The sequence below is a fragment of the Micromonospora sp. NPDC049047 genome (genome assembly GCF_040649135.1).
Taxonomy (GTDB): Bacteria; Actinomycetota; Actinomycetes; order Mycobacteriales; family Micromonosporaceae; genus Micromonospora.
Genome location: NZ_JBEZEY010000015.1, coordinates 57,672 through 155,143 on the forward strand (window position 1 = coordinate 57,672; position 97,472 = coordinate 155,143).

Genomic DNA, 97,472 nt, shown 5'->3' on the forward strand with positions numbered 1-97,472 from the left:
TTGCGGCCGTTGAGCACGAACCCGTCGGAGACCGGGGCCGCCGTCGTGGCGGTCGCCAGCAGGTCGCTGCCCGCGGCCTCCTCGCTGATCCCCGCCGTCCCGAAGGCGCGGGCCAGGATCAGCTCGGCGACCCGGCGGCGCTGCTGCGGCCGGCCCCACACCCACACCGGCACCGCGGCCAGGAAGGTCGAGCCGAGGCCCACCGAGATCGCCAGGTCACGGCGGGACATGGCGCGCAACACGCCCAGCAGAGACTCGAACGAGGCCAACCGGCCGCCCTCGTCGACGGGTACCAGGTACTCGTGGCAACCGGCGGACCACACCGCCTCGAACGCGGCGGTCGGCTCCGTCTCCAGCTCGTCGGCCCGGACGCCGGCGGCCAGTGAGATGCCCTCATCCGGGTCGAACGGGCAGCCGAGCCGCTGCTCCAACTCGGCCGCGGCGTCATACCCGGCCAGCGACGACACCTGGGTCGACGAGGTCATACCCGCTCCACCACGTACGCGTACGGCAGGCCGTCGTCGGCCAGTCGCAGCTCGCTGACGAAGGCGATCTCGTCGCCCAGCTGGTAGCCGGTGGTGTGGACGTCGAACTGGTCCCAGAGCTGCCCGGCCCGCAGCCAGGTGACGTCGACGCGACGAATCCCCTCGGTGAGCGCCCGCCGTAGCTGCGGTGCCCGCGAGCCGTGCCGCAACAGCAGCTCCTCACGGGCGGCGCCGGCGAAACCCAACGACTCCGCCCAGTACCACTGATCGGCGACCTCGCAGTGGTGCCGGTGCACGCGGGTCGGCAGCGTCACCGAGGCGAGTCGTTGACCGTCGCGCTCCAGCATCGCCCGCAGTGCCGGAACACGGCTGCGGAAGGGGGAGCGCTCGCGCTCGTCCGCCCCGAACCGGTCGACGATCCGGTCGGGAAGTGGGGCGGGTGTGCCCGACAGCGCCTGGTCACCGCTGAGCTGGAGCGGCACCGACGCGGCCCGGGTACGCACCGCCACCCCGTCGGGGCCGGAGAGGGTCATCTCGACCTCGAGTTGGGACGAGCGCGGCCCACGGACCCGGGCGCACACCTCGACGAGTGCGTCGTCCGCGTCCTCGAAGCGCAGCGGCTGCTCGTACACGAGCTGCCACGCCCACAACACCAGCCCGACGCGGTGCTGCGAGACAAGCGTGCGGTGGCTGCACACGTGATCACGCAGCCAACGGGTCCCGGCCTGGAAGCCCAGCCGACCCACCGCCACGGTCTGGAGCTGGTGTGGTGTGAAGTAGCTGGCATCGAGCACGACCTCATAGGCTGAGCTGCGCGGCATACGAGCTAGCCTCCCGAGACGGCCGTGACGATGTCGACGCGGTCGTCCTCGACGGCCTCCCGGTCCAACTCGTCGAGGGAGAGCTGCTCCCCGTTGAGCGCGATGAAGTGCGTGGCGCGTACCGCGCCGTCGCGGTCGGACAGCACGTCGCGCAGGTTGGGGTAGCGCGCCGCAAGCTGGTCCAGGCCCTCGCGCACGGTCTTGCCCTCGACCTCGATCTCGTTCTCGTAGTTGGTGAACCGGAGCAGGATGCCCCGAACCTTGATGATCATTGGATGCGTCCCTTCGGGGTGACGGCTGCCGATCGTGGACCACTCACGCCGCTGCGCCGAGCCTCTGCCAACGGGTCACCTCCGCCAGCTCGCCGGACAGGTACTGGCGGCGGGCGAGCCAGCGCTGGACCTTGCCGCTGGAGGTCTTCGGCATGGTGCGCGCCTTGATGAGCACGATGGCGTACGGTGCCACGCTCGACTCGCGCGAGACGCAGCGGCGAATGCCGTCGATGATGCCCAGGTGCTGGTCCTCGGTCATGCCGGGGTCGACCTCGTAGACCACCACCAACCGCTCGACGGCCCCGTGGTCGTCCTCCACGGCGAAGGCGGCACCACAGTCGCGGCGGATCCCGGCCACGTCGGTCTCGCAGATCTGCTCGATGTCGACGGGGTGGTAGTTGCGGCCGTTCAGGACGATGAGATCCTTCGCGCGTCCGGCCACGAACAGCTCGCCGTCCGCGACGAAGCCCAGGTCGCCAGTGCGCAGGTAGGGTCCCTCGCCGGTGGCTGTCAGCGCACCGAAGGTCTCGGCTGTCTCGCTCGGCCGACGCCAGTAGCCGGCGGCGACGCTCGGTGAGTCGAGCCAGATCTCACCGACCTGCCCAGCCGGGACCGGCTCGCCGGTGGTGGGGTCGACGATCTCGATCCGGGTGCCCGGCCCGGGTGCGCCACAGCCGACGATCCGTCGGGAGGGCTCTCCGGCCGTCGCCGGCCGGGCCACCCGGGCCAGCTCAAGAGCCTCGCGGGCGACCGAGACCGAACGCCATCCGCCCAGGCGGGTGCCGCCGCTCACCAACAACGTCGCCTCGGCCAGGCCGTAGCAGGGATAGATCGCCTCAGGTCGCAGCCCGTACGGCTCGAAGATCTTGAGGAATCGTTCGATCGTGTCGGGCCGGACCGGCTCCGCGCCGGTGAAGCTCAGCTCGACCGAGGAGAGGTCGAGGTCGACCAGGTCGGACTCCTTCACCCGCTTGACACAGAGGTCGTAGGCGAAGTTCGGCCCGCCGGTGTGGGTGGCGCGGTAGCGGGACACCACTCTCATCCAGGACAGCGGTCGACGCAGGAAGGTGACCGGGGACATGAACGTCGCCGGGATCCCGCTGGCCACCGGGGTCAGTAGACCACCGATCAGGCCCATGTCGTGGTAGGGCGGCAGCCAGAAGACGGCCGACGCCCCGGCGTGCAGCCCGAAGCTGCGGGTGATGTCCGCGGTGTTCGAGATCAGGTGGTCGTGGTTCAACATCACGCCGCGGGGCAGCGAGGTGGACCCGGAGGTGTACTGCAGGACCGCGAGCGTGTCACCGGACGACCTGGGCGCGAGATCGTGCGCGTCGGGGTCGGCCAGGTCGGTCGAGACGACCCGTGGCACCGGCTGCACTGACGAGTCGGCCAGCCAGTCGGTGATCATGGGCGCGGCGGGGGAGGTGGTCAGCACGAGGCTGGCGCCCGCGTCCTCGATGATGGCCATCAGCCGTGACATGGTGCGTGGTTGGCGCGTCGCGCCGGGTGGGAACGCCGGTATGGCAACCGTGCCGGCGTAGAAGCAGGCGAACAGCGCGGTGAGGTAGTCCAACCCCGGCGGGTAGAGCAGCAGGGCCCGCTCGGGCCGGCCGTCGGTGACGTCAAGGATGTTGATCGCGACCGCGCGGGCGCGGCGGTCCAACTCGCCGTAGGTGATCTCCTCGGCGTGCCCGTCGTCGAGCACGAATCGGAAGGCCAGGGACGCTGCCGACTCGCGGGCTCGGGTGCGCAGAACGTGCGCGAAGCCCGCTGACGGGCAGCGTGGCAGCTCCGCCAATTTTCCCCCCGTGATTCAGATGTGGTCTGCGAGCAGCGATAAGCGGCGTCCCGGCCGGCGAGCCGGGAGTCCGCGACCACAACGTACCATCGGCGGCAGTGACTTAGTCCAGTCCATTGCGGAGCCCCGACGATCAGGTGCGGCACATGTTGGTGGACGGTGTTTGGGTGGCCTGCTAGCCTCCCGCCCAAGGTGCTTCACCTGGAGCGTCGGCCAGGTCTAACGGGGGATTTTGATGGACTCGATGCCGCCACTTGTCATGCCCAATGTGGAGCTCACCAAAGAGGACGTGACCCGGTACAGTCGACATTTGATCATTCCTGAAGTGGGTGTTTCCGGGCAGCGCCGGCTGGCCAGTGCCAAGGTGCTGGTGATCGGTGCCGGCGGCCTGGGCTCGCCCGCTCTGCTCTACCTCGCGGCCGCCGGGGTCGGCACGCTGGGGATCGTCGAGTTCGACACGGTGGAGGGCTCCAACCTGCAACGCCAGATCATCCACGGCGAGTCGGATGTCGGCCGGCCGAAGGCGACGAGCGCCGAAGAATCGATACGCAGGATCAACAGTGGCGTTCGCGTGCGACTGCACCAATTGCGGCTCGATTCGGACAATGCGGTCGATCTTTTCCGCCAGTACGACCTGATCGTGGACGGCACCGACAACTTCGCCACCCGGTACCTGGTCAATGACGCCGCCGCATTGGCGGGAAAGCCCTATGTCTACGGCTCGGTCTACCGATTCGAAGGTCAGGTTTCGGTTTTCTGGGAGGCCGCGCCGAATGGTCGCGGCATCACCTACCGCGACGTCTACCCGGAAGCGCCGCCGCCCGGCCTGGCTCCCTCCTGCGCCGAGGGCGGCGTGCTGGGAATGCTCTGCGCCACCGTCGGATCCATCATGGTGACCGAGGCGGTAAAACTGATCACCGGCGTCGGTGAGCCACTGCTCGGCCGTTTGATGATCTACGATGCGCTGCGGATGGAGTTCACCACGATGACGCTTCGCCGCCCGACGACGCGTCCGCCGATCGACAAGCTCATCGACTACGAGGAATTCTGCGGTGTGGTGTCCGGTGCGGCCCGCGAGGCGGTGACCGAAGCCACCGTCACCCCCCGCGAACTGTACGACCTGCTGAACGCCGGCGAGGACATCGAAGTCATCGACGTCCGGGAGCCGGCCGAGTGGGACATCGTGCACATCGCCGGCGCGACGCTCATCCCGAAGGACCTCATCCTCTCCGGCGAGGCGCTGTCCCGACTGCCCGAGGACAAGCGGATCGTGCTGCACTGCAAGACCGGGGCGCGCTCCGCCGAAGTGCTCGCGGCCCTCAAGCGGGCGGGGTTCACCAACGCCTCCCACCTGCAGGGCGGCGTCATCGCCTGGGCGAAGCAGGTCGAGCCGAGTCTCCCGGTGTATTGATCCGCAGCCGCCCCGACCGCCCGGTGCGGTCAGGCCGCTGTCGGCCGCCGACCGCCCGTGGGGTCAGGCCGCTGTCAGCCGCCGACCGCCCGTGGGGTCAGGCCGCTGTCAGCCGCCGACCGACCAGGCGGGCGAGCGAGTGCGCGGCGGTCACCGGTCGCACCAGCACGGTGATCTCGCTGATCAACCCGTCGTCCCCGGTGGCGAGGACGTCCATGCCGGTGATCGACTTGCCGTCCACGGTGGCGGTGAACTCGAGCGCGTGCCGGGGCGAGCCGGCGGCGGAGCGGGCTGAGTCGATGCTGCGGCCGTCGAACTCCGCCGTGTAGGCGAAATCCTCGAACACCTCCGCCAGGGCGGTGAGCAGCGGTGCCACAGCCGCCCTGCTCCGGTAGGGCTTGGGCATGACCGGGCTGTGGAAGGTGATGTCGGGCGAGAGCGTCGCAAGGATCCCCGGAACGTCCTTCTCCAGCACCCTACGCCGGAAATCGTCAACCACTCCCACTATTTCTCCTCACGGTAAGGAACTGGTATCGAGAAACAACTCAGCTTGCCAGATACGGCGTTGCCGGGTCCAGATTCGGATCGCGTGACAACACCATCTGGTGCAACCGCTTGAGTCGTGGGCCGGGCTCCATGCCGAGCTCCTCGACCAGTCGGCGGTGCAATTGTCGATAGACCCGCAGAGCTTCCGCTATCCGGCCGGATCGATAGAGCGCCAGCATCAGGTGCTCGTGCAGATTCTCCCAGGTCGGATATTCGGCGACCACGCCGTATAGTTCACCGACGAGGTTGCGCCGATAGCCCAGTCGGAGATCGAGGTCAATCCGACGTTCGTACGCGATGATCCGACTCTCGTCGTACTGCCGCGCCACGTTCTCGAGCAGACCCGATCCACGCACGTCGGCCAGGACCGGACCGCGGTAGATCTCGAGTGCCCTGGACAACTCGGTGGCCTCCACCGCAGGCAGGCCGGCCGCCTCGGCGCGATCGGCGGCGGCGAGATGCTGCTGGAAGATCGTGAGGTCGCAGCTGTGCTCGGCCAGCGAGAGCTGGTATCCCGAGGGATGACTCACCACGATCCGGGGGTTGACCCCGTCGCCGAGATGCCGGCGAAGCTTCGAGATGTAGACCTGGAGTCCGGTGTTCGCCGTCCTGGGTGGCGCGCCACCCCACAACTCCTCAATCAGGCGCTGCGTCGAGACAATCTGATCGCCCTGCGTTATGAGAAGTGCGAGAAGTGACCGCAGTTTCAATGCTCGCGGTGTCCGATTTTCACCGTCGTCGGTGACGATGACCGGACCAAGGATACCGAATCTCACCTAGCATTCCTCTCGACCAACCGAGGGATTCGGCCATTGGGTAGCATTAATCCGCCGCCCACCACAGGTGGGCGGCAATGAATGCGTAACCTGACCGTAACCCCCCATTCCCCCATTGGCTCCGTGAGCGTCCCCCAGACACCATACACGAGACTTAAGGTGACCCAAATCGATCGAGTGCAAACGATGCAAAGGGTGATTTATGCGGGCATCCCAATAGCCGGGGCGCAGCCAGCATTCATCCGACGCCGACGGCCGGCGGGACTCATCAGTCGTGGTTGCGGCCGGCCGCGTTGGGCGACGTCAAGAATGCAGAGGTTCGCCGCGGTTGGGCCCGAATTGGGGTAACTCATCTCGTCCGCCGTCGATGGGTCGACCGAGCGGCGGCGTCCGGTCTCGGCTCAATACACCCCGGCCTCGAGACGGCTGGCGTCGCGCCCCACGGCGGACGGCGCGAGCGCGGCCAAGGTCTCGTCGAGCACCAGGAAGAAGCGGTCGATGTCCTCGGTGGTCAACTGCCCCATCGTCGCGACGATCGCCGCCTCCCGAGCCACCGACGATGCCGGGTAGATGACCACCCCGGCCGCCGACATCGCGTCGCAGAGCGTGGCCGCGGTCAACGGCGGGGGGACCTCGAACGCGGTGACCGAACTCGAGCGATCGGGCGCGGGCACCAGCAGCCGCAGGCCACGCCGGGCCACCCCGACCCGCACCCGCTCGGAGTGGGCCGCGTACCGCGCCGAACGCGGGAGGACGCCCTCGTCGAGCGCGAGCGCCAAGGCCTCGTCCAGGGCGAGGAGCAGCTGCACGGCCGGGGTGAACAGCGGCGCGTCGTTGCGCTGCTGAGCCAGGTAGTGCTGGTGCAGGTCCAGGTAGAAACTGCGCGGGCCGATCGCGGCGAGGGACTCGAAGCGCTCCGGCCGGGCACAGACGAAGCTCAGCCCGGCCAACGCCTCGATGCACTTGTTCGCCGAACCGACAAGCCAGTCCACCGGGTCGTGCGCCAGGTCGAGCTGCTCCGCTCCGATGCTGCTGACCCCGTCCACGATGAACTCACGCCCAGCGGCTCGGACGATCCGGGCTATCGTCGGCACCGGATTGAGGACACCCAGGCTGGTCTCGTGATGCACCATGGCGACGTGGGTGATGGTCGGGCGCGCGTCGAGCGCCTGCCGCACCGCCGCCGGCTCGACCGACCGGCCGACCGGTAGCCGCAGTGTGGTGTGGCGCAGCCGGTGGACAGCGGCAATCTGCTCCAACCGGTCTCCGAAGCGGCCGTTCGACACGATGAGCAGGTCGGCGTCCGGCGGAGGAACGGAACAGAGCACCGCCTCCAGCGCGGCCGTCCCCGACCCGGTGAGCAGCACCGACGTGTGCTGGTCCGCGCCGCCGCACAGCGCGGCGAGTTTGCGGCGTACCTCGGTTAGGCAGCGTCGGGTCACCCACTCCCGGTGACCCAGGTCGGTCCGGGAGACCGCCTGGCGCACCGACGGCGCCACCGCTACCGGCCCCGGTGTCAGCAGCAACCGGCCGCCGGCCGGGCTCCGCGCCGGTGTACCCACGGCTTTCGGCGCGTCGGTCATGACGCGCGGTCCGCGACGGACGCGGCCACGGCCGGTGACAGCCGGCGGGCGGTGTCCGCGAGCACGGTGGCGACTCGCACGTGCCCGGCGGTGTTGAGGTGGATGCCGTCGTCGCACCACAGGTGCTCGGCCTCCGGGGGTGCCACCTCCACCCGGACGACAGCGCCCCGGGCCGCGTCCGCGCGGAGCAGTTCGTCGAACTCGGCGATCCACCGCTCCATCCGCCGCCGCCGGAACGCGGAGACCGGGAGCTTCGCCGAGGGCGTCGGCAGCGCCGGCATCAGCACGAGCGCGCCGGCCCGCGTACCCCAGTCGAACAGCTCCGTCAGAGCGGTCCGCACCGTACTCATCGGGCTGCCCTGTACGGCGTCGTTCATCCCGCAGTTGATCACCACGAGATCAGGCCGCAGCTGTCGTACCGCGGCCAGTTGGTCGGCCGCCACCCGCGCCGCGGTGGCACCCTCGGCGCCGGTGTTCACCACGTCCCCGGCGCTGATGCCGAGGAGGTCGGCCAGCCGGCGGGACCAGCCGATCCAACCGCCGGCCGGATCCGGATCCCCACGCCCCAGAGTGAGGCTGTCTCCCATCGAAACGAGCTGCACCGTCGTCACGCTCCGGCGGAAGCCACGGGGTCCGCTGTCTCGTCACGACCGGCGGTAAGCGTCATCAGGTAGCCCACAAGCGCGTCGATGGTCGGGTACAGCCGGGCGGCGCCGAGGTCGACCTCCTGCTGGATGCGGTCCTCGATGTCGCTCACCACGCTGAGGGCGTACACCGAGTCGACGCCGTATTCGGCCAGGTCCACATCGGTCCGGATGGTCTCCGGGCCCCGGTCGAGGTAGAAGGCCACCCGTTCGGTGAGCCAAGTCCTCAGCTCCGCCGCGTCCTCGTGCACAAAGTCAATCACTGCCACTCCCATCAATCAGCACCGACAGAGCCGACCCCGGCCCGCGCGGACCCGCCCGAGCGGGCCGGCGGCGACCGGGCGAACGCCGGCGTACCGCGTCGTCACCTCGCGGGCGGTGCGACGCTCGCGCACCAGCGAGCGACGCGCGTTGCCACTGGTCGTGGCGGTGGGGATGACGGCTGGCGGGCGGCGTACCGCCTCGGCCACGGCGCGACCGATCGCATCGTCGCGGAACCCTCCCCCCGGCCCCGGACGGCCGCCCGATCGGACGGCGTCCCCAACGTAACGGAGCCGGCTAATACGCGGCTTAGCGAGAAGCTGCGCGGCCCTATCCCGCCGTTGACTCGTCGTCGCGCAGCCCCGCCCGCACGGCTAGCCTGATCGCCTTGGTCACTGATCAATGCGGGGGTCCGTCGTGGCACACCGATACGCCGCTGTCGACATCGCAGCCGAGCTTGACCTGCTGCTCGGTGACCCGATGGCGGAGGGCACGCCATTCTCGTTCGAACGGATCGTCGAGGCGGAGGAGCGCGACGCCCTGCCGGACGGCGCCGTCGACGTCCTGCGCGACTGGGGCTTCGCCGAGTTCCTGGTCCCCACCGCCCTCGGCGGCCGGCTGCGCTCGCTCGACGAGTTGCTCTTCGTGGCTCGGGCCGTCTCCCGGCGTTCGCTGGCCTTCACTGTCAGGTACGGTTCCGCGCTGCTCGGCGCGAACCCGGTGTGGTTGTGGGGCGACGACGAACAGCGCGGACGACTGGCCAAGGAGATCGTCGGCGGTGCCCTGAGCGCGTTCGCCGTCTCCGAGGCCGACCACGGCAGCGACCTGCTCGCCTCCGCCGTGGCCGCCGCGCCCGTCGCGGGGGGCTTCGTGCTGAGCGGGCAGAAGTGGCCGGTCGGCAATGCCACCCGGGCCCGGTTCCTGACGACCTGCGCCCGGACCGGCCCGCGCAGCTTCTCCCTGCTGCTTGTCGACAAGCAGGAGCTGAGCCGGGACAGCTTCCAGGAGCTGCCCTTCGTCCGGACCGTCGGGCTGCGCGGGCACGACCTGAGCGGCATCAGCTTCGACGGGGCGTTCGTCCCGGCCACCGCCGCGATCGGCAACCAGGGCATCGCTGTGGTCCAGGTGTTGAAGGCACTCCAGATCACCCGCGCCGCGATCCCGGCGATGTCGCTCGGCACGATGGACTCGGCGCTGCGACTAGCCCTGGGCTACGGCCACGAGCGGCGTCTCTACGGTGCGCCCATCGCGGACCTGCCGGTCATCCACGACCACCTGGTCCGCGGACACGTCGATCTCCTGATCGCCGAGTGCGTCTCGGTCGGCGCGGCCCGCGCCCTGACCCTGGCGCCGGAACGGCTCAGCCTCTGGTCGTCGGTGGCCAAGTACCTGGTGCCTGTCATCGGCGACGAAACGGTGCTCAGCATGGGCACGGTTCTCGGCGCCCGCAGCTACCTGCGCGAGGGCGTCGCCCACGGCGTCTTCCAGAAGCTCCAGCGCGACCACGCGATCGCGGCGATCTTCGAGGGGACCACCCACGTCAACCTGCACGGCATCGCCGGGCAGTTGCCCTTCATCGCCGCGCGCCGCCACGAGCAGGGTGACCCCGGGCAGCTCGACGAGCTGTTCGACAGCCTCTTCTCCTGGCACTCCGACGCGCCCACCTGGGAGCCGGCCGGCGCCGAGCTGCGCCTGACGAACGAAGGGCGCGACGAGCTGACCCAGGGCTGGCCCCGGCTGGTCCAGCGTGTCGAGGCGGCCTGCGCCGGCCCGGACCGGCCCCCGGTCGCCGACGAGCTGCTGGGGGCCATGGCCCACGTGTCGCGGATCCACGAGGAGACCTACTCCCGCGTCACCCAGTGGGACGCCCGGTCACTTGTGGCCATGCGCGCGGCGCAGACGCACTGTCTGCTGCACGCGGCGTCGGCCTGCGTGGCGACCTGGTTGGCCAACCGCGAGACGTTCGGCGGGGCCTTCGCCGACGGCGGCTGGTTGCTGCTGTCCCTGCAGCGTCTGCTCGCGCGGCTCGGCGAGCGGGTCGACCTCGCCGAGCAGCCGGGCCGGGAGCTGCTCGCGACCGCCGTCCGCGCCGCGCAGGAGTGGCCCACGTACTTCTCCATCCGCTGCCTCGGCAGTGCTCCAGCCGCTGACTGATCACGACGGAGGACATCCCTTGCTCAACGAGGCACTGCGGCCAATCGTCTCGCCGATTGCCCGCGCCCTGTACCGACCGCTGATCGAGGGTGCCGAGAACGTCCCGCGGCGGGGGCCGGTCATTCTCGCCGCCAACCATCTCTCCTTCGCCGAGAACTGGCTCATCCCGGTGGCGACCCCGAGGTCGGTCCGCTACCTCGTCAAGATCGAATATTTGCGGACGCCGTCGCTCGGCGGCCGGATGGCGGGTTGGTTCTTCAACGAACTCGGGTTCGTCGGCGTCCAGCGCGGCGGACCGCGCGACGCCACGTCGTCGTCGCTGGCGGCGGCGATGGGCGTGCTCCGGGCCGGCCAGGCCTTCGCCATCTACCCCGAGGGCACCCGCTCGCTCGACGGCCGGTTGTACCGGGGCAAGACCGGGGTGGCCCGACTGACGCTGGCCACCGGCGCCCCGGTCGTACCGATCGGTGTCATCGGCACCGACGTGATGCAACCGGTCGGGGTCCGCGTGCCCCGACGGCGTCCGGTGACGGTCCGCTTCGGCACCCCGATGACCTTCGAGGAGTACCGCGACTCGCCGGACCCCGCCGACTGGCGCACGGTGACCGACAAGATCATGCTGGCCATCTCGGAGCTGTCCGGCCAGGAGTACGTGGACGAGTACCAGCAGAAGCGCTGAGTGGGGGAGGGCGGCGGCGGGCTCGGCCCACCGCCGCCCTCCCGGTCAGCGCCCGGTGCCCGACGGCTGGGCCGGCACCACGTCCGCGACGGGCTGCCCGTCGACCGTCGACCCCCGCTCGACCGCCGACTTCGGGCCGGTGGTCGAACCCGCGCCGACAAGCGGCTCGGCCAACACCTCGGGATCATTGTGTCGCTCCGGGCCGGGCTTGCCGACCGCCTCGCGCACCGACGCCGGTTTCGGACGCAGGAGCCGGGCCGCGGGCAGCTCGACGAAGCGGTAGAGCAGCCACGCGACAGTGGTGCAGAGCGCGAAGAGGCAGACGATGGTCGCCAACTCCACAGGCAGCGGTGGCTGCTCCGCCGAGGAACCGATCACTCCGGCCGCCACCAGCAGATCCGTCACCACCGGGCCGAGCGGCAGGAACACCAGCAGGTGGGTGAGGTAGAAGCTGTACGAGATCTCCCCGAACCAGACAATCGGCCTCGCGTGCAGGACCGACCGGCCGCCCTTGGCGTCGGCGGTGGCCAGGGCGGCGAGCAGGATGGCGACCGGGATCAGCAGAGCGCCCACCCGCTGCACGCGTTCGGGCAGCAGCAGCGTCACCGCGAAGGCCGCCACCAGGATCGCGAGACAGCCCGGCACGCCGGGGCCGCGCCATGTGCCGCGGCGCAGCAGCAGACCCACCGCCACGCCGACAGTGAAGTCCAACGCCCGGTGCAGCGGGAGAACCATGGTGAACCAGTACGCGAAGTCGCCGCCGCTCGGCGCGGTGTCGAAGAACGGCGGTCCGGCGTCCTTGACCAGGAACATGTCGCCCACCAGAAACGGCAGCGTGCAGGCGAGCAGGGTGGCCACCACGATGACCCGACGCAGCGCCCGGTCCCCGAGCGGCACCAGCGCGGCGAAGAGCACCGGGAAGATGAGGTAGAAGAACGCCTCAGCGCTCAACGACCACGACACCGGGTTGAGCCCGTAGATGACGCTCTGCTGCGGCACCCAGCCCTGGACCATGAACATGTTCGACAGCACGTTCTTCCAACCGGGCGGCATGCCCAGCACCACGAGCACGACAGCCGCCACGGCAGTAGTGGTGGCGTAGATCGGGTAGATCCGCGACACCCGGCGCCGCCAGAAGACCCGCGCGGTGTCGCCGTCGCGGACCACCCAGGTGAGCACGATGCCACTCATCAGGAAGAAGGCGTTCATGCCGCCGAACGAGACAACGGCGACCCACTCCGGGATGGCGTGGGCCACGAACTCGATCCCGCCGCCCTCGACGGCGACGAGTTGCAGCGCCGTGTAGTGGACCATGAACGCCATCGCGGCGAGGACGCCACGCAACGCGGTGAGCGAGTCGAGCCGCACCACCTTCGTACCCCGGGCGGCCGTGGCCATCCCCGCCGCCGCGTGCGGCGCGTCGGTGACCGCGCTGCTCACCGACGGACCTTCGCCAACCGCGAACCCATCAGCTCGGCGAAGTTGCCGGCGAAGAAGCGGTCCTTGACCGTCTCGTCGAAGCCGGCGAGGAACTTCTCCGCCGCGCCGAGCGGGTCGGTGCCGCCCTCGGTGTGCGGGAAGTCCGTGCCGAACATGAACAGGTCCGGGCCGGCCTGCTCGATGAGCCAGTCCAGGGGCTCGACGAAGAAGGCGGTGAACTTCACCTGCCGCCGGACGAAGTCGGACGGGCGCATCGACAACGCCTGCAGGTCCGGCTCGGTGCGCCCGAACGCCAGCTGCGCGATGTCCAACTGCTTCATCCAGGGCGCCACCCAGAGGCCGCCCTGCTCGATGCACCCGCAGCGAAGCGTCGGGAAGCGGTCGAAGACCCCGTCGAGCACGAGCATCGTCAGGAACGTCTGCGGCGGGAGGTGCATCCCCAGGTAGTCCTTGGACCGGATGTTCTCGCCACCGCCGAGGAAGTCGGCCGGCGGGGTGCGCCCGTTGTTGCGGTACGCGTCCGGCACCAACGCGCCGCCCGTGCAGACATGCAGGAAGAACGGCATGTCGGCGTCCTGGAGGGTGGCCCAGAAGCGGTCGTACGCGGGATGCGCCGGGGAGAACTCCGGCGGCGCGACGGAGGGCACGATGACCCCGTCGCAGCCCAGCTCGATCGCCGCCTCCAACTCGGCGACGCTGCGGTCCGGGTCGGCGAGGGGCACGAACCCGACGGGCAGCAGCCGCCGGTCCACCGAACACCAGTCGACGATGGCACGGTTCAGGGCGCGACTGCCCCCGTACATCAGCTCGGGCTGGTCGTAGTACCAGAACTGCTCGCTGGCGACGGTGCTGAAGACCAGCTGCGCCGAGAACCCGAGCAGATCCAGGGCGCGGCTGCGCTCACCCGGGTCGGTGCCGCCGAAGCTCTCCCAGCCCTTCCTGGTCATCAGGGTCTGCTCGGCGGACGCACGGCGGTCCTGGTCCTGGTAGCGCTGCCGGATGTCGGTCTCGGCGGTGCGGGCCCGCTGCACCTTGTCCGCACCGAAGGAGCGCAGCAGTTCGCGTACCGAGGGCTCGGCGTACTCGGTGAGCCAGCCTTCCCGCTCCATCACATGGCTGTCGGCGTCGTGGTAGACCCGACCTTCTGCGTACGGCATCCGGCACTCTCCTTCAACTCGAACTCGCGGTGGACGTTAGATCGGATCGCCACCCTTCGGCGTGTGTGCGCAACGCAGCGACTGCGACCGTGTTAGCGACCGGTTAGCAGTGGCACCGGCAGGGCGGCCGGTACGGACCGGAACGTCGCCTCCGTCCGCATCCCCAGGAAGTCACCGTCGACCTGTACGGCGATCGGCCGGGTCGACAGCATCGTCAGTCGCTGCTGGTCCTCGGCGGTCACCACGTCCGGCCCGGACAGCGGCGCGTGCGCTGTCATCATCTGCCGCACCACCCGCATCGTCGCGAGCGTGCCGAGCGACGTCAGGCCGAGTACGTCGAGCCCTCTGTCGAACGAGGCGGTCGGGGCCGGCGCCACGGCCCGTTTGCCGAGGTACGTCCACGGTGCCGAGTTGCAGACGAAGGCCATGAAGATGGCCTCCCCGTGCGCACCGCCGGCGCCGTCGAAGGTCAGCGCGGGATGCCGGCGGTCGGTACGCAGGTGCTGCCGCACCAGCAGGGTGAGGTAGGCCGCGGCGGGCATCCGTGGCGGGCGGACGCCGACGCCGAAACGCAGCTGCTCGGCTTCCCGCACGATCTCCGCGTCGAGCCCGAGTGAGCACACGAAGGCGAACCAGCGGTCCCCGACGAGGCCGAGGCCGAGCCGCCGAACCCCACCCGCGGTCACCGCGTCCCGCACCAGCCGGGCCGCCGCGCCGAGCTGGTTGGGGAGGCCGATCGACCGGGCCAGGACGTTCGTGCCCCCGGCGGGCAGTGGGGCGAAGACCGGCACGTCGTCGGCCACACCGTCGGCGAGCAGCCCGTTCACCGTCTCGTTCGCCGATCCGTCGCCGGCGGCGGTGAGCACCACGTCGTACCCCTCGTGGCGGGCCGTACGGGCCAGTTCGGTCGCGTGCCCCCGCCGCGCGGTGTCCACCACGTCGAGCCGCAGTCCGCCGAGGATGTCGGTGAGTTCGTCGCGGGCACCGGGACTCATCCGGGTGGCCCGCGGATTGACGATCAGCAGGCACCGGGGCGGCATGATCGGGCGACCTCCTTCTGCGCCGGCGGGGCGGTTGCTGGCGAGGCGCCACTGTAGGACCCCCGGTGCGTGTTCGGCAGGGTGGTGAAGTGAGCCGTTAGCGGGCCGTTGTGACCGCGTCAGCGGCGGGTTTGCCGATGACCGCCCCGCCGCGGGGAGGCCGCTAAAATCCTGCTAAACCCAGGCCTTCTGGCGGGTGTCCGCAGCCCGGTCGAGCGGTCCGACCCGTGCAATCATCGGCACCTCTGCCGCCGCGAGACGAAGGACGGGTCGCATGGCGATTGGCATCATCGATATGGGGTCCCACGTCCCTGACCGCGTCGTGACGAACGACGACATCTGTGCCTGGAGCGGCGCCACCCACGACTGGATCACCAATCTGACCGGCATCGAGGAGCGCCGGTACGCGGAACCTGAGCAGACCACCTCGGACCTCGCGGTCCTCGCCGCGGCGCCCCTGGTCGCCGACCCCGGCGTACAGGAGCGGTTGGCCTGGCTGTTCCTCAGCACCAACTCGCCGGACCAGCCGTCCCCGGCGACGGCCGCCGTGGTGCAGGCGAAGCTTGGTCTGCCCGCGTTGCCGGCGTTCGACGTCGGCGTGGCCTGCGCCGGGGTGATCTTCCACATGGCCCTCGCCAACGCGCTGATGCGCGACGATGCCGGGCAGGTCGCGCTGGCGATCGGCGCCGACAAGGTGTCCTCCATCGTGGACCGCACCGATCGTCGCACCGTCGCGCTCTTCGGAGACGGCGCCGCGGCGCTGCTGCTCGGCTCGGTGCCCGACGGTTACGGCATCCGCAGCACCAGCCTGCTCACCGACGGTGCCCGCTGGGAGAACATCGGCATCTACGCGGGCGGCACCCGGTTGCCGCTGACACCCGACCGGTACGCCGAGGGTGGCCAGTTCACCCGGATGGACGGGCGGGCGGTCGCGGCGTTCGTGCTGCAGACGCTGCCGAAGGTGATCGATTCGGCATTGGAGAAGGCCGGGCTGGGCCTGCACGACATCGACCGGTTCATCTTCCACCAGGCGAACGGGCGCCTGCTGGCCGGGCTCGGCAAGAAACTGGGCATCGACCCGGAGCGGGTGCCGACCACTGTGGGCAGATTCGGCAACTCCGGTGTCGCCTCCCTGCCTGTCACGCTGGTGCAGGCCCACCGGGACCGACCCTTCCAGCGTGGCGAGAAGCTGCTGCTCGCCGCGGTGGGCGCGGGGATGACCGCCGGCGCCGCCGTCGTCACCTGGTACTGACCGTTCGAGAGGCTGCGGAGATCGGATGCGTCTGAAGGGTAAGAACGCCGTCATCACCGGCGGCAACCGCGGGCTGGGCCGGGCCATCGCCCGGCACTTCCTGGCCGAGGGCGCGACAGTGACCTGCGCCTCCCGCACCGGCACGGGTTGGGAGGAGCTGCACCGCGACGCCCCCGACCGGTCGTTCCACCTGCCGGTCGAGGTAGGCGATCCGGCGTCGGTCGAGCAACTCGTCAGCACCGCCGCGGAGCTGATGGGCAGCATCGACATCCTGGTCGCCAACGCCGCCGTCCGGCACGACGGTCGGATCGAGCGGCTGGCGCCGGAGGCCTGGACGGAGACGCTCACTGTCAGTCTCACCGGGGTGTTCCTCTGCACCCGCGCCGTCGTTCCGGTGATGGCCGCCAACGGCGGCGGCTGCATCATCAACATCTCCTCCGGCCTGGCCACCCGGGTGGCCGTCGGCACGGCGGCGTACAGCGCGGCCAAGGCCGGTGTCGAGTCGTTCACCCGGACCAGCGCCATCGAACTGGGCCCGAAGGGCATCAAGGTCAACTGCATCTCGCCGGGGCTTATCGACAGCGGGATGAGTGAGGCCCTGCGCCCGAACGTCGCGCTCTGGGAGATGTACACCAAACGCATCGCCATGGGTCGCGCCGGCCACGAGGACGAGGTCGCCGCCGCGGCGGTCTTCCTCGCCTCGGACGAGAGCTCGTACGTGAACGGACATGTGCTCGAAGTGAATGGAGGACTGCTATGGGCGTGAAGCCCTTCCGGTTCGGGGTGAGCCTGCACCACAACTGCGGCGCCGAGGAGTGGGCGAAGAAGTGTCGCCGGGCCGAGGAGTTGGGCTACGACGTCATCCTCATCCCCGACCACCTGCACATGCCCGCGCCGTTCCCGTCCATCGTCGCGGCGGCTGCGGCGACCGAGCGGGTGATGTTCGGTACGTTCGTGCTGAACGCCGCCTTCTGGAACCCGCGCCTGTTGGAGCGGGAGATCGCCACAACGCACCGGCTCACCGGTGGCCGGCTGGAGGTCGGCGTCGGCACCGGCTACGCGAAGGCCGAGTTCGACGAGGCGGAGATCCCCTTCGAGTCACCCGGTCGGCGGGTGCGCCAACTCGACACAGTGGTCCAGCGGCTGACGGCGTCGTTCGCCGACGCGGCACAGTGGTCGGACTGCACCTCGGCCCCACGGCTGATGATCGGTGGCAGCGGCGACAGGGTGCTCGGCATCGCCGCCCGGCACGCCGACATCGTCGGCCTCAGCCCGGTGGTCCGGGTCGACACCCCGGAGAAGTGGCGGGCGCTGCCCGCCGAGACGGTCGAGGAGCGCGCCGGGTATCTGCGGGCGCAGGCCGGTGACCGCTACGACGACATCGAGGTCAACCTCATGATCCCCGCGGTGGTGCTGGCCGACGACCGGCAGGCGGCCGCCGCCTTCGCCCAGCAGACCCGCACGCCGTACCTCACCCTGGAGCAGGTCCTGGACGCGCCGGCGGGTCTGATCGGCACGCCGGAGGAGATCGCCGACCAGTTGGTCCAGCGCCGGGAGCGTTACGGCGTCTCGTACATCACGGTCCACGAGGAGTTCATGGAGCCGCTCGCCGCGGCCATGGCCGTCCTGGAGGGCCGAGCCAGTTGACAGCGCTTCGCGGGAATCCCCGCTACATCCTCCTGGCGGTGTCGCTCGCGTCGTTCATGACCTCGCTCGACATGACGATCATCAACATCGCCATGCCGAGCGTGGTCCGCGACCTCGACGCCTCGTTGACCACCGTGGCGTGGGTGGCCAACGCGTACCTCATCGTGGTGGCCGTGCTGGTCATCGTGACGGGCCGGCTGGGCGACCTGTACGGACCCCGCCGGCTGTTCGTCCTGGGTTCGGTGCTGTTCACCCTCGCCTCGGCGGCGTGCGGGCTCGCGCAGAGCGAGGGTCAGCTCATCGCGGCCCGGGCGTTGCAGGGCCTCGGGGCCGCCCTGATGTACCCGCAGTCGATGTCGATCATCGTGGCCACGTTCCCGCCGCAGCGACGCGGCGGAGCGCTGGGCCTGTGGACGGCGGTCTCGGCGCTTGCCTCGATTCTCGGGCCGGTCATCGGAGGCGCCCTCACCAGCGCTCTGAGTTGGCGATACGTCTTCTTCCTCAACCTCCCGGTGGGGTTGATCATGATCGTGCTGTGTCTGGCGGCCGTGCCACCACTGGAACGCGGCCGGCGGCAACCACTGCACCTGCTGGCTGTCGTCTTCAGCACGGCCGCGCTGGTCTGCCTCACCTTCGGTCTGGTGGAGGGCGACCGGTTCGGGTGGGGGGTGATCTGGGGGCCGCTGAGCATTCCCCTGTTGCTGGTGCTGAGCGTCGTCCTGGCGGCGGCGTTCGTGGTGCTGCAGAAGAGGCGACAGGACCGTACCCCGTTGGTGCCGTTCGAGCTGTTCGAGCTGACCAACTTCCGGCTCATGATCATCGTGACCACGATCCTGTCGATCGGCATCGTCGGGACCTCCGTGCCACTGTCGCTGTACGTGCAGGCCGCCCTGGGCTACAGCCCGATGAAGGTCGGGCTTGTCATGACTCCGATGTTCCTCAGCATGGCGTTCGTCGCGCCCTTCGCCGGCAAGCTCAGTGACCGGCTCAGCGCCCGGTACGTGCTGATGACCGGGCTGAGCCTCTACGCCGTCGGAATGGCGCTCGTGGTCTGGGTCTCGAACGACGCGACGCCCTGGCCGCACTTCGTGCCCGGCCTCGTGGTGGCCGGTGTCGGCGCCGGCTGCACGTTCGCCCCGATGAACTCCATCGCGATGCACGACGTGCAGCCACCGCAGGCCGGGGCCGCGGCCGCGCTGATGATGACCGCCCGCCAGCTCGCCTCGGTCTTCGCCGCCGCCGTGCCCATCGCCCTGCTGCAGGGTCAGCTCGTCCGGCGGATGCCGGCGGAGGCCAGCGCGCTGGCACCGACCCTGCCGGCCGGTGTCGGCGACCCGTTCGTGGCGGCGTTCCGCCAGGTGTCGGCGGCCGGCCCGGATGAGACGGTGGGCGAGGTGTTGGACGCGGTTCGGCGCAGCGGAGCGGCGCCGGAGGCCGTCGACGCCGCTGGCCGGGCGGCGCACACCGTGTACACCCACAGTTTCGTCACGGCGCTCCGGCCCACGTTGCTGGTGCCGATCGCGTTGCTGCTCGTCGGCGTGGTGGTCGCGTTCCGGGTGCTGCCCACCGGGCGAAGGGTGCCGGCCGCAGCGGACGCCATCGATCGCCCGGGCCCCGCCGAGGAGGCCGACGCGCTGCCCCACCGGTAAGCTGATCAATGTGGTCGGGGCGTCGCGGCGGGTGTGATCGGAGACGTCAATGATCTACTGGGCACTCAAGTACACGGTCGGCGCGGCGGCGAAACTGGTCTACCGGCCGGAGATCGTGGGCCGTGAGCACCTGCCCGAGACCGGTGCCGCCCTGGTGGTCGGAAACCACCCCTCCTTCTCGGACTCGGTGTTCCTCTCGGCGGTCATGCGCCGCAAGGTCGTCTACATCGCCAAGTTGGAATACTTCACCGGCAGAGGGCTCAAGGGTCGACTGCGGCGCATGGTGGTCAGCGGAATGGGCAACATCCCGGTCGACCGCGCCGGCGGGCGCAAGGCCGCCTCGTCGCTCGGGACCGCCCAGGAGGTGCTGGAGCAGGGCGGCCTGGTCTGCATGTACCCGGAGGGGACGCGACCACCGGACAACCGGCTCTACCGGGGCAAGACCGGTGCGGCCCGCCTCGCGCTCGCCACCGGCGTGCCGGTCATTCCGGTCGCCATGCGCAACACCTACGAGATCCAGCCTCCGGGAAAGCTGATCCCGAAGGTCATGAAGGCCAGGATGGCCGTCGGCGCACCCATCGACCTGACGCCGTACCGGGACCTCCCGACAAGCGTCGCCGCACGGACCCTGACCGACGAGATCATGCGACGGCTCCAGGCCCTGTCCGGTCAGGACTACGTGCACATGTACGCGCAGGCGGCCAAGCAGGAGTTCGACCGCGGGGTGCGCCCGCCGTCCTGCCCGCAGGGCCCGCCGGGTCCGGGGGTCGCCGTCACGACGCCGACGGGCGACGCGGCGGTCAACTGACCGGGCCGGACGTCGTGTCCTCCCGGGAGAGGTGACCCCCCGTCCAGGTCACGGTGGTCAACCGCGACCCGAGCAGTCGCCGCGCCCGGGCCACCTGACGCGCGTTCGCGTTGACAAGCACCGCCCGCTCCGCGCCGGCCAGGACGGGCAGGTCCGACAGCGAGTCGCTGTACGCCACCCGCCAGGGCGGCGTCACCCCCTGGGCGGCCAGCTCCGCGACCTTTGTCGCACCGTAGTTGTGCACGATCAGCTTCGGTCCGCGAATGTGCGAGGCGACGAGTTCGACGTCGGCGAGACCGATCGCGTCGAGCACCGCACGTGCCAGGGTGTGCTCGCAGCCGGTGACCACGACGACCCGGTCGCCCGCGTCGAGGTGGGCACGGATCATCCGCAGACCGGGCGCGATGATCCGCTCGGGCTCGTCACCGAGGTCCGCGCCGAAACGGCCAAGTTCGGCGCGCAACTGCTCGGCGCTGCGGCCCAACAATCCGATTCGGCTCATCCACCACGCCGCCCGTGGACGGTACGCGGGAAGGGCGACCATGGGCGCGAGGAGAACAGCGAGGACGACGGCCAGGGGCAGTCGAGCACCCGCGAAGACAATGCGTCTCATGAAAAGCCCGAATGCGTCGCCGCGCAGCAGTACGCCGTCGAAATCGAAGATAACGGTGTCGGCGGAAGGCGCCCTCATCGGTCTATCGGCTCCCGGGCCACAGGCGGTTCGACATGCGCCGAGTGTACTGGAGCGCGTTTACGACAAACGGCTGGATCGCTTTCCGCCCGCTGAAGCGACGGTTTCCTCGTCCTGGTCGGTTGGCGGTCTCGACGTGGCGGTCTCGGCGTGGCGCAGGACGACGACGGCCGCCGTGGTCGGGATCCCGCGACGGGGTGGCCGGGCGGGCGCGGGGTCCTGCCGTCCGGCTCAGTCCGAGGGACCGCCGGCCGCTGGGGGCCGGGTCAACTCCGTCCGCAACACGTCGAAGGCGTCGTTCACCAGTTGACGCAGGTCGCCGTCACCGTCACGCTCCGCCCAGTACCGGATGGCCTCGGTCGTGGCCGCCAGTGCCGCCGCCACCAGGACCCGTAGGCGGAACTCGTCGCCGGGATCGCTCGCGGTGGGCAGCAGTGCCTGGATGAGCAGCTGCTGGTCGGCGTCGCGGCGCTGGCCGGTGCCGGCCCGCAGCGCGGGTGTACGGTGCACCAACCTCAGACGGGACAGCAGCGCCTCGCGGTCACTGTCGTACAGGTGGTTGAGCCCGTTCGTCAGAGCGTGTCGAATCTTGTCGAGCGCGGGTTCGTCGGCCGGCCGCTCGGCGATGAGGTCGACGATCATCGGGTCGTAGTCGTCGTGAAGTGCCGCGTCCTCCTTCGTGGGGAAATAGCGAAAGAACGTCATGTGGGAAACGCCGGCGGCAGCGGCGATTTCCTCGACCGTCGTGGCGTCGAAACCCTTCTCCAAAAACAGCCGCATGGCATTCGTCTGAAGAAGTGCGCGGGTGCGTTCTTTTTTCTCCCGACGCCAGTCGGAGCCCGGGGGCCGGGAGAGGTCGGCTCTGCTCACAGTGGGCTCAATCTGCGCGGATGCATCTGACCACTGTGGCAGCCTAGCCCCTGCTCGGCGCGGCGGTGGTCAGCCCGGCGTCGTCCGCGGCCGGCGCCGCCGGCGAACCGTTTCTCGGTAGGAACGCCAGGCACAGCACGGCGCCGGCCACGGCGAGGCCGAAGCAGCACCACATGACAACGCCCATCCCGTCCACGTACGCCTGGTGGGCGGAGCGCAGCAGCGCGGGACCGGACGGTCCCAGCGTCTCGGCGACGGCGGCCGCGCCGAACACCGACTCCCGCACCGTGTCGGCGGCGGCGGCTGGCAGCCCGCCGAGCAGCGGATCGAGTTCTCGGCGGTAGACGCCGGAGAGCACACTGCCCAGCGCGGCCACCGCCACGGCGCTGCCGACCTGGCGCAGCGTGTTGACCACCGCGGAGCCGCTGCCCGCGTCGTCGTCGCCCACCGTGCCCACCGCCGCCGCCAACGAGGTGGCCATCACCGCGCCGACGCCGAACCCGCAGCCGGACAGTCCGACCGCCAGCCAGGCGTACGGGGTGCTCTGGTCGACCCGGGTGAGCAGGAGCAGTCCGCCGCCCAGCACCACCAGGCCGGTGAGCACGATGCCCCGCCCGCCGATCGTGCGGTCCAGGCTGGTGGCCAGAGCGCCGGCTACCAGCAGGCCGATCATCATCGGGATGATCCGGAGGCCTGTGCCGAGCGAGTCGAAGCCCTGCACGGCCTGGAGGTAGAGCGGAACGACGAAGATCACTCCGGCGAGTGCGAACGCGACGATCATGATGGCGACGGTGTTCCAGGTGAACCGCGGCTCGGCGAAGAGCGAGAGCTTCATCAGCGGGTGCGCGACACGGCGCTCCCAGGCCACGAAGAGCGCGCCCGCGACCACCGCGCCGATCAGCAGGGTGACGGTCAGGCCGTCCGACCAGCCTGACTCGGGGCCCCGGATGACGCCGTAGACAAGCGCAACCGTGGCGACGGCGGCGAGGACGCCGCCCCCGATGTCCAACGGGCGCCGCGGGTCGCCGGGTGACTCGTCGATCAGCAGCAGACCAGCCACGAAGGCGATCGCCAGGATCGGCACATTGATCCAGAAGACCGACGACCACGAGTAGTGCCGGAGCAGGGCGCCGCCGACGAGCGGCCCGAACGGCATCCCCGCGCCGACCGCGGCGGTGAAGACCGCCATCGCCCGGGTCCGCTCGCGGCCGGAGAAGGTCGTGATGACCAGCGCCGGGGTCAGCGGCAGGATGATCGCGGACCCGACACCCAGCACGGCGCGGGCCGCGATCAGTTGGCCCGCCGTCTCCGACAGTGCGGCCGCCACCGAGGCGAGGAAGAACAGGCCGAGCCCGACCAGCATGATCTTTTTGCGGCCGACGCGGTCGGCGAGGGCGCCGAAGGGCAGCATCGCCCCGGCGATCGCCAGCGAATAGGCGTCCACGATCCACTGCAGATCCGCCGTGCCCGCGTGCAGCGCACTCGAGATGCTCGGGAGCGCCACGTTCAGGACTGTGAAGTCGAGGCTCAGCACCAGCACGGCCAGGCAGACCGCGCCAAGCATCCAGAAACGACGATCGACGTGTACGCGCATCTCACGACCCTTCACGTTAGCCACTAACATGTTAGAGGCTAACGTGAAGGGTCGGCCATGACAACAGGCGGGTGTCTTCCCGGGCGAGCGGGCGGCCGCGCCGAGGTCAGGTAGTCGGTAGCAACGGCATCGAGGTCCGCTCCGACGCGGTCGGGGTCACCAACCTCACGCGGGGCACGGTGCTGCTCAGTCGGCAGGTGTGAAGGTCGAGTGCAGGGCCGCGACCAGGCTCGGGCTGCTCCAGTAGGACGAGTGGGTGTAGAAGTCGTCGGAGAGGAGATGGTCCACCCGCTGGTCCACCGGCCCGGCGCGGTCGGCCCAGCCGAACAGCCGACTGGCGACGAAGCCGAGCGGGTCGAGCGGGTGCCACAGATTCGTCCACCGCAGCAGCGAGTCCGGCGGCAACAGCACCGGGCCGGTGCCGTCGTACGGAGCCAGTTGTCCACCGCGGGGGTCGAAGACGTGGAACAGCGGCCACTGGCATCCGAAGGTCACCAGGCCGGCGGTGTGCACCGGCTCCTCGGCGGTGGCCAGGTCGAGCGCGATGACCGCGCCGAGACTGTGACCGATCAGGTGCACCGGACTGCCCGCGTCGCCGCCGCCTCCGGACATCGTCCTGATCTGCTCACGGATGTGCTCCCGGATCGCCTCGCCGTGCCGCTGGTAGACCAGCACGTCGCCCAGCGTCAGGCTGAGGTAGTGGGCCTTGGCGTTGCGGACCCAGGTGTAGAGGCGCTCGCCGGCGTTGCCGATCGCCGCGCCGGCGATCCGGTCCAGCTGCGGAAGGTGCCGACGGATCACCCGCCGGACCGGCCCGGGGTCGCGCACCTCGTGCCCCGACGCGTCGTCGGCGACCGCCGCGAGCGCGGCGTCGGCAAGTGCCTCACCCACCGCGGCGAGCAGCGCCGCATCGTCGGTACGCCCCAACCACCGGGTCCCCGGCCAGGCCTCGGCGATAGCGTCCAACGCCGCAGCGGTCACCTCCGGCGTCGGGGAGGGCATCCCGGTGTCGGGCCGGGCCAGCCGCGAACCCGCCCGGCTGCGGACGAGTTCCAGCCGGGTCGGCGGGTCCAGCGGCACCGGACCGGCGAGGCCCAACTCCGCACCGTCGGGCTCGGGCGGGAATTCGCCGCGGGTCTGCCACGGCTGCCCGGGTTCGGGCGGCATCGCCAGCTTCGCGCCGAGCGCCGCCGCACCGAGGTCACCCCAGTAGACCGGATGCAGGCTCCAGCGGTGCAGCGCGGCGCTGCTCAACTGCGCCACCCGATCCTCGATGATCGACCGCTCCCGGTTGGCGATGCCATGGATGACGAAGACGGGCAGGTCGTCGGTCATGCGTCGGGTCCTTCCGGGACTGTCGCCTGCGGGTCGCCGTAAACCGCGTAGGCCAGGTGGGTGGGATCGGTGTTGTCCTGCCCCACCGCGCGCCTCGCGGCCAGCGACGCCATCGCCAGCGACGCTCCCGCGCGCAGTTCGGTGTAGAGGTACGCGGCGTACTCACTCGCCGGCTCGGAGCGGACGGCCCAGGTCGAGCCGACGAAGGCCCCCGCCCCGGCGCTGAGAAACTCGTTCGCCCAGCCACCCATCAGGGTGTCGTACGAGCCGCCGTCGGCGCTGTGGCAGGCGTTGAAGAACACAAGTGGGCAGCGTGCCGCCAGGCTGCGCCGTGCCGCCGCCGGAGGCAGCGCGATGGGCCGGAACGTGCCGTCGTCCATCCGTACCCCGCCGCCCCCGTCACCGTCGGGATGCTCCTGGTGGCAGGCGAGGTGCAGCAGACCGAAGTCGCCCTGTTCGATTCGCCGGACCAACTGTGCCGCCGAGGCGATCACGGTCGGCGTCGAACCGTCGAGCAGGGCGGCGATCCGACCGATCTCCGCCCGGGCGTGGTTCGGCGGGTGGGCGCCGAGGACGAACACGGGATCGCGCAGCGGCAACGATCTGGTGAGCGGGTACCGGCCGGGCTGACGGAGCACGGGCAGCCGCTCGGCGACGAACGTCTCCCATCCGGGTGGCCGCAGCAGCTCCCACGGCAGGTCGGCCAGCTCGGTGCAGATGACCAGACCGGTCGCCGACTCCAGAAGGGACGCGACGGCCGCCCCGATCTCCGGTGGCAGCGCCCGCCAGAGGGCCGTACCGAAGCCGTTGAGGATGCCACGATCCACAGCCGGGTGGTTCCGGCTGGTTCCGGCGGCCATGGTGTTCGCCGAGCGGAGCAGGTCGGCGAGCATCCGGCGCGGCACCGCGTCCGCAGTGGCCGTGATCCCGTCCCGCCCGACCAGCCGGAACAGGTAGCCGCTTCGAGTCCTGTCGACTTGCAGGGCGATCGTCCCCGGGCTCGCGTCGAGGTGTTCGACGCGCGTCGACGCGCGCCGCGGCGGCGCGTAGGACGCGTCGGCCACGACCAGCACCGTCCGGGTCGTCGCGGCCAGTTGACCACCCCCACCCGCCAGGAACATCTGGACCTTGATCTCGTGCGGCCCTTCCCGGTCGGCTTCGAAGGTGAAGGCGACGGTGCTCGAATCCGAGTCCGGGTGGACCCGGAGGTAGTGCACGCCGTGGCCGTGCAGCGTCAGGGTGGACGACTGGACAGCGACCTCCACGACCACGCCCTCGTCCGGGATGGCGAACGGCCGGACGGGCACGCTGCCCCCGCCACCGTCGCGGGTGATCGTCGCCCAGAGCGAGATCCGACTGCCCAGCCGCACCTTCCGGGGCAGCTCGGTGGTCAGGTACCGGGCCGGTGGGGCCATCCCGGGCGTACTGCGGAACCGGCTCTCGGCCGCCCGCACGGTCTCCATGGCCCACCGCTCGAGCGCGGGGTCGGCCCGCAGCGCGTGCGCGATCCGCAGATCGGTGAGCGGCCCGGGGTCCCGGGCGAGCGCCTCCGCGAGCATCCGCTCGATCTGCTCGGCAAGCGTCGTGTCGTGAACGAACTCGCCGACCCGGCCGCGGGCCTGATCCGCGACCCACCGCATCGCCCAACCGTTCTCTCCCACGATCACGCCCCGGTGAACGCGAAGGCCGCCCACACCGCCGGCGACGACCACGGTCGTGAGTCACCACTGCCGCTGCGGAACAGTTGCGGCAGCAGAGCTTCGGCGGCCTCCTCCGGAAGCCACGCCTCCTGCGCGTCCAACGCCCGCACCCACTGCTGCTCGACCTCGGCAACCGTCGCGTCGCGCAGCCACCGCTGCGCGCCGGCCAGCGCGGTGGCCGGCGACTGCGCACACTCGGTGCGCCAGCGCCGGTAGAACTCCGTCATCAGCAGTGCGGTGGTGTGGTCGTCGACCGGCCACATCGGTGCCAGCACGCCCGCCGCGCCGGCCTGGACCAGCCCGGTCGGCAGCGAGATCACCTCGTCCGGCAGGTCCCGCCCGGGTACGAAGGCCGAGCAGGCGGACAACACCGCCAATCGCAGGGTCAACCGCATCGGCATGATGTCGGACAGGTGGAGACGGCCGTCGCCGGCGAGCCGCAGCGCGCTACGCAGTGGATCGGTCGGTTCGGCGGTGCCGTGACAGCCGAAGTGGGCCAGCCAGGCGGTGGGCAGCTCCGTGCGTACCCGCTCGACTGTCGCGTCAGGACCGCGCAGCTGCGTCACCGGACCCGGGAACGTCGCGGCGGCCACCTGGGCCTCCCAGCGGGCGTACGGGAGCCGGTCCGTCGGCGCCGGGGTCTGTGGGTCGGCCACCGTCAGCAGCCCGCCGCTGGGCGTCGACGTGGCCCGTCGACGGCTGGCCGCCAGCGCGCGGGCGTTCGGCACGTACCCGATGCTGAGCTCGTCGAGCAGGTAGCGAAATCCGGTGGGCCGGGTGCTGTCCCGGCATCCGGCGAGGTGCACCGGGAGCAGACCGACGAGGCCGCAGGGCACCAGCGAGGCATGCGGCACGCCTGACAACTCGGCGAGCAGGGGCTCGGCCACCGCCTCCCACAGGCGTTCGCGCAGGTCCGCCAGGTGCCGTTCCCACCCGCCGCGTTGCATCGCCCCCCGGGCGCCGGCGGAGGGGAAGTGTGTGCGGTGCCGCTCGGCCCACTCGTGCAGCGTCGCCGTGCGCAGCGCGGGCAGCGGTACGGGATCGACCCGGCCGTCCCGGACCACCAGGGCGATGCCCGCGTCGTCGCTTGCCGTGACGTAGACAAGCGGGTGATCGGCTGCCGCGGTGATCTCGTCCAGCTCGACCGGAGCGAGGAAACGCTCATAGCCCGGGATCCGCTGGATCTGCTCCACCGCCTCGTGCAGCTCGGCTCGGGCGGCCCGCAGTTCGTCGAAGAGCGACGCTGGACCCGTTGCCCCATCATGGAGCCCGTGCGGACTGCTCTCCTGAGGTTGCGTCATCAGTCCCTCGTTCCCGGTGCCGTCGCGGCGACTGTCGGCACTGTCGGTTTGATCATTTGGTGGCCCGATCTGGAGACCGCCGATCGGGTGGCGAGCATCGGCAGCTTCGCCGTGGCGGCGCTGACCATGCTCGTTGCTGTTTTCGGCCGGCGCGGCACCCGGGAGCCCCGATCCCTTGCCGAGCGGCAGGCGGCGTTGCGGGCCGCCGTCCGCCAGCAGTGGCGCGTCGAGGAGGCGCTGCGCCGGGTGCAGGACCCGGCACCCATCCCGGTGCGCTGGGCGCCGGTCGGGGCGGCACTGGGGGTCCAGGACCACTGGGTCAATGTGCGGGTGGCGGGGCCGGTCAGCGGCGACTCGGGGCACCCGGACCGGGGCGGCCACGAACCGGTCGCCGTCGCCGGCCGGATCGTCGAGGTCGCCGAGGTGTTCCGGCGGATCCCGTCGCGGCGGTTGGTCGTGCTGGGCGCCGCGGGCGGGGGAAAGTCGGTGCTGCTGATCCGTCTGGTGTCGGACCTGATCGACGACGGTCGACCGGACGACCCCGTGCCGGTGCTGCTGTCCCTGACCACCTGGGACGCCCGCCGGCACGGCTTCGTCGACTGGCTGACCGCCCGCCTGATCGCCGAGTACCCGGCGTTGGCGGCCCCGGACGGCGACTTCGACAGCACCGCCGCCGCGCTTGTCGCCGACCGGCGGATCCTGCCGGCCCTGGACGGTTTCGACGAACTGCCGGTACTGGTACGCCGGGCTGCGTTGCTCGCCCTGAACGCCGCCGCGCCCCGGCTGCCGGGCTTCGTGCTGACCAGCCGGGTCGACCAGTACGTCGACGCGGTACGCGACAGCGACGTGCTGACCGGGGCCGCGGTGGTGCGGCTGCTGCCGCTGCGCTGGGCCGACCTCGCGGCCTACCTGCCCCGTACGACCCGTCCGACCGGCCCGGACCTGGCCGGTAAGTGGGATCCGGTCCTCGCCCGGCTCCGCGCCGTGACCGACGAGGAGATGCCCGACCCGCCCGAGCCCGGCGACCCGATCGGCGGCCGTGACCAGCGGCAGGCTCGGATCCTCGCGGCGGTGCTCGCCACCCCGTTGCTCACCTCGTTGGCCCGCGCCGAGTACAGCGACACCGGCGCGGACCCGACCGAGCTGTTGGACCCGCACCGGTTCGGCACCGTCCGTGACCTCGTCGACCATCTGCTCGACCGCGCCGTTCCGGTCGCCTACGCCGGGCACCGGGGCGCACCGGTCGGTGCGGACGTGGCCCGGGTGACATCCTGGCTGGCCTGGCTTGCCAGGCACGGCGGCCCGGACATCGCCTGGTGGCGGTTGTCCACAGTGCCGCCCAGAGCCGTCTCCGCGACGGTGGGCGCACTCGCCGGTGGCATCGGCCTGGGCCTGGTGGCCGGTTCGGCGGCCGGCCTCCCGGTCGCCGGCCTCGGCGCCGCCATCGGCGCACTGGCCGCCGCCTTCGTCATGGTGCGGCTGCCACTCACCCCCACCGGGCTGCGCGGCGGACCGCATTCGGGCCGGCGTCGTCCCGCCACCCGCCCGGTGCGCCCCCGATTCCGTCCGACCTACGGATCCCTCGGCTGGCTGACCGGGGGAGTGGCGCTGGTCGCGGCCGGCTGGCTGGCGGCGGGTGGCCGTGCGGCGGTGGTGGGCGCGACCGCCCTGCTGCTGGCCTGGGCCCTGGACGCCTGGCTGGATGTGCCGACGGACGTGACCGCCGCCGCCGGCCCGCTCGCGGTGCTGCGCGCCGACCGGCGCGCCGCGCTGCTGCGGGCCTCCGCCCGGGGTGGCATCATCGGCTGTCCGGTCGCGGTGCTTGTCGACATCCGGACCGGCCTCGCCGTCACTGCCGCGGTCGCCCTCGCCAGCGTGCTCTTCACCGCCTGGGGTCGGTTCGCGGTCGCCCGGGCCTGGTTCGCCCTGCGTGGCGAGCTGCCGATTCGTCTGATCGGGTTCCTCGACGACGCTCACCACCGTGGCGTGCTGCGCCAGATCGGCGGCGTCTACCAATTCCGCCACGCGCGCCTCCGGGAACGCCTGCTCACCAGCTCCCCCGACGCGACGGGCGGTCCCCGGTGAAACCCGCGGCGAGGAACGGATACTTGATCTCGTACGCCGGGCCGACGCGGCGCAGCACACCCCGGCGTCGTGCGTCCTCCAGGAAGGTCAGCAGGCGCAGCGGCAGTCGGCGGGCGGCGGCGAGGATCGCCAGGGCCGCGAGGTACCACCCGCAGGCGGATCGGATGACGCACCACGTGAAGCCGGCCAGCACCGCCACCGCCTGGAACACCGCCGGTGTCGAGTAGCCCAGGGCATCGGCCCCCGCGCTGACGACCACGACCATGGTGGCGATGGCCGCGGCCCGCACCGCCGTGGCGAGCAGGTCGTGCCGCAGCAGCGTACGGGCGCAGGACTCCAGGTCCGGGTCCGCGATTCGGCCCGCCATCACCAGGGCACCGGCCGCACCGAGGGTGCTGGCACCGAGCAGGTACGGCCGGATCGACGAGGCATCGGCGAGGTAGGCGGCCAGGCCACCGCAGCCCGAGAGGACCATTGGCACCGACAGTCGTCGCGCGCGCAGGTGACGAGGCGGTACGGGCAGCGCGAGAACGCTGCCGGCGGCGCCGGCGAACAACGTGATGAACCCGGACGCCGGCTCGCCCCGAGCGGCCCAGCAGAGCGCGGCGGCGGTCAGTGCCACAAGGACCCCGAAGACCAACCGTGGTATCCACTCCGGGAGCAGGTGATGCAGCCGCCACCAGGAGATGCCGCCGAGGCGTTCCTGGGCGAACCGAGCGATCGTCAGCAGGTACGTCCGACGGCGGTCGGACGACGGTGCCGCGCCCGGACCTGCGCCGTACGCCCTGTCGAGCGCCTCCTCGGCCAGACTCACGTCGATGCGGGCTGGGCGGTCGCTGGCCGGTCCCCAGGCGCCGACGCCGATCCGTCCCAGGCGCCGACGCGCGAGGTCGTACTCCAGTGGCGTGCGCAGCACGGAGCTCAGGTGCGTGATCTGCGCAAGGGCCAGCGGATCGGACTGCCCGCCCAGCCGGAGGTAGTCGGCACCGCAACGTGCCGTGATGCTCTGCACGACGACAACGTCCGGCCACAGTCGCCGTGCGGGATGGTGCTGGTTCAGCCACACCTCGTCGTGACTGACGAGCACCGCACGCGAGCAGAGAGCCACCACCGCGGTGAGCGCGATCGTCCTGAGCTTGGGTGGCATCTCGTCGAAGTCGTCGACGATCGGCAGGATCGCGTCCTGCTGCAGCAACCGGCGAACGTCGGCAGGTCGGATGCCCGGGCCGGGGTAGCGGCGCAGGATCTCCTGGGTCAGCCAGTCGAGCACACTCTGCCGCTCGGGATGCCAACCCAGCACCGAGACGGCGACCGGCAGGTGGGGACTGCCCGGCTCAGCAAGCAGGCCCTGGGCGAGCCGGGCCGCCAGCACGCTCTTGCCCGCTCCCTTCGGCCCGGCGATCACCAACCGACCGCCCGAATGCTGGAAGAGCAGCACCAGCGCGTCGATCCCACCGAACGACCTGGCCCGGTCCCGGGGGGACTGGACGGCGATGAACTGCGTGGTGTCGGTGTCCGCCGAGATCCACAAGAGCGGCAACGGCGGGCCGCCACCCTCGGCTACCTCGTCGATCAGGCGCTGGTGCTCCTTGCTGACCTGCCGGCTGAGGGACTGCTTGGGGGTCTCGCCGTCGAGCGCGGGCTCCGGGACCTGCCGCTGCAGGCCCAGCAGCAGCGCAGCCGCAAGCGAGAGTGCACCGAAGATCACCCCGCTGATGCTCGCCACCTGATCCAGTTGCGACAACAGTGCGTTGTGGCTGCCCAGCAGGGTGTACAGGCCTCCGAAGAGCGCGATGGTGCCCACGGGCAGCAGGACGAGGACCCAGCCGGCTGGCGTCCGCCACTGGAACTGACGCAACGGGTTCACCCCATCGGGGCTTCGGCCGGCGGGTTCGGGTGGGTGTGCAGGTCGACGACGACGGCGGCCAGGTTGTCGGTGGCGCCCGCGGCGTACACCTCGTCGCGGAGCCGCTCGACCACGTCGCGGGCATCGGGTTCGCGGCAGAGGCGGCGTAGGTGCTGCTCGTCGAGCTGACCGTGGACGCCGTCGGTGCACAACAGGAAACGGCCACCGGCCGGGTCCAACGGCGTGAGCGAGACGTGCGGCACCAGTGGATCCTCGGGTGGATCGCCGAGAGCCTGTGTCACTGTGGTGCTGGACGCCGCGTCGTCGATGCTGAGTTGTTCCAGGTAGCCGTCGGTGAGGCGGTAGACCCGGCTGTCGCCGACGTTGAACGCGTAGCTGCCGTGCGCGGTGAGCAGGATGCCGGCGATCGTGGTGCGCATTCCCACGGTCCCGGGGGCGCGGGTGGCCGCCTCGTGCAGCACCCGACCGATGGTGACCAGCCCGTCGTGGATGGCCTGCGGGCAGTCCCAGGCTATGTACCGGGCGGCGAGGTCGGCGAGGACGAGCCGGCTGGCCAGCTCACCTGCCGGATGCCCACCGAGGCCGTCCGCGACGGCGCAGACCAGCGGTGGCGTCCAGTCGGCGACCAACTCGGTGATCCGTGCCCGGGGGGACTGGCTGATCCAGTCGAAGAGCAGGACGGCGTCCTCGTTGATCGGACGGACCGCGCCGCGGGCGGTGACGGCGCAGGCGTGCACCGTCGCGTACGCGTGGGGGTGCGGTGGGGGTGCTGTCGTCGTCATCGCTGTCCTCCGGTCCTGCGTACCCGCGCCCGGACGGTGCTCGCCAGACGCAGTTCGTCTCCGTCGGACAGGCGCTGCCTAATGCGTGGGTCGAGTTGGCGGTCGTTGACGTAGGTGCCGTTCGTCGAGTTGAGGTCGCGCACGTACAGCTCGCCGTCCTCCACCCAGAGCAGGGCGTGTTGTCTGGAGACGTTGCCGTGATCGCGGAGCCGGGCGGCGATGTCGCCGAGGTCGTCGGCTCGGCCGATGCGCAGCTCGCCGTGCCCGATCGGGACCGGTCCGAACGGGAACTCCAGGTGGAAGGCGGTGCCACCCGGTGCGGCCTCCCGGGTGGTCGCCGGCACCGCGCCCGTCGGCACCTGCTGATGCTCGGCGTAGCTCGCCACCTCGGTGGCCATCGTGCCGAGGTCGTGCAACGGGCAGCCACCGGCGGCGTCCACCGGGTTGTCGCACCCGGGGACCGGGCAGACCGGTTCGGTGGCGAGGGCCGTCTCCGGCACCAGCACCTCCATGCACTCCGGACAGAACGTGCCACCGGCCGGTTGGGGGCCGTGGTTGGGGCAGCTCAGGGCCGCCATGAAACCTCCTCCAGTCGGATGCCCTGCCGCCGCAGGTCGCGGTGGATGCGGGCGAGATCCCCCCGGCCCGGGATGCCGATCAGCCAGATCTGCTCGTCGTCGACCTGCACCTGCACCTGGGGTCGTTGTCGGCGCGCCCCGATCAGGTGGCCGTAGCGTTGCCGGCCCAACGGCGTACCCGGGACGAGTTGTTGGTTGGCCGAGCCCCGCCAGAGCAGGTCGGTCGGCTCGGCCGCCCGGAACGGCCCGGTGATCATCGCGTCGATGAGCGGGTACGCGGCGGGGCAACGCTCCCGGAACGCGGTCAGCTCGACCCCGGTGTAGCAGAGGATGTCCCAGTCGCGCCCCGCGCCGAGTCGGTGGAGACCGGTGACGAGTTCGGCGAGGGCGTCCGGCTGCTCCGACGGCTCGCCGCCGGTGATGGTGACGCCGTCGATCAGTGCCGGGTCCCGGGCCTCGATCCAGCCCAGCACGTCGTCGACGTCGGTATCGTGGCGTGCCTCGGCCACCCAGGTGTCCCGGGAGGCGCATCCGGGGCAACCGATGTCGCAGCCCTGCAACCAGATGCCGATCCGTCGCCCCGGACCGAGCGCGGTCACCGGATGGTGCAGGCGGGCCAGTCGCAGCTTCACGTCATCACCAGCGCCCGGTTCTGCCCGTCCTGTACGACGGCCTCGACGTGCAGGGTCTGGCCGACGGCGGGTGGGTTCGCGAACAGTTCCCGGGCGAGTGGGTTCACCAGGATGCTCTCGATGGTGGTCACGATGCCCCGCCCGCCGTTCGACAGGTCGTAGGTCGCCTCCTTGTGCAACTCCTCGCGGGCCTCGGCGGCGAACTCCAGATGGGCCCCGAAGACCCGGTTCACCGTCTCGGCGACGTGGTCGATCGCCCGGTCCGCGATCTCGACCGCCACCTCCGGGCGGAGGAAGTCGAAGACCACGATGCTCTGCTGAACCCGGTTGAAGAGTTCGGGGCGGCGCAGCAAATGCCGGAAGAAGATCTCGATGTAGTGCCGCACGCCCTGCTCGATCTCGGGCAGCTCCTGCGCCGAGGTGACGTTCTCCTTCGGTTTGCCGTCCTCGTCCTGGATGACGATGCCGAGGTTCGTGGTGAAGACGATGAGCGCCTCGGTGAAGTAGACAGTGCCACCCCGACCGTCGGTGAGCCGGCCGTCGTCGAGGATCTGCAGGAACTTGTCAAGCAGCCGGGGATGCGCCTTCTCGATCTCGTCGAACAGCACGACCCGGAACGGCTGCTGCCGGATCCCGTTGGTCAGCTCCCCACCCGCGTCGTGGCCGATGAAGCCCGGTGGCGCACCGATCAACCGGGCCTCGGTGTGTTCGGCGGCGAACTCGCTCATGTCGAAGCGCAGGTAGGCGTGCTCGTCGCCGAACAACAGCTCGGCGAGCGCCTTGGCCAGCTCCGTCTTGCCGACCCCGGTCGGGCCGGCGAAGAAGAGGACCCCGCGCGGCTTGGCGTGGCCGCCGGTGTGCGCGCCGGCCAGACCGGTCACCGAGCGGGCCAGGATGTCAAGCACCCGGCGTACGGCGTCGGGCTGGCCCAGCACGCGGCTGCCCAACGTGTCAGGTGCGGTCCGCAGCCGCTCCCGCAGGGCGGCACTCTGCCACGGGTTGTCCGGCACGCCGACCCGGAACGCGCGAACCGCGTCGTCCACCCGGGGGCCGGGAATGCCGGCGGCCGTCGCCAGCCGTACCACGTCCCGCATGCTGCGAAGCCGCATGCCGTGGCTGACCTCGGCGAACCGTCTGCTGACGGCGGCGCGCTCCGTCGGGTCCTGCGGCATGCCGGGTAGGCCCGCCACCAGGTCGTTGGCGGTCCTGAGCCGCACCTCCAGGTCGGGTTCGGGAATCGCTGTGACGCGCAGGGTGTGGTTGCCGGTGGCGAACCACGACGGCAGGTCGTGTTCGCGGTCGAGCACCCAGAAGATGGTGTTGTAGCCCTTGCCGACGGGCGTGGCCCGGTAGGCCAACCGGTCGGCGGTGGCGAGGAGCAGTCGCTCCTCGGGGGCGAGCAGTTCGCCGGTGAACAGCCGCGCCGCGTCCACCAGGACGAGGGCCACCGGCGGACCGGCGGCCCGTCTACGGCGTACGTCGACAACCGCGCTGATGAGGTCACGCACCTGCGCCAGGTGCAGTGGCCGGTTGAGCTCGACGTCCGCCTCGCGCAGGACGGCCTGCACGGCGGCGGCGCCCTGCTCCGGAACCTGGGCGGCGACCTCCACCCCGACTCCGCTGGAGTAGGTCAACAACGCGCCGTAGCCACGGCCCTGCGCGGCGGTCCACAGCGCGTCGACCAACATCATGAACCGGACCCGGCCGGCATGTTCCGGCTCCGGCAACCGGTACAGGTCGCGGACGTTGCCGGTGAGCAGGATCTGCGGGTGTGCGCAGAGCGCCAGGTCAACCTCGCGCAACCACGCCGGCCGCTCGGCCGGCCCCTCGGCCGGTCGTTGCACCGCGTCCGTACTCATCGCTGCTGTTCCCTTCGTTGCTCGTTGGGGCGGCGGTTCGCCGCCGGAATCGCCGTCTCGGCGACCACCTGCACCGGACGTTCGCCCGGCTCCCGTCGCCCGATCTCCTCGATGGGGACGCCGTTGCGGCGGGCCCGGCGTCGCACGACCTGGTAGTCGTCGCAGAACTGCTGCTCCGCCGCCCGGTCCTGCGCGGCCGAGGCCCGCCTGCCGTCGGCCCGCACCACCTGGGTACGCACGACCGGATCGTCCCGGTCGAGCAGCACCTTCACGCCGTAGCCGCTGTCGCCGTTCATGGCGGCGTAGGCCACTCCGGTGCCCGCCAGGCGGGTCTCGAAGCCCTCGTCCACCTGGTAGCCCAGATCGGTCAGCCCGAGCCGCAGGACGTCCGCCACCGCCTTGCGTCGCCGTGCCCGGTCGGCCTGCTCGACGATCGCGGCGGCTTCGGCGCGCAGCCCGTCCGGCACGTGCTCCACGCGTTCCGCGACAAGTCCTTCGATGCGCTGCCGGAACTCCTCCGCCACCGCTCCCGGCACGGTCTCCACGGGTGCGGCGATGGCCAGCAGGTCCCGCCGGACCTGTCCGATCCGCTCCTCGGCGCGCGCCTGCACACGTACCCGCCGCTCCAGGTCACGCAGGAGCAGGTGGGCCCGGCTCGCGGTGGGGCCGGCGGAGATCTCGGCCACGGCCGCGGCGCAGGACCTGCGGACCTCGTCGGGCGTCGAGGCCGGCAGCCGGGCGAACAGTTCGGCGGCCCGGTCCACGCGGGCCGCCTGATGCCGAGCCGCCTCGGCGTCCGGTGCCGAACCGGTGTCGGCCGCTGGCGTCGCCGTCGGCACTGTCGCACCGGGTCGGGCCGTGGCCTGCGTCAGCGAGTCGTCCCACTGCCGGCGGCGGGTCGCGAGGTTCGTCGCGGCTGTCGGCGGCGCACCGAGCAGGCCGCCCACGTCGCCGCGTGCGGCGGCGAGCACGGCGTCGCGGAGCTTGTCCCGCTCACGGCGAACCAGCAGGGCGACGTCGGCGGTGGCGGTGGCGATGCGACCGGGGGACTGGTCGGGTCGGGCCTTCGCCCCGCCGGGAATCTTCGCGATGCGGCTGCCGTAGACGCGGCGGTAGGCGTCGGCCTCGGCCCGCAGCGCCGCCAGCTCCCCCCGGGCCTGGACGAACTGCTGCCACTGCGCCCGCTGCTCCTGCGCGAGCCGCTCGGCGGCCGTCTCGACCAGGTAGCGGCCACCGGTCATTCCGCTCATCGCGTCGTCCCCCTCACCATGGCCTCCTTCTCACCACACGAACCAGACCTGGGTGGGATCCGGCAGGAACGGCACCGTCACCTGTTTCCAGACGTAGAGCGGCTGGAGGAGATACAAACCCAGGACGACGAGGACCACGCCGCCGCGGACCCGCCGGGCGACCGGCCCGGTCAGGGTGCCCCTCTCGGTCCGCCACGCCCGGTTGACCAGGCGACGACCCAGCCAGATCGCCACCAGCAGGCCGCCCGCCGCCGCGTACGGCAGCGATGCACCCCAGAACGTGTCGAGCCAGGTCAGGCCCGGCAGCACACCCGTCTCCACGATGATCGGGAAGCGCAGGAACCGGGCCTGCCCGGTGACGATCAGCAGGAAGACCGCGACCGCCCACCACCAGCACAGCGCCCGCGCCAGGCGCAGTGCGGTGTCGGGCGTGCTCGGGCGGACCAGCAGACCCGCCAGCAGCACCAGCAGGGGCAGGGCGAACATCGTCTGGACCCGGGCGATGGCGGCCAGCGTCACCGGCGGGTACACGTCCGACAGGGCGATCGACGCGCGCGGCGCGGTCGCCGCCGCCGCGTCGAACCAGCGGTACGCGACCGCTGCCGTCACCGCGGCCAGCGTCGTGAGGAAGGCCAGCACTCCGGTGAGCAGGACGTTCACCGTGTCCCGTCGGACGATCCGCGCCGTGGCCCGCCAGTTGCCGCCGGCCACCGCCCTGGCTTCGCCTGTCGACGTGCTCGTCTGGCGGGCCTTCTCGGCGGCTGCGGTGGCCTTCTCCTCGGCGACGAGGCGGGTGGCGAGCCCGGTCAGGGCCACCGCGACCGCCCCGGCCGCCAGCTGCCGGTCGTCGTCGAGCGACCCGGCGACCGCTCGCAGCTCCCTCCACCAGGCACAGTTGCGGGCCGGCTGCCGCCGGGCCAACTGCGCCACCAGCGCCGAGCGGTGACCGGGGTCGACAAGCACCCGGGTCGCGATCGCCCGGGCGACCGGCGCCGCCTGCGCGACGTCGGGGAGCCCGCCGTGGGTCGGCCAGCCAGTGGCGCCGGCAGCGCCGGACCGGACCGTCGCGCCGACCGAGGCGATCCGCTCCTCGACGAGGCCGCGGACACCGTCCAGGCGGTCGGCGGCGGTCCCGAGCACGGCGCAGCCGTCCGTGCAGTCGGCATGCGAGCGGCAGCGGTGGCGGGCGAGGGCACGGAGCAGCCCGACGTCGATCCGGCCGACGACGTCCACGGCCGCCGGGTCGCCGCTTGCCGCCCGTTGGGCCAGGACGGCGAGCCCCGGGGCGTCGGCCGGCTCGTTCTCGAAGACCGGGGGTTGCTCGGGGGCCACCCACGAGATGAAACGGGCCACCTTGACGGCCGCGCCGGCGCGCTCGGTCACCGCCTTGCGGACCAGGTCGACGGGGAGCCCGGTGTCGGGGAAGTTGTCGCGTAGCCAGTCGGAGAGGTCCAGGTGCGACTCGCGGCGCAGGAAGAGGTCCACGCCGGCCTGCCAGTTCTCGCTCATCGCGACGCCCACGTCGGCGGGGGTTCGGCAGAGCCGGCCAGCCAGTTCGAACGGCGGCACGACCGGCGTGGCCGGTGCTACCGGTGTCGCGGTCGGCGACAGGTCGGGCGCGTACACCGGCGGGGTCTCGCCGGCCAGCCAGGCGCGGACCTGCTGGGCGCCCCACCGCCGGTCGGGGGCGTGGGTCAGCAGGCCCCGGCACAGCGGCAGCCAGTCCTCCGGGACACCGCCCAGGTCCACCCCGTGGGTGGCGATGTGCTCGAAGATGACCCGTTCGTTCGCGGTGGCGCCGCCGATGCCGCTGTTCGGGTTGCGCCCGGTCAGCAACTCCACCACGAGAATGCCGAGCGACCACCAGTCCTGCGCCGGGTCCTGGCTCTTCTGCCACCACGTCTCGGGTGCCTGGTACGCGGCGGTGCCGGCCCGGCCGGTGGTGCGGCGGGTCGCCCGGATCTCGGCCACCAGCCCGAAGTCGCACAGCACCACGTCGATCGGCGTGAGTCGCCGGACCAGCACGTTCGCCGGTTTGATGTCGCGGTGCGCGATGCCGGTCGCCTCGCCGTGGCGCAGTTCGCCGTGCAGGTAGGCGAGTGCCGCGGTCACCTGCTTGACGATCCGACGGATCTCGGCCTGCCCCAGCCGGCCGCCGCGCTTGGCGGCCAGCTCCGCGAGCGAACCGTGCTCGACGTACTCCATCACCTCCCAGCTGCGCGCGGTGCCGTATGGACTGGTCTCCTCACCCCAGTCGATCATGCGGACGACGTGTCGCCGGTCCGCTCGGCGCAACGCGTCGAGCAGCCGGGGGTCCGGGCGTACCGAGGTGGGATAGACCTTCACGACGCGCCGCTCGCCGGACGAGCGGTCGATCACCCGCAGCACCAGGTGCGCCTCGCCGCCGGTGGTGAGGTCGTGGTCCGGTCGATAGCGAGCGAAGACCGCCTTCGGCAGGCCGCCGCTGTCCTCTTCGGAGCCGGCCGCCATCGAGGCCGGCCCGCCGCCGCCGGTTTCCCTGGTCGTGGCGGGCGCACCACGGGCCGGCTCGGCGGTCGTGGGCGCGACCGGCAGGCCCGCGCCCTCCCGCTGGGTGGGGACGTCACTCATGCCCGCTCCTCGTCCTCGGGGTCCAGGTTGGCGTGCAGTGCCCGCTCCTCCAGCTCGTGCAGCCGCTGCACCGCCCGCCGGTAGCGGTCCCGCACTGGCGCGTGCCGTGGGCCGGAGAGACCGACCAGATCTCGTTCCAGCGCGGTGGAGAGCAGCACCGCGCGACCGGACTCCAGCGCGACCACGGCCTCCGTGAGCCGGTCGCGTCGGGCCAGCGCGTAGCCGGCCCTGCCCACCAGGCTCTGGCTGCGCCGACGCAGGATCAGCTCACTGTGGGCGCGGCTGAGCTGGGCCCGGGCCAGCCGGTTGAGGGCCCGCAGGGCGAGCAGGCAGGCGTCGCCGGCGTCGTCCATCCGGCGCCGCCGCCAGGACCAGTCCGCCCAGGCCAACGCGGTGTCGAAGGCCCAGATGAGGCTGTGCTCGGCGGTCCACGTGGCGGCCTTGCGGGACGCGTCAGCGGCGCGCAGCTGATCCTCGGTGGTCCCGGTCGCCTCGGCCCGCACGTGCAGCATCGCCGCGACCCGGGAGCTGGCGATCGCGTGGTGCAGCGACCCTGGCCGGAACCGGTCCCGATGCGTCGTCACCAGATCGACCGCCTCGTCGATCTGGTCCAGGTCGCCGTCGCGCCAGCCGCGCGCGGCCAGCGCCTCGGCGAGTTGAGCGCGCGCCACCCGACGCAGCTCGGGGCTGAGGGTGCCGCCGCTGGTGGCCCGCCGCAACAGCGTGACGGCGTCGTCGAGCAGGTGCTGGTTCGGTCCGTCCGGGCGGTAGTCGTCGAGCTTGCAGCCGGCCAGGACCATCCGGGCCACGTCACCGCTGCCGCCGGCGAGGGCGAGCGCCTCCTCGGCCAGGTCGGTCGCCCGGATCCGGTCCGGCCCGGCGGACGGATCGTCCGACAGCGCCTTGGTCCGGGAGCGCAGCTGGTAGAGCATCGCGAGGCCGGCCACTGTGGAGGGCGGATCGCTGTCGTGCTGGTCCGGGTCGGCCCGCTGCGTCTCCATCGCGTGGATCTGGGCGTCCAGCGCGTGCAGGTCGCCCTGCACGCCGTAGCGCACGCTGTCCTGGAGCAGCTCACCCAGGCTCGTCAGGTGCCCCACCGCGCCGGGGTGCGGTACGTCCTGCGCGAAGGATACGGACCGCGCGACCGTCAGCGGGTCGGCCCCCTCGCCGCGCACCAACCCCTGCTGCAGAACGCGGACCCGCTCGATCGAATCGGCGGCGAAGGCGGCCTCCGGCGACAGCCGGTCGACGGTGGCGAGCAACGCCCGGATGCGCTCCGCGTCGTGTTCGTCGGCATCGGGGGAGCCCTCGCGGGCGGTGAGCGCGGCGACGAGCTGGGACCGTGTCATCGCGGCCGCCTGGGCTGTCACCGCGGCCAACTGCGGGCTCGACCGGTCGTTGGCGACCTCGCGGTCGAGCACCTCGAGGGCGCGTTCCAGCCGTCCGATGGCGCCGGCCAGGTCGTCCGCGTGACGGAACCGCAGGTACTGCGGAATCAGCAGCGCGCCGTACACCATGTCCAGGGTCGCGTGCTCCACACTCGCGGACCGGACGCGACGCTGGACGGCCTCGATCGTCGTCATCGCCTCCACCACGTCCTCCGGCCGGTTGCGGCTGCCCAGCAGCATCGCCAGCCAGGTCGCCATCGTCCGGGCCTCGGGCCGGGCGGCGGGGACCAGCTCTCGGGCGGTGCGGACCGCCGTGACGGCCCGGTCGAGGTCGGCCGACGAATGCGTGCACGTGAAGCGGCTCAGCAGTGCGAACGAGAGCGACCACAGTGCGGCAACCCGGTCCATGGCGGAGCGGCCGTCGGATGCGGACAACCGGTCCTCGGCGTCCTGGACCGCGGCATCAACCTGATGGCAAGGAATGGTGAGCGTCAGCGGCATGGGGTAATCATCCGAGCAGTGGGGTGAACCATCCGAATGGCTAAGGACGAATGGTTGCGGTGGCAAAGGGTACGACGTGCCCGCCGACGTACGACGCGACGCGACGGCCGTGCCAGCCTGGCAGTCCGATATTGCATTAGTCAATGCTCTGGGCGGCCCGATTGTCCATACCGGAGTCGATTCCCAGCCGTGTCCCCCGAATTGCCGACTGGGCAGGTGGCGGGCGGTATGGCAGGGTCGATCCGTGGCAGAAACGGATGCGCCGTTCTATGGGCCGGCCATCGAACGGGTGGACCTTCTATTGATCAAGGCCGCCGCCTGCCTGCGTGCCGTCCAGCTCGTGGTCCGGATCCCGGTCCCGTTCATCGGCGGCCTCCAGACGTACCGCTATCCCGGTCTGGTCATCGCGGGCTACCTGCTGACGGTGGCGTGGACGGTGGTGTTCTTCGGCCGGGCGCTGCGGGCGCGGCGGATGGATCCGACGTGGGTCTACGCCGACGTGGCGGTGGCGATGCTCGGTCTGCTGCTGATCCCGGCAGCCTGCGTCAACTCCTGCGCCACCGGGTGGCAGCACTGGGTCCTGCCCCCGGCCATGGGCGCGGCGATCGTCGTCGCCGGATTCACCCGGGCGTGGGTGGCGGCGACGGGAGTCGCCCTGCTGGTCGTCGCCTACCTGGTTGGATCGGTCCGGCAGCTGGCCGCCGGCCCGGAGGCGCTCGGCCCGGTGCTCGTCACGGTGCTGTCCATGGTGGCCTTTGCGGTGTTGGCCGCGGTGGTCGCCGGGCACCTGCGCGCCGACGGCAGACACCTGGACGCCGCTACCGAAGCCGCGCTCGCCGCCGGTGCGCGCGAAGCGGCGGCGCAGGCCCGGTTCGACGAGCGGACCCGGCAGTACGACGTGCTGCACCGGACCGTGCTGACGACCCTGAGCACCATCGCCCGGGGCCGGCTCGACCACCGCGCGGCCGAGGTCCGGGCGCTCGCCCAACGCGACGCGGACTACCTGCGTGGCCTGATCACCGCCGCCAACGGAGGCCCGGTCACCAGCCTGGCGAGCGCCCTGGCCGGCGTGGTCCGGGACAAACAGGCGCTCGGGCTGCAGGTGCACTCGCAGTTCCACGAGTTGGCTGATCTTCCCGCCGACGTGGAGGAGTCTCTGACCAACGCGGCCCGGGAGGCGCTGACGAACGTCGCCAAGCACGCCGGCACGGGTGAGGCGTGGTTGACGGCGGTCGGCGACGACGGCGGCGTGGTGCTCACTGTCGTCGACCGGGGTCGTGGGTTCGATCCGGACGCGGTGCCGCCGGGTCGGGGGATGCTGCGCGAGCTGCGGCACTGCGTGATCGAGGTGGGCGGGCGGGTGTCCATCGACTCCGCACCCGATCAGGGCACGATGGTGGAGGTCTCCTGGTGTCGGTGATCGAAGTTGGTGCCATCGACAACGACCAGATGCTGCTGGAGGGCATGTCGGCCTGGATCAGCCGGCTGCCTGACATCGACCTGACCACGCTGGCGGCCTCGGTGCAGGAGTATCTCGCGGGCGCGGCACCGCCGCGGATCGTGATTCTCGACCTCAACCTGGAGAACTTCACCGACCCGGCGGCCAACGTCCGTCAGCTCGTCGACGCCGGACATGCCGTCATCGTGGTGTCGGTCATCCCCGACCCGGTGTACATCGCCGGCACCACCGAGGCCGGTGCCGTCGCGTACGTGCCGAAGGCCAACAACCTGAGCGTGCTGGCCGGCGTGATCAGGAGCGTCGCCGCCGGGGAGACCCCGATGACCATCGAGCAGGCGTTCTGGCTGGGGCGCGACGCCCGGCCGGAACGGCCGCAACTCTCCGTCCGCGAGCGCGAGGTGCTTATCGCGTACGGCAGCGGACGAACTGTCGAGGCGGTTGGCCGCGGGTTGGGCATAGCTCCCGGCACGGTGCGGACCTACCTGGACCGGATCAAGGAAAAATACGCGCGCGCCGGTCGCCCGATCGAGCACCGGGTGCAGTTTCTCGAACGGGTACGCGAAGACGGCTTCGGCCGCGAACGCCTTCCGCCGCCATAGCACGCCAGCGGCCCCCGAAGAAAGCGCAGAACCAGTTGTGCCGGACGTCTCGGGCGCGTCTCAACCGACCAAATACCGAGGGTGCCGTGCTACTGGGAAAAGGACCCCGGTAAAGCGTGTCGCGTATGTGACAGTCCGACTGTTCGGGGGTGCGCAATCGGCGGGCGGCAGAATCGGTTGACCGATTGGTGGGCAACGTCGGCGGCTGGGGGAGTGGGCGCGGACCGGGGCGGTGAGCGGGATCCTGCCGGTGGGGCGCGACGCCGCGCTGCCTCGCCGCCCCGCCCCGCTGCCTCGCCGCACGGCGAGACCCGTGCGTAGATCGACCCCGGTTTCGGCCATACGCTGGCACCCGGAAGACGGACGTGGCGCACCGCAGTCGTCAGGCGGCGCGGCCCGCTCCGTTGCGACTCAGGGCTGGGTAGTGCATGCGCGTCATTCCGGGTAGGACTCCGAAGTACATGGTCATCCGCGACGATCTGATCAAGCGGATCAGCAGGGGGGAGTTCGCCCCCGGGGACGCGCTGCCCGGCCAGCGCCACCTGAGCGAGGAGTACGGGGTCAGCCTCATGACCCTGCGCCAGGCCCTTGACGAACTCTGCGACCGCGGCGTGGTGGAGCAGTTCCCCGGCAAGGGCACCTACGTCCGGGCCACGCCGGTCCCGTACTCGATGGGTAATCTGCGCAGCCTCGCCGACGATCTGCGCGCGCACGGCATCGAGGTGCTGACCCGGGTGCTGGGTCGCGAGTTCGTCGCGGTGCCCGACGACATCGCCGCGCGGTTGGGGATCCCCGCGGGCGACGAGGTGTTCACACTGGAGCGGATTCGGGTGGTCCGGGGCGCTCCGTTGATCCATCAGCTGTCCTACCTTCCGCAACCCCTCGGTGGCCGGCTCAAGGGCGTCGACTTCGAGAGCAACGAGCTCTACGCCGTACTCGCCGAGCGGGCGGGCGCGGTGGCGGTCCAGGCCGAGGAGACGATCTCGCCGGTGCTCATGCCCGAGCGCATCGGCGGTCTGCTCGGCCTGCCCGCCGGCGAACCGGCGATGCGCAGTGAGCGGATCACTCGCGACGCCGACCGGCGTCCGCTTGTTGTCGACGTCGCCATCCTCGCCGGCAGCAGCGTCGTGATCAGGAACATTCGCGAGGTGAGCGGCCAACAGTTCAGCTACGCGGTCGGCGGCAGCCCACCGCAGAGCTGACGCGAGGGGCGGCGGCCCACCACCCGTGCCGCATCGCAACTGTTCTAGAACTTTCTGAGTGACAGGTCTAGAACACTAGTCGAGCGTGCTGCTATAAAGACTTCATCGTTCTAGAACAGTGAGGGGATGTGTCGTGGATCAGCTCCTACGCTCCGCCCGCCCGGTCACCCGGGTCGACCCCCGTCGACCCTCGGCGCTCGGCAGGTTCGGCGACTACGGCGGACGCTTCGTGCCGGAGTCGCTCGTTCCGGCCTGTGTCGAGGTCGAGCGGGCCTTCACCGGGGCCTGGACGGACCCGCTGTTCCGCGGCGAACTGGACCGCCTGCTCGCCGTCTACGTCGGCCGGCCGACGCCGCTGACGCCCGCGGCGCGACTCTCCGCGGAGTTGGGTATCAACCTGTTGCTCAAGCGGGAGGACCTCACCCACACCGGCTCCCACAAGATCAACAATGTGTTGGGCCAGGCCCTGCTGGCGCAGCGGATGGGCAAGCGGCGACTGCTTGCGGAGACCGGCGCCGGCCAGCACGGCGTGGCCACCGCCACCGCCGGTGCGCTGCTCGGCATGCCGACCACAGTCGTGATGGGCGCGACGGACATCGAACGGCAGCAGCTGAACGTCTTCCGGATGAAGATGCTCGGTGCCGAGGTGGTGCCGGTGACCTCCGGCACCCGCACCCTCAAGGACGCCTGCAGCGAGGCGCTGCGGCACTGGGTCACCACCGTCGACGACACCTACTACTGCCTCGGCTCGGCGATGGGTCCGCACCCGTACCCCTGGATGGTCCGCCAGTTCCAGCGGGTGATCGGTGACGAGGCCCGCGCCCAGTGTGCCGCCGATCTGGTCGCCGGCACGCCCGACTACGTCGTGGCCTGCGTCGGTGGCGGGTCCAACGCGGCCGGCACCTTCGCCGGCTTCGTCGACACGCCGGCCCGCCTGGTCGGCGTCGAGGCGGCCGGTGGAGCCGCGATCAGCGCCGGCAGTCCCGGTGTGCTGCACGGCTTCCGCTCCATGGTGCTCCAGGACCAGCACGGGCAGATCGGCGAGGCACACTCGATCGCCCCGGGCCTGGACTACCCGGGCGTCGGACCGGAGCACGCGCACCTGGCCGAGTCGGGCCGGGCCAGCTACGTGAGCGTGGACGACGCCGAGGTGCTCGCCGCCACCCACCGGCTGGCCCGCGCCGAGGGCATCCTCTGCGCGTTGGAATCCGCCCACGCGGTCGCCTGGGTGATCCGGGCCGCCGGCGACGGCACGATCCCGTCGGGTTCGACGGTGCTGCTCACGCTCTCCGGGCGGGGCGACAAGGACATGGCGACCCTGATGGAGCTGTCGTGAACCAACTGGAGACCCGACTCCGCGCGACCACGGCGGCCGGTCGCAAGCTGCTCGTCCCGTACCTGACCGGAGGCGTCACCGCGGACTGGACCGACCTGTTACGGGCAGCGGTGGACGCGGGCGCCGACGCCATCGAGATTGGCCTCCCGTTCTCCGACCCCACCCTGGACGGACCGGTCGTGCAGGAGTCGTCGCACCGGGCGCTGCTGCGGGGCGTCACCACCCGACAGATCCTCGACGAGGTCAGCAGGCTCGCACTACCCGTGCCGTTGGTCGCGTTCACCTACGCCAATCTGGCCCTGCACGGCGGAGCCGACCGGTTCTGCGGCGCGCTCGCCGATGCCGGTGTGGCCGGCCTGATCGTGCCGGACCTGCCGGTCGACGAGTCGGAGCCGGTCGCCACCGCGGCGGCGGGCAGCAGGCTCGACCTCGTGCTGCTCGCGTCCCCGGCGACCGCGCCGCCGCGCCTTGCCGAGATCGCCACCCGCAGCCGGGGCTTCGTCTACGCGGTGAGTGCCATGGCGACCACCGGCGAGCAGTCGAGGTTGGATGCGGCCGGCGCGCAGGTGGTGACGGCACTGCGGCAGGCCACGGATCTGCCGGTGGTGCTCGGCTTCGGGATCTCCGGCCCGGAGCAGGCGGCCGAGGCTGCCGCGTACGCCGACGGGGTCGCGGTCGGCTCGGCGCTCATGCGCCGCGTGCTCGACGGGGCGACAGCGGCGCAGCTCGGTGACTTCCTGACCCACCTGCGGACGGCGCTGGACGCGCCGACCCCGGGGCCGCTGACGTCGGGGTGACCCGCTCAGGCGCTCTGCTCGGCGACAAGTCGCCCGTCGACGTAGGCCCTGACCCGCTGTGGCCGGAAGCCGGCGAACAGGAGCTTGCGCTCCTTCTCGATGCGCACCGCGTGCCGTTCGTGCTGGCCGACCGGGAAGTCGTACCGCTTGACCAGGTCGACCGACATCACCCGCAGCTCCTGGTGCACCGGATGACCGTCCACGAGGATCGCCAGCCGGCCGAAGAACTTGTCGAACGAGAACGACACCTCGTGTCGTTCCTGGACGCCTACGTCGAAGGTGAGCTTCACCGGCCCGATTCTGTCGTACCGCCGCCCGCGCCGGTGCCCGGTGCTGCGCTCAAGGGGGCCGCCGCTGGGCTCCCGGGGGACGGGGTCAGCTCGCCGACCACTGTGGGCCGCCCGCCCCGACCGGTGCCGCCGGAAACCCGTACGCCGACACGCCCTCCGCCGAGCCGGGTGACCGGCGAGCCGACCCCGGGCGGGTGTCGGACGGCAGCCGTTCGCCGCGGTACATCCGATGTATGTGTCGCTGAGGTGGCGTCCGCCGGCCGCTGGCCTGACGCTCGGCCGCGCCGGACCGTGCCACCCGTCACCGGCATCCCGGTGATGATCCTTGACGGCAGGGCCTGGTGGTGCGGATTGTACCCGTCGATCGATCGTTGCCTATTGCGCGGCTCCGGAGTAACCTTCGCGAAACACATCAGATGTCTGGCTGACTCGGGCCCGGCACGTGCCTGCTCCACAAGGTCCTGGTGCCCGGGAGGCGGACCCATCTCGGTTACCACAGTTGTCACGCATCGGGGTGACCGGATTGGTCACCGTTTGGAGGATCGATGTCAGACCTGACCCGGCGCCAAGCCCTCAAGATCGGTGCGGCCGGTGCGGGCGGTGCCCTCCTGCCGCTGCCCTGGACGGCCGTAGCAAACGCGGAATCGGTGGCGCCGCCCCAGGTGCTGGCCGCCGGTGACCTCGCGCTCTGGTACGACGAGTCCGCCGGCACCGACTGGCTGCGGGCGTTGCCGATCGGCAACGGCCGGCTCGGCGCCATGGTCTTCGGCAACGTCGACACGGAACGACTCCAGCTCAATGAGGACACCGTCTGGGCCGGCGGCCCCCACGACCCCAGCAACACCCGAGGCGCGGCGGCGCTTGCGGAGATCCGGCGGCTGGTCAACGCGAACCAGTGGACCCAGGCCCAGGATCTGATCAACCAGACCATGATGGGCAACCCCGGCGGCCAGCTGGCCTACCAGACCGTCGGCAACCTCCGGCTCGCCTTCGGCTCCGCCAGCGGAGCCTCCCAGTACAACCGGACGCTTGACCTCACCACCGCCACCGCCACGACGACGTACGTGCTCAACGGCATCCGATACCAGCGGGAGGTGTTCGCCAGCGCACCCGACCAGGTCATCGCGATCCGGCTGACCGCGGACCGGACCGGCTCGATCAGCTTCACCGCCACCTTCGACAGCCCGCAACGCACCACAGTGTCCAGCCCGGACGGCAGCACGATCGGCCTCGACGGCATCTCCGGCAACCAGGAGGGCGTCAACGGCCAGGTCCGCTTCCTCGCGCTCGCCAACGCGACAGTCACCGGCGGCAGCGTGTCCAGCTCCGGCGGCACCCTGCGGGTGAGCGGCGCCACGAGCGTCACCCTGCTGGTTTCCATCGGTTCCAGCTACGTCAACTACCGCAACGTCGGCGGCGACTACCAGGGCATCGCCCGGCAGCGCCTCACCGCCGCGCGGGCCAGCAGCTACGACCAGCTGCGCAGCCGGCACGTGGCCGACTACCAGGCGCTGTTCGGCCGGGTCACCCTGGACCTGGGCCGCACCTCCGCGGCCGACCAGACGACGGATGTCCGCATCGCCCAGCACAACAGCGTCAACGACCCGCAGTTCTCGGCACTGCTGTTCCAGTTCGGTCGGTACCTGCTGATCTCGTCGTCGCGGCCCGGCACCCAGCCGGCCAACCTCCAGGGCATCTGGAACGACTCGCTGACCCCGTCCTGGGACTCGAAATACACGATCAACGCCAACCTGCCGATGAACTACTGGCCGGCCAACACCACAAACCTGGCCGAGTGCCACAACCCGGTCTTCGACCTGGTCCGCGATCTCTCCGTCGCCGGAGCGCGGACCGCCCAGGTGCAGTACGGCTCCTCCAGTGGCTGGGTCACCCACCACAACACCGACGCGTGGCGGGCCACCGCCGTGGTGGACGGCGCGTTCTGGGGCATGTGGCAGACCGGCGGTGCCTGGCTGTCCACGTTGATCTGGGACCACTACCTGTTCAACGGCGACATCGAGTTCCTGCGGACGAACTACCCGGCAATGAAGGGCGCGGCCCAGTTCTTCCTCAACACCCTGGTCACCGAGCCGACCCTCGGTTACCTGGTGACCAACCCGTCGAACTCGCCGGAGCTCAGCCACCACGCGAACGCCAGCGTCTGCGCCGGCCCCACGATGGACAACCAGATCCTGCGGGACCTGTTCGACGCGTGCGCCCGCGCCAGCGAGATCCTCGACGTGGACAGCACCTTCCGGGCGCAGGTTCGGGCCACCCGGGACCGGCTGCCTCCGATGAAGATCGGCTCGCGCGGCAACATCATGGAGTGGCTCTACGACTGGGTGGAGACCGAGCCCAACCACCGGCACATCTCCCACCTGTACGGGCTGGCCCCCAGCAACCAGATCACCAAGCGCGGCACCCCGCAGCTGTTCGAGGCCGCCCGGCGGACCCTGGCGCTGCGCGGCGACGACGGCACCGGCTGGTCGCTGGCCTGGAAAATCAACTTCTGGGCGCGGATGGAGGAGGGCAAGCGCGCCCACGACCTGATCCGCTACCTCGCCACCACCGCCCGGCTCGCGCCGAACATGTTCGACCTGCACCCGCCGTTCCAGATCGACGGCAACTTCGGCGCCACCGCCGGCATCGCCGAGATGCTGTTGCAGAGCCACGTCGGCGAGCTGCACATCCTGCCCGCGCTGCCGCCTGCCTGGCCCAGTGGTCGGGTCACCGGTCTGCGGGGTCGGGGCGGGCACACGGTCGGCATCACCTGGAGCAGTGGGCAGGCCACCGAGATCCTCGTCCGACCGGACCGCGCCGGCGCCGTACGCCTGCGGGCCCGGATCCTCACCGGCACCGTCACCGTCGTCGACACCGCCGACGGCACGGCGGCCCGGGTCACCCGGATCGAGTCCGACCTGATCGAGGTCGCCGTGCAGGCCGGGCGCACCTACCGGGTCACCAGCACGGGCGTCGCCCTACCGACGCTTGAGCAGAGCTTCAGCAACGTCGGCATCACCAGCGACAGCAACACCAACGTCGGAAACTTCGACGGCGGCGGGGCGTCGCTCTCAGCGCAGGCGTTGGCGCAGGCCGGTGCCACCCCGGGCGGCACGGTGAGCCGCAACGGGGTCACCTTCCGCTGGCCGAACGTCAGCTCGGGGGCCGCCGACAACGCCATCGCCTCGGGGCAGTCGATAAGCGTGACCGGCACGGGCAGCACCCTCGGCTTCCTCCTGACCGGCACCTACGGCGCCCCGTCGGGGACCGGCACCGTGGTCTACGCCGACGGCACCCGGCAGACGTTCACGCTGAGCACACCCGACTGGTATGGCGGGCCGAGTTCCGCGGGGACCGCCGCCATCGTGTCGGCGTACCAGAACCGGCCGAACAACCAGCGGCAGAACACCGCCGCCTGCATCTACTACGTGGGTGTCGGGTTGCAGAACAAGGCGGTGGCGTCGGTCGTGTTGCCGAACATCAGCGCCCGGCCGGCGACAAACGTGGTGACGATGCACATCTTCGCCATCGCCATCGGGGGCTGACCGCTTCGGTTCCCGCACCGGTGAACGTGTCCGGGCCCGTCCCTTCAGGGACGGGCCCGGACGTCGTCGGGCGTCAGCGGAGGCGCTCACCCCGGCTCTCGACCCGGAAGTAGTCGAACGAGACATCGAGGTCGGTGGAGGTGCCGGCCCGGTTGAAGGCCAGCAGCCCGGCCTTCGTCGGCTCGACGTTCAACGTCGTGGCGCCGATGAAGCGGTAGACCTTCCCGTCGCGTGAATAGTAGGCGCGGTAGGTGTCTCCGATCTTGGCCAGTCGGAGCCAGATCGCGCCGTCGGCCCCGACGATCCGCTGGGCGTCCGCGCCGGTGATCTCCACCGTCGACGTCGCGCCGTTCTGCTCGCGGAGCAGGACCAGCCGAACCTTGTTGACTGCCGCCGTCGCGCTGCCCATCTCCCAGGCGAGCTTCACGTAGTTGTTGTCGTCGGCGTACCCGATGACGCCGCCCTGTTCGTTGTTGTTGGCCAGCGGCCGGGAGAAGACGACCCGGGAGTCCGTGGTCCAGTCACCGTCGACGTCCTGCAGGGCCAGGTTCTTCGCGGTGTTGGTGGTGCCCTGCAGGTCGCCCTGCTGCGCGGTGATGACAAGCGACCCGCCGGCAAGCCGCCACCGGCTGTCGTCCGGTCGTACCCACTGCCACTGGGCACCGAGTGCGGCCGAGTCGAACTCGTCGCTGCCCGTGCTCGTGGTGTTCAGGTCCACCGTGTAGACCGACGTCGCCGCGCCGTTGGTGACGGTGACCCGCGCCTGCCCGGTGGCGCTGCCCGCCTGCTCGACAGCGACGGTGGCGGCGGGATCGGCGGCATCGGCGGTGACCGTCGGCACGGCGGTGGTGCCGGCCGGCCTGAGGGCGTTGTAGTGCAGCACCGCCGGTGCGAAGGAGGTGAGCGGCTGGCCGTCGACGCGCAGGCTCGTCAGCGTCGTGTCGGGCACCAGGTTGAAGACGTAGTTCTTCACCAGCGGGCCAAAGAAGCTCGCCGTGGTGACCTTGACGATCGCCTGCCCGGGGACGCTCCCCGCCTGGGACACGATCTGGTAGCGCGCCCTGCGGTCGGTCGTGCGTACCTTCGTGATGGTGGGGGAGCCGCCGGCCGGCACCGGGATGGTGTACGACGGGTCGGACAGGTTGAAGCCGCCGAACTCCGTACCGTTGACAACGATCTTCGCCGACAGGGGCGCGTCGTCGACCGGGATGTCCCGTCCGCTGAACTCCTTCCAGTACTTCACCGACGTGTCCCGCCAGTCGGCGGCGTCCGTCTCGTGCACGGCCAGCTTGGCGCGTACCTCCGCGAACCGCCGCGCGTCGATGTCGGTTCCGAGCGTCTCCCAGGTCTCCCGCATCCAGGTCACGTACTGGACGCCCATCTGGTAGCGGTAGACCAGCTCGTCCCAGAACGTCCGGCCGCTGTCCATCCGATGGCCCCAGGGCACATGGTGGAACCACATCAGCAGGTTCTCCGGAACCGAGTCGATGTCCCCGTACCGCCGCTGGAGTTGGGGGAAGTACTGGGCGGCCAGGTCACTGCCGGTGGGGGAGCGGTCGAAGCCCAGGCCGACGCTGTCGGCCTGGTTGTAGTAGACCGGGCTCCAGTCGTCGCGGCCGGCCCAGTCGGCCGGGTCGGGGCGGTAGTGCGCGCCCTCGGCGAACTGGTGGCCGATGCCCAGCGGCGTCTGGTAACTCACCAGCGCCTCCCACGACCCCATCATCATCTTCCGGATGGTGTCGACGACACGACGGTCGTTGCCCCAGGTCATGCGGACCCAGTCCGTCGCGATGTCCGCCGAGTCGAGCGTCCAGTCCCACGCCTGCCGGCCGAAGGCGAAGAGGTTCGCCTGGGAGAAGTGGTGCCCGGTCAGGTTGTCGGCGTTGCCGAGATTGGCGACACCGACGATCGCGGTGTCCCGGTGGTGCTGGGCGCTCCCGTCGACGATGTTGCCGACCAGCCGCTCGCGCAGGAGCTTGCCGTGCTCGTCGGTCGCGTACGTGTCGGTCTTGAGGATCTCCTCGTACATCGGGCCGAGGTAGGTGAGCATCCAGTTCTGACCCGTGTACTCCTGCGTGACCTGCAGCTCCAGGGCCTGGTTGGTGTTCTCCATCCGGCCGAACATCGGGTGGATGGGCTCCCGGGCCTGGAAGTCGAGCGGCCCGTTCTTGGTCTGCAGGAACACGTTGTCGGCGAAGCGTCCTCTGGTGCCGTCCGGTTGGACCTCGTCGTCGATCGGCCCGAACTCCAGGTAGGCCCGCTTGAGCCGGTCGTTGTCGACCTCGGCGTTGTAGACGAACGTGCGCCAGTGCACTGTCATGCCGAGTGGTGCGACAGCCGCGCCGATGGCGTTGGCGCCGTCGCCGTGGTCGTACCCGAAGTCCTGTGGCCCGGGCTGGCCCTCCGAGTTGGCCTTCACCGTGAAGCCCATGAAGTCCGGGATGGCGGCCTGGATCTGCTGCGCCCGGCGCTGCCACCAACCCCGGAAGTCGGCGCCGTACGGATCGAGTTGGCTGTTGGTGAGCGTGTCCGGCGCGAAGCGGCTGTCCGTGGGGGCGGTGTAGCGGATCGACAGGCCCAGCTTGATGCCGTACGGGCGCAGGGCGTCGGCGAGGGCCGCCTCCTGTGCGATGCGGGCGCTTGTCAGGTACGCGTTGTCGGCGTTGACGTTGTTGATGGTGATGCCGTTGATGCCGAGAGACGCCAGCGCGCGTGCCACCACGACGTAGCGGTCGAGGATGACGGGCAGGTTGGCGCCGGCGCTCGCCCCGGTCGCCGCGAAGTTGAAGATCGCCCCGCTCTCGCCGTTCAACCCGCCCAGCCCGGAGGCGTTGTTGCCGGCGTAGAGGCGCTCGGTCTCCCAGTTGTTGAGCAGTCGATGCTTGATCTTCGGTGACTCCGCAACCCGGAGGTGGTCGAGGTGCTGCTGCGTCTGCGCCAGCCGCAGGAAGGCGTACGTCCCGTAGAGCGCGCCGAGGTCGGTGTTGCCGGCGATGACGGTGAACCGATCCCTGCCGCGCGACAACGAGCGGACCACATAGCCTTCGTCGCCGACCCCGGCCAGGTCGCGGGTCGGAATGAGGCGGCGCACCAGCGGGGAGCTTGCCGGCGTGCCCACCACGACCGCGCCGTCGGGGATCCGGTCGCCGCTGACTGTCGTCACGGGTGTCGTGCGGTCGAGGAGCCCGCCCAGGCCACGCACCAACTCGTCCCGGGCCGCGCCGAGCGTGGTCTCGGCGAGCTTCTCGGTGGAGCCGGGCGCCATGGCGAGGTCGGTCGTGTGCCGGTGGACCGGACTGGCGTCGGCGTTCTCGACCACGATCGTCGTGACAGTGCGGCGGTAGTCGCGCAGCAGCTTCGCGTCGCTGACCGGCACGTATCGCAACCACAGGTCGGAGCCGCTGTAGTCGTCCGGCGACTGGGCCGCGGTGGCGGGCGTGGTGGCGACGGCGAGGGTGGCCGCGACAGTGGCGAGCACCGTGCCGAGCACGGTGAGGACTCGCCGCAGCCTGGGCACCGAACCTCGGTTCATTGCCTTCTCCTCTGTTGTCCGTCCGAGACGTCGATGGACCCGTCTCCCGAACGCGGTGACGTGGCTGGATGGGCGGTGTGCCGATGGTGTCCGGGGTGCCCCGGACCGGGCAACGAGTTGTCGTTTCTTGTCGCGGCGCCGCGCGCCCTCACCACAGGCGCGTCGCCGGGTGGGGCGTCGGCCGCTGGCGCACCCACGGCGGTCGGGCCCGACCCGGGCTCGGGTTGCGGGCGGCCGTCGAGTGGCGGACCACGAGGCGTACCGGAAGGACCATCGGTCGACCGGTGTGCCCGGGTGCCCCCTCGATCATCGTGAGCAGGTGTCGGGTCGCTGCCGAACCCTCCGCGTAGAGGGGTGCCGCCACAGTGGTCAGCCCGGGTGTGACGATGTCGGCCGCGACGATGTTGTCGAAACCCACGATGCTGACGTCGCCCGGAATGTCGACGCCCCGCTGGCCGAGGCCGCGGATGAGGCCGATCGCCATCTGGTCGTTGAAGGCGAGGACGGCGGTTGCCGGTCGCGCGCACAACTCCTCGGCGGCCCGTTCGCCGCCCGCGATGGTGGGGCTGAAGGGGCCGATCTGGCGTACCTTGATCTCCAGCTCCATGCCGGCCTCGAGCAGCGAGCGCCAGCGGATGCCGTTCGGCCAGGAGGCCTCCGGCCCGGCGACGTACGTGATGTGGTCGTGCCCCAGCTCACCGAGGTGTTCGACGGCCCGCCGGACGCCCCGGGGGTTGTCCGTCACCACGCAGGGCACGTCGGCGATGGCGCGGTTGAGGACCACCACCGGCCGCTGCTTGGCGAACATCCGGATGGCCGAGTCGGACATCCGGCTGCTGGCCAGCACGATGCCGTCGACCGTCGACATGGTCCGTTCGACAGCCGCCCGTTCCCGTCGGTCGGACTCCTGGGCGTCGATCAGCACCGTCGTGTACGCGCCGTCGGACGCCGCCTCCTGCGCGCCGCGCACGATCTCGGCGTACACCGGATTGGTGATGTCGGCGATGACGAGCGCGATCATGTGCGTGCGTGCCGTGCTGAGGGTGCGGGCCAACGGGCTGGTCCGGTAGCCCAGCCGCTCCGCGACCTGCCGGACCCGCTCGGCGGTCTCGGAGTTGACGCGGCTCGGCCTGGAGAAGGCGCGCGACACGGTGGACGGTGAGACGTCGGCTTCGACAGCGACGTCGTAGATCGTGACCCTCTTGTCGGGCGGCCTGGTGTGGTCGGGCATCTGCATGCTCCTCCCGGCTACGCGCCGTGATCATGGTATGACGGCGGTGAGCGCTCGGCAATGCCCCCGCAACAAACCAGTGCCGCGAGCGCATCCACGCGAGGCAATACATGGCAACCCGTTGCCGACGCGCCCCGCCGGCTGCCTGAATGCCTCAGGGATGGTGCGTGTCGGCGACCCACCTGAGCACGACGTGGACCTACCTGGCCGGCCCGGGTAGTCGATGAAGGGAACAGCTCATGGGTATGACGCGGCGCGGCGCTCTCCTGGTCACGGCATCGTCGCTCATCGCGGGCACTGTCGGGTGCGGAGCACCGGAGGGTCCCGGCAAGGCCACCGGCGACAGCACCGGCGAGGTGCCGCAGCGGCCCGGTCGGGCGGTGCCGCTCAACGTCCTCGACGTCGCCGGCAACCTGCAACTCACCCAGGGGATGATCGACGAATTCGTCGCCAAGAATCCCGACGTGATCTCCCGGGTGACCTATTCGAAGGCGCCGGCACCGGAGCTGGCCGGCAAGATCAAGGCTCAGCAGGGGGCGGACCGGGTGGACATCGGTCTCGTGCTGACCGGCGTCGACGGGCTGGCGGCGGGGATCGAACAGGGGCTCTGGCTCGACCTGTTCCCGACGTTCCAGGACCGCCTCGGCGGCATGCGCGACTACCTGGAACCGGCCGCGGCGATGCAGCAGCTCGCCGGCAACGTCGGCGTCACCGTCACCTACTACCCGTCCGGCCCGCTGCTGGAATACCTGCCGGCCCGCCTGGCCGCGCCACCGAGCACCGCGGCGGCCCTGCTCGCCTGGGCCAAGGCCAATCCCAAGCGCTTCCAGTACGCCCGGCCGGCCAACTCCGGCCCTGGTCGAACGTTCCTGATGGGGCTGCCCTACATCCTGGGTGACGCCAACCCCAAGGACCCCACCGCGGGGTGGGACAAGACCTGGGCCTTCCTCAAGGAGCTGGGTCAGTACGTGGACTACTACCCGTCCGGCACCACCGAGACGATGAAGAACCTCGCCAACGGCACGGCTCACCTGATCGTCAGCACGACCGGTTGGGACATCAACCCCCGGGTGCTGGGCACGGTGCCGAAGGAGGCCAGGATCGCCACGATCGACGGCTTCCACTGGGTCACCGACGCGCACTACGCCGTGCTGCCCAAGGGCGTCTCGACCGACACCCAGGCGGCGGTGCTGGCCCTGCTGGCGTTCATGCTCACCCCCGAGCAACAGGCCAAGGCGTACGACGAGGGCTACTTCTACCCGGGGCCGGCGGTGCGGGACGTCGGGCTCGCCTCGGCACCGCAGAAGAGTCAGGACGCGATCCGGGAGTTCGGCCGCCCCGAGTACGAGGCGTTGATCGCCGGCAACCCGACCGAGGTGCCGCTCGACGCGAAGAGCCTGGTGGCGGCGTTCAACAGGTGGGACCGCGAGATCGGCGGCGGGAAGGTCAAGCAGGGATGAGTGCCTTCTCCCACCTGCTGTTGGACGGGGTGTCCCGTCGGTTCGGCGGTCAGGACGCGCTCACCGACCTGGACCTCACCATCGGGACGGGTGAGTTCATCGCCCTGCTCGGCCCGTCCGGCTGTGGCAAGTCGACAGCCCTGAACTGCCTGGCCGGGCTGCTGCCGTTGACCCGGGGGAGCATCTGGCAGGACGAACGGCGGATCGACACCCTGCCACCGGAGCGCCGGGGCTTCGGCATGGTGTTCCAGAGCTACGCCCTCTTCCCGCACCTGACGGTGCGGGCGAACATCGCCTTCGGGCTGCGCATGCGGCGGCTGCCGAAGGAGGAGATCCGCCGGCGTACGGCGGAGGCGGTGCGGCTGGTACGGCTCGAGGACCACGTCGACAAGCTGCCCGGTCAGCTGTCCGGTGGTCAGCAGCAACGCGTCGCCATCGCCCGCGCCGTCGTGTTCGAGCCGTCGCTGGTGCTGATGGACGAGCCGTTGAGCAACCTCGACGCCAAACTGCGGCTGGAGATGCGTACCGAGATCCGCCGGCTGCACCAGTCGCTGGGGCTCACCACCGTCTACGTCACGCACGACCAGGAGGAGGCGCTCTCCCTGGCCGACCGCCTGGTCGTGCTGCGGGAGGGGCGGGTGCAGCAGATCGGGTCACCACGCGAGTTGCACACCCGGCCGGCGAACTGGCACGTCGCCGACTTCATGGGCTACCGGAACCTGTGGCGGGGCCGGGTGCAGCGGCGCGACGGCAGCAGGGCCACTGTCGAGTCGTCAGGTCAACGCCTGCACGGCGAGGCCGTCGGCGACTCCGCCGACGGCGCGGACGTGGTGGTCGCGGTGCGTCCCGAGGACATCCGCGTCGACGGGGCCGGGGGGACCACCAACGCCCTGTCGGCGACCATCGAGGTGGTGGAGTATCAGGGCCGCGAGTTGGCGGCCGAGGCTCGTACCGACACGGGCCAGTCGCTGCACCTGCGTACCGAGCAGCGGATCGCGCCCGGCGACCAGGTCAAGCTCGCCATCGACCCGCGGCGGCTGCTCGTCTATCCCGCCGGCGGCACCGCGGACATCGACCGCCGCGCGGACGCCTCGGCGGCGACCCGGTGAGCGCCGCCGGACCCGGTCGACCGTTGGCGCACTGGCGACACCGTCTCGCCGAACGGGGCGTCGACCGTCAGCTCTTCCTGTTGGTCCCGGCGCTGGTCTTCGTCATCGCCCTGTTCCTCTACCCGTTCTTCTACGGGTTGACGCTCTCGTTCCAGCCGACCGACGGCGGGCCGCTCAGCGACTACGCCCGGTTCTTCTCCGACGCCTACGAGCGGGGCACGATCTGGATCACGCTGCGGATCGCGCTGCCCGCCGCGCTGCTGAACGTCCTCGCCGCCGTGCCGATCGCCTACCGGATGCGCGGCCGGTTCCGGGGCAAGCGACTGGTCACCACGCTGCTTGTCGTGCCGATCACGCTCGGCACCGTCCTCACCGCCCAGGGGCTGCTGAACTTCCTCGGCCCGACCGGTTGGTTCAACCGGATCCTGCTCGCCACGAACCTCGTCGACGAGCCGGTACGCCTGACGCACAACTACTGGGGGGTGTTCCTCTCGCTGGTGATCACCGGGTTTCCGTTCGCGTTCCTGCTGGTGCTCTCGTACCTCTCCGGTATCGACCCCACCCTGGAGCGGGCGGCAGCGACGTTGGGGGCGGACTGGCGTCGCCGGTTCACCCGGATCACCCTCCCGCTGCTGATGCCGGGTCTGGCCACCACCTTCTGCCTGACGTTCGTGCTGGCGTTCAGCGTGTTCCCGTCGGCCGTCCTGGTCGGCAACCCGGCCGGTGAGACCCGGGTCATCTCCCTCGCCGCCTACCAGGCGGCGTACGAGCAATACGACTACCCGTACGCGTCGGCGATCGCAACGATCATGGGGTTCGTCGAGTTGGTAGTCATCGCGGTGGTGCTTGCCGCGCGCAGTCGTTTCTACACCGGCGCCACCGGAGGCAAGGGCTGATGGCTTCGATCACCCAGGCGTCACCGGCGCGACCCCCCGCCACCGACGACCGGCGTCGGCGCGTCACCGCCCGGCCGGCCGCCTGGCTCGTGTGGGGCGTCGTCATCTTCTTCTTCCTCAACCTGCTGGGCGTCGTGGCGTCCGTGCTGGTCAGCTCGTTCGGCAGGCGCTGGTTCGACACCTGGCTCCCGGACGGCTACACCACCAGCTGGTACGGCCGGGCCTGGGACGAGTTCGCGCTGCTCCAGGTGATCGTCGTGACACTCGAGGTCTCCGTACTCGTCGTGGGCCTCTCGCTGCTGATCGGTGTGCCGGCGGCCTACGTCCTCGCCCGACGGTCCTTCCCCGGCAAGCGGCTGACCTTCCTCGTGTTCCTGCTGCCCATCCTCATGCCCCCGATCACGTACGGCATCCCGCTGGCCACCGTGCTCTACAAGTTCGGGCTGGCCGGGCACCTGTCGGGTGTCGTGCTCGCCAACCTCGTACCATCGGTGCCCTTCGTCATCCTGACCATGACCCCGTTCATCGAGCAGATCGACCCGCGGATCGAGAGCGCCGCGCGGATGTGCGGCGCGGGTCTGCGCACGGTGTTCCTCCGCGTCCTCACGCCGTTGCTCGTGCCGGGCATCCTCGCCTCCGCGATCCTCGTCCTCGTCCGGACCGTCGGCATGTTCGAACTCACCTTCCTGACCGCGGGCCCCGACTCGCAGACCCTCGTCGTGGCGCTCTACTACTCGATGTCCGCGTCCGGCATCAGGGCGCAACAGTCGGTCGACGCCATGGCGGTCATCTACACCTCGATGATGCTGGTGCTGCTCGTCGTCGCACTGCGCTACGTCAACCCGACCCAGCTCGTGGCCCAGGTCAAGGAGGACCCCGAGCACTGACGCCGCCCCGCCTCAGCCGGCCGGGTCGGCCGCTCACGACGCCCCCGGGACCGCCTCGACCCACCTGTCGACGTCCGGGTCGGCGGCCACCTCGTCAAGGATCTCGCCCACGCGGCCCACCACCGTGCGGAGTACGGGCAGCTTCGCGCGCAGGCCGCGATAGGTCGTGGTGAGACATGGGTCGACCGCGACCGGTTCGCCGTGGACGATCTCCGGGTCGAGCAGGGCGACCGCCTCCGTGAGGTCGGCGGCGAGGCCGATCGCGAAGAGCCCGAGCGCCGCCGCGCCGAGGGCGGCATCGTCGTCCTTGCCCGCGACGTCGGTCGGACAGTCAAGCACCGCGGCCATCACCGCACGCCACAGTGGATGCCGGAAGGCGCCGCCGGTCAGCCGAACCCTGCTGATCGGGGTCAGCTCGGCCAGGCGGTCCCGGACGTCGCCGAGGTGCAGGCACACACCCTCCAGCGCGGCCCGCACCAGGTGATCTCGGGAGTGCTCGCTGCGCAGCCCCAGGTACGCGCCCGGCGGGCCGGATTCCCCCTGCGGGGTGCGGTCGGCACGTAGCTGGGGCAACATCACCAGTCCGTCGCTCCCCGGGGTGATCCGTTCTGCGAGAGCCAGGAGTCCGGGCGCGCTGAACTGGTCGTCGGACGCCGGGCAAACGTCGGGTTCGAGGGCCCTACCGGCCCACCGCACGACGTTGCCGCCGTTGTTGACCGTCGTGCCGACCACCCACGCGTCCTCGGTCAGCGCAGCGCAGGAGAAGGTCTCCGACGGGTCGACGAGCGGAGCCGCGACGACGGTCCGCAGGGCCCCGGTGGCCGCGAGGGTCAGACCGGCGACGGTGCTGTCGATCGCCGCCATGCCCAGGCTGCGCGACGGACCGTCAGCCGCGCCCACCACGACAGGTGTGCCGGACGGCAGGCCGACCCCCTGCCCGGCCGCCGAGGAGAGCCGCAACACGCCCGTCGTGGGCAGGACCGGGGGCAGTTGGCTGCCGGACACCCCGACGAGATCGAGTACGCCCGCGCTCCACACCCGTCGATGGACGTCGAACATGCCGGTGCCGGACGCCGACGACAGTTCGGTCACCAACGTCCCGGTCAGCCGATGGACCAGGTAGTCCTTCAGGCCGATCCACCATCGCGTCGCGGTGCAGAGGTACGGCTCGTGACGGGCGAACCAGATGAGCTTGCAGAGCGGGCTTCCCGGGTGCACGGGCGTGCCGGTGACCCGGTGCAACTCCCGGCTCTGGCCGGAGACCCGCAGGTCGCGGGCCACCTCCGCGGACCGCGTGTCAGCCCCGGTCAACAGCGGCGTCACCGGCGTGAGTGTCGCGTCCAACCCGATCACGCAGTGCCTGGGGGAGCTGACCGCGAGGGCGACGACCTCCGCCCCGGCGGTGTCGGCGACACACGCGGACACCGCCGCGAGGGTAGCCGCCACCAGCACGTCGGGGTCCTGGACCTGCCAGCCGGGCAGCGGTTGGAGGAGCGGGTACGTCCGCGTCCGGACGTGTCGAGCGGAGCCGTCCAGTGCGAACGCGCCCGCCCGCACGGTGGTGGTGCCCACGTCGACCCCGAGGATGACACGACGCTCTGGCCCCATGAGCAGATGGTCGAGCGGTGTGCGGCGGGTGGGCAAGCTGTTGCGCGCAGTTGTCGTGTCGGCCACGAAAGCATCGTGCGTTCTCTTGCGCAGTCAGGTCTGTAATGCAAAGCTAACTTCATGACAGACGATCCTGTTCCTCAGACGGACAGCCCTCACGAGCTGCTGGCGGCCGTGCGTGACCTGACCCGCCGGGTCCGTGTCGCCCAGCGCGGCACCTGGTTCCCGCTGTCGGTCTTCGCGACGATCACCCTGCTCGCGATCCCCGTCTACCGGTACGCCCCCTACCTCGACGTCTTCGGCACCTGCCGATCCCGCCCCCAGCACACGGTCTGCATGACGCCCAACCCGGTGGAGCTCGGGTACTGGACAGTCGCGCTGCTGCTCGCCTACGCGGCGATCGCGGCCTTCTACCTCAGGCAGTCCCGACGGCGTGGAGTGGGCACCCCCATCCGCCCCTACGTCGTCGTCGGCGTCGCGTTGGCCGTCCTGATGACAGCCGTGTCGATCTGGTTGACGTTCCACCCGCTCCTTCCCCAGCCCGCCGACCCCTTCTCCACCGACCCGGCGCGGATCGAGGTCGGGCCGGCCGCGTGGCTCGTCAACGGGCTGGCCAGTCCGCTGGCGGCGATCGGGCTGGCGCTGCTGGTGCTCGCGTGGGTCGAACGCCACTGGGCACTGCTGGCGTACACCCTTGTCTACCTGGCGATCGGGATGGTTCAGGGCAACCAGGTCATTCACTCGTCGTCGCGGTGGTTCTTCCTGCCGCAGCTGCTCGTCCCAGCGGGGGTGCTGCTCCTGGGAGCCGCCGCCTTCGCCCTGTTCCGGCCGACCCCCGCGGTTCGCGCGTGATGACCGATCACCCCGCCAACGGCCTCGACGACGTCGTCCACCAGCGCGTCCGGCTCGGCATCATGGCCATCGCGCACCAGGGCCGCCAGGTCGAGTTCGGTTTTCTCCGCACCACCCTGCAGCTGACCGCCGGTAACCTCGGGCAGCATTTGACCGTCCTGGAGAAGGCCGAGCTGATCCACATCGAGAAGGGCTACGAGGGCAAGCGCCCGCGCACCTGGGTCACCCTCACCGCCGCCGGTCAAGCCGCCCTGCGCGACGAGATCGCCCACCTCAAGCAACTCATCCAGCAGGTCGAACAAGCGCAAACAACGTCGACCGCCGACCGGTGACCGGCGGGCAGCCGACGCGCGTTCCCGACCGACGCTCCGATCAGGAGCGCCCGAGGGTGCTCTAGACCAGGAAGTTCTCCCGCATCCTCGCGCCCAGGTTGATCCCGCCCACCACCCGCGGGCCGGCCGGGTCGTGCACGTCGAAGGTGTTGTTGCGGCGCATCAGCTCCCGCACCGACGGTGGCAACCGGGGCGGGTCGTCCATCGCGGCGAGGACCTGCCCGGCGGTCGTGATCAGCCGATCGGCGAGCGCGGCGGCGTCGGTGTCCACCCGCACCCGGCCGTACTCCCAGCCTGCGGTGGTGAGGTCGAGCACCTCGAACACACGGGTCAGCAACGGATTCGGGTCGGTCACCCGGTCGAGCCGGGGAGCCCGGTTGCCGACCACCGCGACGGCGGCGGCCACCTGCGCGTACGGGTAGAAGCCGGACGGTAACGCGAACAGCGGCCACCGCAGAGCCGGACCGGCCTCCCGCCACAGCGGCCGGTAGTTGCGGCGGTGCACAAGCAGCCGGCGGCCGGTCCGCCGGTGGATCTCCTGGGCCTGGGACTGCAGGTCCACGTGCGCCTCGTCGGCGACCTGACCGACGATCTGGGCCGCCACCACCAGGCCGTCGTCGCTGTCCAGGGTGGTGGTGAGCGCCTCGACCTGCTCGGTGAACCGGATCTGCGCGTGAACGCCGTAGCGGTGCTGCACGTCGCGGAGCAACGCCTGCTGTCGTCCCGGATCAAGCTGGACCCGCCTACCGCCCAGCAACCGCCGGAGCCAACGCATGTCGCCTCGTTTCAGCAGAGCCGTCGTCGGACGGCGGCAATGCTAGTGCGTCGGCCCGAACCCGTGTGCCGACGGGTGCCCCCTTCGGGCCGCGTCGACGGTCACCTCCGACGCGGGGTGATCAAGCCCGACTCGTACGCCCACACCACCAACTGGGCGCGGTCGCGGCAGTGCAGCTTGGTCATCGCCCGATTGACGTGCGTCTTGGCGGTCAACGGACTGATCACCATTCGCCGGGCGATCTCGTCGTTGCTCAGCCCGTTGCCGACCAGCTCGACGATCTCCTGCTCGCGGGCGGTGAGCACCTCACGTCCGGCTGCCGGTTCGGCCGGCGGTGGACCGGACACGAACTCGCTGATGAGCGTCCGCGTGACGGCCGGCGCGAGCAGTGCGTCGCCGCGAGCCACCACGGTGACTGCCTGCAACAGGTCGGCCGGGTCCGCGTCCTTCAGCAGGAAACCACTGGCCCCCGCACGCAGGGCGGCGAACACGTAGGAGTCGAGCCCGTAGTTGGTGACAATGAGGACGTGGACCGCGCCGAGGTCCGGATCGGCGGCGATGCGGCGGGTCGCCTCGATGCCGTCGAGCCCCGGCATCTGCACGTCCATCAGCACCACGTCCGGGCGCAGACGTCGCGACAGGTGGACGGCAGCGGCACCGTCGCCGGCCTCGCCAACGACCTCCAGGTCGTCCTCCGCGTCGAGCAGGGCCCGGAAACCGGCACGCATCAACGCCTGATCGTCGGCGAGCAGAACCCGGATCATGCCGGCTCCTCCCTCCGGTCGGCACCGTCACGATCCGTCGCGGACTGAGCTGGTTGGACCTCGCGCGGGCGCTGGGTCGGGGCGGGAGTGTGCAGCGGGAACGTGGCCCGTACCGTGAATCCGTTGTCATCGGCGGCGGCATGCAGGGTGCCGCCCAGTCCGGTCACCCGTTCGCGCATGCCGCGCAGGCCCACGCCCGGTGTCATCGGCTGAGCCGGTGACCCGCGACCGTCGTCGGTGACCGAGACGGCGAGCTGCGCCGGAGCGTACTCGACATGGACGTGCGCGGTGGCGGGGCCGGCGTGCCGAGCCACATTCGTCAGTGCTTCCTGGACGACGCGGTACCCGGCCTGGTCGACCTCCGCGGGCAGGTCCCCGACCGCACCGGTGACCGTGACCTGCACCGGGACGCCGACGGCCCGGGTCCGCGCGGCGAGTTCGTCCACCCGGGCCAGCCCGAGGCGGTCCTCGTCGGCGGGTGAGCGCAGGACGTCGAGCGTGACCCGCAACTCCCGCATCGCGGCGCTGCTGGCCTCCTGGATCGCCAGCAGCGTGGCCGACGGCTCCTCGCCGCGCTTGCGGGCGAGGTGCACGGCGATCCCGGCCTGTACCTTGATCACCGAGATGCTGTGGGTCAGGGAGTCGTGCAGGTCGCGGGCGATGCGCAGGCGCTCCTCGCCGGCCCGACGCAGCGCCACCTCCTCGCGGGTGCGTTCGGCATCGATCGCCCGCTGCTCGACCTGTTCCAGGTACGCCCGGCGCTGCCGTGCCACGAGACCCGCGACGTTCGCCGCTACGAACCAGCCCAGTAGGAGTGCGGTTCGCTCGACGATCAGCTGACCGGGCCGGCCGGTCGGGGTCACCGCGACGTCCCGGGCCAGGAACCCGCCGAGGAAGACGAGACTGGCGACCACTGCGGCGACCCGCTGCCCCCGCCAGGCGGCGACGTAGACCGCGGCGAGCGCCGGGAACGCCGCGGACACCCCCGGATGCACCCGGACGTGCAGGGCCAGCATGGCGACGGTCACCACGCCCAACGCCACAGCCGGATACCGCCGGCACACCGCCAGGGCGACAGCCATGGCCAGGACCAGGGCGACGTCGAGCGCCCCGATCGCCGCCGCGTCCGGCGCGAGCGCGGCGTTTGCGAGCAGGAGGCCGCCGAGGGCGAGGCCGCTGAGGGCGTACGGCAGGTCGCGACGCATCGTCGAAGCGTAGAACGGTCCGGACGCACCGGCGTCCACCGCTCGCGGTAGGAGGACGTACCGCGGACGCGGTAGCCGCAGCCGGCCGAGTGCCTGCGACGGCACGACGTTTTCCCGGCTCGTCGAGGCGAGCATCGGACCCATGACATACCGCTTCTCCACCCCAGTGCGAGCCTCGGCCGCGACCGGCCTGACCGCGACGGTCTACCGGCAGTTGTCCGAGGACTTCCTCGGTCCACTGCCCACCTTCCAGGTGCTCGCGGCAGTGCCGGAGGTGCTCGCCGCGACCTGGGCACTGATGCGTGAGGCACTGCTCGCCGGGGACCTGTCCCGGGTCGACCGGGAACTCGTCGCGGCGGCGGTGTCGCGGGCCAACCGCTGCCAGTTCTGCATCGACGCCCACGCGATGCTGCTGCACGCCCTCGGCGAATCGAAGCTCGCCGAGGTCGTCATCCGGGACGAGACCCCAACCGAAGCGCGGCGTGCCGAACTCGTCGCCTGGGCGAAGGCGAGCCGCAACCCCGGGACCGCCGGCTGGACCAGCCCGTACCAGCCTGAGATCACCGGCACCGTGCTCGCCTTCCACTTCATCAACCGGGTGGTGTCCGCCCTGCTCGGTCCCGACCTGCTTCCCGGCGGCCTGCAACGGTCCCCGCTGACGCGGTCGGTAGGGGGCTGGTTCTCCGCCCGGGCGGCCCGGGGACCGAAGGAACCCGGCCGGAGTCTCGCGCTCCTACCCGCCGGCACGCCGGCGGCACCCGACTGGGCGGGGGACAGCCCGGTCGGCGTCGCCTACGCGGCCCTGACGCAAGCCGCCGCGCGGGGCGGGGACCTGCTGGGCGACGTTGCCCGCCAGACCGTCACGGGCACCGTGCGCTGGGAGGACGGGCGGTTTCCGGCCCGACCGGCGGACTGGGCCGTCGACCTGGTCCGGGACGTGCCGGGCCGGGATCGCGTCGGAACGCGGATCGCCCTGCTGGCCGCGTTCGCACCGAGCGCGATAAGCGTTGGCGACGTCGCTCTGTGGCGGCTCTCCCATCCCGCCGACGCCGACCTCGTCCGCCTTGTCGCGTACGGGGCGATCACGGCCACCGACCACGTCGCCCGGGCACTGGCCGCGGCGCACCACTAGGAGACCACAATGCGTAAGGCATTCGTCATCATCAGCGCCCTGTTGCTCGTCTCGTTCGCCCTGCAGTTCGTCTTCGCCGCCGTCGGCGCGTTCACGAAACCCGCGGCCGACGACTCGTACGCCCTGCACAGCGTCAACGGGATGGCGGTCATCCCGGTGCTCACCCTGCTCACCGCGCTGTTCGCGGCGCTGGCGAAGGCACCGGGTCGGCTCGTCGCACTGGCGCTCCTGCCGCTCGGCCTCGTCGTCGTGCAGGCGCTCATCGCCATGCTCGCCCGCGCTGCCACTGACGCCGCGGGCGTCAGCACCCCGCTCGGTCTGATCATCGGTGGGCTGCACGCCGTCAACGGGATCATCGCGGTGCACGTCGTGGTCGGCGTCCACCAGGCGGCGCGAAGGCTGACGGCGCCGGTCGCCACCGCTGACCTGCCGGTCCGCCCGGGGGCGCCGGTATGACCACCGGCTCGCTGCTCGCCGTCGATCTCGTGATCGCCGTCCTCACGGCCGCCGGTTGGCTCGGCGCCGGCTCGGCGGCGGTCGCGAGGCGTCGTCCGCTCGCCCTGGCGCTGGCGGCCCTCGCCCTGCTCGCCACGCTGGCCCGCGCGATCACGATCATCGGGCTCGCTCGCGCCGGCTGGTGGTTCGCGGGGGAGAAGGTGCTTGTCACAGGTCCACTGTCGCTCGCGGCGGTGGCCGTGGCCGGGCCGCGGTTGCTGCCGGTCCCGGGCGACATCAGGTCCGTCGCGGTCCCGCTGCTCTTCGCCGGGTACGCCACAAGCAGCGCCCTGTTCGTGACGGTTCTGCACGGCTATCCCGCGTCGGCGGGCGCGGGTCTGCTCGCCGTCGCCGGGACCGTCACGGCGACGGCGGTATCGTGGCGGGCCGTCGGTGCGCGCCCGTCGCGGGCGATGTCCCGGGCGGCTCTCGTGGTGGCGGTCGGCGCGTTGGTGACCGGGACCGGGCTGACTGTCGTTCCGGCTGCCGCGCCCGCCGTACCCCATGATCATGGGTACCGGGATGCGCGGACCGCCGACGAGCCGACCCGGCGGTTCACTCTGACGGCCGGGACCGCCACGGTGCGCGCGGACGGCCGAGACGTCGCGGCGTGGGCGTTCAACGCGCAGGTACCCGGGCCGGAGCTGACCGCCACGGTCGGCGATGTCATGCAGGTGACGCTGCGCAACCGGGACATCGGGCGTGGGGTCACGCTGCACTGGCACGGGTACGACGTGCCGAACAGTCAGGACGGGGTGCCGGGCGTGACGCAGGCCGCGGTGCTGCCGGGGCAGGAGTTCGTCTACCGGTTCCGCGCCGATCAGGCCGGAACGTACTGGTACCACACGCATTCGGTCTCCGATGTCGGCGTCCGGATGGGGCTCTACGGAGTCCTGGTGGTCCGCCCGGGGCCGACGGCCGGCCTCGACGTCACGGTGCCGGTGCACACCCTGGTGGGCCGGCCGTTGCCCGCACCGAGAACGGAGCGCGTCGAGGCGGGTCAGCCGGCACGGCTGCGGCTGATCAACACCGACAGTACGACGCACCGCTACGCCCTGGCCGGGACCGCCTTCCGGGTCGCCGCGATCGACGGCGTCGACCTGGAAGGCCCGACGTCGCTCGTGGACACCGCTGTGCTGATCCCCGCCGGGGGTCGCTACGACCTGGTGTTCACCGCACCAGCCACGCCTGTGGCGTTGTTCGTCGACGGGCGGGTGGTCTATTCCACCGGGGCGGTGTCCACGTCGACGGGCGACTGGCCGGTGTTGGATCCGCTCGACTACGGCGCTGCCGTCGCGGTGCCCTGGTCGCGGTTCGACCGGAGCCTCACACTGGTGCTCGATCGCGGACTCGATCTGCACGGCCTGCTCCCGCGCTACGCGCACACCGTCAACGGCGCGGCCGCCCCGGACATCCCACCGCAGGTCGTACGCCTCGGCGACGTCGTCAGGTTCACCATCGTCAACCGGTTCCAGGTCGTGCACCCGTGGCATCTGCACGGCCACCACGTCCTGGTGCTGTCGCGCGACGGAGAGCCGGCGGCCGGGAGTCCGTTGTGGCTGGACTCGTTCGACGTCCGGCCGGGCGAGGTGTGGGAGGTGGCGTTCCGCGCCGACAACCCGGGGGTGTGGGCCAACCACTGCCACAATCTGGCGCACGCCGACGCCGGCATGACGCTGCACCTGATGTATTCGTGAGCCTCCGACCGACGAGAAATCGAAACTCGTGAGTTCGAGGTTGAGGGTATGGGAGCGCTCCCGTAACATACCTGTCGCGGCCTGTTAACGCTCACAAACGCGACCACGCCAGCGATCACCACCAATGCATGGCCGCCGCCCCCCTCAGGAAGGTGCTCTATGACCAGATCCAGATACACAAATGTCGGTCTGGCGTCGGCCGGCGTCGCCCTACTCGTCTCGACGACTGTCGTCGCGGCGCTGCCGGCCGGTGCCGCGGCGGCGGGCTGTTCGGTCGACTACGCCGTGCCGTCGCAGTGGCAGGGTGGATTCAGCGCCAACGTGTCGATCACCAACCTGGGTGACCCACTGAACGGCTGGACGTTGACGTGGTCCTATGCCGCCGGGCAGACGGTCACCCAGGCGTGGAGCACCGCGTTGACGCAGAGCGGCTCCGCGGTCACCGCGGCGAACGTGAGCTACAACGGCTCGGTCCCGACCAACGGCACTGTGTCGTTCGGGTTCAACGGTTCCTGGACGGGCAGCAACCCCGCGCCGACGAGCTTCGCGCTCAACGGTGTGGCGTGCACCGGCAACCCGGTGACGCCGCCCCCGACGACGACGCCCCCGCCGACCAGCCCACCGCCGACCACCCCGCCCCCGACGACGCCCCCACCGACCACCCCGCCTCCGACGACACCGCCGCCGAACGGCTGCGACCTGCCCTCGTCGTACCGGTGGTCGTCGACCGGATCGCTGGCGAACCCGAAGTCCGGGTGGGTGTCGCTCAAGGACTTCACCGTGGCGCCGTACAACGGTCAGCAGTTGGTCTACGCGACCACGCACGACTTCGGGACCAGGTGGGGTTCGATGAACTTCGGTCTGTTCACGAACTACTCGCAGATGGCCTCGGCGAGTCAGAACGGGATGAACTCGGGGACTGTGGCGCCATCGTTGTTCTACTTCGCGCCGAAGAACATCTGGGTGCTCGCCTATCAGTGGGGTGGGCCGGCGTTCTCGTACCGGACTTCGAGTGACCCGACGAATCCGAATGGTTGGTCGGCGGCGCAGACGCTGTTCACCGGGAGCATCACGGGTTCGGGGACGGGTCCGATCGATCAGGCGCTGATCGGTGACGGGACGAACATGTACCTGTTCTTCGCCGGTGACAACGGCAAGATCTACCGGGCCAGCATGCCGATCGGGAACTTCCCGGGTAACTTCGGTAGCAGCTACACGACGATCATGAGTGACACGACGAACAACCTGTTCGAGGCGCCGCAGGTGTACAAGCTGCAGGGTCTGAACAAGTACCTGATGATCGTCGAGGCGATCGGTTCGCAGGGTCGGTACTTCCGCTCGTTCACGGCGACCAGCCTGAACGGTTCGTGGACGCCGCAGGCCGCGTCTCAGAGCAACCCGTTCGCGGGCAAGGTCAACAGTGGTGCGACCTGGACCAACGACATCAGCCACGGTGAGTTGCTGCGGACCAGCGCCGACCAGACGATGACTGTCAACGCCTGCAACCTGCAGTTGCTCTACCAGGGCCGCTCGCCCAGCTCCGACGGTGTCGACTACGGCCTCCTGCCGTACCGGCCGGGTCTGCTGACCCTGCAGCGTTAACCTGCCTGACCGCGAGACGGGGCGGGCTCGGCGTTCGCTGAGCCCGCCCACTCGTGCGCCGGCCGGCCACCGGCTCGGAGGCGGTGGGCGGTGTAGCGCCCACTACCGCATCCGCCCCCGCGGAGGTGGCCGCCGGCCGCTCGCCACGAGAGCGAAACGCCGAAGTCCTCGTCGGGGCGGACGCTGGCGGGAGAGTTTGGGATGATGCGCCGGTCTACCTGCGACATCACCTGAGCTGAAGGGATTCCCGCGATGGCAAAGGTCATCTCCACCCTGTTCATCTCTGCCGACGGGGTGGCCGAGATCGACCCCGACTGGCACTTCCCGTACTTCGACGAGAACATGGGCCGCGCCGTCACCGAGGACTATGAGACCGGCGACGTGCTGCTCATCGGCCGTGAGACCTACGACAGCTTCGCCGGCGCGTGGCCCGACCGGGAGGCCGCCGGCGGGGAGGACGCGCCGTTCGCCAAGCAACTCGGGGACATCCGCAAGGTCGTCGTCTCCCGCCAACCGCTGACGTTCTCCTGGCGAAACTCCGAGCTGATCGCCGGTGATCTCGTCGATGCCGTCGCGTCGCTCAAGGCCGACGAAGGAGTGCGCGGCATCCTCATCCCCGGGTCCATCTCTGTCGTGCAGCAGTTGCTGGCCGCGGGGCTGGTCGACGAGCTGCGCCTGCTGGTGCATCCGGTGGCGGCGCGTAAGGGCCGCAAGCTCTTCGACGAGGGCGACCAGGCGTACCACCTGCGGGTGCTGGCGACCGAGGCGTTTCCGACGGGCGTGCTGCGCGTGATCTACGCGCCGGCCGCCGCACCCGGAAAGGTCGGCTACGACGACGTCAAGGACCAGGTGCCGGCCGGGCAGTAGCCAGGCACCCGGCTGCGGCCCGATCGGATCCCGAGGCGGGTCGTTAGTGGCGAGACCGGCGCGGCCGGCGCAGCGCGCCGGGGCTGAGCACCACCGTGCCGTCCCACACCTCGGAACACAATTTAGTGAGGCTCATCGATATTGACGTGCGGCGTCGGCGGCGACAGGATCGCGGCACCACCACCCCCGTGATCCCCTCTGGGAGGCGTCATGACCCGTCCCCGCCTGCCCCTCCTACCCCGCCTGCGGGCAGCCAGCCGGTTGGCCACACTCGCCGTGGCCACCGTCGGCGTGCTGCTCACCGTCGCCACACCCGCCAGCGCCGCCGTACCCGCCGGCAGGTACGTCGCGCTCGGCGACTCGTACACCGCCGGTCCGCTGGTCCCCACCCAGGTCGACCTGAACTGCCTGCGCTCCAACCGCAACTACCCCTCGCTGGTGGCCGCCGCCGCGGGCTCGTCGTCGTTCGCCGACGTGAGCTGCTCCGGCGCCACCACCGACGACATCCTCTACGGGGGCAGCGGCCAGTTGGGTGTCACGCTGCCACCGCAGCTCAACGCGGTCACGTCCACCACGGCGCTGGTGACGGTGCAGATCGGCGGCAACGACATCGGCTTCGCCGGCATCATCGGCGACTGTGCCGAGGCGAGCCTCAGCAGCCCGCTCGGGTCGCCGTGCAAGAACCGGTACACCGCCGGAGGTGTCGACCAGTTGCAGGCGCGGATCGTCGCCGCCACGCCGAAGGTGACCGCCGTGTTGCGGGCGGTCCGCCAGGCCGCGCCGGGCGCGCGGGTCGTGGTCCTCGGTTACCCGGCGATCCTGCCGGACACCGGTTACGGCTGCTGGCCGGTGGTCCCGATCGCCTACCAGGACGTGCCGTACCTGCGCGGCGTCGAGAAGTCGCTGAACGCGATGCTGGCCAGCGCCGCGAGTGCCAACGGCGCCAGCTACGCCGACGTCTACACCCCGTCGATCGGCCGTGACGCGTGCAAGGGCAGCGGCACCCGGTGGGTCGAGGGGTTGGTGCCCCAGAACTCGGCAGCACCGTTCCACCCGAACGCCCGAGGTGAGCAGGGCATGGCCACCGCCCTGCTCGCTCGGCTGAACAGCTGACCTGACCCGCGATCGGTCGAGCCGGCCCCGTCGGACGTGGCGGGGCCGGTGCGGGACGTCAGTGCGGCCGGCGCGGCGACGCCCAGCCGCGCTCGTGCAGTCGTTCGATGCCGTCCAGCAGCAGGTCCAGCGCGAACTCGAACTCGAACTGGTCGTCGCAGCCCTGCCCCAGCACGGACGCGTCGTCGTGGGACGCCGCCATGGCGATCTCCGCGACGTGCGGGAACATGGCCGCCACCTCGGGTGGCAGGGCCGCCGGCGGGGCCGGCTCGGTCCGGCCGGACCGACCGGCGCGCCGGTCGGCGTCGAACAGCTCCTGGCTGAAGCCCAGGACCCGGCTGCCCATCGCGTGCATCACGTGGTGGGCCAGATCGACGGAGAATCCGCCGGCCCGCAACGTCCCGATCACGGCGTCGAGGTAGGCCAGCACGGCCGGCGTCGCCATGTTGCGCGACTCGATCGCCAGCGGTGCCCAGGGGTGGCGCTGCAGCACCTCGCGCGCCGAGAGGATGCGCTGGCGGACTGCGGGCTTCCAGTCGGCACCGACCTCGGGCGCGCCGATCTCGCCGACGACCACGTCGATCATGCCGTCGAGCAGTTCGTCCTTGTTGGCCACGTGCTTGTAGAGCGCCATCGGCACGACGCCCAGGTCCTGGGCCAGGTTGCGCATGCTGACGGACTCGATCCCGGCCTCGTCGGCGAGCGCGACGGCGGCGCGGAGGACCCGGTCCCTGCTCAGTGGCGTGCGGCGCAGCGTCTCCGCCTGCTCGGCCATCTCGCTCCTCGTCGTCCGGTGGACAACCGAACCCTAATCCCCTTGACAGGTGTACGGCGTACACCTAGCCTTTTCCGCATCAGGTGTACGCCGTACACCTAGGGAGGGGTGCACTCATGAAGGCGATCGTCCAGGACCGGTACGGCCCACCCGACACACTCACCCTCGCCGACGTGGACACGCCGGTGCCCGCCCCCGACGAGGTGCTCGTGCGGGTGGAGGCGGCGGCACTCAACGCGTACGACTGGCATGCCATGCGCGGCGATCCACGGCTGGCGCGGCTGGCGCTGGGCCGCTCCCGGCCCCGGGCCCGCATCCGGGGCCGGGACTTCGCCGGCCGGGTCGAGGCCGTCGGCGCCCACGTTCGGGAGTTCCAGCCGGGTGACGCCGTCTTCGGCGACCTCGGTGACGCCAACGGCGCCTTCGCGCAGTACGTGTGTGTGCCCGAGAGCCTGGTCGCGGCGAAGCCGGCGAACCTGACGGCGCAGCAGGCCGCCGCCCTGCCACTGGCCGGCGTCACCGCACTCATGGGCCTGGCCGCCGGGCCGGTCGAGCCCGGCCACCGCGTGCTCGTCAACGGCGCCTCCGGCGGGGTCGGCACGCTGGCGGTCCAGTTGGCCACCGCGCTCGGCGCGACAGTGACCGCCGTGTGCAGCACCCGCAACGTCGAACTCGTCAGTTCCCTCGGCGCCGACCACGTCGTCGACTACACCCGCGACGACTTCGCGCTCGACACCCGCCGCTACGACGTGGTGTTCGACCTGGTCGGCAACCGCTCACTGCGGGCGCTGCGACGGGTGCTGACCCCGACCGGGACGCTTGTGCTCTCCGGCGGCGGTGTGTACCGCGGCGGCAGCCTCGTCGGGCCGATCGGGCTGATCGCGCGCGGCCGGCTGCTGGCCCCTTTCGTCCGACACCGCATCGTCGTCCTCACCACCGTGCCCGCCCGGCAGCACCTCGACACGCTGCGCGCCCACGCCGAAGCCGGCCGCCTCACCCCGGTCATCGACCGCAGCTATCCCCTGCACGAGGTGCCCCGGGCCATCCGGTACCTCGAAGGCGAGCACGCGCGGGCCAAGGTCGTCATCACCGTCTGACCCGGCCGGAACCCCGCCCCACCAGCGGTCCGGGAGCCGACCCGGCGTCCCCGTGCTTGAGATCGAGGAGTCCGGGGTACCGAGGGTGTCATGCCGATTGTGGGGCAAGTCGTCGGAGACCGTTACCGTCTGGTCGAGAGCATCGCCAGCGGTGGGATGGGTGACGTCTGGCGGGCGGTCGACGAGACCCTGGACCGCTGCGTCGCGGTCAAGATGCTGCAACCTCGACTGGTCGCCGACGCCGGCTTCGGCGAGCGGTTCCGGCGCGAGGCCCGGGCGATGGCGGCCCTGCGTCATCCCGGCATCGCCCAGGTCTACGACTACGGTGAGGTGTCCGGGCCCGACGCGCTCGCGTACATCGTGATGGAGTGCGTGCAGGGTCAGCCCCTGTCGGAGCGGATCGCCGAGGTCGGCCGGCTGGACGCGGCCGAGACGATGTCGATCGCCGCGCAGACCGCCCGTGCGCTGCAGGCCGCCCACGACGCCGGCGTGGTGCACCGTGACGTCAAGCCCAGCAACCTGATCATCGAGCCGGACGGGCACGTCGTGCTCGTCGACTTCGGCGTCGCGGTGACCCAGGAGGCGGCGAGCCTGACCGGCACGAACCAGGTCGTCGGTACCGCCCTCTACATGGCACCCGAGCAGGTAGTGCGGAACGAGACCAGGCCGGCGATCGACATCTACGCGCTGGGGGCCGTCGTCTACCACTGCCTCGCCGGCAGGCCCCCGCACGAGGGTGAGAACGCGGTGGCGGTGGCGCTGCGGCATCTCGACGAGGAGCCACAGCCGCTGCCCGAGGACGTGCCGGCGGCGGTCCAGCGGCTGGTCGCCACCGCGATGGCCAAGGAGCGGGCTCGGCGCTTCCCGACGGCTGCGGCGATGGCCGCGGCGGCGCAGGCGCTCGCGGGTCCGTCCGACGAGCTGCTGCGGACCGCCGTCGCGCCACTGGTCGGAGCGCCGGCCGAGCGTACCCAGGTCCAGCGGCCGGTCGTCGGCAGCGCGGCGACGCGGCCGGGCGGCGGCCCGGGCCCGAAGGTGCTCGCGATGCTGCTCGGATCGATGGCCGCCGCGGCCGCCGTGCTGGTGTTCGCCGATCCCATCGGGATGATGCCGGGCCGGAGCGACAAACCGTCGACGCCGCCCTCGGTGTCGCCGACGCTGCCGTCGCAGCGCGGGCCCGGCCCGGGCGTCGGCGGCGGTGAACCGGACACCCGCGGGTCGGCCGGCCTGCCGGTCCGCGCGACCGGATCGCCGACCCCGACGCCCAGCGGTTCGGCCGGCGCGGCCCCGGCCGGCCAGCCGACGCCGCCCGGCGAGAACACCGGCGGTGCGTCCGAGCCGGCCTCGCCCGAGAGCACGGCGGCGGACCCGACGACAGCGCCGGCGGATGAACCGACGGCGGCGCCGACCGGGACAGCCGACGACGAGCCGGCGGCGGATCCGACGAAGGAGCCGTCGGCCGAGGAGTCGGCAGCGCCGGAATCGGCAGGACAGGAGTCGGCAGCACAGGAGTCGGCCGTCCCGCAGGTCTGACGACGCACCGCTGGCGTGGCGGCCGAGGCCGCCACGCCAGCGATGGTGTCAGGAGGTGGTGCGGCTCAGCCGGTGCGGCAGGTGACCGTCGGCCAGTTCCAGTTGCCGTTGGCCATGATCGTGATTCCGAAGTTGTTGCCGTTGCCGTTCGGCCTGGCGGTGACGGTACCGCTGGTGCCGCTGACGGAGGCGTTCCAGCTGTTCTGGATGCTCTGGCCACCACCGAGGCCGAGGCTGACCACCCAGTTGCTGGTGCCGCTGACCGCGACGTTCAGGTTGAACCGGTCACCCCACTGCTGACCCGCGGAGAGCGACGCGTTGCAGTTGCCGGTCCCGGGGTTGCCGGTGGTGGGCGCGGAGGTCGGCCCGGAGGTCGGGTTGCCGCCGCCACCCTCCGAGACGGTGACGTCGGAGCTGCCCTGGCTCTGGTAGCCCTCGGTGGCCATGATCTGGTACGAGTGGTTGCTGCCCAGGTTCAGGCCGGCGCGGGCCCAGGCGTCGAAGTGGTTCGCGGTGGTGATGGTGCCACTCGAGCGCTTCGACTGGCGGACGCTCCAGTACTGGTAGAACGTCTGGTTACCGTCGATCGACGGGGCGTTCACCCGCTGGCTGCGCAGGATGTCGTAGGTGCCGCCGTCGGTGGTGACCGTGCCGAGCCGCTGGGCGCCGCTGCTCGGGTTGTAGCTACCGAAGTTCTCCACCACGTAGTACTCGATGAGCGGGTTGCGCGTCCATCCGTACAGGGCGAGGTAGGTGTTGTTGTTGCCCGGGTTGTAGTTGGCCGAGTAGCTGACCGTCCGCCGGGAGCCGGTGGCCCAGCCCTTGCCACCGACCCAGTTGTTGGTGCTGCGGTCCCAACTGCTGGAGTAACGACCGTTTTCGCGCAGCGTCATGCTGGCGTTGCCGCCGTCCTTCCAGAAGGAGAAGTAGTAGCCGTTGTGCGTGCCGGTCAGGCTCGAGGTGAGCGTCCGGTCGGCCTCGGCGTACGCGTTGGTGGCCGTCATCGTGCCGGTCACCGCCAGGACGGCGGCGCACGCGGCGCCGAGGAGCAACCGCATGCGGCCGCGTCCTCTTCGTGCGATGGGGATGTGGCTGGTGTCGCTCATGTGCGTGGTGCCTCCTCGTGACGGCTGGCGGGGGCCAGCAACGCGGCACGCCTCGGCAGGCTGCCGGTGGCCCGGTGCCGGCCACTGTCGTCGTGCCGCTCGGTGGTGGTTTGCCGGTCGTCCCGCACGACGACCGGCGCAGTGGTTCGCGGGGACTGACATTGACGGCGATTGAATGCCGTCGATGGGGACCGTATTAACCTGGTCGTCCCCTTGTCAACAATTTTCGGAAACATCGCGGTAGACCCGCGACGGCCAGCGGAGGTCGGACGGTTGGTGTCTATCCAGGTCAGTAGTCGATCAGTAGCGGCTGGGCCGCGACTGAGGCTCGGGTGGCCGTTCTGGGCGCGAGGGCTACCTTCCGAAAACTTCCGGACGCTTTCCGGACCCGAATCATCCGATGATCGCGCGAGGGATGCGGGTGGGGCGCCGGTCAGCGCGGCGGTAGGGCGTTGAGCCGCGCGGCCTGGCGGGTCAGATGGTCGCGCTCGGCCAGGTTGGACGCCTTCCGGGCCGCCTCGGCGTACAGTCGCGCGGCCGTCGCCACACTGCCGTCGCGCTCGTGCAGGTACGCCGCGACCGCCGTGAAGCGGGGCAGCGTGTCGGCAACCGCCGCGAGCGCCGCGAGACCGGCCCGCGCGCCGTCGGCCTCACCGACGGCCACCGCGCGATTGAGCCGGACGATCGGGCTGTCGGTAAGCCGGGCGAGTTCGTCGTACCACTCGACGATCTGCACCCAGTCGGTCTGCTGCGCGGTGGGCGCGTCGGCGTGCAGTGCCGCGATGGCCGCCTGGGCCTGGAACTCGCCCAGCCGGTCGCGGGCGAGGGCCGCCTGGAGGATCTCGACGCCCTCGGCGATCGACGCGGTGTCCCACCGGCCGCGGTCCTGTTCGGCGAGCGGCACCAGGGTGCCGTCGGGCGCGATCCGGGCGGCCCGCCGGGCGTGGTGCAGCAGCATGAGGGCGAGCAGGCCGGCCACCTCGGGGTGGTCGATGGCCGCCGCGAGCTGCCGGGTCAGCCGGATGGCCTCGGCGGCGAGGTCGACATCGCCGGAGTAGCCCTCGTTGAAGACCAGGTAGAGCACGCGCAGCACGGTCGCGACGTCGCCGGGTTGGTCGAACCGCACCGCGGCGACGGTGCGTTTCGCCCGGCTGATCCGTTGCGCCATCGTCGCCTCGGGGACCAGGTAGGCGTGCGCGATCTGGCGGGTGGTCAGGCCACCGACGGCGCGCAACGTGAGCGCTACCGCCGACGACGGCGTCAGCGACGGGTGGGCGCAGAGGAAGTAGAGCCACAGCGTGTCGTCCACCGCTGGCACGGGCCCGGGTGGCGGCTCCTCGTCCGCGGCGTCCTCGCGTCGGCGACGTGCCGCGTCCGCCCGGGTCGCGTCGAGGAACCGGCGCCAGGCCACGGTGACCAGCCAGCCCTTCGGGTCGCGCGGCGGGTCGGCCGGCCAGCCGCGCACCGCCTCGACAAGCGCGTCCTGCACGGCGTCCTCGGCCGCCGCGAAGTCGGCTCCGCGGCGGACGAGGATGCCGAGCACGCTCGGCGTGAGGCCCCGCAGCAGGGACTCGTTCACTCGGTGATGGTGGGCGGCTCGGTCAGGAACGGGCGCAGCTCGAGCCACTCGTGGATCGGCTTGCCGCCCGCACCCGGGGCGGCCGACAGCTCCCCGGCCAGCTCGACGGCGCGCTCGTAGCTGTCGACGTCGATCACCATCCAGCCGGCGATGAGGTCCTTGGTCTCGGCGAACGGGCCGTCGGTGACCGGCGGTTGACCCTCGCCGTCGTAGCGGACGAACGTCCCGGTGGGGGCGAGCGCCTGCGCGTCGACGAACTCGCCGGTCTCCTCGAGGCGGGCCGCGAAGTCGCGCATGTACTGCATGTGGGCCGAGACCTCCGCCGGCGCCCACTGGTCCATGGGTACGTCGTTGACCGCCGTGGGGCCGCCTCGGTAGTGCTTGAGCAGCAGGTACTTGGCCATCGTGACTCTCCTCGACGCTGGTGCGCGACCCGTCGTGGTCGCGTTCACCCCGGGGACGGAGCCAGGTGTCGGTTCTCGACATGGCCGTCCGGATTATTTTTTACTATCGCGGCGGGCCTGGGTGAATCCTTCGCCACGGCGGCGCGTCGACCCGGCTAAAACTTGATCCGTTCCAGAAAAGTGGGCTAGTGTTCGGCAGGTGATGTCCGACTTCGAGGCGCAACTGCGGGCCGCCTCGCTGCGGGTGACCCGGCCCCGATTGGCGGTGCTCGCGGCGTTGCGTGACCACCCGCACATCGGCACCGACGCGGTGATCGCGCTGGTGCGGGCCGATCATCCGACGGTCTCCCACCAGGCGGTGTACGACGTGCTGCGTGTCCTCACCGACGCTGGTCTGGTCCGGCGTATCCAGCCGGCCGGCGCGACCGCCCGCTACGAGTCCCGGGTCGCGGACAACCACCACCATGTCGTCTGCCGCTCCTGCGGTGTGATCGCCGACGTCGACTGCGCCGTCGGTCACGCCCCCTGTCTCACCGCCCCCGTCGACCACGGTTTCGTGGTCGACGAGGCGGAGGTCGTCTACTGGGGCAGCTGCCCCGACTGCGCGGCCACCCGTACGCCCCAGAGATCCGCAAGCTCGGAAGGAAGTTCATGAGCGACACCCAGGACAACCGCCCCACCAGTGCACAGGGCGTGGACCAGAAGGCAGCGGCCGGCTGCCCGGTGGCGCACGACTCGGTGACCGCGCACGGCAGCGAGAGCGAGAACCCGGCGATCGACTCGCCGACCCCGAAGACCGGCGGCCGTCCGCGCACCAACCGGGACTGGTGGCCCAACCAGCTCGACCTCTCGGTGTTGCACGCCCACTCGTCCAAGGGCAACCCGCTGGGGGAGGACTTCAGCTACGCCAAGGAGTTCGCCAAGCTCGACGTCGAGGCCCTCAAGCGGGACATCGTCGAGGTGCTCACCACCTCGCAGGACTGGTGGCCGGCCGACTTCGGCCACTACGGCGGCCTGATGATCCGGATGAGCTGGCACTCTGCCGGCACGTACCGCATCGAGGACGGCCGCGGTGGCGCCGGCGACGGCGGCCAGCGCTTCGCGCCGCTGAACAGCTGGCCGGACAACGCCAACCTCGACAAGGCGCGTCGGCTGCTCTGGCCGGTCAAGCAGAAGTACGGCCAGAAGATCTCCTGGGCCGACCTGATCGTGCTGGCCGGCAACGTGGCCCTGGAGTCGATGGGCTTCAAGACCTTCGGCTTCGGCTTCGGCCGGGAGGACGTCTGGGAGCCCGAGGAGATCTTCTGGGGTCCGGAGGACACCTGGCTCGGTGACGAGCGGTACGCCTCCGAGAAGGAGATGGCGGCCGGCGTCGGCTCGACCGAGATGGGTCTCATCTACGTCAACCCGGAGGGCCCGCGTGGTAACGCGGACCCGGCCGCCGCGGCGCACTTCATCCGGGAGACCTTCGGCCGGATGGCGATGAACGACGAGGAGACCGTCGCTCTCATCGCCGGTGGTCACACCTTCGGCAAGACCCACGGTGCCGCTGTCGCCGACAACCACGTCGGCCCGGAGCCCGAGGGTGCCCCGCTGGAGGCGCAGGGTCTCGGCTGGCTGAGCACCCACGGCAGCGGCAAGGGTGCCGACACGATCACCAGCGGTCTCGAGGTGACGTGGACCGACGTGCCGACCCAGTGGAGCAACCGCTTCTTCGAGATCCTGTTCGGCTACGAGTGGGAGCTGACCACCAGCCCGGGTGGCGCGAAGCAGTGGGTCGCCAAGGACGCCGAGGCGATCATCCCGGACCCGTTCGACCCGGCGAAGAAGTACAAGCCGACGATGCTCACGACGGACCTGTCGCTGCGCGTCGACCCGGCGTACGAGAAGATCTCGCGCCGTTTCCTGGAGAACCCCGACGAGTTCGCGTTGGCCTTCGCCAAGGCCTGGTACAAGCTGCTGCACCGGGACATGGGACCGATCGAGCGTTTCCTCGGCCCGTGGGTGGCCGAGCCGCAGCTGTGGCAGGACCCGGTGCCGGCCGTCGACCACGAGCTTGTCGGTGACGCCGACGTCGCCGCGCTCAAGGCGAAGGTCCTGGAGTCCGGTCTGACGACCGCCCAGCTGGTCTCCACCGCCTGGGCGTCCGCCGCGAGCTTCCGGCACACCGACAAGCGCGGCGGTGCGAACGGCGCGCGGATCCGCCTGGAGCCGCAGCGCAACTGGGAGGTCAACCAGCCCGAGCAGCTGGCGACGGTGCTCGGTGTCCTGGAGGGCATCCAGCGGGAGTTCAACGAGGCCGGCGGCGCGAAGATCTCGCTCGCGGACCTCATCGTGCTGGCCGGTTCGGCAGCCGTCGAGAAGGCGGCGCGGGACGCCGGCGTCGAGGTGACGGTGCCGTTCCGGCCGGGTCGCACGGACGCCACCCAGGAGCAGACCGACGTCGAGTCGTTCCGCGTCATGGAGCCGCGCGCCGACGGGTTCCGCAACTACCTGCGTCCGGGTGAGAAGACCCAGCCGGAGGTGCTGCTCATCGACCGCGCGTACATGCTCAACCTGACCGCGCCGGAGATGACCGTCCTCGTCGGCGGCCTGCGCTCCCTCGGTGCCAACACCGGTGGCAGCCAGCACGGTGTCCTCACCGACCGGCCGGGCGTGCTCAGCAACGACTTCTTCGCGAACCTGCTCTCCCCGGGCACCCGGTGGACCGTGTCGAAGTCCGAGGAGCACGTGTACGAGATCCGCGACCTGGCCACCGACGAGGTGAAGTGGACCGCCAGCGCGGTTGACCTCATCTTCGGCTCCAACTCGCAGCTGCGCGCCCTCGCCGAGGTGTACGCCAGCCAGGACGCCCGCGACAAGTTCGTGGCCGACTTCGTGACCGCCTGGACCAAGGTCATGGAGCTGGACCGGTTCGACGTCGCCTGACCGGCATCCACCGACGAGCCCCGGCCGACGCACCAGTGCGTCGGCCGGGGCTCGTCGGCGTCGTCGACGATCAACACACCGGCCGGATGTGCCGGACGCACGCGGGGCGGTCCGGTGGTCGTCACCGTTTCTTCACGTCCCTCAGGCCCGTGCGTGGTTCAGTTGCCGACCTCGAGGGCGGCCATGAACGCCGTCGGGTATCGGTCTCCACGGGCTGACCCGGCCGGCACCGCCTTCTCGATCTCGGCCAGGTCGTCGCCGGTCAGCTCCAGGCCGATCGCCGGAAGTGCCTCGGCCAGCCGCTCCCGGGTGCGGGCGCCGATGAGCGGGACGATGCGCTCGTCCTGCGCGGCGACCCAGGCGATCGCCAACTGGGCGACCGTGCAGCCCTTGGCGTCGGCGACCCGGCGCAGGGAGTCCACCAGGGTCAGGTTGTGCGCGGTGTTCTCCTCGGAGAAGCGTGGGCTGTGGTTGCGGTGGTCGCCGTCGCGGCCGGGCGCCCAGTGCCCGCTGAGCAGGCCCCGGCTGAGCACGCCGTACGCGGTCAGCCCGATGCCCAGCTCACGCAGCGTCGGCAGCACCTCGGCCTCGATCGCCCGTGACAGCAGCGAGTACTCGATCTGCAGGTCAGCGATCGGGTGCACGGCATGGGCCCGGCGGATCGTGGCAGCCCCGACCTCGGACAGCCCGGCATACCGGACGTACCCCGCCTCGATCAGCTCCTTGATCGCGCCGATGGTGTCCTCGACCGGCACCTGCGGGTCGACCCGGGCCGGGCGGTAGATGTCGATGTGGTCGACCCCGAGGCGGGTCAGCGTGTACGACAGGAAGTTCTTGACCGCCTCGGGCCGACCGTCGGCGCCGGAGAACCGCATGCCGGGCCCGACCAGCTGACCGAATTTGACACTGAGTTGATAGCTGTCCCGGTCCCGGCCGCGCAGCGCCTCGCCGAGCAGCAGCTCGTTGTGGCCCATGCCGTAGAAGTCGGCGGTGTCGATAAGCGTGACGCCGGCCTCCAGCGCGGCATGCACGGTGGCGATGCTCTCACCGCGGTCGGCCGGCCCGTACGAGCCGGACATGCTCATTCCGCCCAGACCCAGCGCGGAGACGGTCGGACCGTGCTCACCAAGAGTTCGTTTCTGCATGTCCCCAGCCTGCGCCGGATCCGCCGGACCCGGGAGCGGAGCGCTTGTCGTGGGAGCGCCGCTCCCTGTCTCCCGGCCACCCGGCGAGGGAGCATGGTCGCATGGAACGTGACGAGCTGGCCGATTTCCTGCGCCGCCGCCGGGAGACGATCCGCCCGGCCGAGGTCGGCCTGGCCGACGGGCCGCGCCGCCGCACCACCGGTCTGCGCCGGGAGGAGGTGGCGATGCTGGCCGGCATGTCGGTGGACTACGTGGTCCGCCTGGAGCAGGGCCGCAGCAGCCAGCCGTCGACGCAGCTGCTGGTCGCGCTGGCCCGTGCGCTGCGGCTGTCCGACGACGAACGGGACCACCTGTTCCGCCTGGCCGGGCACCAACCGCAGCCGGGCGCCGACACCGCCCGGCTGGCCCGGGCCGGTCTGCTGCGGATGCTGGACCTGCTCGGTGACACCCCGGCTATGGTCATCTCCGACCTGGGCGTGGTGCTGGCTCAGAACCGGGCGTCGATGCTGCTGGCCGGTGACCACACCGGTTTCACCGGCTACCGCCGCTACCTGATCTATCGCTGGTTCACCGAACCGGACACGCACCCCGTCTCGTCCGTTCCGGAACGCGAACGGCTGGGCCGGCAGCACGTGGCCGATCTGCGCGCGGTGGCTGGCCGACGGGCAGGCGACCCGGAGGTCGCCGGCCTGATCGCGACCCTCCGCACCGCCAGCGCCGACTTCGATCGGCTGTGGGCGGAACACGAGGTTGCGGTACGCCGCAGCGACCGCAAGACGTTCGAGCACCCGCGGGTCGGCCGGCTCACCATGGACTGCGAAACCCTGGTCACCCCGGATCTGGGCCAGCAGCTGCTGGTGCTGACGCCGGCCGACGACGAGGCCCGCGAGCGCCTGTCGCTGCTACGGGTCCTCGGCACCGAGGAGTTCCCGGCGCCGGTCACGACTGACGGTCGGTAGCCCCTTCGCCGGTACGAATATCGACGCATCCGGGCCGGCTCCCCGTGGCGCGACATCCCGGTGACCGCACCTCGGGACCAGATTGGCGACCACACTGGACAGGAACTGAGCCACTCATTCATCCCCGAGTACCACCACAGAACAAAACCCATCCCGCAGGCAGTGCTGGACGAAGCGGACCTGCTTGGCATCACGATCCGAGACAGCAACGGTAAGCTGCATCCGTCGCCGGCCAAGGGAGATGCGTGTCTGAGCCAACAGGTCCGGTGACCTACAGCCGCCGGTGGTCCTTTCGGCGACACAAGCCGATCGAACCCATGTCGGCGCAGCAAGCTGCCGCCCGAGACGCGGCAGGGGAGTTCTACACCGTTGCCTTGCGCGACCCGTCCGGCGCCGCTGCGCCTGATGCGGTCATCGAGATTGCGTGGGGCAACAATCACGTCGGTGTCTGGTTTTTCGATGAGTACGGCCGCCAACCACTGAGGTATTCCTTTCGTCGCAGCAATGATCACCTGTTTCTCCATGGCATCACTCAGTGGGACTATCCCGACGAGAGCGCGGCAACCCTCTCCGGCGCTACCCGAGTGGACAAGTTCCAGTTCGGCGAGGACGGCGTCGCTCAGCGGCTAAACAGCAACGACGCCACCAGAGAGACCACCAAGGAAGACCGCAGCGGCGTCAACGTCTCCACCCACTGGGAGTCGTTCCCGCGCTTTGGTGAATGGGCATCTCTCGCGCGCTGGAAGCGCGGGACGTCCGTCTCCTGATCTCGCATCCGCTCAACTCGCCTGTCGTCGTTGCGGCGGGTCGCGACCACAGAAACCGCATCCCGATGTTCCAACCACACCCTTTGGGCTTCGACTTGCCGTAGGCCTCGTCCATCGTCACCCACCCCACCGGCACCCCCGCGACAGGTGCTGACGCGCCCGCCGCCGCAGCTCCGAACGGCGAAACCGAGACCCGATACGGGCATGCAGCCGGTCCACTGCCTTTGCAGTACTAGCTAGGGCACGCTCGCGGACCGGCGGAAGGTGCCGCTGCCCGGCAACGCGCCGGCGATGATGACCGCCGGACCGACCGCTCGGCGAGGTTGTCGGGGGCGACAACTCGCACTCGACGGGCGTCCAGCCGGACAGCTACCCTTTGGCCCCGCATGCCCATCGATGTGAGGAGATGCGATGGCGCGTCGCACCGGCCGGCCTTCCTATCTGTCGGACAAGGCCGACGTGAGTCGTCGCCGTACCACGCGCGTTGTGGCGGTCGCCGGGGCGATCGCACTGGTCACCGCCCTGGTGGGTGGGCTGATCGGCTACCAGGTGGGTCGACCGGACGCCACCGAGGCGTCCATCGCGTCCCTTAAACAGGCCGAGGCGAAGCGGGACGCCCAGCAGATCGTGGAGTTGACGGAGACGGCTCGCCGGGTCAGCGACCAGATCGCTCCCATCCTGACCGCCCTCAAGGCGGACACGTCGGCCGGGCGCGCGCCGGATCCGGAGCAGGCCAAGCGGTGGCAGGAGAGCCTGCGTCAGGCGGCCGAGCCGTTCGCCGACCCGCCCTCGGGGACCACCGCCACGAACGTGGCGCGGGGTGGGCTGCGGGGCGCAATTCAGCAGGCGGCCCTGGCCGTCGACACCTACGCGCTGGCCGCTACCGTCCCGGCGGCACAGCGCGCCGCCCTGTTGGCCGTCACCGCCCGACAGGCGGCCGAGGCCGTCACGGGCTGGTCGGTCGCGGCGACCCAGCTCGACCAGGTCAGCGTCGACGCCGGCCACGGCCATCAGCACGTGTTTCTCAGCACAGACCCGGAAGGGGCAGCCTTCACCCCGGACGGGGCGGCCGAGGGGACCGGCGGTTGACGCCTTGTTCCGGATCGACTGTCCGGTTCTGCGTCGGCCGATGGTCGCCCACCGGTCTGCCGACTCGGTGCGGTCTGGGACCGGCGGCCTGAATCAGGTACCGTCGCCTGTCTCAAGTCTCAGCACCAACCTGGCTTCCGGTGACCGGTGAGCCGAACCGGAGGGACACAGCCATGAGGTTCCAGAACGCTGTCCGGCAGGCCGGACTCGTCGTGGCGGTCGCCGCCCTCGCCGTCACCGCGGGATGTGCCAAGAAGGACGACAGTGAGGTCCAGGCGAGCGGGGTCAAGCTGGTTGAGGCGGGCAAGCTGACCGTCTGCACCCACCTGCCGTATCCGCCGTTCCAGTCCAAGGACGCCAGCGGCACGGTGACCGGCTTCGACGTCGAGATCATGGATCTGGTGGCCAAGGATCTGGGCGTCCAGCAGACGATCATCGATACTCCGTTCGAGGGGATCAAGTCCGGTCAGGACCTGAACACCGGCAAGTGCGACGCGGCGGCCGCCGGCATGACGATCACTGCGGAGCGGCAGAAGGTGATGAACTTCTCCGACCCGTACTTCGACGCCACCCAGGCGTTGCTGGTGAAGACGGGTAAGGCGTACAAGTCGCTCGATGACCTCAGGGGCAGGAAGGTGGGCGTCCAGGCGGCCACCACCGGTCGGGACTACGCCAAGAAGTTCGAGGCGGAGAAGGGTCTCAAGCTCGTCGAGTTCGAGGACCTCGCCGCCGAGCAGCAGGCGGTCGCCAACGGCCAGGTCGAGGCCGCCATCAACGACCTGCCGGTCTGGAGTGAGTACCTCAAGAAGAACCCGGGCGGTTTCCAGGTGGCCGCCGAGTTCGACACCGGCGAGCAGTACGGCTTCTCGGTGAAGAAGGACGCCAACCCGGAACTGCTCAAGAAGATCAACGAGGCGCTGGCCAAGGCCAAGCAGGACGGCACCTACGACACGATCTACGAGAAGTGGATCGGCAAGCGGCCGAGCGCGTGATCGCAGCTCCCAGCAGCCTGGCGCGCGTCCCGCGCGCAAGGCGGGTCGATAACCTCCGGGAAGGCAACGAGCGAACGTGAAGCTGCGACGCCGCCAGCGGGAGCGGCTGTCCCTCGGGCTGCAGTACCTGGTCTTCATCGCCATCATCGCCGCGGTGTTCGTCGCCGCGGACTGGGACAGGTTGGCCGACGCGTTCTTCCGCGTCGACATCATCAAGTCGATGTTCCCGACGATCATCACCGTCGCGCTGCGCAACACAGTTCTCTACACGCTTGGCGCGTTCGCCTTCGGTCTTGTGTTCGGGACCATCCTCGCGCTGATGCGGCTCTCCCGGGTCGCCCCGTACCGCTGGCTGGCGACGGCCTACATCGAGCTGTTCCGGGGGCTGCCCGCGCTGCTGGTGCTCTTCCTCGTGGGGTACGGAATCCCGATCGCCTTTCCGGAGCGGGAGATTCCGGGCGGGGTGTTCGGCTCCATCGCGATCGGCCTCGGCCTGACCGCCGCGGCGTACATGGCGGAGACCATCCGGGCCGGCATCCAGGCCGTGCCGAAGGGGCAGATGGAGGCGGCTCGCACCCTCGGCATGTCGCACTTCACCGCCATGCGCACGATCGTCATCCCGCAGGCGTTCCGGATCGTGATACCGCCGCTGACGAACGAACTCATCCTGCTCACCAAGGACTCGTCGCTGGCGTACGTGTTGGGTGTGACGGCACAGACGATCGAGGTCACCAAGTTCGGTCGGGACATGCTCAACGACCGGGTGAACGCCACCCCGCTGCTGGTGGCCGGTCTCGCCTACCTGATCATCACCCTGCCGCTGTCCCAGCTGGTACGCCGTCTCGAACTCCGCTACGCCAAGGCCCGGTGACCCCATGACGAGCACTGCACCCCGCCCGGCCGTCGAGATCCGCGACCTGCACAAGTCCTTCGGGCCCCTCGAAGTGCTCAAGGGCATCGACTTCGAGGTCGGCCAGGGCGAGGTGGTCTGCGTGATCGGGCCGTCCGGGTCCGGCAAGTCGACGCTGCTGCGCTGCGTCGACCTGTTGGAGGAGCCGACGGCCGGCAGGATCTGGGTCAACGGGGTCGAGATGACCGACCCGGACGTTGAGATCGACGCGGTGCGCCGTGGCATCGGCATGGTCTTCCAGTCGTTCAACCTGTTTCCGCACCTGACCGTGCTGAACAACCTCACCATCGCCCAGCGTCGGGTGCTGCGCCGGGGCCGGGCCGAGGCGGAGCGCGTCGCTCGGGCCAACCTGGACCGGGTGGGGCTGACCGACAAGGCCGACGCCTTTCCGGCGCAGCTCTCCGGTGGGCAGCAGCAGCGGGCCGCGATCGCCCGGTCACTGTCGATGGAGCCGAAGCTGATGCTCTTCGACGAGCCGACCTCGGCGCTCGACCCGGAGTTGGTCGGTGACGTGCTCACCGTCATGCGCAAGCTGGCCGAGGACGGCATGACGATGATGGTGGTCACCCACGAGATGGCATTCGCCCGCGACGTGGCCGACCGGGTCGTGTTCATGGACGGCGGTGTGGTGGTCGAGCAGGGGCCGCCGCAGGAGGTGCTCGGCGACCCGAAGCACGAACGGACCCGCGCGTTCCTCTCCCGGGTCCTCGACCCGACCCGGGTCGCGCAGCTCGGTCAGCCCGACCAGCCGCCGCAGCCGCCGAGCCGGCCGGCCGACGACCACCAGCTCTGACGATCCCTTCCGTACGGCTGTCCGCCGGGCTGCCTCAGCACTGAGTCAGCCCGGCGTCGTTGCTGCGCCCACCACCGGTGAGCCCGCCAGGATTCCTGGTCGAGCCGGCCGACGGACTGTGTGTCAGGATCATGTCAATCGAACGCCGTCGTGATGTCAAGGTAATCTTTTTGCAATCAGACCTGGACTTTCGTCGATGGACTACATAAGTTTCAGACATCCACCGAAAGCTCTGAGTCTTCCGAGCAAAGTCCGCGACGAGCCTCACCTCAGTCGTGCTGCCGCCCCGTGCTCGGCGGTCATTGCACCCTGCCCTCGTCGCGTCTTCGCCCGGTCGGGAACGGAGACCCATGGACGATCACGGCCTTGGCTCCCATCGTCACCTGTCCCGCAGATCCCTGATCGCCACCGGTGCGCTGGCCGCCGGTGCGCTGGGGGCCGCCGCCCCCGCGATCGGCAGCACGTTCGGAGGTAGCCCCGCACAGGCTGCCGCCGGCGTCACGAAGAAGGTCACCATCTACGCCGAGCAATTGCCCGACGGCCTGTTCGGCTACGGCCTGGCGCCCGGCCAGGCCACCGTGCCGGGTCCGCTGCTGGAGATGTACGAGGGTGACACCCTGGAGATCACCCTGGTCAACACCACAGGTCAGCGGCTCTCCATCCATCCGCACGGGGTGGACTACAGCACCGATTCCGACGGCAGCCCGCTGAACGCCTCGTTCAACAACCCCGGCGAAACGCGTACGTACGTCTGGCGCTCGCGGGAGATGGTGGCCGCGTCGGGTCGCCGGTACCTGCCGGGCAGCGCCGGCTACTGGCACTACCACGACCACGCCATGGGCACCGACCACGGCAGCGCCGGAGTGGCCAAGGGGCTGTACGGCGCGCTTGTCGTCCGCCGACGCGGCGACATCCTGCCGGAGAAGCAGTTCACAGTGGTGTTCCACGACATGCTGATCAACAACCGGATGGCACCGGACACGCCCATGTTCGAGGCGAACCTGGGCCAGCGGGTGGAGTGGATCGCCATCGGGCACGGCAACCTGTTCCACACCTTCCACCTGCACGCCCACCGCTGGGCGGACAACCGCACCGGAATGCTTGAGGGGCCGGCCGACCCGAGCCTGGTCATCGACAACAAGGACCTCAATCCGGGCAGCTCGTTCGGCTTCCAGGTGCTGGCCGGAGAGGGCGTCGGACCCGGGGCGTGGATGTACCACTGCCACGTGCAGACGCACTCCGACGGCGGCATGGCCGGGATCTTCCTGGTGCGCAACGCCGACGGCAGCATGCCGCCGGGTGCCGAGGAGGCGATCCACCGGTTCCAGGGCCACACCCACACGCACGGAAGCTGACCCAACCGAAAGTGGGGACGGGGATGACCAGACAACCACGACGAGTCCTGGCCGCGATGGCGGCCTTCGCGGCACTGATCCCGGCGTCGACGGCGGCAGCCGCACCGGGAGCGGTGGCCGCGCCACGGCCGGCAGCCGCCCCGCAGGCGGCGCAGCAGACAGCGGTCCTCGTGTTCCACGGTCCGGTGGCCGAGCAGCAGGACCCGGTTTCCCGAGCGGTGGACACCATCAAGCAGCTTGGTGCCGCTCATGACATCGATGTCACGGCCACCACGGATCCGGCCGCCTTCACCACTGCCGGGCTGTCCGCGTACCGCAGCGTGGTCTTCCTCTCCGCGACGGGCGCCGCGCTCAACCGCGACCAGGAGTCGGCGCTGCAGAGCTACCTGAAGGCCGGCGGCGGCTTCGTCGGCATCGCCGACGCCGCCCGCGCCCAGGTCGACTCGGCCTGGTTCACCGGTCTGATCGGCACCCGCCCGGCGGGCGCCATCCCGGTGGCCGAGCCGGTGGCCGCGGTGACCGCCAGCGGCGAGAACCCGCCGAGCGAGACCAAGGAGAAGCTGACCGACGGCGACGCCAACACCAAGTGGCTGGTCCGCACCCCGACCGGGTGGGTGGCCTACCAACTGGCCGCCCCCAAGCGGATCACCGGGTACGCGCTGACGTCGGCGAACGACTCCGCCGGCCGGGACCCGAAGGACTGGACCCTGCAGGGCTCCAACGACGGGCAGAACTGGTCCGATCTGGACCGGCGCACCGGCCAGAGCTTCCCGGACCGGTTCCAGACCCGCCGGTTCGACATCGCCACACCGCAGGAGTTCACCCGCTACCGGTTGAACATCACCGCGAACAGCGGGGAGCCGCTGGTCCAGCTCGCCGACCTGCGCCTGTTCACGGGCAGCACCACCGCGCCCGAGCCGCCGGCGGTGAACCGCGCGGTGGTCGACATCCTGGACCGGAAACATCCGGCCACGGCGTCGCTGCCGCTGACCATCACCCGCTCCGACCGTTGGGAGAACTGGGACCCGAACCCGATCGGCACCGTGCACACGCTCGCCCAGGTCGAGGAGCGGCACTACAACCCGGGGCCGGCCGCCAACGGCGCCTTCCACCCGGTGTCCTGGTGCCGGGACTACGACGGTGGTCGATCGTTCTACACCGGCATGGGCCACACCGAGGGCAGCTACGGTGAGGAGGCGTTCCGCGCCCACCTCGTCGGGGCGCTCAACTGGACCACCGGTCGGGTCCGCGGCGACTGCCAGGCCACGATCGCGGCGAACTACAAGGTGGAGCGGCTCACCGCGGCCAACCAGACCGGTCAGCTCGACCAGATCGGCGAACCGCACGGGCTGACCATCGCCCCGGACGGCACTGTCTTCTACGTCGGCAAGGCGGCCTGCCCGACCGGCCCGATCGCGGACTGGAACGACCCGAACGTCGGTAAGGGCTGCGGCACCATCCACTCCTGGGACCCCCGGACGAAGCAGGTGAAGCTGCTCACCACCCTGGAGGTGATGGGCAACCGGGGCAGCGGCTCCGAGTTGGTGAAGAACGAGGAGGGCCTGCTCGGCATCGTGCCCGACCCGAAGTTCGCCGACAACGGCTGGCTCTACGTCTACTGGATGCCGCACGAGTCGATCGACCGGGTGCAGCGGGTCGGGCAGCGCACCGTCTCCCGGTTCACCTACGACCGCGAGGCGCAGACCATCGACCAGGCCACCCGCAAGGACCTGCTGAAGTTCCCGGTGCAGATCCACAGCTGCTGCCACGCCGGTGGCGGCATGGCGTTCGACGCCAAGGGCAACCTCTACGTCGGCTCCGGCGACAACAACTCCTCCGAGGGGTCGCAGGGCTACTCCGGCAACAACTGGACCCAGGAGTACCAGGGCATCTCCTTCCAGGACGCCCGCCGTACCTCGGGTAACACGAACGACCTCGCCGGCAAGATCATCCGGATCCACCCGGAGGCGGACGGCACGTACACCATTCCCGAGGGGAACCTCTTCCCGCCGGGCACCGAGAAGACCCGTCCGGAGATCTACGTGATGGGCGTGCGCAACATCGCCCGACTCCAGGTCGACCCGGAGCACCAGTGGCTGACCGCCGGCTGGGTCGGCCCGGACGCCGCCTCGCCCAGCCCCACTCTCGGCCCGGCCAAGTACGAGACGGCCACCATCATCACCTCGGCCGGTAACCAGGGCTGGCCGTACTGCATGGGCAACCGGCAGCCGTACCGGGATCGCAGCAGCACCGACGCGAGCGTGCTCACCGGCTGGTACGACTGCGCCAACCTGAAGAACGAGTCCCCGCGCAACACCGGGCTGGTGGACATCCCGGCGGCCCGGGACAACATGATCTGGTATTCGCCGGACGGCGGCGGCCCGGTCTTCCCCAAGCGCACCGACGGCAGCGGCCTGCCCACCTACGTCGCGGCCGACGCCACCTACACGCAGCCGTACCTGCGCGGCGGCGGGCAGGCCATCATGTCCGGCCCCACCTACCACCGCGACCGGGTCGACCCGAACAGCACGGTGGCGTGGCCGGCGTACTGGGACGAGAAGTGGTTCATCGGCGACCAGTCGAACGCCGCCAACCGGGTCGCGGTCACCGTCGACCCGGCCGGGGTGCCGACGGCGACCCCGCCGGTCTACGCCGAGACGCTGCGCGCCATCATCCCCAGCGGTAACGGCGACACCCGGCTGCAGAGCTGGATGGACGCCAAGTTCGGTCCGGACGGCGCGCTCTACCTGCTCGACTACGGCGGCGGGTTCTTCAGCCTGCACCCCAACCAGAAGCTCATCCGGATCACCTACACCGGCGGTGCGCCCACCCCGGCACCCGCGGCGAACTCCGTGGCGGTACAGAACAAGCCACTGACCATCGCCTTCGACGGCGCGCGTTCCGGCGGCGTCGGCCACCGGTGGGAGTTCGGCGACGGCGCCACGTCGACCGAGGCGAACCCCCGGCACACGTACGCCAAGGTCGGCACCTACACCGCGAAACTCACAGTCACGTACGCCGACGGTGAGAAGGCGACGGTGCAGACGACTGTCACTGTGGGCTGCGCGGTGCCGGACGACCGGCCGAACGTGTGGCTCGGCGACACGGACACCGGGGTGCCCAGCCGCACTGTCGGGCAGGGCTGCACTGTCAACGACCTGATCGACGACGAGAGCGCCTGGGCCGACCACGACAGCTTCGTCCGGCACGTGACCGGGGTGACCCGCGCGCTCCAGGACGACGGTCTGCTCAACGCCCGTGAGAGCGGCACCCTGACCCGGCTGGCCGCCGCGTCCGAGATCGGGCGCACCGGCCACACCGGGTACGAGCCGCTCTTCGACGGCACCGCCGAGTCACTGCTCGGCTGGCAACAGGCACCCACGGGATCCTTCAGCATCCAGTCGGACGGTGCACTGCGTTCGAGCGGCGGGCTGGGCATGCTCTGGCACACCAAGGAACTTGGCGACTTCTCGCTGCGGCTCCAGTTCAAGGACATCGCCCCCGGTACCGGGCGGGCCAACACGGGCGTCTTCATCCGGTTCCCGGACCTGCGAACCCCCCTTGAGCAGCGCCCGCCGGACAGTTGCGGCACCGTCGGGTCGGCCCGGACCTCGACGGCCTGGATGGCGATCTACTGCGGACACGAGATCCAGATCTACGACGGTGACACCGGTGAGCCGCAGAAGACCGGCTCGGTCTACAACTTCGACCCGGTGCCGCTCGCCCAGGCCCGCATCACCCCGAAGAACGAGTGGAACGACTACGAGATCCGCGTGGTCGGCCAGCACTACACGATGATTCGCAACGGCGTGGTGATCAACGAGTTCGACAACACGCCGGGCAAGCAGTCCTCCCGTGCCGGCGATCCGCCGACCGACCTGCGGCAGTTCCTGCGTGGCTTCATCGGTCTGCAGAACCACGGTGACAACGACCTGGCCGAGTTCCGCAACATCCGCGTGCGGGAACTCTAGGAGAAACGATGACCCGACGACTCACGGCCGCGCTGTCGGCGCTGCTGCTCACGGTGATCCCGTTGGCCGCGACGCCCGCCTCCGCCGCCCCACGCGTCGCCGCGGACCAGGTGTTGACCTGGACCGCGGACGACAACACCACCCGCTACAAGTCCGCCCCCACCCAGGCGGTGGCCGGCGCCGCCACGATCATCTGGGAGAACAGCGCGGCCACCGGCAACACCACCGGGATGCCGCACACGCTCACCTTCGACACCAGCAGCGAGGGCTACAACCACGACGTCACGATCAACATCCTGGCCAACCCGTTCGACGCCACCGACGGCCGGCACCAGGTGAGCGTCAACCTGACCCCGGGCCGGTACCGCTACTTCTGCTCGATCCCGGGCCACAGCCAGATGGTCGGCGAACTGGTGGTCACCGACGGGGGAGGGGGCGGCGACACCACAGCGCCGACGGTCGACGCCGCCGTCTCGGGCGACCGTGACGGCGACGGCAACTACCTCGGTGCGGCCACTGTGACAGTGACCGCCACCGACGCCGACTCCGGCGTGCAGAGCGTCGAGTACCAGGTCGACGACACCGGCTTCGAGCCGTACACCGAGCCGGTGCGGGTGACCGCGGTCGGCGACCACTCGGTGCAGTTCCGGGCCACCGACCAGGCCGGCAACACCAGCGCGGTCGGGTCGGTGTCGTTCCGGATCGTCGAGCCGGGGGAGCAGGACACCACCGCGCCGGAGGTCACTGCCGTGCTGGCCGGCGACCGCGACGGTGACGGCAACTTCGTCGGTACGGCCACCGCCACGCTGACCGCCACCGACGCCGGATCCGGGGTCGCCACCATCGAGTACGCGCTGGACGGGGCAGCCTTCGCCGCGTACACGAACCCGATCGCCGTGACCACTGTGGGCATGCACATGCTGCACTACCGGGCCACCGACGTCGCCGGGAACACCTCGGCCGAGCAGATGGCCCACTTCACAGTCGTCGAGCCGCAGGCCGAGGACACCACCCCACCCACTGTCGCCGCCACGGTGGCGGGTGACCGGAACGACGACGGCGCGTACGTCGGCGGCGCGACGGTCACCGTCACCGCCACCGATGACGGCTCGGGTGTGGCGTCGATCGAGTACGCGCTCGACGCCGGGGCCTGGACCGCGTACTCCGCTCCGGTCACCGTTCGCGCCACCGGAGCGCACACAGTGCGCTTCCGGGCGACCGACACCGCGGGAAACTCGGCGGCCGAGCAGGCCACCACGTTCACAGTGGTGGCCGACGGCACCGACGCCTGCCCCGAGTCCGACACCCGGGCGACGGTGGTGATCGACGGTGACGACACAGGTGTTCGCAACGTCGACACCGGCGACGGCTGCACCATCAACGATCTGATCGACGAACACGCCGACTACCCCGACCACGCCGTCTTCGTCCGGCACGTCGAGGCGGTCACCCTCGCGTTGGTGACCGGCGGCACGCTCGACCGGCGGCAGCAGGGCGCCATCGTCCGGGCCGCGGCCCGATCGGACGTCGGCGCATGAGTCCTCGAACCTTCTCGACAGGGAGTACCACGATGCCCGGACGTACCGTCGCCAAGCTGGCCACCGTGACCGCCGTCATCGCCGCCTCGGTGCTGACCGTGGCGCCCACCGCCCACGCCGACCTGGTCACCCACTGCATCGGCACCGGCGGCGCGGTGACCGTGCCCAACGACCTGCTCGTGCCGGCCGGCGAGTCCTGCGCCCTCACCGGCACCACGATCACCGGCAACGTCACAGTCGCGGCCGGCGCCAACCTGGTGGTTGCCGGTGGCCGGGTCAGCGGTGAGGTACGCGTCGCCGCGGACGGCTACCTCGACGCCACCGAGACGACGATCGACGGTCAGGTGGTGCTGGCCGCCGGTGGCTACGGCGTCTTCTTCAAGGACGCCAGCAGCGGCAACGTGACGGTGCGGCCGAAGGGCACCGCGACGATCGACAGTTTCCTGTTCGTGGAGGAGTCGACGATCGCCGGGAGCGTCACCGTCGGCGCCGGCGAGGTCCGGCTCGACCGGGGCACCCAGGTGCTACGCAACCTCAGCAGCACCGGCACCTACTACACCGACCTGCACGACTCGTTCGTCGACGGCACCCTGTCGGTGCTCAACAGCGCCACCGGCAGCGTGGTGTGCGGCAGCGCGGTGCGCGGCAAGGCCACCTTCGCCGGCAACCTGGGTGGGGTGCAGGTCGGCCCGAACGGTGGGCTCGACAGTTGCGCCTCCGGTGGTTACTGGGGCGCGGACGTCAGCATCACCAACACCACAGGTGGGGTCACCGTGGACGACAACATCATCAACGGCCAGTTGACGGTGACGGGCAACGACCCGGCCGCCCAGGTGGCCGCGAACAACCGGATCCGTGGCGGCGTGACCGGCGATCAGGCGGCGGCGACCACCAACCGGGCCGCGCGGCTGGCCGCTCCGGTCCGGGAGGACGCCGGCGACCAGCGGGCCGAGGTCCGCCGTACCTCGGCGGTGCAGGAGGCCACCGCGGCCGGCGCGGCCCGGCTCTGACCGATCGACGCGGCGGTGGCCGGTCACCGTTGGGGTGGCCGGCCACCGCCGTCGGTAGTGCAGTTCGCGGAGGATGGCGTTGCGGCTCAGGGTGGCGCTGCGCGCCGCCACACCTGGCACCCCCGCGGGCGCGGCACGGGGCGGCGTCTCCCGCGAAGCACATCACCGTCGACACGGTCACCCACAAGGGCGCACTCGTCGCCGCGGTGGGCGTACCCGCAGTCCAGTCACCCGGCCGGAGTCGCGCTGGCCGAGGTGGTGTGGGGCTGCTGTGGAGCTGAATCGGCTGCGACATCGGACCGACCCGGCGTCGGCGGCTCCGCGTCGACGCCCCCACCGCCACACGACGGCGACCGACCACCTCGCGGGCTCTCGCCCGATTCGTTTACGACATCAGCTCCACAGGCACCGCCGGACATGCGGCCCCCTGATCCGGGTTGCCGTCTGCCCCGGCGGCCAGCGAATTCCTGAGCCTGGTGCGCAAGTAGGTCGTTGCGCGAGGGTGGTGCCGTCGAGGCGGGCAGCATCGTCGCCCCTACCGACCGGCCAGGGCGACGCGTACGACCAGCGCCACTAGCCGGACAGCGCGCGGGTCAACCCCCGGAGTCCCGGGCATCCGCTCGACTTCGGCAGGTCCGGATTGTTCCGCCCGTTCACCATCGTCTGATGTGGCCTTCTTAGGAAGATCTAGGACTCCATCAGACATAGGACTTCGTCCTGCGTCTATGTTCGATGCGTCGTGCGGCTTGTTGGCGTGGGCACGGGGGAGGTCCGGCGCGATGGCTGAGTTTCCGGGGCATTTGTTCAGGATGGATGGTGATCCGTCGGCGATTCGGTCGTCGGCGCGGCGGTGGTCTGGTTTTGGTTCGGCGGCGACGCAGGCGGCGGCACAGATCACGGGTTTGGATACGAGTCAGTTCGTGGGTCCGGAGGCGGATCTGTTCCGGGAGGGGCTGAATGCCCAGATGCCGGGGCATTTGCGGGTGACGGGTGATGCGTTTGGTCGGGTGTCGGCGGGGTTGGTGGCGTTCGCGGGTTCGTTGTCGTCGTTGCAGGATCGGATGCGTCCGGTGGCGCAGCGTGCGCCGGGGTTGTGGGCGGCCCTACAGGCCGCGCGGGGGCGCTCGGATCGGGCGAAGCAGGCGGATGAGCGGCATGAGCGGGAGGTCGCCGACCGGCCGCCGGAGCAGGCTGCTTCCGCGGAGCCGGACACGTATCGGTCGGATGCGGGGGCGGCGGGTGCGGCGTTGTCGCAGGCGCAGCGGGACTG

General features: G+C 70.7%; 80 protein-coding genes (1 of these 80 only partly in view). 42 read left to right on the top strand and 38 right to left on the bottom strand.

What is annotated here, in order from left to right; genetic code table 11:
- The 4 genes in view from AB0B86_RS22505 to AB0B86_RS22520 are tightly spaced (at most 43 nt apart) and all read right to left on the bottom strand, a layout consistent with a single transcriptional unit that may run on beyond the window.
- Positions 1-485, bottom strand: partial view of an acyl-CoA dehydrogenase gene (locus AB0B86_RS22505; protein WP_357419756.1) — the 5' end (the start) only. It extends 1,216 nt beyond the left edge of the window; the window shows 485 of its 1,701 coding nt (coding positions 1-485); the start codon lies at positions 483-485; the stop codon falls past the left edge of the window.
- Entirely contained in the window at positions 482-1,306 is an 825-nt protein-coding gene (locus AB0B86_RS22510; protein WP_357419757.1) for a hypothetical protein, read from the bottom strand. The genes AB0B86_RS22505 and AB0B86_RS22510 overlap by 4 nt, the downstream gene beginning before the upstream one ends.
- Positions 1,307-1,311: 5 nt before the next feature.
- The gene (locus AB0B86_RS22515) at positions 1,312-1,578 is read right to left on the bottom strand and encodes a MoaD/ThiS family protein (protein WP_357419758.1); all 267 of its coding nucleotides are present in this window, start codon (positions 1,576-1,578) and stop codon (positions 1,312-1,314) included.
- A gap of 43 nt (positions 1,579-1,621) precedes the next feature.
- Positions 1,622-3,376 (bottom strand): fatty acyl-AMP ligase, encoded by a 1,755-nt coding sequence (locus AB0B86_RS22520; RefSeq protein WP_357419759.1) that lies wholly within the window; start codon positions 3,374-3,376, stop codon positions 1,622-1,624.
- 235 nt (positions 3,377-3,611) lie between these two features.
- Between AB0B86_RS22520 and moeZ the strand changes: the two genes are divergently transcribed.
- Positions 3,612-4,787, top strand: coding sequence for an adenylyltransferase/sulfurtransferase MoeZ (moeZ, locus tag AB0B86_RS22525; RefSeq protein WP_357419760.1), 1,176 nt, complete (start codon positions 3,612-3,614; stop codon positions 4,785-4,787).
- 97 nt (positions 4,788-4,884) lie between these two features.
- Here the strand turns inward: moeZ and AB0B86_RS22530 are convergent, their stop codons facing one another.
- From AB0B86_RS22530 to AB0B86_RS22550, 5 genes are all read right to left on the bottom strand, one after another.
- Complete coding sequence (locus tag AB0B86_RS22530; RefSeq protein ID WP_357419761.1) at positions 4,885-5,286, bottom strand: nuclear transport factor 2 family protein; 402 nt, start codon at positions 5,284-5,286, stop codon at positions 4,885-4,887.
- A gap of 46 nt (positions 5,287-5,332) precedes the next feature.
- Positions 5,333-6,109: an AfsR/SARP family transcriptional regulator gene (locus AB0B86_RS22535; RefSeq protein WP_357408262.1), complete on the bottom strand. Its 777-nt coding sequence runs from the start codon at positions 6,107-6,109 to the stop codon at positions 5,333-5,335.
- A gap of 401 nt (positions 6,110-6,510) precedes the next feature.
- The gene (locus AB0B86_RS22540) at positions 6,511-7,692 is read right to left on the bottom strand and encodes an aminotransferase class V-fold PLP-dependent enzyme (protein ID WP_357419762.1); all 1,182 of its coding nucleotides are present in this window, start codon (positions 7,690-7,692) and stop codon (positions 6,511-6,513) included.
- Positions 7,689-8,294 carry a GDSL-type esterase/lipase family protein gene (locus tag AB0B86_RS22545; RefSeq protein ID WP_357419763.1) on the bottom strand — a complete coding sequence of 202 codons (606 nt, stop codon included), beginning with the start codon at positions 8,292-8,294 and terminating at the stop codon, positions 7,689-7,691. Before AB0B86_RS22545 ends, AB0B86_RS22540 begins: the two co-directional genes overlap by 4 nt.
- A 5-nt stretch (positions 8,295-8,299) precedes the next feature.
- The gene (locus tag AB0B86_RS22550; RefSeq protein ID WP_357408256.1) at positions 8,300-8,599 is read right to left on the bottom strand and encodes an acyl carrier protein; all 300 of its coding nucleotides are present in this window, start codon (positions 8,597-8,599) and stop codon (positions 8,300-8,302) included.
- A 415-nt stretch (positions 8,600-9,014) separates the two neighbouring features.
- Here AB0B86_RS22550 and AB0B86_RS22555 point away from each other — a divergent pair, with 415 nt between their 5' ends.
- Both AB0B86_RS22555 and AB0B86_RS22560 read left to right on the top strand, forming a co-directional pair.
- A complete protein-coding gene (locus AB0B86_RS22555; RefSeq protein WP_357408254.1) occupies positions 9,015-10,751 on the top strand; it encodes an acyl-CoA dehydrogenase family protein in 1,737 nt (578 codons plus the stop codon).
- Positions 10,752-10,770: 19 nt separating this feature from the next.
- Positions 10,771-11,430 carry a lysophospholipid acyltransferase family protein gene (locus AB0B86_RS22560; RefSeq protein WP_357408252.1) on the top strand — a complete coding sequence of 220 codons (660 nt, stop codon included), beginning with the start codon at positions 10,771-10,773 and terminating at the stop codon, positions 11,428-11,430.
- Between the two features lie 45 nt (positions 11,431-11,475).
- Here AB0B86_RS22560 and AB0B86_RS22565 read toward each other — a convergent pair whose 3' ends face one another.
- From AB0B86_RS22565 to AB0B86_RS22575, 3 genes are all read right to left on the bottom strand, one after another.
- Complete coding sequence (locus AB0B86_RS22565) at positions 11,476-12,870, bottom strand: acyltransferase (protein WP_357408250.1); 1,395 nt, start codon at positions 12,868-12,870, stop codon at positions 11,476-11,478.
- Entirely contained in the window at positions 12,867-14,027 is a 1,161-nt protein-coding gene (locus tag AB0B86_RS22570; RefSeq protein ID WP_357408248.1) for an amidohydrolase family protein, read from the bottom strand. The genes AB0B86_RS22565 and AB0B86_RS22570 overlap by 4 nt, the downstream gene beginning before the upstream one ends.
- A gap of 92 nt (positions 14,028-14,119) precedes the next feature.
- Entirely contained in the window at positions 14,120-15,067 is a 948-nt protein-coding gene (locus AB0B86_RS22575) for a diacylglycerol kinase family protein (protein WP_357419764.1), read from the bottom strand.
- A 274-nt stretch (positions 15,068-15,341) separates the two neighbouring features.
- Between AB0B86_RS22575 and AB0B86_RS22580 the strand changes: the two genes are divergently transcribed.
- Genes AB0B86_RS22580 through AB0B86_RS22600 form a run of 5 tightly spaced genes read left to right on the top strand, consistent with a single transcriptional unit; the run spans position 15,342 to position 20,423 of the window.
- Positions 15,342-16,319 carry a ketoacyl-ACP synthase III gene (locus tag AB0B86_RS22580; RefSeq protein ID WP_357408244.1) on the top strand — a complete coding sequence of 326 codons (978 nt, stop codon included), beginning with the start codon at positions 15,342-15,344 and terminating at the stop codon, positions 16,317-16,319.
- Between the two features lie 25 nt (positions 16,320-16,344).
- On the top strand, positions 16,345-17,085 hold the full coding sequence (locus AB0B86_RS22585) for an SDR family oxidoreductase (RefSeq protein ID WP_357408242.1): 741 nt from the start codon (positions 16,345-16,347) through the stop codon (positions 17,083-17,085).
- A complete protein-coding gene (locus AB0B86_RS22590; RefSeq protein ID WP_357419765.1) occupies positions 17,076-17,966 on the top strand; it encodes a TIGR03621 family F420-dependent LLM class oxidoreductase in 891 nt (296 codons plus the stop codon). Before AB0B86_RS22585 ends, AB0B86_RS22590 begins: the two co-directional genes overlap by 10 nt.
- Before the next feature lie 38 nt (positions 17,967-18,004).
- Positions 18,005-19,615 carry a DHA2 family efflux MFS transporter permease subunit gene (locus tag AB0B86_RS22595; RefSeq protein ID WP_357419766.1) on the top strand — a complete coding sequence of 537 codons (1,611 nt, stop codon included), beginning with the start codon at positions 18,005-18,007 and terminating at the stop codon, positions 19,613-19,615.
- Positions 19,616-19,664: 49 nt separating this feature from the next.
- Positions 19,665-20,423: a lysophospholipid acyltransferase family protein gene (locus AB0B86_RS22600; protein WP_357419767.1), complete on the top strand. Its 759-nt coding sequence runs from the start codon at positions 19,665-19,667 to the stop codon at positions 20,421-20,423.
- Here the strand turns inward: AB0B86_RS22600 and AB0B86_RS22605 are convergent.
- The 6 genes from AB0B86_RS22605 to AB0B86_RS22630 all read right to left on the bottom strand — a co-directional run bounded on the left by AB0B86_RS22605 (position 20,416) and on the right by AB0B86_RS22630 (position 27,914).
- Entirely contained in the window at positions 20,416-21,114 is a 699-nt protein-coding gene (locus AB0B86_RS22605; protein WP_357408234.1) for a haloacid dehalogenase-like hydrolase, read from the bottom strand. The two genes, AB0B86_RS22600 and AB0B86_RS22605, sit on opposite strands and share 8 nt — an antisense overlap.
- Before the next feature lie 231 nt (positions 21,115-21,345).
- Positions 21,346-21,894, bottom strand: a complete 549-nt coding sequence (locus AB0B86_RS22610; protein WP_357419768.1) for a TetR family transcriptional regulator — start codon at positions 21,892-21,894, stop codon at positions 21,346-21,348.
- A gap of 133 nt (positions 21,895-22,027) precedes the next feature.
- Complete coding sequence (locus AB0B86_RS22615; protein ID WP_357419769.1) at positions 22,028-23,578, bottom strand: MFS transporter; 1,551 nt, start codon at positions 23,576-23,578, stop codon at positions 22,028-22,030.
- Positions 23,579-23,764: 186 nt separating this feature from the next.
- Positions 23,765-24,913, bottom strand: coding sequence for a hypothetical protein (locus AB0B86_RS22620; protein WP_357408228.1), 1,149 nt, complete (start codon positions 24,911-24,913; stop codon positions 23,765-23,767).
- Entirely contained in the window at positions 24,910-26,574 is a 1,665-nt protein-coding gene (locus AB0B86_RS22625) for a CHAT domain-containing protein (RefSeq protein ID WP_357419770.1), read from the bottom strand. The genes AB0B86_RS22620 and AB0B86_RS22625 overlap by 4 nt, the downstream gene beginning before the upstream one ends.
- Before the next feature lie 2 nt (positions 26,575-26,576).
- On the bottom strand, positions 26,577-27,914 hold the full coding sequence (locus AB0B86_RS22630) for a CHAT domain-containing protein (RefSeq protein ID WP_357419771.1): 1,338 nt from the start codon (positions 27,912-27,914) through the stop codon (positions 26,577-26,579).
- Between AB0B86_RS22630 and AB0B86_RS22635 the strand changes: the two genes are divergently transcribed.
- Positions 27,885-29,999, top strand: a complete 2,115-nt coding sequence (locus AB0B86_RS22635; protein ID WP_357419772.1) for an NACHT domain-containing protein — start codon at positions 27,885-27,887, stop codon at positions 29,997-29,999. The genes AB0B86_RS22630 and AB0B86_RS22635 overlap by 30 nt on opposite strands.
- Here AB0B86_RS22635 and AB0B86_RS22640 read toward each other — a convergent pair.
- Genes AB0B86_RS22640 through AB0B86_RS22675 form a run of 8 tightly spaced genes read right to left on the bottom strand, consistent with a single transcriptional unit; the run spans position 29,962 to position 41,466 of the window.
- Complete coding sequence (locus AB0B86_RS22640; RefSeq protein WP_357419773.1) at positions 29,962-31,857, bottom strand: hypothetical protein; 1,896 nt, start codon at positions 31,855-31,857, stop codon at positions 29,962-29,964. The two genes, AB0B86_RS22635 and AB0B86_RS22640, sit on opposite strands and share 38 nt — an antisense overlap.
- Before the next feature lie 5 nt (positions 31,858-31,862).
- Positions 31,863-32,648, bottom strand: a complete 786-nt coding sequence (locus AB0B86_RS22645; protein WP_357408218.1) for a PP2C family serine/threonine-protein phosphatase — start codon at positions 32,646-32,648, stop codon at positions 31,863-31,865.
- A complete protein-coding gene (locus AB0B86_RS22650) occupies positions 32,645-33,226 on the bottom strand; it encodes an FHA domain-containing protein (RefSeq protein WP_357419774.1) in 582 nt (193 codons plus the stop codon). Before AB0B86_RS22650 ends, AB0B86_RS22645 begins: the two co-directional genes overlap by 4 nt.
- A complete protein-coding gene (locus tag AB0B86_RS22655; protein WP_357408214.1) occupies positions 33,214-33,858 on the bottom strand; it encodes a 4Fe-4S single cluster domain-containing protein in 645 nt (214 codons plus the stop codon). The genes AB0B86_RS22650 and AB0B86_RS22655 overlap by 13 nt, the downstream gene beginning before the upstream one ends.
- Positions 33,855-35,717: an AAA family ATPase gene (locus AB0B86_RS22660; RefSeq protein WP_357408212.1), complete on the bottom strand. Its 1,863-nt coding sequence runs from the start codon at positions 35,715-35,717 to the stop codon at positions 33,855-33,857. The genes AB0B86_RS22655 and AB0B86_RS22660 overlap by 4 nt, the downstream gene beginning before the upstream one ends.
- Entirely contained in the window at positions 35,714-36,967 is a 1,254-nt protein-coding gene (locus tag AB0B86_RS22665; protein ID WP_357408210.1) for a hypothetical protein, read from the bottom strand. Before AB0B86_RS22665 ends, AB0B86_RS22660 begins: the two co-directional genes overlap by 4 nt.
- Positions 36,968-36,997: 30 nt before the next feature.
- Positions 36,998-39,577, bottom strand: coding sequence for a protein kinase (locus AB0B86_RS22670; RefSeq protein ID WP_357419775.1), 2,580 nt, complete (start codon positions 39,575-39,577; stop codon positions 36,998-37,000).
- Positions 39,574-41,466 (bottom strand): hypothetical protein, encoded by a 1,893-nt coding sequence (locus AB0B86_RS22675; RefSeq protein WP_357408206.1) that lies wholly within the window; start codon positions 41,464-41,466, stop codon positions 39,574-39,576. Before AB0B86_RS22675 ends, AB0B86_RS22670 begins: the two co-directional genes overlap by 4 nt.
- 244 nt (positions 41,467-41,710) lie before the next feature.
- Between AB0B86_RS22675 and AB0B86_RS22680 the strand changes: the two genes are divergently transcribed.
- The 5 genes from AB0B86_RS22680 to trpA all read left to right on the top strand — a co-directional run bounded on the left by AB0B86_RS22680 (position 41,711) and on the right by trpA (position 46,859).
- Entirely contained in the window at positions 41,711-42,886 is a 1,176-nt protein-coding gene (locus AB0B86_RS22680) for an ATP-binding protein (protein WP_357408204.1), read from the top strand.
- Positions 42,877-43,524 carry a response regulator transcription factor gene (locus AB0B86_RS22685; protein ID WP_357408202.1) on the top strand — a complete coding sequence of 216 codons (648 nt, stop codon included), beginning with the start codon at positions 42,877-42,879 and terminating at the stop codon, positions 43,522-43,524. The genes AB0B86_RS22680 and AB0B86_RS22685 overlap by 10 nt, the downstream gene beginning before the upstream one ends.
- A 428-nt stretch (positions 43,525-43,952) precedes the next feature.
- Positions 43,953-44,726: a GntR family transcriptional regulator gene (locus tag AB0B86_RS22690; protein ID WP_357408200.1), complete on the top strand. Its 774-nt coding sequence runs from the start codon at positions 43,953-43,955 to the stop codon at positions 44,724-44,726.
- A 133-nt stretch (positions 44,727-44,859) separates the two neighbouring features.
- The gene (trpB, locus tag AB0B86_RS22695) at positions 44,860-46,062 is read left to right on the top strand and encodes a tryptophan synthase subunit beta (RefSeq protein WP_357408198.1); all 1,203 of its coding nucleotides are present in this window, start codon (positions 44,860-44,862) and stop codon (positions 46,060-46,062) included.
- Positions 46,059-46,859 (top strand): tryptophan synthase subunit alpha, encoded by an 801-nt coding sequence (trpA, locus tag AB0B86_RS22700; RefSeq protein WP_357408196.1) that lies wholly within the window; start codon positions 46,059-46,061, stop codon positions 46,857-46,859. Before trpB ends, trpA begins: the two co-directional genes overlap by 4 nt.
- Before the next feature lie 5 nt (positions 46,860-46,864).
- Here the strand turns inward: trpA and AB0B86_RS22705 are convergent, their stop codons facing one another.
- On the bottom strand, positions 46,865-47,149 hold the full coding sequence (locus AB0B86_RS22705) for a hypothetical protein (protein ID WP_357408194.1): 285 nt from the start codon (positions 47,147-47,149) through the stop codon (positions 46,865-46,867).
- Positions 47,150-47,694: 545 nt separating this feature from the next.
- On the opposite strand from AB0B86_RS22705, the gene AB0B86_RS22710 reads away from it, so the two are divergent.
- Entirely contained in the window at positions 47,695-50,694 is a 3,000-nt protein-coding gene (locus AB0B86_RS22710; RefSeq protein WP_357408192.1) for a glycoside hydrolase family 95 protein, read from the top strand.
- A 73-nt stretch (positions 50,695-50,767) separates the two neighbouring features.
- Here AB0B86_RS22710 and AB0B86_RS22715 read toward each other — a convergent pair whose 3' ends face one another.
- Both AB0B86_RS22715 and AB0B86_RS22720 read right to left on the bottom strand, forming a co-directional pair.
- Positions 50,768-54,226: an alpha-glucuronidase family glycosyl hydrolase gene (locus AB0B86_RS22715; RefSeq protein WP_357419776.1), complete on the bottom strand. Its 3,459-nt coding sequence runs from the start codon at positions 54,224-54,226 to the stop codon at positions 50,768-50,770.
- Between the two features lie 148 nt (positions 54,227-54,374).
- Entirely contained in the window at positions 54,375-55,457 is a 1,083-nt protein-coding gene (locus AB0B86_RS22720) for a LacI family DNA-binding transcriptional regulator (RefSeq protein WP_357419777.1), read from the bottom strand.
- A gap of 239 nt (positions 55,458-55,696) precedes the next feature.
- Here AB0B86_RS22720 and AB0B86_RS22725 point away from each other — a divergent pair, with 239 nt between their 5' ends.
- Genes AB0B86_RS22725 through AB0B86_RS22740 form a run of 4 tightly spaced genes read left to right on the top strand, consistent with a single transcriptional unit; the run spans position 55,697 to position 59,809 of the window.
- Positions 55,697-56,917: an extracellular solute-binding protein gene (locus tag AB0B86_RS22725; RefSeq protein ID WP_357419778.1), complete on the top strand. Its 1,221-nt coding sequence runs from the start codon at positions 55,697-55,699 to the stop codon at positions 56,915-56,917.
- Positions 56,914-58,026, top strand: coding sequence for an ABC transporter ATP-binding protein (locus tag AB0B86_RS22730; protein WP_357419779.1), 1,113 nt, complete (start codon positions 56,914-56,916; stop codon positions 58,024-58,026). Before AB0B86_RS22725 ends, AB0B86_RS22730 begins: the two co-directional genes overlap by 4 nt.
- On the top strand, positions 58,023-58,922 hold the full coding sequence (locus AB0B86_RS22735; RefSeq protein ID WP_357408182.1) for an ABC transporter permease: 900 nt from the start codon (positions 58,023-58,025) through the stop codon (positions 58,920-58,922). Before AB0B86_RS22730 ends, AB0B86_RS22735 begins: the two co-directional genes overlap by 4 nt.
- Complete coding sequence (locus AB0B86_RS22740; RefSeq protein WP_357408180.1) at positions 58,922-59,809, top strand: ABC transporter permease; 888 nt, start codon at positions 58,922-58,924, stop codon at positions 59,807-59,809. The genes AB0B86_RS22735 and AB0B86_RS22740 overlap by 1 nt, the downstream gene beginning before the upstream one ends.
- 33 nt (positions 59,810-59,842) lie before the next feature.
- On the opposite strand, the gene AB0B86_RS22745 is transcribed toward AB0B86_RS22740, so the two are convergent.
- Complete coding sequence (locus AB0B86_RS22745; protein WP_357419780.1) at positions 59,843-61,417, bottom strand: gluconokinase; 1,575 nt, start codon at positions 61,415-61,417, stop codon at positions 59,843-59,845.
- 120 nt (positions 61,418-61,537) lie between these two features.
- Here AB0B86_RS22745 and AB0B86_RS22750 point away from each other — a divergent pair, with 120 nt between their 5' ends.
- Positions 61,538-62,269, top strand: coding sequence for a hypothetical protein (locus AB0B86_RS22750; protein ID WP_357419781.1), 732 nt, complete (start codon positions 61,538-61,540; stop codon positions 62,267-62,269).
- On the top strand, positions 62,269-62,601 hold the full coding sequence (locus tag AB0B86_RS22755; RefSeq protein WP_357419782.1) for a transcriptional regulator: 333 nt from the start codon (positions 62,269-62,271) through the stop codon (positions 62,599-62,601). The genes AB0B86_RS22750 and AB0B86_RS22755 overlap by 1 nt, the downstream gene beginning before the upstream one ends.
- A 61-nt stretch (positions 62,602-62,662) precedes the next feature.
- Here AB0B86_RS22755 and AB0B86_RS22760 read toward each other — a convergent pair whose 3' ends face one another.
- The 3 genes from AB0B86_RS22760 to AB0B86_RS22770 form a co-directional block, all read right to left on the bottom strand.
- Complete coding sequence (locus tag AB0B86_RS22760; protein WP_357408172.1) at positions 62,663-63,376, bottom strand: hypothetical protein; 714 nt, start codon at positions 63,374-63,376, stop codon at positions 62,663-62,665.
- A gap of 101 nt (positions 63,377-63,477) precedes the next feature.
- The gene (locus AB0B86_RS22765) at positions 63,478-64,140 is read right to left on the bottom strand and encodes a response regulator transcription factor (protein ID WP_357419783.1); all 663 of its coding nucleotides are present in this window, start codon (positions 64,138-64,140) and stop codon (positions 63,478-63,480) included.
- Positions 64,137-65,345, bottom strand: a complete 1,209-nt coding sequence (locus AB0B86_RS22770; protein WP_357419784.1) for a sensor histidine kinase — start codon at positions 65,343-65,345, stop codon at positions 64,137-64,139. The genes AB0B86_RS22765 and AB0B86_RS22770 overlap by 4 nt, the downstream gene beginning before the upstream one ends.
- A gap of 142 nt (positions 65,346-65,487) precedes the next feature.
- Here AB0B86_RS22770 and AB0B86_RS22775 point away from each other — a divergent pair, with 142 nt between their 5' ends.
- The 6 genes from AB0B86_RS22775 (at position 65,488) to AB0B86_RS22800 (ending at position 72,251) form a co-directional block, all read left to right on the top strand.
- Positions 65,488-66,477, top strand: a complete 990-nt coding sequence (locus AB0B86_RS22775; RefSeq protein WP_357408166.1) for a carboxymuconolactone decarboxylase family protein — start codon at positions 65,488-65,490, stop codon at positions 66,475-66,477.
- A gap of 9 nt (positions 66,478-66,486) precedes the next feature.
- Positions 66,487-66,933, top strand: a complete 447-nt coding sequence (locus tag AB0B86_RS22780; protein WP_357408164.1) for a DUF6220 domain-containing protein — start codon at positions 66,487-66,489, stop codon at positions 66,931-66,933.
- Positions 66,930-68,669 carry a multicopper oxidase family protein gene (locus AB0B86_RS22785; protein ID WP_357419785.1) on the top strand — a complete coding sequence of 580 codons (1,740 nt, stop codon included), beginning with the start codon at positions 66,930-66,932 and terminating at the stop codon, positions 68,667-68,669. Before AB0B86_RS22780 ends, AB0B86_RS22785 begins: the two co-directional genes overlap by 4 nt.
- Before the next feature lie 159 nt (positions 68,670-68,828).
- Complete coding sequence (locus AB0B86_RS22790; RefSeq protein ID WP_357419786.1) at positions 68,829-70,271, top strand: non-reducing end alpha-L-arabinofuranosidase family hydrolase; 1,443 nt, start codon at positions 68,829-68,831, stop codon at positions 70,269-70,271.
- Positions 70,272-70,523: 252 nt separating this feature from the next.
- Complete coding sequence (locus tag AB0B86_RS22795) at positions 70,524-71,138, top strand: dihydrofolate reductase family protein (protein ID WP_357408158.1); 615 nt, start codon at positions 70,524-70,526, stop codon at positions 71,136-71,138.
- Between the two features lie 210 nt (positions 71,139-71,348).
- Positions 71,349-72,251, top strand: coding sequence for an SGNH/GDSL hydrolase family protein (locus AB0B86_RS22800; RefSeq protein ID WP_357419787.1), 903 nt, complete (start codon positions 71,349-71,351; stop codon positions 72,249-72,251).
- A gap of 58 nt (positions 72,252-72,309) precedes the next feature.
- On the opposite strand, the gene AB0B86_RS22805 is transcribed toward AB0B86_RS22800, so the two are convergent.
- Positions 72,310-73,026 carry a TetR/AcrR family transcriptional regulator C-terminal domain-containing protein gene (locus AB0B86_RS22805; RefSeq protein WP_357419788.1) on the bottom strand — a complete coding sequence of 239 codons (717 nt, stop codon included), beginning with the start codon at positions 73,024-73,026 and terminating at the stop codon, positions 72,310-72,312.
- 116 nt (positions 73,027-73,142) lie between these two features.
- Here AB0B86_RS22805 and AB0B86_RS22810 point away from each other — a divergent pair, with 116 nt between their 5' ends.
- Positions 73,143-74,123 carry an NAD(P)-dependent alcohol dehydrogenase gene (locus AB0B86_RS22810; RefSeq protein ID WP_357408152.1) on the top strand — a complete coding sequence of 327 codons (981 nt, stop codon included), beginning with the start codon at positions 73,143-73,145 and terminating at the stop codon, positions 74,121-74,123.
- Between the two features lie 90 nt (positions 74,124-74,213).
- On the top strand, positions 74,214-75,656 hold the full coding sequence (locus AB0B86_RS22815; protein WP_357419789.1) for a protein kinase: 1,443 nt from the start codon (positions 74,214-74,216) through the stop codon (positions 75,654-75,656).
- Between the two features lie 65 nt (positions 75,657-75,721).
- On the opposite strand, the gene AB0B86_RS22820 is transcribed toward AB0B86_RS22815, so the two are convergent.
- The 3 genes from AB0B86_RS22820 to AB0B86_RS22830 all read right to left on the bottom strand — a co-directional run bounded on the left by AB0B86_RS22820 (position 75,722) and on the right by AB0B86_RS22830 (position 78,745).
- The gene (locus tag AB0B86_RS22820; protein ID WP_357413486.1) at positions 75,722-76,714 is read right to left on the bottom strand and encodes a glycoside hydrolase family 11 protein; all 993 of its coding nucleotides are present in this window, start codon (positions 76,712-76,714) and stop codon (positions 75,722-75,724) included.
- A 481-nt stretch (positions 76,715-77,195) separates the two neighbouring features.
- On the bottom strand, positions 77,196-78,341 hold the full coding sequence (locus tag AB0B86_RS22825; protein ID WP_357413488.1) for a DUF6596 domain-containing protein: 1,146 nt from the start codon (positions 78,339-78,341) through the stop codon (positions 77,196-77,198).
- Positions 78,338-78,745, bottom strand: coding sequence for a YciI family protein (locus tag AB0B86_RS22830; RefSeq protein ID WP_357413490.1), 408 nt, complete (start codon positions 78,743-78,745; stop codon positions 78,338-78,340). The genes AB0B86_RS22825 and AB0B86_RS22830 overlap by 4 nt, the downstream gene beginning before the upstream one ends.
- Positions 78,746-78,944: 199 nt before the next feature.
- Here AB0B86_RS22830 and AB0B86_RS22835 point away from each other — a divergent pair, with 199 nt between their 5' ends.
- Positions 78,945-79,400 (top strand): Fur family transcriptional regulator, encoded by a 456-nt coding sequence (locus AB0B86_RS22835; protein WP_357413492.1) that lies wholly within the window; start codon positions 78,945-78,947, stop codon positions 79,398-79,400.
- Positions 79,397-81,673: a catalase/peroxidase HPI gene (katG, locus tag AB0B86_RS22840; protein ID WP_357413494.1), complete on the top strand. Its 2,277-nt coding sequence runs from the start codon at positions 79,397-79,399 to the stop codon at positions 81,671-81,673. Before AB0B86_RS22835 ends, katG begins: the two co-directional genes overlap by 4 nt.
- A 158-nt stretch (positions 81,674-81,831) precedes the next feature.
- Here katG and AB0B86_RS22845 read toward each other — a convergent pair whose 3' ends face one another.
- On the bottom strand, positions 81,832-82,818 hold the full coding sequence (locus AB0B86_RS22845; RefSeq protein WP_357419790.1) for an aldo/keto reductase: 987 nt from the start codon (positions 82,816-82,818) through the stop codon (positions 81,832-81,834).
- 101 nt (positions 82,819-82,919) lie between these two features.
- Between AB0B86_RS22845 and AB0B86_RS22850 the strand changes: the two genes are divergently transcribed.
- From AB0B86_RS22850 to AB0B86_RS22900, 11 genes are all read left to right on the top strand, one after another.
- Positions 82,920-83,777 carry a helix-turn-helix transcriptional regulator gene (locus tag AB0B86_RS22850; RefSeq protein WP_357419791.1) on the top strand — a complete coding sequence of 286 codons (858 nt, stop codon included), beginning with the start codon at positions 82,920-82,922 and terminating at the stop codon, positions 83,775-83,777.
- Between the two features lie 245 nt (positions 83,778-84,022).
- Entirely contained in the window at positions 84,023-84,544 is a 522-nt protein-coding gene (locus tag AB0B86_RS22855) for a hypothetical protein (RefSeq protein ID WP_357419792.1), read from the top strand.
- A gap of 411 nt (positions 84,545-84,955) precedes the next feature.
- Complete coding sequence (locus tag AB0B86_RS22860; protein ID WP_357413502.1) at positions 84,956-85,633, top strand: hypothetical protein; 678 nt, start codon at positions 84,956-84,958, stop codon at positions 85,631-85,633.
- Positions 85,634-85,806: 173 nt separating this feature from the next.
- Complete coding sequence (locus tag AB0B86_RS22865; RefSeq protein WP_357413504.1) at positions 85,807-86,625, top strand: basic amino acid ABC transporter substrate-binding protein; 819 nt, start codon at positions 85,807-85,809, stop codon at positions 86,623-86,625.
- A 76-nt stretch (positions 86,626-86,701) separates the two neighbouring features.
- Positions 86,702-87,496: an amino acid ABC transporter permease gene (locus AB0B86_RS22870; protein ID WP_357413506.1), complete on the top strand. Its 795-nt coding sequence runs from the start codon at positions 86,702-86,704 to the stop codon at positions 87,494-87,496.
- Between the two features lie 4 nt (positions 87,497-87,500).
- Positions 87,501-88,328: an amino acid ABC transporter ATP-binding protein gene (locus AB0B86_RS22875; protein ID WP_357413507.1), complete on the top strand. Its 828-nt coding sequence runs from the start codon at positions 87,501-87,503 to the stop codon at positions 88,326-88,328.
- A gap of 350 nt (positions 88,329-88,678) precedes the next feature.
- Complete coding sequence (locus AB0B86_RS22880) at positions 88,679-89,683, top strand: multicopper oxidase domain-containing protein (RefSeq protein ID WP_357413509.1); 1,005 nt, start codon at positions 88,679-88,681, stop codon at positions 89,681-89,683.
- A 23-nt stretch (positions 89,684-89,706) separates the two neighbouring features.
- Positions 89,707-93,654: a ThuA domain-containing protein gene (locus AB0B86_RS22885; protein ID WP_357419793.1), complete on the top strand. Its 3,948-nt coding sequence runs from the start codon at positions 89,707-89,709 to the stop codon at positions 93,652-93,654.
- Positions 93,655-93,662: 8 nt separating this feature from the next.
- Complete coding sequence (locus AB0B86_RS22890; protein ID WP_357413513.1) at positions 93,663-95,192, top strand: chitobiase/beta-hexosaminidase C-terminal domain-containing protein; 1,530 nt, start codon at positions 93,663-93,665, stop codon at positions 95,190-95,192.
- A gap of 32 nt (positions 95,193-95,224) precedes the next feature.
- Entirely contained in the window at positions 95,225-96,202 is a 978-nt protein-coding gene (locus AB0B86_RS22895) for a hypothetical protein (RefSeq protein WP_357413515.1), read from the top strand.
- A 779-nt stretch (positions 96,203-96,981) separates the two neighbouring features.
- Positions 96,982-97,472: putative T7SS-secreted protein (locus AB0B86_RS22900; RefSeq protein WP_357419794.1), on the top strand; the 491-nt coding region annotated here is incomplete at its 3' end.

Coding starts and splice junctions, on each gene's coding strand:
- AB0B86_RS22510 (WP_357419757.1), bottom strand. CDS start 1,306: ATGCCGCGCAGCTCAGCCTATGAGGTCGTGCTCGATGCCAGCTACTTC.
- AB0B86_RS22515 (WP_357419758.1), bottom strand. CDS start 1,578: ATGATCATCAAGGTTCGGGGCATCCTGCTCCGGTTCACCAACTACGAG.
- moeZ (WP_357419760.1), top strand. CDS start 3,612: ATGGACTCGATGCCGCCACTTGTCATGCCCAATGTGGAGCTCACCAAA.
- AB0B86_RS22540 (WP_357419762.1), bottom strand. CDS start 7,692: ATGACCGACGCGCCGAAAGCCGTGGGTACACCGGCGCGGAGCCCGGCC.
- AB0B86_RS22570 (WP_357408248.1), bottom strand. CDS start 14,027: ATGCCGTACGCAGAAGGTCGGGTCTACCACGACGCCGACAGCCATGTG.
- AB0B86_RS22575 (WP_357419764.1), bottom strand. CDS start 15,067: ATGCCGCCCCGGTGCCTGCTGATCGTCAATCCGCGGGCCACCCGGATG.
- AB0B86_RS22580 (WP_357408244.1), top strand. CDS start 15,342: ATGGCGATTGGCATCATCGATATGGGGTCCCACGTCCCTGACCGCGTC.
- AB0B86_RS22585 (WP_357408242.1), top strand. CDS start 16,345: ATGCGTCTGAAGGGTAAGAACGCCGTCATCACCGGCGGCAACCGCGGG.
- AB0B86_RS22590 (WP_357419765.1), top strand. CDS start 17,076: ATGGGCGTGAAGCCCTTCCGGTTCGGGGTGAGCCTGCACCACAACTGC.
- AB0B86_RS22600 (WP_357419767.1), top strand. CDS start 19,665: ATGATCTACTGGGCACTCAAGTACACGGTCGGCGCGGCGGCGAAACTG.
- AB0B86_RS22605 (WP_357408234.1), bottom strand. CDS start 21,114: ATGAGGGCGCCTTCCGCCGACACCGTTATCTTCGATTTCGACGGCGTA.
- AB0B86_RS22610 (WP_357419768.1), bottom strand. CDS start 21,894: ATGCGGCTGTTTTTGGAGAAGGGTTTCGACGCCACGACGGTCGAGGAA.
- AB0B86_RS22615 (WP_357419769.1), bottom strand. CDS start 23,578: ATGCGCGTACACGTCGATCGTCGTTTCTGGATGCTTGGCGCGGTCTGC.
- AB0B86_RS22620 (WP_357408228.1), bottom strand. CDS start 24,913: ATGACCGACGACCTGCCCGTCTTCGTCATCCATGGCATCGCCAACCGG.
- AB0B86_RS22630 (WP_357419771.1), bottom strand. CDS start 27,914: ATGACGCAACCTCAGGAGAGCAGTCCGCACGGGCTCCATGATGGGGCA.
- AB0B86_RS22645 (WP_357408218.1), bottom strand. CDS start 32,648: ATGACGACGACAGCACCCCCACCGCACCCCCACGCGTACGCGACGGTG.
- AB0B86_RS22650 (WP_357419774.1), bottom strand. CDS start 33,226: ATGGCGGCCCTGAGCTGCCCCAACCACGGCCCCCAACCGGCCGGTGGC.
- AB0B86_RS22660 (WP_357408212.1), bottom strand. CDS start 35,717: ATGAGTACGGACGCGGTGCAACGACCGGCCGAGGGGCCGGCCGAGCGG.
- AB0B86_RS22665 (WP_357408210.1), bottom strand. CDS start 36,967: ATGAGCGGAATGACCGGTGGCCGCTACCTGGTCGAGACGGCCGCCGAG.
- AB0B86_RS22670 (WP_357419775.1), bottom strand. CDS start 39,577: ATGAGTGACGTCCCCACCCAGCGGGAGGGCGCGGGCCTGCCGGTCGCG.
- AB0B86_RS22675 (WP_357408206.1), bottom strand. CDS start 41,466: ATGCCGCTGACGCTCACCATTCCTTGCCATCAGGTTGATGCCGCGGTC.
- AB0B86_RS22690 (WP_357408200.1), top strand. CDS start 43,953: ATGCGCGTCATTCCGGGTAGGACTCCGAAGTACATGGTCATCCGCGAC.
- AB0B86_RS22710 (WP_357408192.1), top strand. CDS start 47,695: ATGTCAGACCTGACCCGGCGCCAAGCCCTCAAGATCGGTGCGGCCGGT.
- AB0B86_RS22715 (WP_357419776.1), bottom strand. CDS start 54,226: ATGAACCGAGGTTCGGTGCCCAGGCTGCGGCGAGTCCTCACCGTGCTC.
- AB0B86_RS22720 (WP_357419777.1), bottom strand. CDS start 55,457: ATGCCCGACCACACCAGGCCGCCCGACAAGAGGGTCACGATCTACGAC.
- AB0B86_RS22725 (WP_357419778.1), top strand. CDS start 55,697: ATGGGTATGACGCGGCGCGGCGCTCTCCTGGTCACGGCATCGTCGCTC.
- AB0B86_RS22730 (WP_357419779.1), top strand. CDS start 56,914: ATGAGTGCCTTCTCCCACCTGCTGTTGGACGGGGTGTCCCGTCGGTTC.
- AB0B86_RS22740 (WP_357408180.1), top strand. CDS start 58,922: ATGGCTTCGATCACCCAGGCGTCACCGGCGCGACCCCCCGCCACCGAC.
- AB0B86_RS22745 (WP_357419780.1), bottom strand. CDS start 61,417: ATGGGGCCAGAGCGTCGTGTCATCCTCGGGGTCGACGTGGGCACCACC.
- AB0B86_RS22750 (WP_357419781.1), top strand. CDS start 61,538: ATGACAGACGATCCTGTTCCTCAGACGGACAGCCCTCACGAGCTGCTG.
- AB0B86_RS22755 (WP_357419782.1), top strand. CDS start 62,269: ATGACCGATCACCCCGCCAACGGCCTCGACGACGTCGTCCACCAGCGC.
- AB0B86_RS22760 (WP_357408172.1), bottom strand. CDS start 63,376: ATGCGTTGGCTCCGGCGGTTGCTGGGCGGTAGGCGGGTCCAGCTTGAT.
- AB0B86_RS22765 (WP_357419783.1), bottom strand. CDS start 64,140: ATGATCCGGGTTCTGCTCGCCGACGATCAGGCGTTGATGCGTGCCGGT.
- AB0B86_RS22770 (WP_357419784.1), bottom strand. CDS start 65,345: ATGCGTCGCGACCTGCCGTACGCCCTCAGCGGCCTCGCCCTCGGCGGC.
- AB0B86_RS22775 (WP_357408166.1), top strand. CDS start 65,488: ATGACATACCGCTTCTCCACCCCAGTGCGAGCCTCGGCCGCGACCGGC.
- AB0B86_RS22780 (WP_357408164.1), top strand. CDS start 66,487: ATGCGTAAGGCATTCGTCATCATCAGCGCCCTGTTGCTCGTCTCGTTC.
- AB0B86_RS22785 (WP_357419785.1), top strand. CDS start 66,930: ATGACCACCGGCTCGCTGCTCGCCGTCGATCTCGTGATCGCCGTCCTC.
- AB0B86_RS22790 (WP_357419786.1), top strand. CDS start 68,829: ATGACCAGATCCAGATACACAAATGTCGGTCTGGCGTCGGCCGGCGTC.
- AB0B86_RS22795 (WP_357408158.1), top strand. CDS start 70,524: ATGGCAAAGGTCATCTCCACCCTGTTCATCTCTGCCGACGGGGTGGCC.
- AB0B86_RS22800 (WP_357419787.1), top strand. CDS start 71,349: ATGACCCGTCCCCGCCTGCCCCTCCTACCCCGCCTGCGGGCAGCCAGC.
- AB0B86_RS22805 (WP_357419788.1), bottom strand. CDS start 73,026: ATGGCCGAGCAGGCGGAGACGCTGCGCCGCACGCCACTGAGCAGGGAC.
- AB0B86_RS22810 (WP_357408152.1), top strand. CDS start 73,143: ATGAAGGCGATCGTCCAGGACCGGTACGGCCCACCCGACACACTCACC.
- AB0B86_RS22815 (WP_357419789.1), top strand. CDS start 74,214: ATGCCGATTGTGGGGCAAGTCGTCGGAGACCGTTACCGTCTGGTCGAG.
- AB0B86_RS22820 (WP_357413486.1), bottom strand. CDS start 76,714: ATGCGGTTGCTCCTCGGCGCCGCGTGCGCCGCCGTCCTGGCGGTGACC.
- AB0B86_RS22830 (WP_357413490.1), bottom strand. CDS start 78,745: ATGGCCAAGTACCTGCTGCTCAAGCACTACCGAGGCGGCCCCACGGCG.
- katG (WP_357413494.1), top strand. CDS start 79,397: ATGAGCGACACCCAGGACAACCGCCCCACCAGTGCACAGGGCGTGGAC.
- AB0B86_RS22845 (WP_357419790.1), bottom strand. CDS start 82,818: ATGCAGAAACGAACTCTTGGTGAGCACGGTCCGACCGTCTCCGCGCTG.
- AB0B86_RS22850 (WP_357419791.1), top strand. CDS start 82,920: ATGGAACGTGACGAGCTGGCCGATTTCCTGCGCCGCCGCCGGGAGACG.
- AB0B86_RS22860 (WP_357413502.1), top strand. CDS start 84,956: ATGGCGCGTCGCACCGGCCGGCCTTCCTATCTGTCGGACAAGGCCGAC.
- AB0B86_RS22865 (WP_357413504.1), top strand. CDS start 85,807: ATGAGGTTCCAGAACGCTGTCCGGCAGGCCGGACTCGTCGTGGCGGTC.
- AB0B86_RS22875 (WP_357413507.1), top strand. CDS start 87,501: ATGACGAGCACTGCACCCCGCCCGGCCGTCGAGATCCGCGACCTGCAC.
- AB0B86_RS22880 (WP_357413509.1), top strand. CDS start 88,679: ATGGACGATCACGGCCTTGGCTCCCATCGTCACCTGTCCCGCAGATCC.
- AB0B86_RS22885 (WP_357419793.1), top strand. CDS start 89,707: ATGACCAGACAACCACGACGAGTCCTGGCCGCGATGGCGGCCTTCGCG.
- AB0B86_RS22890 (WP_357413513.1), top strand. CDS start 93,663: ATGACCCGACGACTCACGGCCGCGCTGTCGGCGCTGCTGCTCACGGTG.
- AB0B86_RS22895 (WP_357413515.1), top strand. CDS start 95,225: ATGCCCGGACGTACCGTCGCCAAGCTGGCCACCGTGACCGCCGTCATC.